Origin of the sequence: Sphingomonas kyeonggiensis, from assembly GCF_030812785.1 — a bacterium.
Classification (GTDB): Bacteria; Pseudomonadota; Alphaproteobacteria; order Sphingomonadales; family Sphingomonadaceae; genus Sphingomonas; species Sphingomonas kyeonggiensis_B.
The window spans coordinates 106,660-216,740 of record NZ_JAUSTJ010000002.1; the positions used below are offsets into that span (position 1 = coordinate 106,660).

The window sequence follows — 110,081 nt, forward strand, 5'->3', positions numbered from 1 at the left end:
GGTGCGGTGTCCAACCCGGACAACCAGAACACCAACCTCGGCAAGGCCGGCCGCAACCGCTGGAAGGGCATCCGCCCGCTGACCCGCGGTGTCGCGAAGAACCCGGTCGACCACCCGCACGGCGGTGGTGAAGGCCGTACCTCGGGCGGCCGTCACCCGGTCACCCCGTGGGGCAAGCCGACCAAGGGTGCGCGCACCCGCCACAACAAGGCGACGGACAAGATGATCATCCGCAGCCGTCACGCGAAGAAGAAGGGCTAACCCATGGCTCGCTCCGTTTGGAAGGGTCCGTTCGTGGACCTCCACCTGCTCAAGAAGGCGCAGACCGCGCAGGAGCAGGGCACCCGCGCCGGTCCGATCAAGACCTGGTCGCGCCGCTCGACGATCCTGCCGGATTTCGTCGGCCTGACGTTCAGCGTCTACAATGGCCGCAAGTTCGTGCCGGTCTCGGTCAACGAGGACATGGTTGGCATGAAGCTCGGCGAGTTCGCGCCGACCCGCTTCTTCCCCGGCCACGCAGCCGACAAGAAGGGTAAGCGCTAATGTCTAAGCAGGCAGCCCCCCGCAAGGTTGGCGACAAGGAAGCCCTTGCCGTCGCCACGCAGATCCGTGGTTCGGCCCAGAAGCTGAACCTCGTCGCGGGCCTGATCCGCGGCAAGAAGGCCGGCGACGCGCTGAACATCCTTCAGTTCTCGACCAAGGCCATGGCCGTCGATGCTCGCAAGGTTCTCGCCTCGGCGATCGCCAATGCGGAAAACAACCATAACCTCGACGTCGACGCGCTCGTCGTCGCCGAGGCTTCGGTCGGCAAGTCGATCACGATGAAGCGCTTCGCGACCCGCGGCCGTGGCAAGTCCACCCGCATCCTGAAGCCGTTCAGCCGTCTTCGCATCGTCGTCCGCGAGCAGGAAGAAGCATAATGGGTCACAAGAGCAACCCGATCGGCCTGCGTCTCCAGGTCAACCGCACCTGGGACAGCCGCTGGTTCGCCGAGGGCGCCGACTATGGCCGGCTCCTCATGGAGGACCTCAAGATCCGCAAGTACATCCTCGAGACGCTGCCCCAGGCCGCGATCTCGAAGGTGGTGATCGAGCGTCCGGCCAAGCTGTGCCGCGTGTCGATCTACGCTGCCCGTCCCGGTGTCATCATCGGCAAGAAGGGCTCGGACATCGAGAAGCTGCGCAAGACGCTGTCCTCGATGACCTCGAGCGACGTGAGCCTGAACATCGTCGAGATCCGCAAGCCGGAAGTCGACGCCAAGCTCGTCGCCCAGGGCATCGCCGACCAGCTCGAGCGTCGTATCGCCTTCCGCCGCGCCATGAAGCGTGCGGTGCAGTCGGCGATGCGCCTCGGCGCCGAGGGCATCCGGATCAACTGCGGCGGCCGTCTCGGCGGCGCCGAGATCGCCCGCTCGGAATGGTATCGCGAAGGCCGCGTTCCGCTGCACACGCTGCGCGCGAACATCGACCACGCCACGGCCGAAGCGCACACCGCCTATGGCGTCTGCGGCGTGAAGGTCTGGATCTTCAAGGGCGAGATCCTCGGCCATGATCCGATGGCGACCGATCGCCTCAACCTGGAGTCGCAGACGACGGGCGTTCGCCCGGCGCGCGACGACCACCGCCGCTAAGGGTTAGGACAGAGAAATGCTGCAACCGAAGCGCACCAAGTTCCGCAAGGCCTTCAAGGGCCGCATCCACGGCGACGCCAAGGGTGGCACTGCGCTGAACTTCGGGTCGTATGGCCTGAAGGCGATGGAGCCGGAGCGGATCACCGCCCGTCAGATCGAAGCGGCTCGCCGCGCGATCACCCGTCACATCAAGCGCCAGGGCCGTCTCTGGATCCGCATCTTCCCGGACGTGCCGGTTTCGTCGAAGCCTGCTGAAGTCCGCATGGGCTCGGGCAAGGGCTCGCCGGAATTCTGGGTCGCCCGCGTCAAGCCGGGCCGCATCCTGTTCGAGCTGGACGGCGTGCCGGGCCCGCTCGCTGCTGAAGCTTTCGAGCGTGCGGCGATGAAGCTGCCGATCAAGGTCAAGGTCGTGGCTCGCCTCGGCGATACCTCGCACCTGGAGGGTTGATAGAATGACCAAGGCTACCGATCTTCGTGCGAAGACCGAGGACCAGCTGAGCGACGAGCTCGGCAACCTGAAGCGCGAGGCGTTCAACCTTCGCTTCCAGGCCGCGACCAGCCAGCTCGAGAAGCCGAGCCGGGTCCGCGAAGTCCGTCGCGACATCGCCCGCATCAAGACGCTGCAGAACGAGCGCTCGCGCTCGACTGCCAAGTAAAGGACGAAACCATGCCGAAGCGCGTGCTGACCGGGAACGTGGTTTCCGACAAGGGCGACAAGACCGTGGTCGTGCTGGTGGAGCGCAAGGTGAAGCACCCGCTCTACGGCAAGATCATCCGCCGCTCGAAGAAGTATCACGCCCATGACGAGGCGAACGAGTACAAGGCCGGCGAGACCGTGCGCATCGAAGAGACTGCGCCGATCTCCAAGCTCAAGACCTGGAAGGTGATCGAGCGGGTGAACACCCACGCGACCCCGGCCAAGTCGGACGCCGCCGCCTAATTTTTCAACTGGAACCGCCGGGCGACTGTCCCGGTAGGCCTAACGAGAAGGAACCGGATCAATGATCCAGATGCAGTCCAATCTCGACGTCGCAGACAACAGCGGCGCGAAGCGGGTGCAGTGCATCAAGGTGCTGGGCGGATCGAAGCGTCGCTTCGCCTCCGTGGGCGACGTCATCGTCGTCAGCATCAAGGAAGCTGCTCCCCGCGGCAAGGTGAAGAAGGGTGACGTGCACCGTGCCGTCATCGTCCGCACCGCCAAGGACGTCCGCCGCGCCGATGGCTCGGTCATTCGCTTCGACGGCAACGCTGCCGTCCTGGTCAACAAGAACGAGGAGCCGATCGGCACCCGTATCTTTGGCCCGGTGGTCCGCGAGCTGCGCTCGAAGGGCTTCATGAAGATCATTTCGCTCGCCCCCGAGGTGCTGTGATGGCTGCTGCCAAGATCAAGAAGGGCGACCAGGTCATCGTCCTGTCCGGCAAGGACAAGGGCCGGACCGGTGAAGTCGTCAAGTCGCTGCCCAAGGACGGCAAGGTCGTCGTTTCGGGCATCAACGTCGCCGTGCGTCACCGCAAGCCGAGCCAGACCAACCCGCAGGGTGGCCTGGAGCGTTCGGAAGCGCCGCTGGCGATCTCCAAGGTCGCGCACGTGACCAAGGACGGCAAGCCGACCCGCGTCCGCTTCGAGGAGCGCGACGGCAAGAAGGTCCGTGTCGCCGTCAAGACCGGGGAGGTCATCAATGGCTGATTCCTACACGCCGCGCATGCGCAAGCTCTATGACGAGACCATCGCCAAGGCGATGACCGAGAAGTTCGGTTACAAGAACGTCATGGAAGTGCCGAAGATCGAGAAGATCGTGCTCAACATGGGCGTCGGCGAGGCTACCCAGGACAAGAAGAAGGTCGAGCAGGCCGCTTCTGAAATGGAGCTGATCGCGGGCCAGAAGCCGGTGATCACCAAGGCGAAGAAGTCGATCGCGCAGTTCAAGCTGCGCGAGGGCATGCCGATCGGCGCGAAGGTCACCCTTCGCCGCGAGCGCATGTACGAGTTCCTCGACCGCTTCATCACGATCGCGCTGCCGCGCGTTCGCGACTTTCGTGGCCTCAACCCGAAGTCGTTCGACGGCCGTGGCAACTATGCCTGCGGTCTCAAGGAGCAGCTGATCTTCCCGGAAATCAGCTACGATAAGGTCGACAAGATCCGCGGCATGGACGTGATCGTGACCACCACCGCGAAGACCGACGAGGAAGCTCGCGAGCTTCTCCGTCTCTTCGGTTTCCCGTTCCCGCAGGATGCGGACGGCGAAGCCAAGGCCGCGTAAAGGAAAGAGAACTTAAGTCATGGCGAAACTGAGTTCCGTGAACAAGAACGAGCGTCGCAAGCTGCTGGTGAAGAAGTACGCCGGCAAGTATGCGAAGCTCAAGGCGATCGCGAATGACGAGAGCCTCGATGAGACCGAGCGTCTCATCGCGCGTCTCAAGATGGCCGAGCTGCCGCGCAACGGCAACCCGACCCGCATTCGCAACCGGTGCGAGCTCACCGGCCGCCCCCGCGGTTACTACCGCAAGTTCCGTCTCGCTCGTGTGATGCTGCGTGATCTGGCCAACAAGGGCCTCATCCCCGGCGTCACCAAGTCGAGCTGGTAAGGATCACGAAGATGGCAGTGACCGATCCCCTGGGTGATATGCTCACCCGCATCCGCAACGGCCAGCGCGCCCGCAAGGACTCCGTCCTTACGCCGGCGAGCAAGCTGCGTGCGCGCGTTCTCGATGTGCTCCAGCGCGAAGGCTACATCCGTGGCTACAGCGAAGAGCAGATGGGCCCCGCCGCGGGCATCCGCATCGAGCTGAAGTATTTCGAGGGCCAGCCGGCGATCAAGCACGTCGCGCGCATCTCGAAGCCGGGCCGCCGCGTCTACTCGGGCAGCCAGGAGCTTCCCCGCGTGCGCAACGGCCTCGGCATCACGATCGTCTCGACGCCGCGTGGCGTTCTCTCGGACGCGGAAGCGCGCGAGCAGAACGTTGGTGGCGAAGTGCTGGCGGAGGTGTTCTGATGAGCCGCATCGGTAAGAAGCCGGTTCTCGTCCCTGCGGGCGTGACCGCGACTGTCGACGGCGATCAGGTTTCGGTGAAGGGCCCGAAGGGCACCCTCTCGATCCCGAAGGCCGATCTGATCAGCTACGAGCTCGTCGAAGGCGGCATCTCGGTGCAGCCGGCGAACGACACCAAGCGCGCCCGTGCCTTCTGGGGCATGCAGCGTACCCTGGTGCAGAACCTGGTGACCGGCGTGACCACCGGCTTCTCGAAGAAGCTGCTGATCACCGGCGTCGGCTACCGTGCGGCTGCGCAGGGCAAGGTGCTCAAGCTCCAGCTCGGCTATTCGCACGACGTCAACATCGACGTGCCGGAAGGCATCGAGATCAAGACCCCGGATCAGACCACTGTCGAGATCTCGGGCATCGACAAGCAGAAGGTCGGCCAGATTGCGGCCGAGATTCGCCGCTGGCGCAAGCCCGAGCCGTACAAGGGCAAGGGCATCAAGTACGACGGCGAGTTCATCTTCCGTAAGGAAGGGAAGAAGAAGTGATCAGCACCAAGGGTCTCTCGCTTTTCGCGAAGCGTCGTCGCCGCAACCGTACTGCGCTTCGTGCGCGTGCCGGTGGTCGTCCGCGTCTTTCGATCCATCGCTCGGGCAAGCACATCTATGCCCAGGTGATCGACGATGCCGCCGGCAAGACCGTTGCCGCGGCTTCCACCCTCGACAAGGACGTGCGTGGCAAGACCGGCGCGACCATCGAGGCCGCCCAGGACGTCGGCAAGCGTGTTGCCGAGGCCGCCAAGGCCGCCGGCATCACCCAGGTCGTGTTCGACCGCGGTGGCTTCCTCTATCATGGCCGCGTCAAGGCGCTGGCCGATGCCGCTCGTGAGAGCGGGCTGGAGTTCTGAGAATGGCTGACGAAAACAACCAGGCGCCCGCAGAGGGCGCGGGCTTCGAAGCCCAGGACGCCGGCGCTCCCCAGGAGCAGCAGGGTCGTGGCCGCGGCCGTGGCCGTGGCGGCCCGGGCGGCGGTGGCGATCGTGGCCGTGGCGGCCGTGACGGCAACCGCGGTCGTCGCGACGACCGTCGTGGCCAGAACGCCGAGGACGGTGGCGAGGAGCTGATCGAGAAGCTGGTCCACATCAACCGCGTCTCGAAGACGGTGAAGGGCGGCAAGCGCTTCGGCTTCGCGGCGCTGGTCGTCGTGGGCGACGGCAAGGGCCGTGTCGGCTTCGGTCATGGCAAGGCGCGCGAAGTGCCGGAAGCCATCTCGAAGGCGACCGCTTCGGCGAAGAAGAAGATGCTGCGCGTTCCGCTCAAGGAAGGCCGCACGCTGCACCATGACGGTGCTGGCCACTTCGGTGCCGGCCGCGTCTATGTGCGCTCGGCGCCGCAGGGTACCGGCATCATCGCCGGCGGTCCGATGCGCGCCGTCTTCGAATCGCTCGGGGTGGCCGATGTGGTGACCAAGTCGGTCGGCACTTCGAATCCCTACAACATGATCCGCGCCACCTTCGAAGCGCTCGGCGAGCAGACCTCGCCGAAGAGCGTTGCGCAGCGCCGCGGCAAGAAGATCGCCGACCTGCTCGGCCGCGGCGGTTCGCAGACCGCCGAGGCGGACGCTGCGGCTATCGCGGAGTAATCGATCATGGCGAAGATCAAGATCCAGCAGATCGGTTCGCCGATCCGCCGCACCAAGGATCAGCGCGCGACGCTGATCGGCCTGGGCCTCAACAAGATGCACAAGGTCTCGGAGCTCGAGGATACGCCCGAAGTTCGTGGCATGATCCGCAAGCTGCCGCACATGGTGAAGGTGCTCGAGGGCTAAGGCCTTCGCCACCCGGCAAGATTGAGAAGGGGCGGCAGGCGACTGTCGCCCCTTTTCGTTTGAGCGGACGCTGACTGGCCAACCGGAACCGACTATCCTGAATAGCCATGGAGCTCGTCGAGATGGCGTGTCGAAGGACCTCCTCCGATACGGGGCTTCGACAGGCGTGGCCCTCCACTCAGGATGATCGGTGGGGGTGATGGTGGCGTGCGGACGATGCCGGCTCACGCCGAGCAGCAGGGCACAAGCCTCACGCCGCAGCGCGCAGCGTGGGATCGCGGGGCACGGTGAAGCTCACCATTGCGCCGCGGGAAAGATTCTCGGCCTTCAGCTCGCCGCCATGCACGTCGATGATGCTGCGGCAGATCGACAGCCCAATGCCCAGGCCCTGCGCGGCCTTGGTCGAGATGAAGGGCATGTTGAACTTGTCGAACACCGCATCGGGGATGCCGGGACCCGTGTCCTCCACGCTGATGCGCAGGAAATCCTCCGAGGCGACCGCGCAGGTGATGCGGATCGCGCGCCGCTCGGGCGGAAGCGCCGCCATTGCGTCCTCGGCATTGCGGATCAGGTTGACCAGCACCTGCTGGATCTGGATCCGGTCGATCAGCGCTTGGGCGGGCGGCTGCATGCCGGAATAGGTGATCCGCGCGGAAGGGGCGACCTTGGCGCCGCGCGCCAGCTCGATCGCATCGTGGATGACATCGTCTATAGGCTCGATGCGCAGGTCGGCGTCCCCCTTTGCCAGATAGTCGCGGATCCGCCGGATGATGTCGCCCGCGCGCGAGATCTGGCCGCGCGCCTGGCGGATCTGCAGCTGCACCGCCTCGCGGTCGCCATCGCCGTCGCGCTTCAGCATGAGCTCGCTGACCGAGAGGAAGTTCGACGCGGCTGCCAGGGGCTGGTTGAGCTCGTGCGCCAGGCCGCCGGCCATCTCGCTGAGCGACGACACCCGCGCGCTATGGGCGAACTCGTCGCGGATCACGTCGAATCGGTGCTGTGCCTGTTGCTGCTTGTCGACGTGGCGGAAATAGAGCGCGAGCAGGGCGCCGACCATCAGGGTCAGCGCGGATGCCAGCACCAGGAACCAGCGCGCCCGCTGACGCGCCGGCCCTAAGATGTCGCTCTCGCCGATGCCGGAGGTGACGAAGATAGGATAGTTGTCCAACCGCTGGTGGCTGAACAGGCGGCGCTTGCCGTCGATCGCGCTCGGCCCCCAATATTCCCCATTGGGATCAGCCTGCTGGCGCTGCATCACCAGCGTATCCTTGAGGTCCTGCCCCCAGCTCACCGTCTGCCCTTCGCGCCGGGCCAGCGTCATGCCGCGCAGCGAGATGATCGAGATCAGGTCTTCGGGCCGATAATGCAGGCCGGCGTTGAAATCGACGAATCGACCGGTCGGGATATCCACTGCCACCGCGCCGGCGAAATCGCCGCGGGCATCGCGCCAGGACCGGGCGATCAGCAGCACGGCTTCCTTCGATCCCTCCGGCTCGGTGGGGTTGGAGATCGCCCGTGCGACTCCGGGGGCGTCGTGCAGCTCGCGGAACACGCGCTTGTTGCGGACATTGACCGGGCCGCGCTGCTTGGTGGTGAAGAGGATGTGGCCGTCGCGGTCGGCGATCTCGGCGCCGGTGATCATCGGGCCGAAATAGCGGGGCAGGGTGATCAGTTGGGGCTTGCTGTGGTCTGCCTTGTCGACAAGGGCGCCATAGCGCTCGCCGAGATACTGCGTGGCGAGGTCGGCCACTTCGAGCGTGCGCCGCACATATTGCTCGAAGGCGACCACCCGGTCGCGATTCTCCCGCGATGCCGATCGCACGGCCAGGTTGTGGTCTTCCTGGATCTGCCAGATCACCGCGACCCAGGAGATGACGACGAAGAGCAGCGCTCCGGCCACGACGATCCGTGCCGATGGCAGACGCAGGATGGCCAGGAGATTCTTCATCGCCCCCTTGTGCCTCCGCCGAGGGAAGGGCGACAAGTTCGATCTTATACGAATGGCGGCGCGAGTGCCGGCCCGGGCGCGAGGCCGTGGCGGCAGCGAAAACGGGGGTGACAAAGCCTGCTCGCGACGCTATGGGCCCCGCTTCCTTTTCCATCAGCGCGACAAAAGCGAAAGCGAGTGCATAGTATGAAGCTCAACGATCTCCGCGATAACAATGGTGCCCGCAAGAGCCGCGTCCGTGTCGGCCGCGGTATCGGTTCGGGCCTGGGCAAGACCGCTGGCCGCGGCCAGAAGGGTCAGAAGAGCCGCGAAGGCGTCTCGATCAAGGGCTTCGAGGGCGGCCAGATGCCGCTCCACATGCGCATCCCGAAGCGCGGCTTCAACAACATCTTCGCCAAGGACTATGCCGAGGTGAACCTGGGCGCGATCCAGAAGGCGGTCGATTCGGGCAAGCTGACCGCGACCGACATCACCCAGGCCGAGCTGAACGCGGCGGGCCTGACCCGCGGCGGCAAGGACGGCGTGCGCGTGCTCGGCAAGGGCGAGTTCTCGGCCAAGCTGAACTTCACCGTCGCCGGCGTGTCGAAGTCGGCTCGCGAGGCGATCGAGAAGGCCGGTGGCAGCGTGACGATCCCCGAGATCGTGCCGGCTGCCGAGAAGGCCAAGGCCAAGCACCGCGTCGTCCAGAAGGCGCGTGCGGCCGACAAGGAAGCCAAGAAGGCCGCCGCCAAGGCGTGACCATGCCGGTCCCCGGCCTCGCGCCGGGGCAAGCATGACGCCGTTCGGCGACTTGTCCCCAGCGTCTCGCCGGGGACAGATTGCCCTAAGGGTTGGACACCCTATATGAACGGCGGGGGGCGGAGACGCTCATCCGCCGTTTCTGTTTCCGGGACCTAATACGACATGGCCTCCGCCTCCGATCAACTTGCTTCCAGCATCAACCTGGCGAAGTTCGCCAAGGCTACCGATCTCAAGAAGCGCCTGTGGTTCACCCTCGGCGCACTGATCGTCTTCCGCATGCTGAGCTACGTGCCGCTTCCGGGCGTCGACCCCACCCAGCTGAACCTGCTCGCGCAGCAGACCCAGGGCGGCGTGCTCGATTTCTTCAACAACTTCACCGGCGGCGCGCTCAACCGCATGTCGATCGTCGCGCTCGGCGTGATGCCCTACATCACCGCCTCGATCGTGGTGCAGCTGGCGACCTCGCTGTCGCCGACGCTGAACGCGATCAAGAAGGAGGGCGAGAGCGGCCGCAAGCGCCTCAACCAGTACACCCGCTACGGCACGGTGGCGCTGACCGCGGTGCAGGGATACTTCATCGCCGTCGGTCTCGAGACCTTCGGCGCCAGCCAGGGCCTGCAGCCCGTGGTGGAGCCCGGCATGATCTTCCGCATCGGCGCGGTGATCTCCCTGATCGGCGGCACCATGTTCCTGATGTGGATCGGTGAGCAGATCACCAATCGCGGCATCGGCAACGGCATCTCGCTGATCATCATGGCGGGCATCGTCGCCCGCCTGCCCACCACGCTCGTCCAGCTGTTCGAGAGCGGCCGCACCGGCTCGATCGATCCGCTGCGCCTGATCATCATCATCGTCGGCGTGGCCGCGCTGGTGCTGTTCATCTGCTTCATGGAGCGTGCCCAGCGGCGCATCCTGATCCAGTATCCGAAGCGCCAGACCGCGCGCGGCGTGCAGGCTGAGCGCAGCCACCTGCCGCTCAAGCTCAACACCGCCGGCGTGATCCCGCCGATCTTCGCTTCGTCGCTGCTGCTGCTGCCGCTGACGGTCACCCAGTTCGCCGGCAACATGACCGCGGGCGAGAACTGGTACAGCGACCTGATCATCAACCTGAACACGTGGCTGCGTCACGGTTCGCCGATCTACATGGCGCTCTACGGCTTCGGCATCATCTTCTTCTCCTTCTTCTACACCGCCGTGGTGTTCAATCCGGAGGAGACCGCCGAGAACCTCAAGCGCTATGGCGGGTTCATCCCGGGCATCCGTCCGGGCAAGAACACCGAGCTGTACTTCGACTACGTGCTCACCCGCATCACCGTGATCGGCGCTGCCTATCTGACGGTCATCTGCCTCGTTCCCGAAGCGGTGTTCTCGTCGATGAGCATTCCGTTCCTGATGGGCGGCACCAGCCTGCTCATCGTCGTCAACGTGACGATGGACACGGTGACGCAGATCCAGTCGCATTTGCTGGCGCACCAGTATGGCGATCTGATCAAGAAGGCGAAGCTGAAGGGTCGCGCGCGTTAAGCGCGGCCCAGAGCCTAAGAGGGGACAGGCTTAGTGAACATCATCCTGTTGGGCCCGCCGGGAGCCGGCAAGGGCACCCAGGCCAAGCGTCTCGAGCAAGAGCGGGGCATGGTCCAGCTCTCGACGGGCGACATGCTGCGCGCCGCGGTGAAGGCGGGAACGCCCACGGGCATCCAGGCCAAGGCCGTGATGGATGCCGGCGAACTGGTCTCGGACGCGATCGTCTCGGGGATCATCGGCGAGCGGCTGGACATGGAAGACACGCTGAAGGGCGCGATCTTCGACGGCTATCCGCGCACCGCCGCCCAGGCCGAATCGCTCGACACGCTGCTGAGCGAGCGCGGCCGCCAGCTCGACTTCGTGATCGAGCTCGAAGTGAACGAGGATGCGCTGGTCGAGCGCGTCGAGGGTCGTTTCACCTGCGCGAACTGCGGTGAGGGCTATCACGACAAGTTCAAGCTGCCCAAGGTCGAGGGCACCTGCGACGTGTGCGGCCATCACGAGTTCAAGCGCCGTCCGGACGACAATGCCGAGACTGTGCGCACCCGCATGGCCGAATACCGCGCCAAGACCGCGCCGATCCTGCCCTTCTACGAGGCCAAGGGCCTGGTGCGGAAGGTCGACGGCATGGCCGACATCGCCGAGGTCGGCGCGCAGATCGACGCGATCCTCGACGGCAAGGCGTGAGATACCCCTCCTTGTGAGGGACTGGATTTGGGAAAGGCCGGGCATGACGCCCGGCCTTTCCTGTTTCTGATGCCGGTGGGGCGAGCGTGAGCTGCCTTGACAGATACTTCGTCACCCCGGCCTTGTTCCGGGGTCCACCGTGCCGCGCAGACCCGGCAAGCGCCTCCAGGGTCTGCCTTGCCTCCCGGTGGACCCCGGCACAAGGCCGGGGTGACGAATGGAATCCGGAGGGCATCCAACGCCAGCGTCTCCTTCGTAACGGTGCAAGTCATTGTAATATATTGTTGCTCTAACCCCTGCTTAAGCACGGGGTGTGACGATCCCCCGGTCCGGCCATGCAGGCTGGGTGGGGGATTTTCGTTCGATGCTGCCCAAGCGCGCATTGCTGAGAGCTGCCGGCCTAACCGGCCTGTCCGCGCTCGCTCGCCGCGCGACGGGCGGCCAGCTGCGCATCCTCTGCTATCACGGCCTCTGGCTCGCGCCTGGGGCGCCGTTCGGCAGCTGCCTGTTCATGACACCCGACATGTTCGCCGCCCGCATGGCGCGGCTCGCCCGCTCGGGCCTGCCGGTGCTGCCGCTCGGCGAGGCAGTCGAGCGGCTCGCCGCGGACCGGCTGCCACGCTCCGCGGTGGTGATCACGATCGACGATGGCTGGGCCTCGACCCACAGCCATATGCTGCCGGTGCTGGAAGCGCATCGCCTGCCCGCGACGCTCTATGCCACCACCTGGTATGCCGGCCGCGACCTGCCGGTGGTCAATGTCGCGGTCGACTATCTCATCGCGGCATCGGGGCGGGCAGGCGAGGATCGCGGCGCCGTCATCCGCCGGATAGAGGCGCTGCCGGAAGGCGAGCGGCTCGCGGCGCTGCGCAGCTATGGCCGCGCGCTGGGCGTAGGCGAGGCATGGCTCGAGCGCCGCCAGTTCCACCTGATGCGCCCCGACGAGATCGCCGACGCCCATGCGCGCGGCCTCGACATCCAGCTCCACACGCATCGCCATATCGACGTCTCCGGCCGCATCGGCCAGCTGGTGCCCGAGATCGAGGCCAACCGCGCGGCGATCCTGGCGGCAACCGGCGGGACGACACCGGAGCATTTCTGCTACCCGAGCGGCACCTTCCATCCGTCCGCACCGGCGCTGCTCGCTGCCAGCGGGGTGCGCTCGGCCACCCTGGTCAGCGAAGGCCTCAACCCGCCCACGGCGGACCCCTATGCGCTGCGCCGCTTCGTCGATGGGCAGCATGTCTCGGCCAGCGCATTCCAGGCCTATCTCGACGGCACGCTCCATTACCTGTCGCTTGCCCGCAAGGCCGCCGAGCGGATCGAGGTCGCAGTGCCGCGCCGTGTCGCCGCTGCTTCTGGAATGCTGCTCTGCGCGCTATGATCCTCCCGCTTCATGAGGGGAGGGGAATATGAAGACCCGTTCGCTGATCACCCTGACACTGCTCGCCGCATCGCCGGCCGCCGCCGAAGTCACTGCATCCGCCGATACCAGCTTCATCGTCACGCATAAGCTGGCGGTCGCCGCCTCGCCGGCAAAGCTCTGGGCGACGCTGGTTGAGCCCGCCAGCTGGTGGAACCCCGAACATAGCTGGTCGGGCGATGCCGCGAATCTCTCGATGGATGCGCGCGCCGGCGGCTGCTTTTGCGAGAAGCTGGCCGAGGGCGGCAGCGTCGAGCATCTGCGGGTGCTTTTCGTTCAGCCGAACAAGCTGCTGCGTCTTGGCGGCGGACTGGGACCGATCCAGGCGATGCCGGCCAGCGGCGTGATGACCTTCGCGCTCAAGCCGGGCGCTGATGGCAAGTCGACCGAGCTGACCGTCACCTATGCGGTGGCCGGCGGGCCGGGGCTGGGCAAGATCGCCGCGCCGGCCGACGGCATGATTGCCGGCCAGCTCGCCAGGCTGAAGGCGACAGCGGAGCGGTAAGCCCTCCAGTTCCTCGCCGGCAGGAGCTCGGCGAGGGATCGCCAAATCAACATTACCTTTTTGTCATGCCCCGGTCACCGCCCGGGGCAGGGGGTAATCGTATCTGGGATCCGTGGCCGGCGGGATCGTCGGTCGCACGCAGAGGTCTTCAGCATGCGGTCCGCCTCTCCGCGCTTTTCGGCTCAGGGCCGATCGCCGCCCCCGCGATCGTTGCCCGGGTGCCCGCCTCGCCACTGCCCCGGCGGGGCGGGTGTCGCCTGAAGCGCAGGGCTGGCCGCACGCCCCTGAAGTCGTCGATGCTGCCCTGGCATCGACGCAATGGCCGGCGGACACCCCCTTGTTCGCCGGCCAACCCTCTCTTGGAGCGGATGGACGCGGTTGGAGCGACGGATGAATCACCGGATCCTGATCGTTGAGGATGACGCCGCCGCCGCGGACTTCGTGACGCGCGGGCTTGCCGATGCCGGCTTCGCGGTCGAGTCCTGCGAGGACGGCCGCGCCGGCCTGGCCCGGGCCGAGACGGGCAATTTCGATCTCTGGATTTTCGATCGCATGCTTCCCGGCATGGATGGGCTGTCGCTGCTCGGCCTGCTGCGCGAGCAGGGGCGGCGGACCCCGGCGATCATGCTTTCCGCGCTCGGTACGGTGGACGACAAGGTCGGCGGCCTCGCCGCTGGTGCCGACGACTATCTCGCCAAGCCCTTCTCCTTTGCCGAGCTGCGGGCGCGCGTCGCCGCGCTGCTGCGCCGCGCCGACCGGGCCGAGGCGGAGACCCAGGCCACGCGCATCGTGGTGGGCGATCTCGAGATCGACCTGCTTTCCCGCACGGTCGCGCGCTCCGGTCGCGCGGTATCGCTGGTTGCCCGCGAATTCCACCTGCTCGAATATCTCGCCCGCCATGCCGGCGAGGTCGTCACCCGGACGATGATGCTCGAGCATGTCTGGAACTGCCGTTTCGATCCGGGCTCGAACGTGGTCGACGTCCATATCGGCCGCCTGCGCCGCAAGCTGGAGGAAGGCGAGCGCCCGATCCTCCATACCGTGCGCGGCGCGGGGTATCGGCTGGCGGTGGAGGGCTAGTCCCCCTCCATATCGCTATCCCGGCCTCGTGCCGGGGCGACGGGAACCTTGCAAGATAGGACTTCGCCTGCTCTCTGAAAGCATGGTGCGGCTCTCCTCGCCCACACGCAAGTGTATCAAGAGATTCAATGAATTGTTCGATCCGCAGGTCGAACGTTGCATGCCGGGACGGTGGGCCCTCGGGCTGCTTGGCGGCAGAGGCGGGATGGTGTATGAGTCGCTTTCCGGCGAAAGCCTTTCCCGCAGCGCTTGACTCGGCGTTGGCGGATGCATATGTCGCGCATCTTCCGAAAGATCGGTTTCACGGCGGCGCCTTGGCGTGTTCGTCGTGCCGCTGCATTTCGGAAGTCAACGCTACGAGATGGGGTGTGAGCTGCCATGCGGCACCCCGTGGAGCTGGGAGAAAAAATTTCATGGCTCGTATTGCGGGTGTCAACATCCCGACCAACAAGCGCGTCGTCATCGCGCTGCAGTACATCCACGGCATTGGCCCGGCCAAGGCCAAGGAGATCACCGAGAAGCTGAACATCGCGGCCGAGCGCCGGGTTCAGGACCTCTCGGACCAGGAAGTCCTGCAGATCCGCGAGGCGATCGACGCCGGCTACACCGTGGAAGGCGACCTGCGTCGCCAGACCGCGATGAACATCAAGCGCCTGATGGACCTCGCCTGCTACCGTGGCCTGCGCCACCGCAAGGGCCTGCCCGTCCGTGGCCAGCGCACGCATACCAATGCGCGCACCCGCAAGGGCAAGGCCAAGCCGATCGCCGGCAAGAAGAAGTAAGCGCTAGGTCGGAAGGGACAGAAAAATGGCACGTGAACCGCAGCGCATTCGCCGTCGCGAGCGCAAGAACATCACCGCCGGCGTCGCCCATGTGAACGCCAGCTTCAACAACACGATGATCACCATCACCGACGCGCAGGGCAACGCCATCTCGTGGTCGTCGGCCGGCATGATGGGCTTCAAGGGCTCGCGCAAGTCGACCCCGTACGCCGCCCAGGTCGCCGCCGAGGACGCGGGCCGCAAGGCCGCCGAGCACGGCGTGCGCACCCTCGAGGTCGAGGTCAAGGGCCCGGGTTCGGGTCGCGAATCGGCGCTCCGTGCGCTGCAGGCGGTCGGCTTCCAGATCACGTCGATCCGTGACGTGACCCCGATCCCGCACAACGGCGTCCGTCCGTCGAAGCGTCGTCGCGTCTAAATCCTGCTTGCACCGCGAGCCCTGAGGCGGGCTCGCGGTCCTGCAGCTGTTACCTGGCGGGATGGCCTCAAATCCCGCCCAACATGAGGAAAGCCCGTGTCGGTCAACGCTAAGAACTGGCAGGAACTCAAGAAGCCCAACGGCCTCGAGAAGAAGCCCGGTGGCGATCCCAAGCGCAAGTCGACCTTCGTAGCCGAGCCGCTGGAGCGTGGTTTCGGCCTGACGCTCGGCAACGCGCTGCGCCGCGTGCTGCTTTCGTCGCTCCAGGGTGCCGCGGTTACCTCGATCAAGATCGAGAACGTCCTCCACGAGTTCAGCTCGCTGGCAGGCGTGCGCGAGGACGTGACGGACATCGTCCTCAACGTCAAGCAGATCGCGCTCAAGATGCAGGGCGAAGGCCCGAAGCGCCTCCAGCTGTCGGCCACCGGCCCGGCTGAGGTGAAGGCCGGCGACATCGCCGTGTCGGGCGACATCGAGGTGATGAACCCCGATCTCGTCATCTGTCACCTGGACGATGGCGCGACGCTCAACATGGAGCTGACCGCCGACACCGGCAAGGGCTATGTCCCCGCCGCGTCGAACCGTCCGGCAGACGCCCCGATCGGCCTGATCCCGGTCGATGCCCTGTACAGCCCGGTCCGCCAGGTTTCGTACAAGGTCGAGAACACCCGCGTCGGCCAGGAGCTCGACTACGACAAGCTCACGCTGTCGATCGAGACCGATGGCACGATCACCCCGGAAGACGCCGTGGCCTATGCCGCGCGCATCCTCCAGGACCAGCTGGCGCTGTTCGTCCACTTCGACGATTCGGCGGTTACCCGTTCGGCTCCGATCGGCATGGCAGCTGCGGCTGCTCCGGCCGAGGGCGGTTCGGGCGATGCGTCGCAGATCAACCGTTACCTGCTGAAGAAGGTCGACGAGCTGGAGCTTTCGGTCCGCTCGGCGAACTGCCTCAAGAACGACAACATCATCTATATCGGCGACCTGGTCCAGAAGACCGAAGCCGAGATGCTGCGCACGCCGAACTTCGGCCGCAAGTCGCTCAACGAGATCAAGGAAGTCCTGTCGTCGATGGGTCTCCGTCTCGGCATGGAAATCCCGGGCTGGCCGCCTGAGAACATCGAAGAGATGGCCAAGAAGCTCGAGCAGGAGATCATGGGCTAAGGCCTGCGATCACCGCGAAACAAACGAAAGGGCCGTCCCGAAAGGGGCGGCCCTTTTGCTTTGCCTGTGCCCCTCGGTGGTGACGTAGTTTGAAGTTACCCAGCGGGCCAACCCACAACCGTCATCCCGGCGAAAGCCGGGACCCAGGGTTTCTCTGCCTTGTCGCTCTTGGCTCTGGGTCCCGGCTTTCGCCGGGATGACGATATGGGAAGTCGACACCGCCAAATTACGTCACCACCGCCCCTCTCTGCCCTTGACATCGCCGCGCTGATATGGTACAAAACAGGAACAATGCCGTCCTGCGCCTTTGCGCCGGGCGGCATTGTTCGTTTCCGGGATGAGCGATGGCGGGTGGCGACATGGGGAAGATGGGTGAGCAGGGGCGCGTGGTGCGGCAGGCGCGGAATCGGAAGACGCAGGTGATCCGTACCGGGGGCAAGCGCTGGTCCCATGCGGCGGAGCGGGCGTTCCTGGAGGAACTGGCGGCGACCGCCAATGTGCGGGCGGCGGCGGAGGCGGCGGGCTTTTCGACCACGGCGATCTATCGGCGGCGGATGCGCTGGCCCGGCTTCGCGGCCGCGTGGCAGGCCTGCCTGGAGCAGGGCTATGCGCGGATCGAGACGCAGTTGATCGCGCTCGCCACCGACAGCCTGCGGAGCGAGCCGGTCAGTGGCGCCGCCGTGGCGACCGGCAAGGCGATGAGCGTCGCGGAGGCGATGAACCTGCTCAAGCTGCACCGCGCTTCGGTGAAGGGCGGCGCGCCGCAGCGCTATGACGCACGCGCCCGGCCGCCCGACATCGAGGCGGTGCGGGCGAGCATCCTGCGCAAGATCGAGGCGATCGAGCGTGCCGGTGCCGGTGCGGGGAAGCCGGCGCGGGCCGCGAAGCGAAGCGGGCGGACAGGGGAGGCGTGAAATGGGGATGCTGGCGCCGCGGATCGGGCGGCTGGATGCCGGACAGCGTTTGCGGCTGCTCGATGCGCTGAGTGCGGCGGAGCTGCGCGCGCTCGACGGCGACTGGAGCGAATGGGCCCATGCCGGGCAGCAGGCGCCCGAGGGGGACTGGCGGACCTGGGTGCTGATGGCGGGGCGCGGCTTCGGCAAGACGCGGGCGGGCGCCGAATGGCTGCACGCGCTCGTCCGCGAGAGCGGTGCGGTGCGGATCGCGCTGGTCGCGGCGACGATCGAGGAGGCGCGTCGGGTGATGGTGGAAGGCCCATCGGGGCTGCTCGCCACCGCGCCGCACGGGGGCGTGCGCCCGAGCTTCGAGGCCAGCCGGCAGCGGGTGGTCTTCGCCAACGGCGCCGAGGCGGTGCTGTTCTCCGGCGCCAATCCGGACGCGCTGCGCGGCCCCGAGCATCATTTCGCCTGGTGCGACGAACTCGCCAAATGGCGCCATCCCCAGGAGAGCTGGGACATGCTGCAACTGGGGCTGCGCGCCGGTGTGGCACCCCGCGCGCTGGTCACCACCACGCCGCGGGCGGGGCTGGCGGCGCTGCGCGGGATATTGGCCAGCCCGGACACCGTCGCGACGGGCGGGGCGTCGGGCGACAATCCGCATCTCGCCCGATCCTGGCTCGATGCGATGGCCGATGCCTATGGCGGCACCCGGCGCGGGCGCGAGGAGATCGACGGGCTGCTCGATCCCGATATCGAGGGCACGCTGTGGCCGTCGGCGCTGATCGAGGCGTGCCGTGGCCCGGCGCCCGACCCGGCCGGGCTGGTGCGGGTGGTGATCGGGGTGGACCCGCCGGCCAGCGCCGGAGGGACGTGCGGCATCGTGGCGTGCGGGGTGGATGCGGACGGCATCGGCCATGTGCTGGCCGATCATTCGGCGAGCGGGCTTTCGCCGGAGGGCTGGGCGCTGCGCGTCGCGGCGGCGGCGGAGGCGTGCATGGCCGATCGCGTCGTGGTGGAGACCAACCAGGGCGGCGACATGGTGCGCGCGGTGCTGCGCGCGGCGAATGTGCGGCTGCCGCTCCGCACGGTGACGGCGACGCGGGGCAAATCGGCGCGCGCCGAGCCGGTCGCCGCCCTGTTCGAGAGCGGCGGGGTGCGACTGGCCGGACGGTTCGACGCGCTCGAGGCGGAATTGATGGGCATGACCGTGGCGGGAAGCTATAACGGCCCGGGGCGCTCGCCCGACCGCGCCGATGCCATGGTATGGGCAATCTGGGCGCTGATGCTGGCGGCGCCGGCCCCGCCGCGGGTACGCACGGCTTGACTTTCGCGCCCGAATCCGCTTTGGGCGCGCCTTCGCGAAATTCGCACACGGGTTTTGGGCAGCGGCCCTTATCGCTGCCTGGCTTGGGGTACCGGAGGGTACCCATCAAAGTAATACTTTGATGGGCGCCCCCAAACGGCCCCCAGACGAACTGAAGGAAGTTACCATGCGTCATCGTGTTGGCGGCCGTAAGCTGCAGCGTACCTCGGCTCACCGCATTGCGCTGTTCCGCAACCTGAGCGCCGCCCTGATCAAGCACGAGCAGATCACCACCACCCTCGCCAAGGCGAAGGAGCTTCGCCCGTACGTGGAGAAGCTGATCACGCTCGCCAAGAAGGGTGGCCTGTCGAACCGCCGTCTGGCCCATGCTCGCCTGCTCGACGATGCGCAGCTGGTGAAGCTGTTCGACGTGCTGGCGACGCGCTATGCCGACCGCAACGGCGGCTATACCCGCATCATCAAGACCGGCCCGCGCGCTTCGGACGCCTCGCCGATGGCGATCATCGAGTTCGTCGATCGCGACGTCTCGGCCAAGGGCCAGGATTCGGGCCCGGTGCTGGCCGACGAGGACTTCGACGCCGTCGCCTGATCGGCCTCGATCATCGAGATAGGAAAAGGGCGGTCGCACCACGGTGCGGCCGCCCTTTTCCTTTGGGGGCCACCCCGGCGCGGGATACATTCGTGGCGAGGAGAGGCAGTTGAGAGCAGGACTGGCCATCACGATGCTCTTCGCGCTGGCGGGGTGCGACTCGCCGGGCAATGTCGCCGACCCGCAGCCTCAGCCGCAGGCGAAGCCGATCGCCCGCACCGTTCTGGAAAGCGAGGACAGCGCGAAGTTCCGGATGGCAGCACGCAGGCTCTACGCATCGCTCGGCATGCCGTCCTGCGATGCGCCGGCGGGCTTCGACCGCAAGGCGCAGCTCGAGCCCGATCGCGCGGAGGTCGCCGCATTCGAAGCGCGGCTGGGGACGAGCGGGGCGGCCTTCCAGCTGGCGATTGCGCGCGCCGACGCCGAATACACTCTGTCATGCTGGAACGACCGCGACATCGCCTTTGCCCGCAAGCATGTCGAGATGACGCGCGAGGATGTGGCGGGCGGCCTGGCCAGCTTGCGTGCGCTTCTGCCCAGCCTCGATCGCGGGCCGGTGCACGAGCCGATCCCCGCCCGCAGCGCTGCGTTCCGTGGCCTGGTCCGCCGGCTCGTCGAGGCTGTGCAGCCGCAATGCCAGCTTGCCGATGGCGCTGCGAACGAAGCGATTCTGGCGCCCGCGCTCGAACTGGTCCGGCAGTTCCAGACGCGCCTGCCCGATGCGGTCCACCGCCACCATTATGCGATCGCCAAGGCGGATGTGGACCTCGAGCAATCGATGACGCTGGTCGAATGCGTGGCGCCCTCGCGCGTTTCGCCGGACCGGCTGCGCGACGACCTGCTCGCCGATGTCCGCCGCCGGATCGCGGCGCTGCAGGCGATCCGCCTCTAGCTTCGTTTCGCGGGCGGAAAGTTTTTCCTTCCCTCCCGGCGCCGGGTCCGGCTCCCCACATCCGTAGCATGAACAGGAACCCTTCCCATTCCAATGTCGGTGCCTGGCTTTCGGCCGGCGTGGCGCTCGCTCCCGTCCTCGGCGCCCTGGCCTGGGTCGTTTCGGAGACATCGGTGCTCGGTTTCGCTTGAGCGGCGGCGAGGGGGCGCTAGCCTAGGGGCATTCGCCATTCGGAGGCCCCATGCGCCGCTCTCTCATCCTTTCCCTGCTTCTTGCGACCCCCGCATTCGCCCAGACCCAGCCGGAGACCAAAGTGACCAAGCTTGCCTATCCCGAAACCCGCCGCGTCGACGTGGTGGAGGAGCAGTTCGGGGTGAAGGTGGCGGATCCCTATCGCTGGCTCGAGAATGACGTGCGGAACGACAAGGAAGTCGCCGCCTGGGTCGATGCCGAGAACCAGGTGACCAACAGCTATCTTGCCACGCTGCCGGGCCGTGACTGGTTCAAGGCGCGGATCAAGCAGCTGTTCGATTACGAGCGCTTCGGCGTGCCGCAGAAGAAGGGCGGCCGCTATTTCTACATGCACAATAGCGGCCTGCAGAACCAGGCGGTGCTGTTCGTCCGCGACAAGCTCGATGGCGAGGGCCGGGTGCTGATCGATCCCAATGGCTGGTCGAAGGACGGCGCCACCGCGCTTTCCGAATGGGCGCCGTCGGAGGATGGCAAGTACCTGCTCTACGCGATCCAGGACGGCGGCACCGACTGGCGCATCGGAAAGGTGCTCGACGTCGCCACCGGCAAGGAGACCGGCGACAGCGTCCACGGCATGAAGTTCACCCTGGCGGCGGTATGGGCCAAGGACGGTAGCGGCTTCTTCTATTCGCGCTACCCGGACGTCGCGGCGGACGCGAAGTTCCAGGCGCTCAACGAGAACCACAAGATCTACTTCCACAAGCTCGGCACGCCCGACAGCGCCGACAGGCTGGTCTACGAGACGCCGGATCATCCGAGCTGGAGCCACTATGCCCAGATCACCGATGACGGGCGCTGGATGGTGATCACCACCAGCGAGGGCACCGACGACCGCTACCGGATCTCGCTGATCGACCTGAAGGACCCGGCGATGAAGCCGCGGGTGATCATCCCGGCGCTGGAGAACAGCTGGGGCCTGGCCGGCAATGTCGGCAGCAAATTCTACTGGGTGACCAACAAGGGCGCGCCCAAGCACAAGATCGTGACGATGGATGTCGCCTCGGCGGACCTGGCGACGAGCGAGCTGGTGCCCGAGGACAAGGCGACGCTGGAAGGCGCCGCGATCGTCGGCGGCACGCTGGTCGCCAGCTATCTGGTCGACGCCAAGACCGAGGTGCGCCGCTACAAGCTCGACGGCAGCGCGCTCGCCCCGGTCAAGCTGCCGGGCGTCGGCAGCGCCTCGGGCTTCGGCGGCGAGCCGGACGATGCCGAGACCTTCTATTCCTATACCAGCTTCAACGAGCCGACGACGATCTACCGCTACGACATGGCGAGCGGGGTGAGCACGCCCTGGGCGCGGCCGAAGCTCGACTTCAAGCCGGAGGACTACAAGGTCGAGCAGCGCTTCTTCGCGTCGAAGGACGGGACCAGGGTGCCGCTGTTCATCGTCCGCAAGGCGACCACCACCGGCCCGGCGCCGACCCTGCTCTGGGGCTATGGCGGCTTCAACGTGTCCTACGGCCCCAGCTTCTCGTCCTCGCGCCTGGCATGGCTGGAGCAGGGCGGCGTGTTCGTCCTCGCCAACATCCGCGGCGGCGGCGAATATGGCAAGGCATGGCATGACGGCGGGCGGCTGGCGAACAAGCAGAATGTGTTCGACGATTTCATCGGCGCCGGCGAGTATCTGATCCAGCAGGGCATCACCGGCAGGAACCAGCTGGCGATCCAGGGCGGCTCGAACGGCGGGCTGCTCGTGGGCGCGGTGGTCAACCAGCGGCCGGACCTGTTCGCCGCGGCGCTGCCGGCGGTGGGCGTGATGGACATGCTGCGCTTCGACCGGTTCACCGCCGGCCGCTACTGGGTCGACGATTACGGCTATCCGTCGAAGGAAGCCGATTTCAGGACGCTCTACGCCTATTCGCCGTACCACAACGTCAAGTCGGGCGTGGCCTATCCGGCGATCCTGGCGACCACGGCGGACACCGATGACCGCGTCGTGCCGGGGCATACCTTCAAGTACACCGCGGCGATCCAGCATGCCGATATCGGCGACAAGCCGCACCTCGTCCGCATCGAGACGCGCGCGGGGCACGGCTCGGGCAAGCCGACCGACAAGATCATCGACGAGGCGGCGGACCTCTGGGCCTTCACGGCGAAGTGGACCGGCCTGACGGTGAAGACCAAATAGGCGAGGATCCGCTTTTCCTTCCCTTCGCGGCCAAGTATCCCTCCAGCCTTCAAAGGGGCTGGGGGGATCTTGAAGGCGATGCGGATCATGGGGTGGACGGCATTGCTTTGCCTGCTGCCGGTGGAGGTGCTCGCGCAAGGTGCGGCGCCGACGGCGCTCAGCCTGGCGACCGATCAGGACTTCTACACCTGTGACGGCTATTTCGCCCCGGGGCTGAAATATGACGGCATGCAGAAAGGGTCCTGGCTCGGGGCGACGCTCTATTATGGCGACAAGGATCCGTCCGCGGCGATTGTCGCATGCGACAAGGCGCTCGCCGAACCCATGCTCGCGGATCGCTACTGGCTGCGGCGGGTCTCACTGATCCAGGCAAAGGCAGTGCACCAGATCGGCGCGAAGGCCTATGCCGAGGCTCTCGCTTCGCTGGATCGGGCGGATGCCGCGCTCCGACGTCCTGCGGTCGCGGGCTATCAGGACCCCGCCCGGATCGCGTCCCAGATGCTGCGTGCCGTTGCGCTTTATGAGCTGGGGTCCGGCGCGGAAGCGCGGGCTTCCTTGCGAGCGGTGATCGAGAGCCGCCCCTGGTCCATCTCGCTGCGCAACGCGTCCCGCGCGATCGCGCTCAGGCACGAGCCGGACTATGCCATGCAAAAGGCTCTCCTGCGCGAAGGGGCGGTGCAGGATGCCGCGCTGCTGCGCATGCTCTTCTGGCTGACGCTTGCGAAGGGCGATTTCGCGGAGGCCGTCACCTATTCGCGGCAGCTGAGCTTCGACATTCCCCGCGGGCGCATCGGCTGGACGGGGTATACGGACGAGCAGAGGCGCTATGACCTGATCAGCGAGCGGGCATCCGTCGCCGGTGCGACGGCCTATGCCTTGGCCACGCTTGGGGACATGCCGGGTTCGGAGGGCGAATATCGACGCGCGCTCGCAGATATCGAGGATGCGGCCAGCCCGCCGGCCCAGGGCGAGCGCGCGCTCGGTCGGGCCGAACGGCAGGATCTGGAACAGCGCAGGAATGCGGCGGCAAAGGCGCGCCTGCAACTGCAGGATTGGAAGCGGGCGATGGACCTTCGCCGCGCAGCGCCGGGACTCACCGTCGATCAGCTGCGTAGCCATCCCGATCGCCCGCAAGGACAAGCGATGGCGGTGGCGGCGGATTTCCTGCGGCAGGCCAGGTCCGACGGCACGCAACCCGGCCTGGCCACCCAGCTATCGGATTCGCTGCGCGAACGATTTGAGCAGGGACGCCGCGAGGCGATCGCCATCGATCTGATGCGGATCGTGGAGATGCTTCCGCGGATCGACAGCGGAACCGGCCTGCCGGCGATGCGCGGCGAGGGATCCAGCTTCTTCGGTACCGATATGCGCGGCTTCGCCGTGCGAAAGGCCGATGATCCGAACCTCGTCAACATTCGGTTCGGCGATGTTGCCGCTACGAGCGCCACCGTGGAGGAAGCGGCATTCCTGGCGGCGGCGAACTATGTGGAGCGGCAGGGCCTGGATGGCTTCATCGTCGAGGCGAACGAGCTGGTGCGGCGCACGGCTATCGTGGGGGGATATACCAGGAACAGCGAGCCCATGGGCTGGGAGCTCCGCCTGCTGATCCGCCCCGTGACGGTCGCGGCCCTGCCGCCATCGGAGGAGGCATCGCGCTGGCGGGTGATCAAGGTGGCGGAAGTGCAGGCGGCGCTGGCGCGAAAGTTCGCGCCGCCGCCATCGGCGAAATAGGAGCGCGCCGGTTCATCCGCGCGACAGGCTTGGCGGCATAATTCTCGTTCCACGAAAGTAACGGAGGGCGGCATGACGGTTCTGAAGCTTGTGGGCGTCGCGGCCGGCGCGGTGGCGATGGCCGGGCTGGCAATGCCGGCACAGGCGCAAGCGCAGGAGCGCTGGCGCCCGTCGCGCGAAGTGAAGAAGGACAAGTTCGACCTGGGCGACGCGATCGTCGGCGGCCTGGTTGTCGGCGGCGTGCTGGCGCTGATATCCAGCGGGAAGAAGAAGGCGCACGACGTCGCCCCCGCCGAGGAGCGCGTGCCGATCGACACCGGTCCGGTCGAGGAAAGCCGCTATGGCGAGCCTGCCCAACCGGGCGGCGGCCCGATCGCCGAAACGCCCGCACCCGATTCGGCCCGCTTCGACGGGCTCTATGACGAAGACGCCGCCGCGGACCGCTGCGCGATGGAGACCGAGACGCTGGGCGAGCGCCATGCCCGGCTGGCGCGGGTCTCGAACGTCACCAGCACCGTGTGGAACGGCAAGAGCTGGGTGATCAAGGGCCAGGTCGAGCTGGCCAACAGCTACCGCGACACCAACAAGCAGAGCCACGGCTTCCGCTGCTCGCTGCGCCGGGGCAGCGAGCCCGTCGTGACGATCGACGGGGTGGGGGGCGAAACGGAAAGCTGAGGCCGCGGATTCGTGAAGGCGGCCAGACGGCAAGCGCCCCGCCTGAAAACATGCGGCCAGGTTGATAATCGTCGCGATGCGGTGACGCCATGGGACAGGCTTGTCCGATCTGCGACGAGGAAGTGACGACGAATCCGAGGTACCCACGCTAGCTCTGCCGGGCGTGCGTCGGGCGGGCGACCGATGAAAATGCCGAGCAAGTTCATTTCTTTCAATCGAGCCTGGATGGCAGATATGCGGCCCGTTATGTCGCGACGGGAGACGACTATCCCAGTCACGAGTGTTTCATCGACGGCGTAAAATGTTGAGCGGACGAAGCCCGCTTCGGCGGCATCATAGTGCAAGTGATTTAAGGCCGCTTTCGCCCCAGTTGCTACCGATCTGGTTCAATTGGACGATGCCTGAAGGCGGTCGCTCGCTTTAGACGCTGCGATCGAAGCCGGCTCCTTAACGAAGCCGACTAACTACTTGCATTTATATTTGAGTCTCAACTAGCGTGCCTTTGGGGGGGCAGCTCGATGAAATGGACACAAGCCGCGACGCTTATCATCTTCGGGCTGACCACAGCTTGTGGCGGTGGCGGTGGCGGTGGCGGCTCGGGGTCCGTCGTAGCACCGGCCCCAACCCCGACGCCGTCGCCTTCACCGACGCCCACACCTGCAGCCACGCGATTCCAGATCGAAGGCGCCGGGCCCGTGATTGGAGAAGTGCGCTTTTACCCGCGAGGCGTGGTCGTAAGCGGAGGGCCCGACTATTCGGCCTTCGGGACCGACCGAAACGGCGTATTCTATCGCGGGCTGTTTTCTCCGATCAACTTCCCCTATTCTCCCATTCCATTTGTCGACGACGGCAGCAACGCGATCCTGGCATTCGGAATCGACAAGACCTCGGGCCTGACGCTGTCGCAGATGACGGCGCCTGCAGGCTCGACCGTCATCTCGCCGCTGACTACGCTGATCTACGGCACCGGCGATCAGTCGCTGACCAAGCGTGCGCTCCAGCTTGACTCAGGCGGTTTCGCCCTGGGAGACCGGGATCGGGATTTGCGAACCTTCTCGTGGGTTCGGGCAGTCGCGTCTGCCGATGCCATGGAAGTCGCCGACGCGCGGCGCATCCGCGCCGCCAATATCCGGCTGACCGCGTTTCTCTATGCGATCCAGCAGTTTGGCTACGGGCCCGGCTATTCTACCTTCTACTACACGACCCTGTTCGGAACGGATGCTCCCGTGCTGGCGGAGATCCTCAAGGCGCAACCTACACTCCGCATCTATACCGAAGCGGGTGCCGAGGCCGTGCTGCGGGCGCTGCCGCGAAACCCATCCAATTCCGGCAAATACCGCGACGACGTTATCGCCGCTGCCGCGCATCTGATCACGCTCTACTCGGTGGCGATAGGGCCGATCGAGGCAGACGACGACGTCGCGGCTTCCTACATGCTGGGAATCCAGGGCTATCTGCTGCGTGCCTTGTGGGATTTGAGCTCGGCGAACACCGCCGAGGCGGCAGCGCGCGTGCAAGCCATGGGAATTTCAGAGATCTACGCCGCGGTTGCGCCGTTCGCCGAACATCCTGCGCTAAGTTCGAATAGCCTGTTCCCTGAACCCGACTTCTTCTTCGTTGCGCCGGGCGGGACGGCGACGATCCCGTTCTACGATCCCAACTCGAATGGCTCGGTGGCGCTTGCCTCGAACGACCTGACCTGGTTCGTCGAATCGAACAAATATCCGTTAAGCCTGGTTGGCGTGACCGTTCCCTCTCGCTTCGATCCCGCCATCGCCGTCACGCCGCAGGCTGGCGGTGCACTGTTCATCCAGGCGAAAGCCGGCTTCAACGGTGTCGCCTGGTTCGATTATGAGGTCAAAACTCCAGGCGGAATCTCTGCGAGCAGTCGCGCCTATGTCATCGTGAAGTAGCGCCGCCAGCCGTAGGATTGGCCTGAAAGGCAGCTCACGCCCCAGTTGCGGACGTTGGAGTGGCTTGAAGGTGACGCTAGAAGCAGTCGATGACCGAGCCGACAATCCAAGAGCTGAAAGCCTCTCTCGCTGTCGCCAATGATGAGCTGGGGCGAGCAGTGCGGGCCCTCACGCCCAAACATGTCGGCGGCGAAATGGAAGCATACGAGGCGGCATATGAGAGGCTCTTAGACGCCGAGCGCCGACTGGCTGCGGCAGAGGGCCGCCCATACGCTGTCCTTTGCGACTGCCCGGTATCGTGGGACGTTGGAGCCCCGCTCCCGACACTTCTTCAATCGGATCAAACTTCCGCCTTGTTTTTCCTCCTGCCGGACGATGACGAACGAGTAGGTCACGTTCGTTTCGAGCGACTATTGTCCAGCTTATTCGGAGCCCCGAACGACGAGACATTCGAAGGGCACCCGCTTCATGGAAGCGGTTTTCAGCCGTATCGCGCGATGCGCGTTGTCGACTCACCCTGGATCGCGCAGCTTGAGCGGATGAACAGCGTTCATCGCTATCACGACCCGAGCGCCTATGCCGCCGCGAAGCATTTCATCTTCCCGTTCCACGACACGACATTCGAATGTGTCGCGCAGTCGTTTACCGCGTCTACAGTAGACCGACGCCTTGCCGACGCTGTTAAATATGCCGTGGATCAATTGTATTGAGCGTCAGCTATACGGTCTGCTCGCCAGAAGCGGTCGGTCGGCAAACCACCCATTCTCGGACGGTCGGCCCGGTATTGAGCTGATTGCGAAACTGCCGGTCCGCAAATGACCCCAGCTGCGGATGTAAAGAATGACGCGTCCGACGTCGGAATTGGCGCTGGGGCATATGCGCACCCGGCAAGAGGGCGGCAGCGGCCTCCATGGCTGTTTGCGGATTTATCTCCGCCCCGCCCTTGCCCCCCGGGGGCTCTTCTGGTTAAGCGCGCTGGGCATGGACCAACATGCAGATTCCATCCTCATCGTCGATTTCGGCAGCCAGGTAACCCAGCTGATCGCGCGCCGCGTGCGCGAGGCCGGGGTCTATAGCGAGATCGCGCCCTTCACCACCGCCGCCGAGGCATTCGCCCGGATGAAGCCCAAGGGAGTGATCCTCTCCGGTTCGCCTGCATCGGTGCTCGAAGAGGGGTCGCCGCGCGTTCCCCAGGAGATCTTCGACAGCGGCCTGCCGGTGCTCGGCATCTGCTATGGCCAGCAGGTGATGATGCACCAGCTCGGCGGCACGGTGCAGCTGGGCGACAGCGGCGAGTTCGGCCGCGCCTTCATCGACATCGACGATGGCTGCGTGCTGTTCGACGGCATGTGGCACGAAGGCGAGACCCACCAGGTGTGGATGAGCCATGGCGACAAGGTGACCAACCTCGCCCCGGGCTTCCGCCCGGTCGCGCACAGCTCGGGCGCGCCCTTCGCGGTGATCGCCGATGACGACCGCCGCTATTATGCGATGCAGTTCCACCCCGAAGTGGTCCACACGCCCGACGGCGCGAAGCTGCTCGCCAATTTCGTCCGCCATGTCTGCGGCCTGACCGGCGACTGGACGATGGCCGAGTTCCGCCAGACCAAGATCGCCGAGATCCGTGCCCAGGTCGGCAGCGGCAAGGTGATCTGCGGCCTCTCCGGTGGCGTCGACAGCGCGGTCGCCGCGGTGCTGATCCACGAGGCGATCGGCGACCAGCTGACCTGCGTGTTCGTCGATCACGGGCTGATGCGTTCGGGCGAGGCCGAGCAGGTCGTCAGCCTGTTCCGCAACAACTACAACATCCCGCTCGTCCATGTGGATGCCGAGGAACTGTTCCTCGGTGGCCTTGCCGGGGTCACCGATCCCGAGGCCAAGCGCAAGTTCATCGGCAAGACCTTCATCGACGTGTTCGAGGAAGAGGCGAAGAAGATCGGCGGCGCCGATTTCCTGGCCCAGGGCACGCTCTATCCGGACGTGATCGAGAGCGTCAGCTTCACCGGCGGTCCTTCGGTGACGATCAAGAGCCACCACAATGTCGGCGGCCTGCCCGAGCGGATGAACATGCAGCTGGTCGAGCCGCTGCGCGAGCTGTTCAAGGACGAGGTCCGCGCGCTCGGCCGCGAACTGGGCCTGCCCCAGGCGTTCGTCGGCCGGCATCCCTTCCCGGGGCCGGGCCTGGCGATCCGCATCCCGGGCGAAGTCACCAAGGAACGCTGCGACATCCTGCGCAAGGCGGATGCGATCTATCTCGAGGAGATCCGCAATGCGGGGCTCTACGACACGATCTGGCAGGCCTTCGCGGTGCTGACGCCGGTGCGCTCGGTGGGCGTGATGGGCGATGGCCGCACCTATGATTCGGTGCTGGCGCTGCGCGCGGTGACCTCGATCGACGGGATGACCGCCGAGGCCTTCGAGTTCCCGGCGGGCTTCCTGCCGCGCGTCTCGACCCGCATCGTCAACGAAGTGCGCGGCGTGAACCGGGTGACGTATGACTATACGTCGAAGCCGCCTGGGACGATCGAGTGGGAGTGATCCCGCGTCCGGCAGAGGCCGGCGTTCAAAGCTGACAAGATATGGGAAGCCCGCAGAAATGCGGGCTTTTTTTTATGCAAGTACTGCGCGGCATTCCTATTTCATCCCGTGCTGGAGTACAGAAATCATCCTATTTATTGGTATTTCGGATAGAGTATTCGCGCCGAAATCGTTCAATTTCGTCTGGCCTTGCAGGCATCATTTCATGACAACGCGCCACGCCGCTCTGGCGTGGGGGATTTCATGAACGGACCTGGAAAGTCGAGGCTTCGGCTTCTTGTTTCCACTGCGCTTGTCGGGTGCGCGGGCGCTGGATTGGCGCTTGCGGATGAAACCGTCACCTACACCTATGATGCCCTGGGGCGCCTGGTGGTCGCGGAGACATCGGGAGGCGGTTCCAATGGCCAGACCCGTTCGACTTGTTATGATCGAGCCGGTAACCGCTTGAAATACAAGTCGGATGCGGCGGGAGGCTCGGTTAGTTGCGCCGCGCTGCCGCCGGTGCCGGCGCCGAGTCCCATTCCGGCGCCCGGCCCGACCCCGACCCCAACACCGGGCCCCCCTCCGGCCCCGACGCCTAGCCCGACATCTCCTCCCGGTAGCGGTGACGCGGATTGTCACTGGGTCGGGTCCGTACGGGTTTGTGATTGATCGATGTCCCCAGCGGCCCGGTCGCTTTCCAATTTCAGCTGGAGTCGAGGGCGCGATGAGACATGGCAACGCCAAGGCGTCGCGAATTCTGTGCTGGGCAATGGTTTCTGTCGGGCCGCTTGCGGGGGTTGCCCATGCACAGACGGCGGGCGTCTCGGCCCCTCCTGCAGAACAATACAGCATTTCCCCCGGCGGGGTTGATATGCGGACCGGGCGTTATGTCTACCGCCAGACCGATCTGGGCATTGGTCAGGCCGGCGACGAACCTGCTCTCGAGCTCGAACGCATTGAGCCGGCAGGCATCCCCGGGCACATCTCCCCTTTCGCCAATTTCGCGAGCAACTGGGACGTCACGCTGACGGAGCGCCGGCAGAATCTGGTTTCCGGCCAGCTGGTGCAAAGCGGAAGCTCCAATCACAATATCTATGTGAACTGGGGCGGGCGGCTGGTGAATTTCTCTGCCGGCGGTCTTGAGCTTCCTCTCCAGCAACGTTCCCGGGGGCTTGCCGGGAAGATTTCCCATACGGGCGTGCGCGGGGCAGGCGGCGAGATCTACACCTATACGGCGCCGGACGGGACGCGCGTGGTTTTCCGCCCGCTCGGGCTGTGGGGCGCATCGGATTGTTCCGAGCAAGTTCGATGCGCCTATGCATCGGAGATCATTCAACCTGATGGCGAGAAATTCACCCTCGAATATGACGTGCGCTCAACCGGCACGCGGGCGAGGCTGGCTGCCGTTGCCAGCAATCGCGGCTATGTCCTGATATTCGAGCACAATGCGGCGGGCTGGGACCTCGTGTCCAAGGCCTGCGTGCTGAACCTGTCGGACACGGCGCGCCCCGCTGACAATGTTTGTCCAGACGGTATCGGCAGGACTGCCTCCTACGCGTATGTGCGCTTCGGAGATAGCCATAAGCTGGCAAGCGTTGTGGATGCTCTCCAGAGGAACTGGGCGTTTTCCTATGCCACAGCGCCTTCGTCACCCAGTGGCTATTACAAGATGGGCTATCATCGTCCTGGAGAGGCGACGCCCTGGCTGGTCAATCTGATCGGCCTTCAGCCAAATTACTTCATGGTCGATGAGGATATCGTCTGGCGCCAGGACTATGCCGATGGTGCGAGCTGGACCTATAGCTACGATTATACGCCGACCGAAATCGGCCTGCCGCCGGGGCAGCCCACGCATCAGGTGGCGGGGGGCTATTACGAGGACGCGGCCGGCCACAGGACGACCGTCAGCTTCTCCTTTCCCGAAGTGCCGCGCTCGGTGCGCGAAAAGCGCCCGGGACCCAGCGCGGGAACGATATATTCCTACTATCTCAATACGCCGGGAGACCCTCTGGCGCTGGTCTATGCCGGGAGTTCATCGAACCCGGACGGAACCGTTCAGGACAATTATACGGTGGACAGCTCCTCGACGACGAGGAGCAATTTCAGCGATCTCATGATGACGCAGGAACTCAAGGCGCTTGTCCAGTGCCATGAGTGCAGCGGGATATCCTCCTATGAGCTTGCCATATCCTACCAGATCACGCCCGGCCCGACGCGGGTGATCGATCCGCTGGGTCGGACTACGGTCTTCGACTATTGCGACAGGAAAGAGAGTTTTCCGGCGTTCGAGCCCTTTCCCTGCCTGGTCGTAGGGCCTGTCCAGTCGGTCACCGATCCGGAGGGCATCAAGACAAGCTACACCTATTCCGGTACCCGGCTGACCGCAGCGAGGCGCAGCGCCAAGGCCGGTTCGGGCCTTCCCGATATCGTGACCTCCGCAACCTATCCCTCGGATTGCGTGAACCTGGTCACGTGCATCAATCCGCTCACGACCACCGATCCCAACGGCAATACAAAGACCTATGTCTATGACCCCGTGCACGGCGGCGTCACGGCCGAGATCGATCCTGCGGATGCGAACGGCATGCGCCCGGTCAGGCGCTACCAATATACCTTGCGCAGGGCCTGGGTGCGCAACGGTGGCGGCTACAGCCAGTCGGCGGACGGCATCTATCTCCTGACCGGAGAGAGGATGTGCCTCAACTCCGCGACGAGCGAGCCCATCAGCTATTCGAGCAGCTGTGCAGCCGGATCGTCGGACGAAGTGACGACGCGCTATGACTATGGGCCCGACACGGGTGCCGCGGGCAACAACCTGCTCCTGCGCGGCAAGGCGGTCACGTCGAACGGCACGACCTTGCGGACCTGCTACGGCTATGACGGCGACGGCAACAGGATCTGGGAAACCAGCCCGCGCGCCGGCCAGTCGGCCTGTTACTGACAATCGGCCGGGGAAAGACAGATGCGCAGGCTGCTTCTGCCGTTATTGCTGGCGATGGTGCTGCCGGCACCCGCTCTGGCGCAGGCGTCGGCATCGGGCTTCACCAGTGCCACGCGCTATGATGCGCTGCGCCGGGTGGTCGGCACGATCGCGCCCGATCCCGATGATGCCGGCCCGCTTCGCTATCAGGCATCGCGCAACACCTATGACACGGCCGGCAACCTGATCCGTGTCGAAAAGGGCGAGCTGCCGAACTGGCAATCCGAGGCGGTGCTCCCGGAGAACTGGCCTGCGTTCAAGGTCTTTGAAAAGGTCGAGACGAGCTATGACTCGATGGGCCGCAAGATCGTGGAGAAGGCGATCGGCCTGAACGCCTCCGATGTGTTCGAGATCAAGGCGCTCACCCAATATGGCTATGATGCCAACGGGCGGATCGAATGCACCGCAGTGCGGATGAATCCGGCGGTCTATGCGGCGGCGCTGCCCGCGGCCTGCGCGCTCGGGGTGGAAGGTGGACAGGGCCCGGACCGCATCACGCGCCACAGCTATGACGCGGCGGGGCAGCTGCGCAAGGTCACGCGCGCCTATGGTACCGCGGTCCAGATCGACGAGGCGACCTATGCCTATAGCGGCACCGGCAAGCGCACGGCGCTGATCGATGCGAACGGCAATGTCGCGACCCTGTCCTATGACGGGCAGGACCGGCTGGCGCGCTGGAGCTTCCCGTCGAAGACTGCGATCGGTGCGGTTTCGACCGATGATTACGAAGCCTATGGCTATGACGCCAACGGCAACCGCACCGCGCTGCGGAAGCGGGACGGACGCAGCATCGGCTACACCTTCGATGCGCTGAACCGGATGACATCGAAGATCGTCCCGACGTCCTGCGTCGCCGGCTATGCCTGCACCAGCGTGCCGGCATCGATGGCGCGCAGCGTATATTATGGCTACGACCTGCGGGGCTTGCAGACGGCGGCGCGCTTCGACAGCGCGACCGGCGCCGACGCGGTGATCCATGCCTATGACGGGTTCGGGCGGGTCACTTCCAGCACCACCAGCATGGGCGGCGTCAGCCGGACGCTCGGTTTCCTGGTCGACGCGAACGGCAACCGCACACGCGTCACGCATCCGGACGGTGCCTATTTCACCTATGACCATGACGGGCTCGATCGTCCGGTTTCGGTGAAGGAGAATGGTGCGGCGACCGTCGTGACGACGGGCTGGAATGCGCGCGGCCTGCGCTCCGGCGAGGTGCGGGGCGCCGTCGCCTCGACCTACAGCTACGACCCGGTCTCGCGTCTCGCCAGCCTCGCCGACGACCTGGCGGGCTCGACCCATGACGTCGCGACGAGCCTTGCCTATAATCCGGCGGGGCAGATCGTGAGCCGGCGCCGCAGCAACGAACTTTACGCCTATGCCTCCCCTGCGAACCTGACGCTCAGCTATGCGCCCAACGGGCTGAACCAATATGCGAGCGTCAACGCCAATACCTATGGCTATGATTCGAACGGCAACCTGACCTGGGACGGCGGTGCCAGCTACACCTATGACGCCGAGAACCGGCTGGTGGTGACCTCGGCGGGCGTGCAGCTGACCTATGATCCGCTGGGCCGTCTCTACGAGGTGTACAGGGCATCGAGCGGCGCCACGCGGTTCCTCTACGACGGCGACCAGCTGACCGCGGAATATGGCGCATCGGGCAACATGCTGCGGCGCTATGTGCACGGTGCCGGCGAGGACGACCCGCTGCTTTGGTACGAAGGGGCGGGGCTGGGCGAACGGCGCAGCCTGCAGGTGGATCACCAGGGATCGGTGGTGTCGATCGCCAACCCCGACGGCTCCGCGTACCAGCTCAACAAATATGACGAATATGGCGTGCCGGGCGTCAACCTCGGCCGCTTCCAATATACCGGCCAGGCGTGGATCGCCGAGCTGGGCATGTATTACTACAAGGCCCGCATCTACTCGCCGGCGCTCGGGCGGTTCCTGCAGACTGATCCGATCGGGTATGAGGATCAGGTCAATCTGTACGCTTATGTCGGGAATGATCCGGTCAATGGAAGGGATCCTGACGGCAACCAAACTGTGCCGATCATGCCCACCGTTGAGCAGAACCGGGAAGTCGTTAGGCAGATCAAAGCTGACCCTGTTGGTGCGCTGATCAACGTAGTTACGGTTGCCGCCATCGTAATTGATGTCATCGATGGGCCAGCTCCCGATATAGGCGCCCTCGCCGTCGCCGGTCGAGCCGCGCGTCTAAGACGTGCAGCACCAAGGGCCGAGGCGCGGGTGGGGCCGGGTCCCTATGCCCGAGAGTCCATCCCGGCTCAGCCTGGCCGCCCGACCGCTTCTCAGCAACGTGAGATTAATCGTATAGGGCAGGAGAATGGTTGCCATACGTGTGGGGATAGGAACCCGGGAACACGATCGGGAAATTTTGTGGGGGACCATCAGCTACCTACGAAAATAAACCCCCTCGGCCGCCCGCAGCGGTTCTATCCCCAGTGCAAGCGTTGCAGTAACGTGCAGGGCGGTCTTGTTAGGCAGATGCCTAGACCCGGATCTGTCACGACGCCATCTTCTAAATCTTGGTGGAAATTCTGGTAATGACTAAGATAGATGTCAAGATAGCTTCTGAGTATGGCATCATGTTTCTATATGATGCTAGTATAAGGCCGTACTTTCCTAGCAACGCTGGAGAGCAATGTGTTACTTACACTGACACATGCATTGCTTTCAGTGTTCTTTCTTACGTGGACGGCGATGCAAATGTAGTTCTTATGGAAGACGAATCCGATATTACTATTGGTAATGAGGTATTCTATGGAGAACTTCTGTGTCCTAGCAAGGCATTGTCATTGTTTGATACCGATGGGCGGGGAATAGTAACTCTACCATTGAAGAAAGAGTCCGCTCGGATATCTATTAGAATGTCAGAGGATGAAAACCCTGATCTTGTTGAGTGCCTGATAGAGGGCATCGATTCCTTCTGATCCTCATCACGAACTTACCCGCGATATTGTGCGGGCCAAAGGTGTGGTGAGGTTGGCGCACCCTGACGCGCATGATGGCGCTTGTTCTCTATCGGTCGCGTTGTGACGCTGAAAGTCGCTTCAGGAGTGGGTCCGGCTTTAGGGGGGGCGTTAAGCCCGAGGGGCCGCTCAAGGGCGTGCCAACTCCCGCGCGTCCGCGCGGCGTCATATGTCGTCTTATTCGGTATCTCTGCCAGTGATGGATGTCGTAAGAATGGATACGCGCAGCTTGGTGCAATATGAGCTATTCGGATTGTGGCTTCTGAAGCGGATGGCGCTTCGTTTCCGGTGCTTTGCCAAGGACGAGCGCTGCCGGGGAAGCTCCGTCATCGGACTGGTCTGTTCCTGGATAGAGACTGATCTTGAAGGGTATAGATTTGGCGATAACCTGATCGTTGGCTCGATGCTTGATGATCTCGCTCCGGATACTGAGGATCATCAGAGTCGCTATACTTCATCTGCGCTGGATGCGGTTAATGCGGCATCTATCATGCTCGATTTTCTGAAGACCAGGGATGTCTCTCTTATCAAGGAGATCGCCGATCTTGCGCGAGATAGCGTCGATATGCTCGCGCAGGAAATGATCTCGGACGATCTGACGGAGGCGGCGTTGGAAAATGCCATTGAGAACCATCCGCTTATGGTGGAGGAGCTCTCGTTGCAGGAATATCTGTGGTCCCTTGCAGGCGAAGTGGCGGGATCGGGCGATTTCTTTGGCGATCTCATCCGGGCAAATGCCGAGGTGGAAGCGCGCTTGATGAAATAGCGGCTAGTTCCATCGAGTGCGGGTTATAAATATTGCGGTGCGCAGATGAATATCGACATGATAGTTGATCGCATCTCATCGATGACGGAAGCGGATGGATCTTTGAAACTTAAGGCATTTGGCCGTTGCATATTTTATATTGACGATGATATTATTAGAATATTCAGGCCGCAGATAAAGGTTTCTTTCGGCGGCAGGATTTTAATTGGCGATATTGGATTCTTTTTAAGGTCGGAATTACCTGATATCAAAAATGGGCCTAAGAATATTGAGAAGCCAATTTCTCTTACTGTTTGTTCTACGATGAATATGCCGGATATAATCCGGGCCTCCGCCATTTCGGATGGTCAAATAAGTGCCGAATTTGTTAAATTGCTGATGGGATACTTAGGTAAAATACCCAATGATTTAGGTGATCTGGAAGAGATGTTTGGGGATTTTTATTTAAGCAATACGTTGTCACGAGTGCCGAGGCTTGCAAATTTTCTTCGGTAAGCAAGTGTTATCTCGAACGGCCTGACGTTCAACCCGCCTGTGGCCGCGGTATAAGCTATACCTATGACGCCGAGAACCGGCCGGGGGTGACCTCGGTGGGCGCGCAGCGGCGCCGGCGAGGGGGCGAGCGCGTTGGGTTGGGCATGTATTCTGCAGGGCCCGTATCTGCTCGCCTGTGCCCGGATGGTTCCTGCGGACGGGCGAGTAAATCAGGCGCAAATGGCGCATGTCGGGGGCGGCATAAGATATGGTTGCGAAGAAAAATAGAGAGAAGCCCATAGTGAAGGGGAGCGTGTTGGCGATCCCGCTCGAAAAGAATCATTGGGCATTGGGGGTGGTAATCAGTCCAGGGACGAGCTTCTTCATGGGGGTGGCTCTGGCCAGGCTGAACGATCCGGTGGTGGCCAGCGACCTTCAGGTGGATCAGTTGAGAATGTTTTCGTGGACGAACGATGCGGAGGTTTTTAGAGGAAACTGGCTAAATCTTGGAATAAATCTGCCGGTACCACATGTAAAACTTCCAGATTACAAGGTGTACGTGGGCGAAAAGGAAATGGTAGAATCCTTTGATGGAAGCAGCTTGCGAAGCTTTGACGCTGTTGCGGACGAGGGACTAACTTTCAGGAAAATCAGATCGCCTCTTCTGGTGCAGGATGCTGTGCAGGCGGCTCTTGGACTCGGCGCATGGAAAGCAGGTTATCAGGATATGATGCACGGATCGGTGGTAGTTCACTAGGCGGGGCAGGCACGCAGCTGGGCTATGTCCGCTGGGCTGGCAGACGACCATTGAATGGGCATGAGAACCCGCTAAGGTACTCGTTATGTTCCGCGGGTGCCTGGAGGAAAAAGCGTGACGCGCCTATCGCTGAAACAGGCGCGTCGCATCTTTCTTGCGGCGCAGGGATTTGGAGTGCGGCATCCGGCGCTGGTGGGCGCGCCGCATCTCCGCCGCACCGTCGAGCGGCTGGGGCTCCACCAGATCGACAGCGTCAACGTGCTGGCGCGGATGCATTATCTGCCCGCCTTTTCCCGGCTGGGCTGCTACGACCGGGCGCTGCTCGAGCGCGATGCCTGGGGCCCGAAGCGCAGCCGGCGGCTGTTCGAATATTGGGCGCATGAAGCCTCGCTGCTGCCGATCGATCTTCATCCCCATTTCCGCTGGCGCATGGCGCGGGCCGAGCGTGGGGAGATCGGCTGGAAGGGGCTGCGGTCCTTCGCCCGCGAGCGGCATGGCGAGGCGAAGGCGGTGCTCGACCGCATCGCCGCGGAGGGGCCGCTGGCGGCGTCCGACTTCGAGAATGGCGGCAGCAAGAGCGGCTGGTGGGAGTGGAGCGAGACCAAGCTCGCGCTCGAATGGCTGTTCTGGTCGGGCCGGATCACCACGGCGACGCGGCGGGGCAGCTTCGAGCGGATCTACGACCTGAGCGAGCGGGTGATCCCGCGCGCGGTGTTCGATCTGCCGACGCCCGACGCGGCGACTGCCCAGCGCGCGCTGATCGAGCGGAGCGCGCGGGCGCTCGGGGTCGCTACCGCGGCGGACCTGCGCGACTATTTCCGGCTGAAGCCCGAGGAGGCGAACCACGCCATTCCCGAACTGGAGGAGGAGGGCGTGCTGGTGCCGGTGGCGGTGCAGGGCTGGAGCCAGAAGGCCTGGCTGCACCGCGATGCCCGGGTGCCGCGCAAGGTGACGGGCGACGCGCTGCTGGCGCCCTTCGATCCGCTGGTCTGGGAGCGGAGCCGCACCGAGCGGCTGTTCGGCTTCCGCTACCGGATCGAGATCTATGTGCCCGCCGACAAGCGCACCCATGGCTATTTCGTGCTGCCCTTCCTGATGGACGAGGCGCTGACCGCGCGGGTCGACCTCAAGGCGGATCGCCAGAACGGCCGGCTGCTCGCCCACCGGGTCACGCTGGAGCCCGGCGCGCCGGAAGATACCGAGGAGCGGCTGGCGGTCGAGCTGGCGCGGATGGCCGAGTGGCTGGGCCTGGGCGAAGTACATGTCGGCGAGACGGTGAGGGGAGAGCGATGACCGACGATTTACAGCGCTGCAGCTGGGCGGTGGGCGACCCGCTCAACCGCACCTATCACGATGCCGAATGGGGTGTTCCGATCCGCGATTCCCGCGAGCTCTGGGAGACGCTGATGCTCGAGGGCTTCCAGGCGGGGCTCGCCTGGATCGTCATCCTGCGCAAGCGCGAGGCGTTTCGCGAGGCCTTTGCCGGGTTCGATCCGGTCAAGGTCGCCGCTTTCGGGCCCGAGGATGTCGAGCGGCTGATGGGCAATCCCGGCATCGTCCGCGCCCGCGCCAAGATCGAGGCGACGATCCGGGGCGCGCAGATCTGGTGCGAGATGCGCGACCGCGGCGAGGACTTCGCCGAATTCTGCTGGGCGTTCGTCGAGGGCAAGGCGATCCAGCGCCCGGGGCACGGCTTCGTCGCCACCACGCCGCTTTCGGAGACGATCTCGAAGGAGTTGAAGCGCCGCGGCTTCAAGTTCGTCGGGCCGACGATCGTCCATGCCTGGATGCAGGCGGTGGGGCTGGTCAACGACCATCAGCTCGGCTGCTTCCGCCGCGAGCTGGTCGCCGCGCTCGCCTGAAATGATTGCACCCGCCCCGCGTTGGTGAGAGAATCGCGGCGGACCGGGCAAGGGGGATTTCGAAGATGACGCTCAAGCTGTTGCCGTGCGTATTTGCGGCGCTGGGCATGCTCGCCGCCTGCTCGCCCGAGCCGAAGCAGCCGGTCAAGGACAAGGCCCGCGCCAACGAGTCGGAGATCATCGTCCCGCCCGAGGCGAACCTCGAGGCCAATGCCGCGAGTGCCGGGGACGAGGCGCCGGGTGTCGGCGTCAACCTGGCGCCCGACGAACTGACGCTCGTCCTGCCCAATGGCGCGTCCCGCCATGTCCGCTTCGGGATCGCCAAGGCGGATGCGGTGCAGATGCTCGGCACCGCGCTCGGCCATCCGGTCGAGCAGGCCGAGAACCAGGATTGCGGCGCCGGGGCGCTCGGCTATGCGGCGTTCCGCGACGGGCTCTCGCTCTATTTCCAGGACGGCAAGTTCGCCGGCTGGGACCTGGACGGGCGCGAGAACGGCAAGTTCGCCACCGGCAACGGCATCGCGATCGGCATGACCCGCAAGGCACTGGAAGCCGCGGCCGGCAGCATCGATGTCGGCGAGACCTCGATCGGCAACGAGTTCATGGCGGGCGACCTCTCCGGCCTGCTCAGCTCGCCGGCGCCCGACGGCAAGGTGACCAATTTGTGGGCCGGCGTGACCTGCATCGCGCGATGAGCATCGAGCGGCTGCTGATCGAGATCACCGGCTGGACCGGCGCGGCGCTGATCCTCGCCGCCTATCTGCTGCTCTCCTCGGGAAAGCTGACCGGCCAGTCGCGGCTCTACCAGTGGATGAACGTGGCCGGCGCCGGCTGCTTCGTGATCAACAGCGGCTGGAACGGCGCGATCCCTTCGGCGACGCTCAACGTCGTCTGGCTGCTGATCGGCGCGGTGACGCTGTGGCGCATCGCCCGGCGGCCGGAATGACGATCCGGCCGGCGCGCGCCGAGGAAGCCGGGGCGGTGATCGGGCTGTGGTATCTCTGCGGCCTGACCCGGCCGTGGAACGATCCCGTGCAGGACTTCGCCCGGGCATTGGAGGGCGAGAGCTCGACGATCCTGGTGGCGCAGGGCGAGGATGGCGAGATCGCCGGCAGCGCGATGGTCGGCGACGACGGGCATCGCGGCTGGGTCTATTATCTCGCGGTGGCGCCGGCCGTGCGGCGGAGCGGGCTGGGCCGGGCGCTGATGGCCGCTGCGGAGGACTGGCTGCGGGCGCGGGGCTGCCCGAAGGTCCAGCTGATGGTCCGCGAGGGGAACGAGGAGGCGCTCGGCTTCTACGCGGCGCTGGGGCTCGAGCGGCAGGGCGTCGTCACGCTGGGGCGGTTCCTGGGGGACTAGAGCTTCTCGCCCGGCAGCGCGCTCGCCTGGCGGATCCAGTCCGCCAGCTGCACTTCGTCGATCGGATCCTCCTCGCGGATGTCGAGATAGCGGACCTCCTGCTGCTTCGACGGGCCGGGCGGCACCGGATCGAGCGCGGTGCCGCGGAAGAAGGTGAGCTTCACATAGCGGTCGAAACAGTGGAACGAGAGGAACCAGCCTTCCCCGCCGGGGGCGCCGTAGAAGGGCGAGTTCCACTTCACCGCCTTGCGCACGCCGGGCAGGGTGCGGACCACGAGCGCGTCGACCGCGCGGCCGATGCGCTGCTTCCAGCCGGGCATCGCGGCGAGATAGGCGGCGACCGGGGCGTCGCCATCGCCCTTGGGGATCTGCGGGTTGCCGCCGGAGAGGAGTTTGGGTTCGGTCATGCTGCCGGTTCCCTCGATGCCGCGATGAGCCGGGACAGCAATGCCGCGCAGTAGGTGGCGAACGCGGCCAGGAACATGAAGGTGGCCGGCATGATGGGCGCGCCGATGGCGATGTCGAAATCCGGAAAATTGCTCACGGAAAGCAGGATCGCCTGGCCCGCATGGAGCAGCAGAATGGCGCCGGGGAGGACCAGCAGGTGCGCCAGCCAGCCCAGCCGGCCGCGCTTCGACCAGCGCCAGCACAATGCCGCGACCGTGATCGGACCATAGGTGATGACGACCTCGCCCGCGATCCAGATGGCCCATTTGGCTGTAGAGGCGGGCGCCAGATAGATTTCGGAGATCATCCGGAAATTGGGCACGGCAAGCAGGGTGATGAGGATCGCTGTGCACAAGGCCGATATTTCGAAGCGGTTCATCGCGGCGCCGTCCCGGAAATGTCCTGCGCGCGAAGCGTATAGCATGCGCACGCCGATCGAAAGCCGCCTGTATTCCGCCGCGAAGCGCGCTATCGCGGGCGGAAACCGCGAGAAGCGAGGACGCAGCGTGACCATCACCATGTACGGCATCAAGAATTGCGACACGATCAAGAAGGCGCGGACCTGGCTGGACGAGCATGGCGTCGCCTATGCGTTCCACGACTACAAGACGCAGGGCATCGATGCCGCACGGCTGGCGCGCTGGAGCGGGATCACGGGGTGGGAAGTGCTGCTCAACCGGGCCGGCACCACCTTCCGCAAGCTGCCCGAGGCGGATCGCGAGGGCGTAGACGCGGCCAAGGCGACGGCGCTGATGCTGGCCCAGCCCTCGATGATCAAGCGGCCGGTGCTGGAATATCCCGGCGGCGTGCTGGTGGGGTTCAAGCCGGATATCTACGCGCGGGCGCTGTTGTAGGGGGCGCTTTAGGCCGTAGACTCATAAAAGCGGCCCGCCGGCTTACGCCCCATTATCGGTCGTTTGCGTGCCCTGACGTTATGCTCACGGAATTCGCTGAAGGAAGCACGGGATGATAGCCTTACTGAGTGCGTTATTGCTGGCACAAGCCGATGTGGAACCGTGCGAAGAAATCTGCATCGGTGCGACATACAACGGGAACAAGGAGTGGGAGCGGATCGACCCAATCGCTTTTCGCGACATGCTTGCGATCATCCGGCCATATGACGCCTGTTATCTTGAGAAGGTCGCGATGCGCAGTTCGATCGTGGAGCGGGGCAAGGACCTCGAAACGATCGAGTCCGCATCAATCCTGGGATGGAACCTATGCGAAAAAGAGCGGAACTCCGCGACCAGAGCCTTAAGCGAACGTCTTGTTACGTCGGGGAAATCGCAGGAGATAAGTGGCAAACTTGCAGTTCAATTCCGGGCGTTCTTCTTGTCGGCGGCAATGTTGAACCACTTCAAGCGCCTCGGTCTTGACGCGTCGTTCAAGAAGTATCGTAAGGGATTGAGTCGGACTAAACATTGAAAGGCCTCGGCACGGTCGACCCCTCACCGCTTGTCGCTGCACCACCCTGCTGGCGAGCAGGCCCGCTTAATGTCCGCTCTCCACCCATTCTCGGACGCTCGGCCCCTCTGCCGAAAGCGGCCGTTTATGAGTTCACGACCCAGGAAGCATGCGGCCGGTTTGCGTTTAGTCCGTCACCCCGGCCCCTTCGGCGTAGCTCAGGGCTGGCTTGTGCCGGGGGCCACCAAGCCTCCCGGTTCACCGCAAGAGCCTCCTGCCCATCGCCTGCCTCCCGGTGGACCCCGGCACAAGGCCGGGGTGACGGAGTGAGTGGGGTGGGCCCCTCAGAACCCCTTGCGGAACTTCTCCAGCACCCAGATCTCCGGATTGGCGACGACCGGCGAGAAATAGTCGCCCTTGCCGCACACGGTGTTGAGCATGGTCAGCAGCACCGTGCCGGGCTTGGCGAGGGTCGGGTCGCTGGGGCCGGCCTCGGTATCGAGATACGTGCCGCGGACGTAGAAGCTGCTGTCGCGCATGAACGAGGTCATCGCCGTGCAATCGGCCTGGCGGGTGAGCATCGAGCGGTCGAAGTCGCGGGTCGGGCTGGTCGTCTCGTAGATGGTCTGCTGCTTGAACGTCACTACGTTGCCGTTGCGGCGGACCGAATCCACGTCGACGAAATAGGCCATTTGCGGCGCCTGGTTCGAATAGGCGGCGAGGCGCCAGTTCTGGGCCGAGGCCGTGTGCGGAACGACGAGCGCGGCAAGCGCGAGCAAGGTGAGACGCATCCTGATTCCCCCAATCTGGCGCCAACCACGCTAACGTCGATCCATTTCCGTGCAAGTAGCTGGATCAGGAACGCTCATTCCTCCCAGCGGAATACTTCCTCGAGCGGCTTGCCGAACACCAGGGCGATGCGGAACGCTGCTTCGAGCGACGGCGAATATTTGCCCTGTTCGATCGCCGCCACCGTCTGGCGGGTGAGGCCGATCCGGTCGCCCAGCTCGGCCTGGGTCATCTCGCTGGCCAGGAAGCGCAGCGTGCGGATGTCGTTGACGACGCGCCCCTTAGCCATGCCAGCCCCTCCGATAGCTGAGGAGGACCAGGACCTGATTCACCGTTTCGGCAATCACGATGGCGAGCAGCGCGGTGTTGACGATCTTGGGCGCGGGCTCGGTGAAGGGCATCGCCACGCCGACCAGGATGGTGCCCGCCATCAGCGTGTAATAGCCCGCCGAGGCGCCGCGCCGGGCGATCGCCCGGTCGCGCTCGTCCGCGCGGCGACCCTCGGGTCCGGCCTGGAGGGCGAGCACGACATAGCCGATGATCACCGCCACCCCCTGGGTCCCGGCGATGATGCCGAAGTTCCACAATATGTCGAACAGGGTGGGCGGGGTTTCCCGAAGCGCCATCAGCGGGAAGTAGATGCCATAGGCCACGACCATGCAGGCCAAGGTGAGCCAGGCGGTCTTTTCGCGATAGGACATGGTCAGCCTCCGACCCGGTAGCCAATGGCCTGGGTGCCGAACCGCACCGCCTCGCCAAGGATGAACACGCCGATCAGCGCGAAGATCACGTCGGTGCCGTGCAGCCCGACATGCATCGCGAAGATGACTGCGACGATGGCGAGCAGCACCGAGAGATAGGCCGCGCCATTGGCTCGGCGGCCGATCGAGCGGTCGCGCTCGTCGCGCGGGGCATTGGCCTCGCTCGGCGTGAGGATCGCCATCAGCGCGGTGACCGCGGTCATCATCACCGCCTGGCCGATCGTCGCGGCGAGGAACAGGTAGAAGAGCATCGGGTCGTGGGTGTCGCCGGCTGCCGCGCGGGTGATCACGACGGCGAAATAGCTGCCCCAGGCCAGCAGCGTCGTGATGAACGCAGCCCAGGCGATTTTCTCTCGAAAGGACATTTGGCCTCCCCGTGTGGGTTATTGATGACGTCATGTTATGTATTTTTTACATTGAGTCAAGTGATTCGAACGTTGAGGTGGTTGGGCTTACATCCGTCATCCCCGCGAAGGCGGGGATCCAGGGTGGCAGGGCATGGTCCTTCGTGACTCTGGATCCCCGCCTTCGCGGGGATGACGGGGAGTGGGAGGGGGATGACGGGAGTGGGAGGGGGATGGCGAGGAGGGGCGGGGAGGGATTTGGGCTTCGAGTTCTTGTTCCCCGGCGAAAGCCGGGGCCCAGGGTTTCTCTGCTGTGTCGCTTGTGACCCTGGGCCCCGGCTTTCGCCGGGGAACGGCTTTGCGGATTGCGCTCGCTCACCCTCCGCGCCGCGCACTGGCGAGCGTCGCTGCAACCCGCTAGACCCGCGGCCATGTCGCACGTCACCATGGATACGGCCACGAGCCGCGCTAACCCGACCCCCGCTCCGATGAAGCGGCTGACCGTTCCCGCGATCCGCGACCGCAAGGGCAAGGATCCGATCGTGATGCTGACCGCCTATACGACGCGGATGGCGCAGCTGCTCGATCCGCATTGCGACGTGCTGCTGGTGGGGGACAGCCTGGCCCAGGTGATCTACGGCCTGCCCTCGACGCTGCCGGTGACGCTCGACATGATGATCGCGCACGGTGCCGCGGTGGTGCGGGGCAGCTGGCATTCGCTGGTCGTGGTCGACATGCCGTTCGGCAGCTATGAGCAGAGCCCGGAGCAGGCATTCGCCTCGGCGGCGCGCGTGCTCGCCGAGACCGGTGCCGCGGGCGTCAAGATGGAGGGCGGCGAGACGCTGGCCCCGACGGTCGAGTTCCTGACGAAGCGCGGCATCCCGGTGGTGGGGCATGTCGGCCTGACCCCCCAGGCGGTGAACGCGCTGGGCGGCTATGGCGCGCGCGGGCGCAGCAATGCCGAGCATGCCCAGATCCTCGACGATGCTCGGGCGATCGCCGCGGCCGGCGCCTTCGGGCTGGTGGTCGAGGGCGTGGTCGAGACGCTGGCCAAGGAGATCACCGCCGCGGTCTCCTGCCCGGTGATCGGCATCGGCGCCTCGGCCGAGTGCGATGGCCAGGTGCTGGTGATCGACGACATGCTGGGGATGTTCGAGCGGACCGCCCGGTTCGTGAAGAAATATGACGATCTGGCTGGCCGTATTTCCGCCGCGGTTGAAACCTATGCCGCCGATGTCCGGGCCCGGGCCTTTCCGGGACCCGATCAGGTCTATGCGCCGCGGGATTGACGGGCTACCGAGCGCTCTGTTGATTCCCGCACGGTGCGACTAAGGTTCGCGCCCGCAAGAGACGCATGGAGTAGATTTTGGCGCTTCCCCCCTCCGGCACGACAGACGAAGCCTTCCTGCGCGAAGTCGACGAGGAATATCGCCGCTCGCAGGTGCTCGGCATCTGGCAGAAATATGGGCGGCTGATCATCGGCGCCGTGGTGCTCGCGTTCGTCGCGCTCGCCGGTTTCCTGTTCTGGCAGCACCAGACGGATTCCGCCGCGGGCGCCAAGGGCGAGCAATATGACGCCGCGCTGCGCGAGATCGAGCAGAACCAGGGCGACAAGGCCACGCCGGAGCTCGCCAAGCTCGCCGCCAGCGGCAGCAACGGCTATGCGGCGATGTCGTCGATCATCGAGGGCAACCTGCTGGTCCAGAAGAAGGACCTGAAGGGCGCCGCCGCCAAATATGCCGCGGTCGCGGGCAACAGCGCCTTCGCCAAGCCGCTGCGCGACTATGCGCTGCTCCGCCAGACCTCGGTGGAATATGACACGCTGAAGCCCGAAGTGGTGGTGTCGCGCCTCCAGGGCCTGGCCAAGCCGGATTCGGCCTGGTTCGGCAGCGCCGGCGAGCTGGTGGCGACCGCGCAGATCAAGCTCGGCAAGCGTGCCGAAGCAGGCAAGCTTCTCCAGCAGATCGCCCAAGGCGGCGAGAATGTGCCGGATACGACGCGGCAACGCGCGGTTCAGCTGGCGAGCGTATTGGGGATCGACGTCCTCGATCAGTCGAAGGAAAAGCAGGTTAAATGAACAACAAGCTGAGGGTGGCTGGGGCCCTTGCGGCACTCGCGCTGGTTAGCGGCTGCGGGGTATTCAAGGGGCAGGGCAAGAAGACGCCCGTGCTCGGCGAGCGCGTTCCCATCCTGATGTCCGAGAACGACATCACCAGCGACAAGTCGCTGGCGAGTGTCGACGTGATCGTGCCCGAGGCGGCAGTGAACGAGGACTGGACCCAGCCGGGCGGCAATGCCGCCAAGTCGATGGGTTCGCTCGCGCTGTCCGCCACGCCGTCGCGCCTGTGGGACAAGCAGGTCACCAAGACCTCGAAGAAGGAGCGCCTCGGCGCTTCGCCGGTGATCGCGGGCGGCAAGCTGTACGTGATGGACACGGACGGCCAGGTCCATGCGATGGACGCCGCGACCGGCAGCACGCTGTGGACCGCGCCGACCGTGAAGGCGGACGGCAACAAGACCGCCCGCTTCGGCGGCGGCGTCAGCGTCTCGGGCGAGCATCTCTATGCCGCCAACGGCCTGGGCGACGTGGTCGCGCTCAAGGTGGCGGACGGCAGCGAAGTGTGGCGCAAGCGCCCGGGCGGGCCGCTGCGCGGCGCGCCGACGCTGGCCAATGGCAACGCCTATGTCGTCACCCAGGACAACCAGCTCTTCGTGATGAGCCAGGAGACCGGCGAGGTCAGCTGGACCGCTTCGGCGAGCCTCGAATCGCAGGGCGTGTTCGGCGTCGCGGCGCCGGCTTCGGCACAGGGCACGGTGATCGCGGGCTTCTCGTCGGGCGAGCTCAACGCCTATCGCTACGAGAACGGCCGCCAGCTGTGGAGCGACGTGCTGTCGCGCTCGAGCATGACCACCTCGGTCTCGTCGCTGTCGGACATCGATGCCGAGCCGGTGATCGACCAGGGCCGCGTCTATGCCGTGGGCCAGGGCGGCCGCATGGTCGCGATGGACATCGCCACCGGCAATCGCATGTGGGAGCAGAACATCGCCGGCATCTCCACCCCCTGGGTGGCCGGCGAGTGGATCTTCGTGGTGACCGACGACGCGCGGCTGCTGTGCCTGTCGCGCACCAGCGGCAAGGTGCGCTGGATCGCGCAGCTCAAGCGCTACAAGAACGACAAGAAGCCGAAGAACCCCTATGGCTGGGTCGGCCCCGTCCTGGCGGGCGGCAAGCTGATCCTCGGCAATACGCGGGGCGAGCTGGTCTTCGTCTCGCCGGCGGACGGCAGCATCAGCTCGACGATCGAGCTGAAGGACCCGATCTCGCTCCAGCCGGTGGTGGCGAACAACATCCTCTACATTCTGGACGACAAGGGTCGCCTGACCGCGTTCAAATAACCTGGTTCCCGGCCATGGCAGGCGGGCGGGGTCGAAAGGCCTCGCCCGTTGCTTTTTGTGTTACATGCCGTTCTGCCGGGCATTCCCCCGAGAAGAGTTACCTTTATGCCACTGCCCACCGTCGCGATCATCGGCCGGCCCAATGTCGGCAAATCGACGCTGTTCAACCGGCTCGTCGGCAAGCGGCTCGCGCTGGTCGACGATCAGCCGGGGGTGACCCGCGACCGCCGCGAGGGCGAGGCGAACCTGCTCGGGCTCGAATTCCGCATCTTCGATACCGCCGGCTATGAGGACGAGGACGCCGCGACCCTGCCCGGCCGGATGCGCCAGCAGACCGAGGCGGCGGTGCAGGACGCCGATGTCGCGCTGTTCCTGGTCGATGCGCGCGCGGGGGTGACGCCGCTCGACGAGGAGATCGCCCGCTGGCTGCGCTCGACCGACCGGCCGATCGTGCTGGTCGCCAACAAGGCCGAGGGCCGTGCGGGCGAGACCGGGGTGATCGAGGCGATGGCGCTCGGCTTCGGCGAGCCGATCCAGCTCTCCGCCGAGCATGGCGAGGGCATGGCCGACCTGTTCGGCGCGCTGCTGCCGCATGTCGAGCGCGAGGACGAGGAGGAGGATCCCGACAACCCCAATGCCCCGCTCAAGCTGGCGATCGTCGGCCGCCCGAACGCGGGCAAGTCGACCCTGGTCAACCGGCTGCTCGGCGAGGACCGGATGATCACCGGGCCCGAGGCGGGGATCACCCGCGATTCGATCTCGGTCGATTGGGAATGGGAGGATTTCGACGGCAACAAGCGCCCGGTCCGCCTGATCGACACCGCGGGCATGCGCAAAAAGGCCAAGGTCGAGGAGAAGCTCGAGAAGCTCTCGGTGATGGACACGCTGCGCGCGATCGACTTCGCCGAAGTGGTGGTGCTGCTGCTCGACGCGACCCGCGGACTGGAAGTGCAGGACCTCAAGATCGCCGACCGCGTGCTCCAGGAAGGCCGTGCGCTGATCATCGTGCTGAACAAATGGGACGTGGCGGAGAATGCTTCGAGCCTGTTCAACGGGGTGAAGGGTGCGCTCGACGAAGGGCTGGCGCAGGTGAAGGGCGTGCCCCTGCTCACCGTCTCGGCGGTGACCGGCAAGGGGCTCGACACGATGATCGACGTCGCCTTCAAGACGCGCGACGCCTGGTCGCGCCGCGTCTCGACCGGCCAGCTCAACCGCTGGTTCGAGCGTGCGATCGAAGCGAACCCGCCGCCCGCGCCCGGCGGCAAGCGGATCAAGCCGCGCTACGTCACCCAGAACAAGACGCGCCCGCCGACCTTCGTGCTGTTCGGCACCCGCGTCGACCTGCTGCCGACCAGCTACCAGCGCTATCTGATCAATGGCTTGCGCAAGGAGTTCGATTTCGGCGCGGTGCCGGTGCGGCTGAATCTGCGCGCGCCGAAGAACCCGTTCGACCGCGAGAAGGGCTGAGGCGCGACAAGGACTGAGGCGCGATAAGAGACGAGAATCCAGACGCTTCCGTAACGACCCTGATCAGATATCAACCCTGTGTTTACACACGGGCTCTAGGATTCGCCCATGCTCTGGGGGTGCGGAGTAGGGGAATGATGCGATGACCGGCAATGTGCCGCTGGTGAACTGGGACAGCTTCTCGCGGGCGCGGGCCGAGCTCGGCGCCAATTTCGTGCGTATTCTCGGCTATTTCCGCGAGGACGGCGTCAAGTCGGTCGCGCGGATCGAGGAAGCCATGCGCGCGAACAACGCCGCCTCGATGGTCATCCCCGCCCATACGCTGAAGGGCGAATCGCGCCAGTTCGGTGCAGATCCGCTGGCCGACCTGGCCGAGACGATCGAGATGGCCGCCCGCGCCTGCATCGAGCGGCAGGACACCCCGACCGACGTTCTCGAATATGTCGTGGCGCTGCGCCCGCTGTTCGAGGAGACGCTGGCGCTGCTGGAGCGCGAATCGAACCCGCTGGTGGAGCGGCGGCCGGTGTTCGGGCGGCGTTCGCTGGCTGGGTGATTTTTTAAATTCCCCTTCCGCTTGCGGGAGGGGTTAGGGGAGGGCGTGTCCAGTTTGGGCGCGCCCTTTAGTTTTTTCAGCCCCTCCCCCGACCCCTCCCGCAAGCGGAAGGGGGGAAGAAGGGACCGGGGCATCCCTAGCTCGCCTCGACGGCCTCGCTGTTGAGCTGGATGTAATTCTCCAGGCCCATGCGGGCGATCATGTCGAACTGCTTCTCCAGCGTGTCGACATGCTCTTCCTCGCTCTCGAGGATGTCGGCGAACAGGTCGCGCGAGACATAGTCGCGGACGCTCTCGCAATGCTGGATCGCGTCGCGCAGCAGCGGGGTGGCTTCCATCTCCACCGCGAGATCGGCCTTGAGGATCTCCTCCACCGTCTCGCCGATGCGCAGGCGCCCGAGCAGCTGGAAATTGGGCAGGCCGTCGAGGAACAGGATGCGCTCCGCCAGCTTGTCGGCGTGCTTCATCTCGTCGATCGATTCGTGGCGCTCGAGCTCGGCGAGCTTGGTGATGCCCCAATTGTCGAGCAGCCGGTAATGCAGCCAGTACTGGTTGATCGCGGTGAGCTCGTTCTTGAGCGCCTCGTTGAGATAGTCGAGGACCTTGGGATCGCCCTTCATTGCCGCCACCTGTTCTTATGATTGGATTTCGGGCAGCAGAATAGGCGCGGATGGCCGCGTTTAACAGTCAAAAAATGGCGGATTTCTGCGGTTTCCGGCTGTTGCGACTGTTACGCAGCAGCACGCTCCTCGGCGATGATCTCACGTGCGAACGGCACGCATTGTCCGCACTTCGCCTGGCAGCCGAGCGCGCGATAGGCTTGGCAGGCGCTGGTCGCCCCGCCACGCGCGGCTTCGCGCACATCCCGTTCCCGCAGTGCATTGCAAACGCAAACGACCATCGAACCCTCACGACTCTCAAGCGGAGAGTTAGGGCTATTGACACTGATTCGCAAGACTATTGCGAGGCACTCGCATTATTACCTAGGGCGCTGCCGCGGATCGGCTGGAAGCTGCCGCGGGCCAGGCTGCGCCACAGCCATTCGAACGGGCCGAATCGGAAATGGGCCAGCCACAGCCTGGAGCAGATCAGGATCGCCGCCCAGATCGTGAAAACCACGGGGTAGAGCTGCCAGCGGCTGAGATGGCCGTACCAGCCCAGGCCATAGCCGTAGAAGAGCGTGGTGCAGATCAGGCTGGTGGCGAGATAGTTGGTGAAGGCCATGCGGCCGGCGGCGGCCAGCAGGGTGGTCAGCGCGCCGCCGGGGCGGGCGAGGAGCAGGATCAGGCAGATCCACCCGGCGATCATCGGCGGGCGGCAAAGCGCGGTCAGCGGCATCATCGCGGCGATCACCCGGATGTCGAAGCCCGACGACCATTGCCACCAGGCCAGGACGGCATAGGCGGGCAGGGCGATGCTCCAGCAGATAAGCAGCCAGCGGCGATAGCGGTCCGGCGCCCATTCGCCCCGCAGCATGCCGCTGCGCAGCGCCGCCATGCCGAACAGCATATAGCCGAGCGTCTCGGGGCCGAAGAACAGGGACAGGCCGAACAGCGTGCCGCCGGCATCGCGCGACCGGTCGGCCAGCAGCGCGCCATAGCCGCCGCGATGCAAAGCGAGGTCCTTGACGAGGTCGCCGGGCAGGGGGACGCCGAACGACTGGGCATAGCCCTGAAGCGCGGCGGAACCGGGGTTCTCGGCCTGGAGCTGAATGATGTTCAGCGGAATGGCGGCGCACAGCACAGCGCTGGCCAGCGCCAGCATCGTGCCGAGCACCAGCAGGCGCGGGACCGGCATCGCGCGCATCGCATAGGCGATCATGCCGACCAGCGCATAATGGGCGAGGATGTCGCCATGCCAGACCAGGAAGAAATGGGCGAGGCCGAAGACGAGCAGCCAGACCATGCGGTTGTAATGGACCCGGGCGGGATCGCGTCCGCTCGTCTCGGCCCGCTCGATCACCAGCAGGGTCGAGGCGCCGAACAGGAAGGAGAAGAGCCCGCGCATCCGCCCGTCGAACAGGATGAAGTTCGCTGCCCAGGTGACGAGGTCGGCGCCGTGCCAGCCGCCATAGGCGCGCGGGTTCACATAGGCGGCCTCGGGCATGGCGAAGGCGAGGATGTTGAGCAGCAATATGCCCAGCACCGCCACGCCGCGGACGACATCGAGGGAGGCGAGCCGCGAGGCCGCAGTCGCAGTGGGGAAATCCATTCAGCGGCGCGCCGCGATCAGGGCGATGGGGATGCCGACCAGCACGATGTGGCAGAAGAACTGGCTGCCGGTGCCGTACAGGTCGAAATGCGGGAAGGCGGCCGGCCAGCGCAGCGGCAGGACGATGAGGTTCATCACCGCCCAGGTCGCCAGGCCATAGCCGATGCCGGCGAGGATCCGCCGTGCCTTGAGCACAGGCAGCCGGTCGGCAGCGAGGACGAAGACCGTGGCCATCACCGCCATGATGGCGAAATGGACCGCCAGGCCGAGCGCCGCACCGCCGGTGCCCCAGCCGGTCGCGTCGGGGAAGGGGCCGCTGGCCACGGCGCGCAGCATCTTGTCGGGCGTGCGGCCGGCCTGGAGGGCGAGCAAGGATGCGGCGGTGATGTCGAGCGTGCCGGCGACGAGAGTCGCGGTCAGGATCCGGCGTCCAGCCTGTGCCATGTCATGTCCCCTCCAAGCCTGGAGGCGGACGCTACAGCCAGGAGCTGATCTCCTCCAGCGCCTTCTTGCGGACCACCGAAGCGGGGATCAGCGCGTCCTCGGCCGGATGGCCGGCGACGATCAGCATCAGCGGCTTCTCATTGTCCGGGCGGCGGCAGACGAGGTTGAGGAAGCGCATCGGGTGCGGGGTGTGGACCAGGGTGGCGATGCCGGCGGCATGAAGCGTGGCGAGCAGCAGGCCGGTGGCGATCGAGACGCTCTCGGTGACGTAGTAGTTGCGCGGCTGGGTCTCGTCCTCGGCATAGCGCTGGGCGAAGACCGCGATCAGCCAGGGCGCGACCTCGAGATAGGGTTTCTCGGCACCGGTGCCGAGCGGGCGCAGCGCGCTGAGCCAGGCCTCCGGCGCGCGGTTGGTGTAGAATTGGCGCTCCTCTTCCTCGACCGCGACGCGGATCGCCGCCTTGGCCTCGGGCGTCTCGATCGCGCAGAAATGCCAGGGCTGGCGGTTGGCGCCGCTGGGGGCGGAGCCGGCGGCCAGGAGCGCCGCCTCGATCACTTCGCGGGGTACCGGCTGGTCGCTGAAGGCGCGGCAGCTGCGGCGGCTGACCATGTCGGCAAGGAAGGTCCGCGCACGCGCGATGCGCGCTTCGTCAGTCAGTTCGGGATAGGGCTGCCAGGGCAGCGTCTCATGCTCGGCCATAGGGTTTCCGAGGGGGAGCATGCCATCCGCGCCCCCACGCGGGCACTCAGGGGTTTTCCTGAGATTTCAACGATTTTCGCGACGAATCACTAACTTAAGGCCGGACCATACATCGTCGACGGCACAGACCTTTATGTCCACCAATCCCTTGGGGAGCGCAACCTCGCGGATCCTATCCTCGGTTAAGTCTGTGGGCATCCTGGCCGATTTCTTGGGCCAGGAGACCCAGATGAAGCCGTTGCGGTCGATCAGCGCCAATAGCGCATCGAGTTCGCGGTCGAGCCTGGCGCGCTCGGTGACGAAGATATGCGCTGCCTGCAGCCCGGCCGCAGCGGCCTCATATTCCTCCACGCCCAGCGCCGAGGGATCGATCTCGGCGCGGACGCTGTCCGGCATGCCGCAGAACCAGCTGCGCATGCCGGGCTTGAGCCCCAGTTTCTGGGCGAGCGGCGTGCCCGAATAGCCCGCGGACGGCATGGAAACCTCCCTCATTGCCGGCCGGGCACGCGCAATCTCATGCCAGGGCGGCGTCTTCTCCCATCAGCTCTGGGAAGAAACCTTCGTGCGCTGCCTTGAGATCGGTCAAGCTCACGCAGAAATCGCCTTCTTCCAGCTCGAAGATGATGCGGTCCTTGATCGTGCGGCCGATCGGATCGGCGACCAGGCCGGCCTTGTCGGCGGCGACCAGGAAGTCGGCCAGGCAGGTGTCGCAGATCGTGACGACATACAGGCCCTGGTCCTCGCCGAAGAACGAGCCGGCGATGCCGAAGGGCTGGGGCTGGTCGATGATCGCGCCGATGCCCGAGGCCATCGCCATCTCGGCGATCGCCACCGCGAGGCCGCCGTCGGACACGTCGTGGCAGGCGGTGATCGCGCCGGTGCAGATGCCCGAGCGGATGAAGGCGCCGGTGCGGCGCTCCATCATCAGGTCGACCTCGGGCGCCGGGCCTTCCTCGCGGCCATGCAGCTCGCGTAGCCACAGCGACTGGCCGAGATGGCCCGAGCGCTCGCCGACCGCGAGGATGATGTCGCCGGTGCCCTTGAACGCGATGGTCGCGCTCTTCGACCAGTCCTTGAGCAGGCCGATCGCGCCGATCGCCGGAGTCGGCAGGATCGCCGAGCCGCCGCCGGTGGCCTTGGATTCGTTGTAGAGCGAGACGTTGCCCGAGACGATCGGGAAGTCGAGCGCGCGGCAGGCCTCCGACATGCCCTCGAGGCAGCCGACAATCTGGCCCATGATCTCGGGGCGCTGCGGATTGGCGAAGTTGAGGCAGTTGGTCACCGCCAGCGGGGTCGCGCCGACCGCCGACAGGTTGCGCCAGGCTTCCGCGATCGCCTGCTTACCGCCCTCTACGGGATCGGCAAAGCAATAGCGCGGGGTGCAGTCGGTGGTGATCGCCAGGCCCTTGTCGGTGCCGTGGACGCGGACCACCGCGGCGTCGCCGCCCGGGCGCTGCGCGGTGTCGCCGCCGACCATGTGGTCATACTGTTCCCAGATCCAGCGGCGCGAGGCGAGGTCCGGGGTGCCGACCAGCTTGAGCAGGTCCGCGGCCGGATCGACGCTCTCGGGCACGTTCGTCAGCTCGGCCGGCTTCGGCGTCGGCACGTGCGGACGGTCGTAGAGCGGGGCTTCGTCGGCGAGCGGGGCGAGCGGGATGTCGGCGACGGTGTCGCCCTTCCACTTGAGTACCATGCGGCCGGTATCGGTGACATGGCCGATCACGGCGAAATCGAGCTCCCACTTGCGGAAGATCGCCTCGGCAAAGGCTTCGCGGCCGGGCTTGAGCACCATGAGCATGCGCTCCTGGCTCTCCGACAGCATCATCTCATACGGCGTCATGCCGGTTTCGCGCTGGGGAACGTCGTCCATGATCAGCTCGATGCCGACGCCGCCCTTGCTGGCCATCTCGACCGAGGAGGAGGTGAGGCCGGCGGCGCCCATGTCCTGGATCGCGACGATCGCGTCCGACGCCATCAGCTCGAGGCAGGCCTCGATCAGCAGCTTCTCGGTGAAGGGATCGCCGACCTGGACGGTGGGGCGCTTCTCCTCGCTGTCCTCGCCGAAATCGGCCGAGGCCATGGTCGCGCCGTGGATGCCGTCGCGGCCGGTCTTCGAGCCGACATAGACGATCGGATTGCCGACGCCCGATGCGGCCGAATAGAAGATCTTGTCGGTGTCGGCGATGCCGACGGTCATCGCGTTGACGAGGATGTTGCCGTCATAGGCCTTGTGGAAATTGACCTCGCCGCCGACGGTGGGGACGCCGACGCAATTGCCGTAGCCGCCGATGCCATGGACCACGCCGGCGATGAGGTGCTTCATCTTGGGGTGATCGGGCCGGCCGAAGCGCAGCGCGTTCATGTTGGCGATCGGGCGGGCGCCCATGGTGAAGACGTCGCGCAGGATGCCGCCCACGCCGGTCGCCGCGCCCTGATAGGGCTCGATGTAGGACGGGTGGTTGTGGCTCTCCATCTTGAAGATCGCCGCCTGGCCATCGCCGATATCGACTACGCCGGCATTCTCGCCCGGGCCGCAGATGACCTGGGGGCCGGTGGTCGGCAGCTTCTTCAGGTGGATTCGGCTCGACTTGTACGAGCAGTGCTCGGACCACATCACCGAGAAGATGCCCAACTCGGTGATATTGGGCACGCGGCCCATCGCCTTCAGGACGCGCTCATATTCCTCGGGGGTGAAGCCGTGCTCGGCAACGATCTCAGGCGTGATCTCAGTCATGCGACGAGCCCATAGCGGGGGCTTTTCGCCACGTCACCCCCGAGCGGGGAGCCGGAGAGAATGTTGGATCGCCCGCGCGTACGCAAGGGAAGGAGGGTGAGCCCGCATGCCGGCCCGTCAAGCGGATGGAATCCTGCGGTTAAAGACCGGATCGTCATGGAGGCCGGGGGCTGGACTTTAACCCTTTCAGGCGTAGCAAGAGTCATGGGAGTTGGGCCTGGGTGATCGCTGCGTGCCAAGCCACTGGATAGACCGAGTCGCAGAGCCGCGGGTGGGGCGCGTGCCGATGGGCTGGGCGCGCGAGCTGCACGTGGTGCCGTCCGAAGTGCCGACGGTGCTCGCCCCGATGCCGGCGGCCTGGGAATGCGACCTTTCCGACGATTCGCTGCGCTGGACGCCGGGGGTGTTCGAGATATTCGGCCTGCCCGCCGACCGGCCGGTGCGGCGCGACGAGGTGGTCGCGATGTACAGCGAGGAATCGCGCGCCGAGCTCAAGCGGCTGCGCGACGCGGCGATCGCGACCTGTGGCAGCTTCACCTTCGACGCCGAGATCCGCCGGCCGGACGGCGAGGTCCGCTGGATGCGGGTGACGGCGGATGTCGAGGTGCGCGACGGCCGGCCGGTGTATCTCTATGGGCTGAAGCAGGACATCACGCATTTGCGTCGGGAGGAGGGGTAATCCCTTTCAAGCCCTCTCCCTTTGGGAGAGGGTTGGGTGAGGGCGGCCTGGCCGCGCACCTGGTCGTGTGGGCGTGCCGACCCTCATCCCTCCCACCGCCTTCGGCGGCGGGCCCCTCCCTTCTCCCAATGGGAGAAGGGTTTAGCGCAGCGGCAAATACACCTCGGTCACCGCTTCGTTTACCGGCACGTCGGGGAAGAACTTCACTCGCTGGACGAACATCGGGAAGTCGCGCGGTTCCTCGCTGCTGCGGGGGAGCCAGTCGGCATAGAGGAAATGCGCCGGCGCGCGCAGGTCGTCGCCCGGGCCGGTCAGGCGGACCGTGGCGCAGCGGCCTGCGGGGATCAGGCCTTCGGTGACGCCATCGGGATTCGCGGCCACCCGGTCGGCGGCGCAGGCGATGTCGATCCGGTGCTGCTCGGGCGGCACGCCGTCCGGATCATTGCGGAGGATGTTGAAGGTCGCGCTCTTTGCCGGCGGCAGGCCGTTGGCGCGGCGCCAGTCGATGAAGCGGCGTATCGTGTCGCCCACCGCCAGGGGGTCGCCGCGATGCTCGATCAGCGCGACCGGGGTGGCGGGGAAATCGACGATGCGGACATCGGCGTCGGTGAAGCTGGGCGTCATGGTCTGGCTCCTTGCCTGTTCGAGCGGCGCGAGGGCCGCGGTCCAGGGAGCCCATTCCGGCCGGTCGCGGAATCCGCTCGGGCTCTGTCCGATCCGCTGCCGGAACGCGCGCGCAAAGGCCTCCGGCCCGCCGAACCCGGAATCGAGCGCGACGTCGAACACGCTGGTCTTCCGATAGGCGAGGGCGAACGAGGCCCGTTTGAGGCGCGCGAGCTGGACATAGCGGTGGACGCTGATCCCGAAGAGCTCGGCGAACTGGCGGTGGAAATGGAAGGTCGAGAAGGCCGCGACGCCGGCCAGGGCTTCGGTGCTGAGGTCCCCATCCAGATGCGCGTCGACATGGTCGAGCACGCGCTGCATGCGGGCAAGATAGAGCTGGCTTGCGTCTGGCTTCACGGTTCCTGGTCTCCCTGGCGACGGGGAATGCCGCAAGGGGGAGAGGGGCGCCTGACGGATGCTGCGGAGTTGGGGGGACTTGCGCCGGGCGACCTTACTCCCCTCCCTGCAAGGGAGGGGTTGGGGGTGGGTGGCGAGCGTAGCGAGCTCAGCCGGTCGGCAGGTTAAACAGAAAAGGCCGGGCATCGAGCCCGACCTTTTCTAACCCACCCCTAGCCCCTCCCTTGCAGGGAGGGGAATTTTGAGGGCGATAGTTCCTACGCCGCCGAGGCTGCGGAGGCCGCCTGCGAGGCCAGGGTGGTCACCTGATCCTTGCCGGCCCGCTTCGCCGCATAGAGCAGCTCGTCGGCGATGCGCAGCGCGTCGGCCGAGTCGGCTTCGATGGTGGCGACGCCGGCGGAGAAGCTGATCCGGCCGATCGGCAGGTTGGTGGTCTGGTCGCGCAGCAGCCGCTCGCGCAGCCGGGCGCGGCAGGCGTCGAGCGTCTCGGCGGCATCCTCGGCATCGCTGCCTTCGAACAGGCAGACGAACTCCTCGCCGCCATAGCGGGCGACGGTCACGCGCCGGCCGAGGAACTCGCGCAAGGTCCGCCCGACGAAGCGCAGCACCCGGTCGCCGGTATGGTGGCCGTGGCGGTCGTTGATCGCCTTGAAATTGTCGATGTCGCACAGCGCCAGCGCGAAGGGCGCGGCGTCGGGCCGGGCGAGCAGCTCTTCCATGCGGGCGAAGAAGCCGCGGCGATTGGGCAGGCCGGTGAGGTGATCCTCCTCAGCCGCGCGCACCGCGCGCTCGAGATCGCCGCGCAGGCGCTTGGTGTCCTCGCGGGTGCTCTCCAGCCGGCCGCCGATCTTGCGGGTGGTCTCGGCGACTTCGAGCGTGACTTCGAGCAGGCGGCGATAGGTCTCGCCCGGCGCGCGCTCCATCTCGCCTGCGGCCTGGCCGAGCGCAGTGGAATAGGCGCTGGTCGAAGCGGTGGCATCGCCCACCGCGCCAAGGCACTCGACCACCTTGCTCTCCAGCTCGCGGGTGAGCTTCTCGAGCTTGTCGGAGGTGTCGTCGCTGGCGTGGCGCTCCATGATCTTCTCGACGTCGCGGTCGGTCAGGCTGCCCTTGGCGGCGATCAGGTCCTCCGCCGCCTGGAGCAGCTGCAATTCCCGCCCGTCGAGGAAGCGGCCGGCGAAATCGAAATTGAGCGTGCTGGGCTCGAGGCCATGCTCGAACAGCAGGGCGCCGATCTGCTCATAGCGCAGCCGGTGCAGCGCGGCGCGATCGGGCACCGAGTCGCCGCGGCGGAACCAGGAGGTCAGGCGGTCGAGCTGCGAGTGCAGCGAGATGGGCGCGTTCATGCCTGCGCCTCGCCGCGCGATGCGCCGCCGATTCGCATGGGGCTCGCGCCCGTGCACCGCTTCCCGTTCCCGACCGTAATCCGCATCACCCCATCCTATATTTTCGGGATGCAGGATTAGGCGGTGACCGTTAATTTTCGGGTTACCGCGACGGGGGAATTGTCCGGCGCAGCGTCGATTTCGTCAAATTGGGTAACGGGACGGAACCATTTTGGATATTCGGCGTTGCGGCGCGCCTCTCTCCCCTGGGCGAGGGAGGGATTTAGAGGATCTCGCGAATCTTTTCCGGCGGGCGGCCGAGGCGGACGCCCTTTTCGGTGACGACCAGCGGGCGCTCGATCAGGATCGGATTCGCCGCCATCGCATCGAGGATCGTGTCGTCATCGGCGCCCTTGAGCGGCTTGGCGGCGTCCTCGGCGATGCGCAGGCCTTCGCGGGCGGTCATGCCGGCGCGGGCATAGAGGTCCTTCAGCGTCTCGCGGCTCGGTGGGGTCTTGAGATATTCGACCACCTCGACCTCGATGCCCGGCGTCTCGTTCAGGATCGCCAGCGCCTCGCGCGACTTGGAGCAGCGGGGATTGTGGTAGATCGTGGCTTTCATCGTCGCTTGTCCCAATCCCGCGTCATCCCCGCGAAGGCGGGGATCCAGGGTTTCTCTGCCGTATAGCGTTTGACTCTGGATCCCCGCCTTCGCGGGGATGACGGAGGAAATTGGATGGCGGAAAGCTTACGCCTCGTCCTGCCGGGCCAGCCACTCTTCCAGCCACTTGATCGTGTACTCGCCCTTCTGGAAGTCGGGATCGTCGAGCAGCGCCTGGTGGAGCGGGATGGTGGTCTTCATCCCGTCGATCACGAACTCCTCGAGCGCCCGGCGCAGGCGGCGGAGCGCGCCTTCGCGGGTGTGGCCCCAGACGATCAGCTTGGCGATCATCGAGTCGTAGTAAGGCGGCACCTTGTAGCCGGCATAGAGGCCCGAATCGACGCGGACGTTCATGCCGCCCGGCGCGTGATAGCCCTTCACCAGGCCCGGCGAGGGGGCGAAGGTGCGCGGGTCCTCGGCGTTGATGCGGCATTCGATCGCATGGCCGCGGAACTCGACATCCTCCTGGCGGAGGGTGAGGCCATGGCCCTCCGCGACGCGGATCTGCTCGCGGACGAGGTCGAGGCCGGTGATCGCCTCGGTCACCGGATGCTCCACCTGCAGGCGGGTGTTCATCTCGATGAAGTAGAACTCGCCATTTTCCCAGAGGAACTCGATCGTGCCGGCGCCGCGATAGCCCATGTCGGCCATCGCCTTGGCGCAGATCCCGCCGATGCGCGCGCGCTCCTCGGCCGAGAGGACCGGCGAAGGGGCTTCCTCGAGCACCTTCTGGTGGCGGCGCTGGAGCGAGCAGTCGCGCTCGCCCAGGTGGATGGCGTTGCCATTGCCGTCGCCGAACACCTGCACCTCGATATGCCGCGGGTTGCCGAGATATTTTTCGAGATAGACGGTGGCGTCGCCGAAGGCGGCCTTGGCCTCGCTGCCGGCCTGGAGCATCTGCGCTTCGAGATCGGCCGGGTTGGTCACAACCTTCATGCCGCGGCCGCCGCCGCCCGATGCGGCCTTGATGATCACCGGATAGCCGGCGGCTTCGGCGATCTTCTTGGCTTCCTCGACGTCGCTGATCGCGCCGTCCGAGCCGGGGACGAGCGGCAGGCCGAGCGCGCCGGCGGTGCGCTTCGCCTCGATCTTGTCGCCCATCGTGCGGATATGCTCGGGCTTGGGGCCGACGAAGATGATGCCGTGCGCCTCGACGATCTCGGCGAACTTGGCGTTCTCCGAGAGGAAGCCGTAACCGGGGTGGATCGCATCCGCGCCCGAGATCTCCGCCGCGGCGATGATCCGGTCGATCTTCAGATAGCTCTCGCCCGCGGCCGGCGGCCCGATGCAGATCGCCTCGTCGGCGAGGCGCACATGCATCGCGTCGCTATCGGCGGTGGAGTGCACCGCCACCGTCTTGATGCCCATCTCGTGGCAGGCGCGGTGGATGCGCAGCGCGATCTCGCCGCGATTGGCGATCAGGAGCTTCTTGATCTCGGGCACTCGGGCTTACTCGACAACCACGAGGGGCTGGTCGAACTCGATCGGCTGGCCGTTGTCGACCAGGATCGCCTTGACCGTACCGGGCGCGGTGGCGGTGATCGGGTTCATCACCTTCATCGCCTCGATGATCAGCAGCGTGTCGCCGGGTTTCACGGCCTGGCCGACCGCGACGAAGTTCGGCGCCTCGGGGTTGGGCGCGAGATAGACGGTGCCGACCATCGGCGACTTGACCGCGTTGAGCGCGGCGGCGGGCGCGGCCTCGGCGGCCGGAGCGGGCACGGGCGCGGCGGCGACCGGCGCGGCCACGGGGGCGGCGATCGGGGCCTGCAGGAGCGCGGGAGCGGCCTGCACCGTGCGGGCGACACGCACCTTGCGGTCTGCGTCCTCGACCTCGATCTCGGTCAGGTTGGTTTCGTCGAGCACTGCGGCGAGCTGGCGCACCAGCTCGATATCAACCTGCATGGCGCCCGTCTTGTCGTTCTTATCTGCCATTTGATCTCGTCTTCCGATGAAACCGCGCCCTTTGTCAGAGGAGCGCGGCGGCTTCAAGCGCAAGCATGTAGGACAGCGCCCCGAAACCGGCGATGGTTCCCCGGGCGGCCATGCCCACATAGCTGTGGTGGCGAAACTCCTCCCGGGTGAGCGGGTTGGAGAGATGGACTTCGAGTACCGGCGTCTTGATCGCGCGGATCGCGTCGTAGAGCGCGACGCTGGTGTGGGTGAAGGCGCCGGCGTTTAGCAATACCGCCTTCGCCCGGTGCGCCTGGGCCTCGTGCAGCCAGTCGACCAGATGGCCTTCGTGATTCGACTGGCGCAGGTCGATCTCGAGATCGAGTTCCTTGGCCCGGTCCTCCAGGCGCCCTGCAATGTCGTCGAGCGTATCCGATCCGTAGATCTCCGGCTCGCGCAGTCCCAGCAGATTGAGGTTGGGACCGTTGAGGACGTAGATTGTGCCAAGCATGGGGCCCGATAGCAGCTTCGCGCTATCTCGCCTACAACGAGATTATTGGAGAGAAAATGGAAGGTGCAATCATTCCAGCAGCGACGGCAGTGATCGTTGCCGCACTGACTTGGTGGTTTAGCCGCAGTCGAGACAGAGAGGCGCTATGGCGTGCTACCAAATTGAAATACTATGAGGAATTTGTGGTTTCCCTGAGCGGAGTAGTCGGTGGGAATGCCACGCTCGCTGACAAGGCTCGCTGGGCACACGCCTGCAACGCATTACACTTGATTGCCGCGCCTAACGTGTTGGCGCGGCTCTATACCTTTCAGGAACTCACGTCGCCGCCGCCAGGTGGGATTGATCACCGATCGCAAGATGAGGCCTTGGCGGCGCTGGTCTGGGCTATTAGGTCCGACCTCGGATTCCCAACGCGTGGCACTGATTTGTTGCCAATCATGCGGCTTTGGGCTCCCCCACGAGCGGAGTAAGGTAATTGCATACTGACGGCACCGTCTCCATCACCGTAAATGGCGAGCACAAGCGGGTGACCGCCGGGCTGACCATCGCGCAGCTGGCCGAGGAGCTGGGGCTGGTGCCCGCCAAGCTGGCGGTGGAGCGCAACCTCGAGGTCGTCCCGCGCTCGACGCTGAACGAAGTGATCGTCGAGGATGGCGACGAGCTGGAGATCGTCCATTTCGTCGGGGGCGGGGATCATGGCCGCCCGGTCGATGAAGATACCTGGACCGTCGCCGGCAAGACCTTCCGCTCGCGGCTGATCGTCGGCACCGGCAAGTACAAGGATTTCGAGCAGAACGCGGCCGCCGTCGCGGCGAGCGGCGCCGAGATCGTCACGGTGGCGGTGCGCCGGGTGAACGTGAGCGATCCCAATGCGCCGATGCTCACCGACTATATCGATCCCAAGAAGATCACCTATCTGCCCAACACCGCGGGTTGCTTCGATGCCGAGTCGGCGATCCGCACGCTGCGCCTGGCGCGCGAGGCGGGCGGCTGGGAGCTGGTGAAGCTCGAAGTGCTGGGCGAGGCGCGGACGCTCTATCCCGACATGGTCGAGACTCTCCGTGCTACGGAAATCCTCGCGAACGAAGGCTTCAAGCCGATGGTCTATTGCGTCGACGATCCGATCGCAGCCAAGCGGTTGGAGGATGCCGGCGCGGTGGCGATCATGCCGCTCGGTGCGCCGATCGGATCGGGGCTGGGTATCCAGAACCAGGTGACGATCCGGCTGATCGTCGAGGGCGCCAAGGTGCCGGTGCTGGTCGATGCCGGCGTCGGCTCGGCGAGCGACGCGGCGGTCGGCATGGAGCTGGGCTGCGACGGCATCCTGATGAACACCGCGATCGCCGAGGCCAAGGACCCGATCCTGATGGCGGCGGCGATGAAGGCGGCGGTGGAGGCCGGGCGGCTCTCCTATCGCGCCGGGCGCATGGCCAAGCGCCGCTATGCCGATCCGTCGAGCCCGCTGGCGGGGCTGATCTGATGCGCGGGACGGCAGTGGCGGCGCTGGCGCTGCTGGCGCTCTCCGCCTGCCATCCCAAGCCCGCCAACGTGCCCAAGGAAGCGCGCGCCATCTCGGCCGAGCCGGTGACGCTCACCGCGGCGGACGGGGTGAAGGTGGCGGGGATCCATGTCGGGACCGAGCGGCCCAAGGCGCTGATCCTGCTGTTCCACCAGGCCGAATCGGGCAAGGACGAATATGCCACGATCGCGCCGCGGCTCGCGACTTGGGGCTATGAGTCGCTGCGCATCGACCAGCGCGCCGGCGGCGACCTGTTCGGCGGCAACGAGACGGCGAAGGGCATCGGCGTACAGCCGGGCCATGTCGCGACCTCGGCGGAATATCTGGCGGCCAAGCCCGATCTCGAGGCGGCGCTGGCCTGGGCGCGGGCGCGGAAGCTGCCGGTGATCCTGTGGGGCAGCAGCTATTCGGCCTCGCTCGCCTTCCTGCTCGCGGCCGAGCAGCCGGACGCGGTGAAGGCAGTGATGGCCTTTTCGCCGGGCGAGTATTTCGACGACAAGAAGCTGGTCGAGACTGCGGCCGCCAAGGTGAAGGCGCCGGTGTTCGTCACCTCGGCGCAGGACGGGCACGAGATCGACGCGGCGCGCACCATCCTCGCCGCGGTGCCCGGCAAGGACAAGGAGCAGTTCGTGCCCAAGCAGGGCGGCGTCCACGGCTCCTCGACGCTGCTCCGCCCGAAGAACAAGGACGGCGCCGAGCCGGCCTGGGCGGCGGTGATCGCGTTCCTGCAGAAGGTGGCGCCTTAGTTCCCATTCCTCCCCCGCGAAGCGGGGGAGGGGGACCATTCGCATGGCGAATGGTGGAGGGGGCGTAGCCGCGAGCGGTGTCGCCTGTGGTTTTGCCCCCTCCACCACGCCCTGCGGGCGCGGTCCCCCTCCCCCGGAGCTGCGCTCCGAGGGAGGAATTCAATGCGGCTTCCGCACCAGCCATACCGATCGCCCGCCGGTCGCGCTGTCCTCGGGCTTGTAGGCGACCTCGAACAGCCCGGTCCTGGCCAACACCGCGCGATATTCCGCCGGGTCGGCGCTGGCGTGGTAGAGCTCCTCGCCGAACTGGCAGCCCATCGCGGTGCCGCGCGCCGGGCCGGTGTTGAACAGCAGCGCGCCGCGGGGGGACAGATGGGGCGCGAGCCGCCCGATCAGGTCGAGCTGGTCGTCGGCGGGCAGGTGGAACAGGCTGTCCCAGGCGAGGATCCCACCGAACATGCCGTCCAGCGCGACGCGGCGCATGTCGCCGGCGATCCAGCGCTCGCGCGGGAAGCGGGTGCGGCACAGGGCGATCATCGCCTCCGATCCGTCGACTCCGGTTATCGGATGGCCGTGATCGTGGAGATAGCGCGCGATCGGCTCGCCGGCGCCGCAGCCCAGGTCGAGCACCGGCGCGCCCCTGGCTACGCCGAGCAGGAAGCGATCGAGCCAGGCGCGCTCGGCGAAGCGCTTGCGCCGCGCATGATCGAACGCATGGGCATGTCGCTCATAATGCTCGGCAATCCGCTCTGGCATGACGGAACCCAATTCCCGCGCGGACCGTTGTTTCAGTCGAACGGATCACAGGCGCGGCCAGGCGCCGATCCACGGTAGGAGATTGGAATCATGGGTGAACTTACCGACAAGATCAAGGGCAACGTCAACGAGATGGTCGGCAAGGCCAAGCAGGCGATCGCCGGCAATCCGGCCGATCCGCGGCGCACGCACGCCGACGACAAGCTCGATGCCGAGGGCAAGGCCCAGGAGCTGAAGGGCAAGGGCGAGCAGTTCATCGGCAAGGTGAAGGGCGCGCTCGGCGACGATATCTGATCCGCCCGCGGATACTCAGGCGAAGGCCGCTCCGGGAAACCGGGGCGGCCTTTTTTCATTTGCCTCCCCTCCCTGAAAGGGAGGGGTTGGGGGTGGGTCGCGTCCCGGCGATACGGAAAGGCCCGGCGACACGGAACCCGTATCGCCAGGCCTCCACCCACCCCTCGGTCCCCTCCCTTGCAGGGAGGGGAAGTCGGGTTACGCCGCCACCGTCTCGCGGTAGCGCGGGGCGACGTCGCGCTTCGAGAGGTGCGGGCCCATTGCCAGGCGGGCATTGTTGTAGGCCTCGTACAGGCCTTCATCGGCGAGCGGCGGGATGGTGACCGTCTCGCCCTTGTCGAAGCCGGCGAGCGACGCATCAACCAGGTCGTCGACGTCCATCACCATCTCGGGCGGGAAGCTGTCCACGTCCTTGCCGGAACGCTCCCAGATCTCGGTGCGGGTGGCGCCGGGCAGGACTGCCTGGACGCGCACGCCCTTCGGCTCGAGCTGCGTGGCGAGCGAGAGCGAGAGGTTGAGCAGATAGGCCTTGCTGCCCGAATAGACGCCGTCGAACATCTCGGGCGCAAAGGCGAGGATCGAGGCGAGATTGATGATGCCGCCCTTGCCGCGCGCCTGGAACGCCTTGCCGGCTGCCGAGGCGAGCAGGGTGGGGGCGGTGATGTTGAGCGCGATCAGCCGCTCGAGCGCCGGGGCCTCGTTGTCGAGCAGTCCGCCGTTCAGCGACATGCCGGCATTGTTGACCAGCAGGGTGATCGTGGCGTCGTCGGCGAGGCGCTTCGCCACGCGATCGAGATCGTCGCCATCGGTGAGGTCGGCGGGGAGCACTTCGATGCTGCGGCCGGTCTCGGCGGTCAGGCGGTCGGCGAGCGCCTGCATGCGGGCGGCGTCGCGCGCGACGAGGATCAGGTCGTGGCCGCGCTTGGCCAGGCGGTCCGCATAGACAGCGCCGATGCCGGTGGATGCGCCGGTGATCAGGGCAGTGCCAAGGGTGGAATCAGTCATGGTTCGTCTCCGTTGCGGCCCGGAGATCGAGTCGCTTGCATTTTAATAGTAACTCACTATCATTATGCAATGGACGTTGACCAAGAAAAATCGCAGACCTGCTGTCCGGTCGCCCGTGGGCTGGCCAAGGTGGGGGATGCGTGGAGCATGCTGATCCTGCGCGACCTGAGCCTGGGGCTCGGCCGCTTCGAGGCTTTGCGCACCAGCCTGGGGATCGCACCGAACATCCTGACCGCGCGGTTGCGCGCGCTGGTCGAGGCGGGGCTGGTGGCGAAGCGGCGCTACAGCGAGCGCCCGCCGCGCGACGAATATGTGCTCACCGATGCGGGACGCGACTTCCTGCCGGTGCTGCACGTGATCGGGGAATGGGGCCGGCGCCACAATGGCGAGGGCGGCACCAGCCGGCTGGTCGATACCGAGACCGAGGCGCTGGTCGAGCCGATGGTGATCGACCGGGTCAGCGGCAGGCCGCTCACCGAGATGAAGCTGCGCCTGGCGCAGCCGGACGATCCGCTGGTGTCGGGCGCGCCGGCGAAGCGGTCTTGGTTGCTGGATTAGCTTTCCCCGGCGAAGGCCGGGGCCCAGACTAAACAGTGCGCGTCGAAGACGCGCCAAGGCGCGTCACTTTCAAGTCTGGGCCCCGGCCTTCGCCGGGGAAAGAAGAGGAAGAAGGACGCCTCTCCCGGATCAATCCGGGATGTAGAAGCTCCACAGGTCGCTCTGCAGCTTGTGCGCGGCGAAGCGGACCGGGCGGGTCTTGGGGCCGATCTCGCAGACCATGTGCGACAGCACGTCCACCGGCACCATCGGATCGGGCAGGCGGACGGTTTCGGCGTTGATCCAGCGCCATTCCTCATGCCAGACCCGGTGGTTCTGGATGGTCAGATTGTCGCCCTTGCGCCCGACGTGCAGATGCCGCCAGCCCATATGCCTGCCTCTTCGAATGGTCCCTATCCCGATATTATAGGGGACAGGGACCCGGCAAAACGGCGTAGCGGCGGGATTATTTGCTCCGCAGGCCGGTGACGGTGAGCCCCGGCGTGATGAACTCGATATCGGTCTTCAGATGGAGCAGGCGCAGGCCCGGCTGCTCCAGCGCGCGGGCAAGGGCGGGCGCGAACTCCCCGGTTCGCTCCACCGTCTCCGCCCAGCCGCCATAGGCGCGAGCGAGCGCGGCGAAATCGGGGTTCTTGAGCGCCGTGCCGGAGAGGCGCGCGGGATATTCGCGCTCCTGGTGCATGCGGATCGTGCCATAGGTGCCGTTGTCGACCAGGATGACGATCAGGTCGGCGTCATGCTGGACGGCGGTGGCGAGTTCCTGGCCGTTCATCATGAAGTCGCCGTCGCCGGCCAGCGCGACCACGGCGCGGTCCGGGAAGCGGATCGCGGCGGCGACGGCGGCAGGCACGCCATAGCCCATCGCCCCGGCGGTGGGGGCGAGCTGCGAGGGGTGGGCGGCATAGGGCCAGTAGCGGTGCCACCAGCTGGAGAAATTGCCGGCGCCGTTGCAGATGATCGTGTCCGCTGGCATCGCTTCGCGCATCGCCGCGACGCACTGGCCGAGATCGAGCGCCACGCCCTCGCGCGGCCTGGGGGTCGACCATTCGAGCCACTCGGCATGCGCCTGCGCCGCATCGAAGCTGGGCAGCGCGACGTCTTCCTCGGCCGCCAGCGCGACCGCGAACTCGAACGGGCGGGCGCAGATCGGCAGATCGGCGAAATAGACGCGGTTGAGCTCGTTCGGGTCCGGATGGACATGGACCAGCTTCTGGCCGGGGTGCTCGGGAGTGATCAGCGTATAGCCGTCGGTCGTCGCCTCGCCGAGGCGGGCGCCGACCACGAGCAGCAGGTCGGCATCCTTGATCCGCTGGACCAGCTTCGGGTTCGGGCCATAGCCGAGATTGCCGGCCCAGACCGGGGAGGTGTTGGGGATCGCATCCTGGCGGCGGAAGGCGCCGGCCACGGGCAGGGCGATCCGCTCGGCGAATTTCGCGAAATCCTCGCCCGCCTCGGCATCCCAGCCGGCGCCGCCGACGATCGCCACCGGACGCTTCGCCTCGGCGAGCAGGGCGAACATCTGGTCGAGGTCATAGGCGTCGGGCGCCTGGATCGGCGGGGCGATCTCGGGGCGGTCGATCGCCTCGACCACGTCGCACAGCATGTCCTCGGGCAGCGCGACCACCACAGGGCCGGGGCGGCCGGAGGTCGCCACCGCAAAGGCGCGGGCGACATATTCGGGGATGCGGCGGGCATCCTCGATCCGCGTCGCCCATTTGGCGATCGGGCCGAAAAAGGCGGGGAAATCGACTTCCTGGAAACCCTCGCGGTCGCGCATCGAACGATCGACATCGCCGATGAAGAGGATCATCGGCTGCGAATCCTGCATCGCGACATGGACGCCGATCGAGACGTTGGTCGCGCCCGGTCCGCGGGTGACGAAGGCGACGCCCGGCCGCTGCATCATCGCGCCGTCGGCACAGGCCATGAAGCCGACCCCGCCTTCCTGGCGGCAGGTCACCACATCGATCTGCGGCACGTCGTGCAGCGCGTCGAGCACGGCGAGGAAGCTCTCGCCCGGCACGTGGAAGATACGGTCGCAGCCCTGTGCGACCAGATTGTCGACGAGGATTCGGCCCCCGGTTCGTTTCGCGGTCATGCTACCTGTCTAGCGAGGCGCGTGCGCCAGACCAACCCGTGCGATCGTTACTGGCGTATAGGCTGTGGCAATGGCGCGGCGGGCTCCGGCGGCGACGAGCCGGGTATCCGCCAGGTGATCGACGTCGCGAGAGTCCCCTGGGTCGGCTGCCCCGCCTCGTCGAGCGCCGGATTCAGGCGCAGGCGCCGGGCGAGGATCGAGCAGGTCGTGCTGTCGAGGATCGCGCTGCCGCTCGATGCGGTGACGGTGCAATCGCTCACCAGGCCATGCGCCGAGACGGTGAGCCGGACCGAAGTGCGCCCCTGTTCCTCGGCGCGCAATGCGGCTGCGGGATAGTCGTCATCGGTCAGGATGGCGGTGCCCGGGTTGCGCAGCGCCACCTTGGTGACGACCGGCTTGCCCGAGCCGCGATCGTCGCCGGCCAGCTCCATCAGACAGGGGCGGATCGACCGGGCGGCGAGGCCGTAATTATTGTCGACGACCGCGAAGGGCGCCGACTCGCCCTGGCGGTAGAGCGATAGCACTGACCAGATCGTGAAATTATATCCGGGACCGGCCAGCGGAAGGACCACGCCGCTGCGGCCCCGCTTGTCGAGGAAGCCGTGCGCCTCGATGGTCCTCTCGGTGGTGCGTTCCTGGCCATAGGCGGGGTTCGGTATGTCCACGGCGCGCACGCGGATCGACACGGGCGCCTTGTCGGCGAAATGCCAGTCCTTGCCGCTCACCCGGACCCAATAGTCCATGCGCTCGTCCATCCCGAAAGCCGGGGTGACTCCCGTTGCCGGATTGGGGCCGGGACTCGCCCAGCAACCCTGGGCGTCGCGCTCGACCGGCATGGGCGGCGGGGTGACGATGGTCGGAAGGGTCTGCGCGAAGGCCGATCCAGTGGAGGCTGCGAGCAGGGCGGCGGAGGCTAGGGCGAGGCGGCGCATCGCCGATGGTATGCGCATCGCCGATGGTATGCGTATCGCCTCCGTAACGGTCAATCGCTCGACGGGGTCGGTCTGGCGCGGTAGGCCTTGCCCAATCGGAGGGGAGCCCCATGCTCATCATCGGCAACCATGTCTCGCCCTATGCGCGCAAGGTGTTCGTCGCGCTCGACCACAAGGGCGTAGACTATGAGATGGACCCGATCGTGCCCTTTTACGGCACCGAGGACTTCACCCGGGTCAGCCCGTTGCGCCGCATCCCGGTGCTGATCGACGGCGACCTGGTCCTCAACGACTCGACCGTGATCGCCGAATATGTCGACGAGCGCTGGCCCGAGCCGCCGCTGATGCCCAGGTCGCCCGCCGACCGGGCGAAGGCGCGCTGGATGGAGGAGTTCGCCGACAGCCGCCTGGGCGACCTGATCATCTGGCGGCTGTTCTACCAGCGCACCATCGTCCCCTTTGTCTGGAGGCGCGAGCCCGATCATGCGCTGATCGAACGGGTGACGACCATCGACCTGCCCGAGGCGCTCGACTGGATCGAGGCGCGGGTGCCGGCGGACGGCTTCCTGTTCGACCATGTCTGCACCGCCGACTTCACCTATGCCTGCTTCTTCCGCAACGCCTCGCTCGCCGGGTTCGAGGTGGACGCCGGGCGCTGGCCGCGCACCGCGGCCTGGCTGGAGCGGGTGCGCGCGGTGCCGGCGTTTGCGGGCACGATGGAGTATGAACGGGCGATCTTTGGCGTCCGCTCCGCCGAGCGTGCCGACGCGTTGCGCGCGGTGGGCGCCAGGGTGGCGGAGAAGAGCTATGGCGGGCGCGAGCCCTGCCGCTCGATCATGCTGGACGATGGGCCGGCGGGGTAGGTGCCGAAGCATCCAGCTCGGCAACGCGAAGCGGGACGATCGCTTCGTCAGGGTGGTGTCGGCCCGGCCAGTTTCCCCAGATGACCTTGGCCGGGAATTTGCGCCCCCGGCATTCGACCTCGACAACGTCGCCGACCAGGGGCGCCGGGCCTTCGAAGCGGTTCTCGTCCACTCGCAGTTCGCGCTCGGTGACGATCTCGCCGGTCTGCAAGACGATCCGCTTTATCCAGTAGCCCATAGGGGCAGGGTAGCTTGGCGGATGGGTGGTTCAAGCCCGGCAAAACGCAAAAGGGCCGCGCAGTTGCCCGCGCGGCCCCCTTGCTGTCCGGATTTGTCGGTCGCTTAGAAGCGAACGCCGACGCCCGCGACGACCTGGTCGCGGTTCAGGTCGATCTTCTCGTAGCGCGAGTAGCGGTACTCGACCTTGCCGAAGAAGCGGCCGAAGTTGCGCTCGACACCGGCGCCCAGACGGTAGCCGTCGTTGTTGATGCCGTCGTCGCCGAAGCTGACGCGGGCGTTGGTGTAGCCGGCCTTGCCGTAGACCAGCGTCGAGCCGCCGACGACGAAGCCTGCGCGGGCGCCGACATACAGGTCACGGCCGGCTTCCACGCCACCCTCCTTGGTGGTCGCGCCGGTGATCTCGGCGTCGGCACCGATCACGATGTTGTTGAACTGCTTGTCGTAGCCGATGGCGCCGCCATACAGGAAGCCCGAACGGCCATTACCCTCGGAGCCGACATGGTCCACACCGGCTTCGGCCTCGATGCGCGGGCCGCTGAACGGCGCGCTGTCCTGGGCGAAAGCGGGGGTTGCGGTGGCTGCCACGAGGGCGAGCGCGGACACTGCGAGAATTCGCATTATATTTCCTACCTTTGGACTTAATTACTCAGGTTCGGATGGCCATCCGGGGCTCTACGTAGGCCTCCGATTCCGCAGTGCAATATGGCAATTTAATTACAATCCTGCCGTGTTGCCTTTGTGCCACACCACCGAAGTTGATCATCTTCTGTTCAGGTTCGGTAGAGGGCGCCGGCCGGCGCTGCTGCGATGCAGCGAAGTTGAAAGTCGGTTCAGGTTCGCTTGACCGAGGCTTCCGCCCCGGACTATCGCCCCGGGCGAAGTCAGGAGAGAATCGCCGATGAAGAAGCTCTATCCCAACGCAGAAGCAGCGCTGGAAGGGCTGCTGTTCGACGGCATGACGATCTGCGCGGGCGGTTTCGGCCTGTCCGGCATCCCCGAGCGGCTGATCGACGCGATCCGCGATGCGGGCACCAAGGACCTCACCATCGCCTCGAACAATGCCGGCGTGGACGGCGAGGGCCTGGGCAAGCTGCTGCGCACCCGCCAGGTGAAGAAGATGATCTCGTCCTATGTCGGCGAGAACAAGGAGTTCGAGCGGCAATATCTGAGCGGCGAGCTCGAGGTGGAATTCTGCCCCCAGGGCACGCTGGCCGAGCGCTGCCGCGCGGGCGGGGCGGGCATCCCGGGCTTCTACACCAGGACGGGCGTCGGCACGTTGGTCGCCGAGGGCAAGGAAGTGAAGGTCTTCGACGGGGAGGAATATATCCTCGAGCGCGGCATCCGCAGCGACCTGTCGATCATCAAGGGCTGGAAGGCCGACGAGAGCGGCAACCTGATCTTCCGCAAGACCGCGCGCAACTTCAACCAGCCGATGGCGACCGCGGGCAGGATCTGCGTCGCCGAGGTCGAGGAAGTGGTGCCGGTGGGCAGCCTCGACCCCGACCAGATCCACCTGCCGGGCATCTATGTAAAGCGGCTGATCGTCGGCAGCCCCTACGACAAGAAGATCGAGTTCCGGACGACCCGGCCGCGCGAGGCTGCGTGAGCCGAGCGCTGGCGATAGCCGGGCTGGCGCTTGCCGCGACCGGGCTTTCGGGCTGCATCGCGGCGGCGGTGCCGCTCGCGGCCGCGGCCGGCGTGGTCAAGACCACCCAGGACAAGGGGAAGGGCAAAAAGCCCCGGCGCGGCCAGGAGAAGCCGCAGCCCCGGCCGCAGTCGGAGGGCCCGTCGCCGGGCGAGCAGGCGCTGGCGCTGATGCCCGCCCCGGCACCGACCCCCGTCGCGCCGCCGCCAGGCACGGTGCCGCCCGAGATGCAGTTCCTCTACGGCTCGGGCGAAGCATCGGCGCTCAGCCTCCAGGCCTATGCGGCGCTGTGGAATTACATCCATGGCGATCTGCGCTTCCGCCGCGACCGCAGCAAGATCAGCTCGGTGGTGATGACGCGCGATTCGACGCTGACCTCGCCCAAGTTCGACACCTGCGGCAAGCGCCCGCTCGCCGTGGTGTTCGACGTGGACGAGACCGTGCTGCTCAACCTCGGCTTCGAGAGCGACGCGGCGCGGCGCGGGCCGGGCTATGACCAGGGTCGCTGGACGCGCTGGGAAGAGACCGGCGCAGACAAGGTGGAGGCGGTGCCCGGCGCCGCCGAGACGATCGCCGCACTCCGCGCCGACGGCATCACCGTGATCTACAACACCAATCGCTCGGCGAGCACCGCGCCCTTCACGATCGAGGCGCTCAACAAGGCCGGGCTCGGCCCGGTGATGCTGGGCGACACGCTGATCCTGCGCGACGACGCTGCCCCGAGCGGCAAGGACGAGCGGCGCTGGAAGATCGCCGAGCGCTACTGCATCGTCGCGATGGGCGGCGACCAGCTGGGCGACTTCAGCGACCTGTTCAACGCCAAGGACTTGTCGACCCCCGCGCGGCGCAACACCACCAGCAACACGCTGATCGCGCCGCTATGGGGCCGCGGCTGGTTCATCCTGCCCAACCCCGTCTACGGCAGCGGCCTGAAGGGCGGGATGGACGACGTGTTCCCCAAGGACAAGCAATGGGCCGATCCGGCCGGGGCTGTGGCCCGGCCGTGATCGCGCTGCTGCTCGCCTTGACGCTACAGCAGGCCCAGCTTGTCCCCGTCATTCCGGTGGAGGACGACGAGATCGCCTTCAGCATCGGTGCCGAGCGGACATTTCAGCGGGCGGTGGCCGACGCGGTGGCGAGAAAGCCCTGGGTCCGTGATATTCTGGCGCGGCGGGGCGTCGAATTCCTGTGCTGGCAGATCGAGTTGAAGCGCGCGCCGCTCACTGCGAAATATTTCCCACCATATCGCCGTGCGCTCGCTGCCGTCTTCCGTGAAGGCACATCCGACTCGGTCGTGTTCAGCTGGGTGCGCGGCGCGGAGTGGGAACTGGGGAAACAGGATTATCAGCGGCGGCTCGATCTCGTCGCCGCCAAGGGGCAGATCCTTGTCGAGCACGCGGCAAACGCGCTGGTCGACCATCTCATCCGCGCGGGCGAATATGCGCCGGCGCACGTGGCCGATCGGCCGGGCCCCGCCGGAATGGCCGAATTCGACAAGACGCCCGAATTGCTGACCTACTGGTGCTCGCTGAGCCCGAAGCAGCGTGAGCGAGTGGTCGGTGGATATCTTAAGGAAGGTGAATAATGCCCTGGACTCGCGATGAAATGGCGGCGCGCGCCGCGAAGGAGCTGCAGGACGGCTTCTACGTCAATCTGGGCATCGGCATCCCGACGCTGGTGGCGAACCACATTCCGGCGGGGGTGGAGGTGACGCTCCAGTCGGAGAACGGCATGCTCGGCATCGGCCCGTTCCCCTATGACGACGAAGTCGATCCCGACCTGATCAACGCCGGCAAGCAGACGATCAGCGAGCTGCCCCAGTCGGTCTATTTCGGCTCGGAGCAGAGCTTCGCGATGATCCGCGGCGGCCATATCGACCTCACCGTGCTCGGCGCGATGGAAGTGAGCGAGACGGGCGACATCGCCAACTGGATGATCCCCGGCAAGATGATCAAGGGCATGGGCGGCGCCATGGACCTGGTCGCCGGCGTCAAGAAGATCATCGTGGTGATGGAGCACAACTCCAAGGACGGCGCGCCCAAGTTCGTGCCGGGCTGCGACCTGCCGCTCACCGGCAAGAACGTGGTCGACATGATCATCACCGATCTCGCCGTGTTCCAGCGCGCCGATCATGAATCGCCCTTCCGTCTTGTCGAGCTGGCGCCGGGCGTCAGCGAGGCCGAAGTCGCAGAGAAGACCACGGCCAGCTACGAGGTCGCGCTGGCGACGGCCTGAGGCACGGCATGTACCCGCCGGAAATCGTCCGGCGGGTACATGGACGCGAATTAACTGGCGGGCGGGCGCGCAACGGCCTAGTCGATTGAACCGGCAGCGGGGATGGCGCCACTCATTCGAGATGAGACTGTCCCTCTTGTCGCCTCTCCTCCGGCAGGCGTAGCGCCCTATTATGATCGACTGGTTCCGCCGCCGTTATCTCGATCTGCTCGGCTCGATCTACATCTACAACGAGCACCGGGGCTATACGAGCATCGACCGGGTGCTCGAGGCGGTGAAGGCGCGTGCGCCCGACGATCATGCGCTGATCGCCGCGATCGAGAAGCACCGCGCCGACGAGCGCAAGCATTATGTCATGTTCAAGCGCTGGTTCGAGCTGCAGGGCCGCATGCCGCTCCAGGTCGACCGGACCTGCGGGCATATCGACCGGTTCGTCGAGATCATGTTCCGCCACACGATCGACGAGCTCGATACCCAGCGGATCATCGCCGAGGACGACCAGTTCGAGAAGCTGTGCCGGGTGATCTCGCTCACCGAGCAGCGCGGGCACAAGCAGGTGGAGATCCTGCTCAGGCACCCGCTGGTCACCGGCGACAAGGTGCTGATGAAGATCTTCCGGATCATCGAGAAGGACGAGCCGAGCCACTGGGCGCCCTACGACGGCTGGCTCAAGGCCAATGGCAAGCGCGACCCGAAATGGTGGGAGCGGGGGATCGACAGCTTCATCCATTCCGAGCTGCTGTTCCTCAAGCTGCCGGTGCTGTTCCTGAACTTCGGCGTGAAGCGCCGGACCGAGTGGCAGGACGCGGACGAGCCGGCGGAGAGGAAGGCTTCGCCGGTGCCGGTGCTTTCCTAGCGGCTTCTCCATTTCCTTTCCCCGGCGAAGGCCGGGGCCCAGTACTTGAAAGTCACGCGCCTTGGCGCGTCTTCGCCGCGCACTGCTTAGTCTGGGCCCCGGCCTTCGCCGGGGAAAAGCTACTTCGCCGGGGTGACGATTGAGGGCGCGGGGCGCCTGCGCTACCTGCACCCCCATGCGCATCCTCCTGACAGGCTCGTCCGGCTGGCTCGGCCGCTTCCTCGCGCCCCTGCTGCGCGCCAATGGCCATGTCGTCGCCGGCCTCGACATTGCCCCCGGCGCGGACACCGACATCCTCGGCTCGGTCGCCGATCGCGCGCTGGTCGACCGGGTCTTTGCCGAGCGCGGGATCGAGGCGGTGATCCATGGCGGTGCGCTGCACAAGCCGGACATCGCGCGCTATCCCGCCCAGGCATTCGTCGACGTCAACGTCACCGGCACGCTCAACCTGCTCGAGGCGGCGGCGCGGGCGGGGCATAACCGGTTCGTCTTCACCTCCACCACCTCGCTGATGATCAGCCAGGCGATCCGCGACGAGGCGGGCGATGCCGCGGTGTGGCTCGACGAGGATTCCGGCCCGCTCGAGCCGCGCAACATATACGGCGTCACCAAGCTTGCCGCCGAGCAGCTCTGCCGGCTGGCCTGGCTGAACGATGGGCTGGGCTGCGTCGTGCTGCGCACCAGCCGCTTCTTCCCCGAGGAGGACGATACCCACCGCGCGCTGTCGGGCGAGAACATGAAGGCCAACGAGCTGCTCCACCGCCGGCTCACCGTGGAGGATGCCGCCCGCGCGCACCTGTTGGCGCTTGAAAAGGCGCCGGAAATCGGCTTTGACGTGTTCATAGTATCGGCGCCGACGCCGTTCAGCCGGAGCGAGTGTTCCGAGCTCAAGATCGATGCTCCGGCAGTAATCGCTCGCCATTTCCCCGATGCGGAACAGTTATACCGTATGAAGAACTGGGAATTACCCAGGGGTATTGGCCGCGTATACGACGCCGCCCTTGCCGAGCGGAGACTCGGCTTTCGGTGTGAGACCGGGTTCGCTGAAGTTCTGGATGCGCTGCGCGCGGGGAGGCCACTGCCTTTCGCGCATGATCCGGCTTACATCTCGCCCAAGGAAGACGCGGCCACGGCATGACTTGCCCGAAGCTGCGAAGTGTATTAGTGGCATAATACACCACTGGCTTGGGAAGTTTTCAGATGCGTTGGATCGTTCGCGGACTGGCCGTGCTGGCCGGCCTTGTCGTGCTGTTGCTTGCCGTCGTCTATGGCGGCTCGGAGTGGATCATCCGCGCCGGGCACAGGACGCCCGATATCGCCGTCACCGTGCCGAAGGATGCCGCCTCGGTGGCCGAGGGCGGCCGCCTGGCCAACATCGTGATGTGCCGCGACTGCCATGCCGGCAATGGCGAGGGGAAGGTGCTGTTCTCGGTGCCGCTGGTCGGCACGGTGGCGCCGCCGCCGCTCGCCGAGATGGCGGCGAAGATGAGTGACGCCGAGCTTGCCCGGGTGATCCGCTACGGCGTGAAGCCCGACGGCAGCTCGACCTTCATCATGCCCAGCCACTCGCTCGGCCGCATCGCCGATGACGATCTCGGCAGGATCATCGCGTGGATCCGCAGCCTCAGGCCCGGGCCGCAGGACAGCAAGGTGAAGACCGGCTTCGGGCCGATGGGCCGCTTCCTGCTGCTCACCGGCGCGCTGCCGCCGATGGCGACCGCCAGCAATGTCTCGGTGGCGAAGCGCCCCGCGGATATCGGCCGCTATTATGTCGGCGTCGCCTGCCAGGCCTGCCACAAGCTGCACGAGGACAGCGTGATGGAGGACGGCAAGACCAGGGTGCCCGCGCTCGCGCCGGTCGCCGCATCCTATGATCCCGCCGCCTTCCGCAAGCTGATGCGGACCGGCCAGGGCATGAGCGGGCGCGACCTGGGGCTGATGGGCGTGGTCGCCCGGGTCGGCTTCACCGCCTTCACCGACAGCGAGATCGAAGCGGTGCAGGCCTATCTGAAGGGCGAGGCCGCCAGGGTGCCGGCGAAATAGATCCGTCGCGAGGACGTAACGAAACGCGCTATGGATGGCGTCCGGGAATCCGGGGGGAATCCGATGCGCGGCCTGGTGAAGCTGTTCGAAGCGTTGCTGGCGATCGCCATCGTGCTGGCGGCCGGGCTCTATGTCGGCTCCGAATGGATCCTGCGCCGCCCGCATGACGTGCCGGACGACCGCCTCGCGATCCCGCGCGACGCCGCTTCGCTCGCCGAGGGTGCCCGGCTCGCCCGGCTGGCGGGCTGCCGGGGTTGTCACGGGCCCGACGGCCAGGGCGCAACATGGTCCAGCGACTGGCTGGGCGGCACGATCGCGCCGCCGGCGATTGCCCGGAAGATCGCGGGCTATTCGAACGAGGAGCTGGTGCGGCTGCTGCGCTACGGCGTGAAGAAGGACGGCAGCACGCTGTTCATCATGTCCACCGCGGCGATCCGCAACTGGTCCGACGAGGATCTCGGCCGGATCGTCGCCTGGGCGCGCAGCGTGAAGCCGGGGCCGCAGGACTCGCTCGCCGAGACCAGCTATGGTCCGCTGCCCCGCCTTGCGATGCTGACCGGTACGCTGCGCCCGAGCTTCCGGAACGTGCGGCTCGCGCCCGAGCGTCGCCCGGTGGAGACCGGGCGCTATTTCTACGATGCGATCTGCTCGGAATGCCATCATCTCGGCATGGAAACGCCGATGCGGGAAGGCGGCCAGATTGCCCCCGCGCTCGCGCCGATGGCGGCGAGCTATGACCTTGCGGGCTTCCGTCGGCTGTTGCGCAGCGGGGCCGGCAGGAGCCGGCGCGACCTGGGACTGATGCGCGAAGTGGCGACGGAATCGGCCCAGGTGCTCAGCGATGCGGAAATTTCCGCGCTGCATTCCTATCTGAAGGGGGAGGCCGCCAGGCTCGGCCGCGGACCCGGAGAATAGTTCAACTATGCGATGGAAAATTGCACGAACGCTTGCCTGCGCGCAAGAATCGACTAAAGCGCCCGCATGACCGTTCAACCGCGCACTCTGTACGAGAAGATCTGGGCCGACCATGTGGTCGAGCGCCGGGACGATGGAACCTGCCTGATCTATATCGACCGCCACCTCGTCCATGAGGTGACCAGCCCCCAGGCCTTTGCCGGCCTGCGCGCGGCGGGGCGGCCGGTGCGCCGCCCGGACCTCACCCTTGCGGTCCCCGACCATAATTTGCCGACCACGGCGCGCGTCGATGCGGCGGGGCACGAACTGCCGATCGCCGATGCCGCGAGCGCCGGCCAGCTCTCGGCGCTGCGCTCGAACGTCGCCGAGTTCGGCGTGCCCTATATCGACGCGCTCGATGCGCGGCAGGGCATCGTCCATGTCGTCGGCCCGGAGCAGGGCTTCACGCTGCCCGGTACGACCCTGGTCTGCGGCGACAGCCATACCTCGGCGCATGGCGCGCTCGGGGCGCTGGCCTTCGGCATCGGCACCAGCGAGGTCGAGCATGTCCTTGCCACCCAGACGCTGCTGCTGAAGCAGAGCAAGACGCTGGAGATCCGCGTCGACGGCACGCTCGGCTTCGGGGTGACGCCGAAGGATGTGGTGCTGGCGATCATCGGTCGGATCGGCGCCGCCGGCGGTACCGGCTATGTCATCGAGTTCACCGGCGAGGTGATCCGCGCCATGTCGATCGAGGGGCGGCTGACCGTTTCGAACATGTCGATCGAGGGCGGCGCCCGCTCGGGGCTCATCGCGCCGGACCAGACGACGTTCGACTATATCAAGGGCCGGCCGATGGCGCCGAAGGGCGAGGCCTGGGAGCGTGCGGTCGCCTATTGGAAGACGCTGCCGACCGATGCCGGCGCGGCGTACGACAAGAGCGTGATTCTGCAGGCCAGCGACATCGCGCCCTCGCTCACCTGGGGCACCAGCCCCGAGGATGTGGTGCCGATCACCGGCAGCGTGCCCGATCCGGAGAGCTTCGAGGATCCGGCCAAGCGGGTCGCCGCGCAGAAATCGCTCGATTACATGGGCCTGACGCCCGGCATGCGGATGGAGGATGTCGCCATCGAGCATGTCTTCATCGGCTCGTGCACCAACAGCCGGATCGAGGATTTGCGCGCCGCCGCCGCGGTGGTGAAGGGCCATCATGTCGCCGATCGCATCCGCCAGGCGCTGATCGTGCCGGGCTCGGGCCTGGTCAAGCGCCAGGCCGAGGCGGAGGGGCTCGACCGCATCTTCCTCGAGGCCGGCTTCGAATGGCGCGAGCCGGGCTGCTCGATGTGTCTCGCGATGAATCCCGACAAGGTCCCCGCCGGGGAACGTTGTGCTTCCACCTCGAATCGAAATTTCGTAGGGAGACAGGGTCCGGGGGCGCGGACGCACCTGCTTTCGCCGGCCATGGCGGCGGCGGCGGCGATCCGGGGGCGCCTCACCGATGTCAGGGAGCTGATGTCGGCGGATGCGTGAGGGGATGAAGTATGAAGCGGGCGCTGGTGGCGTTGATTGCAAGCACGGTGCTGTGCGGGCTGGCGGCGGGATATGCCGCGACCGGCAAGGGCATGGAAGCGAAGGCGGAGACTGCAGCCGCCCGCTGATCCGGGAGGTTGTGTAAAGTGGAAGCCGTTCGCAAGGTCGAGGGGCGCGCCTATCCGTGGGGCGCCAAGAATATCGACACCGACATCATCATCCCGGCGCACTGGCTGAAGACCACGACGCGCGAGGGGCTGGGCAAGGGCGCCTTCGAAAGCGTGCGCGCGCAGCCCGGCAATGTCTTCGACGACGAGCGCTATGCCGGCGCGCCGGTGCTGGTCGCCGGCGACAATTTCGGCTGCGGCTCCAGCCGCGAGCATGCCGCCTGGGCGCTCGCCGATCTCGGCATCAAGGCGGTGATCGCGCCGAGCTTCTCGGACATCTTCTCGGGCAACGCCTTCAAGAACGGCATCGTCCCGGTGGTGCTGCCCCAGGAGGCCGTCGACCGGCTGGTCGAAGTGGCGAAGACCGAAGAGATCACCGTCGATCTCGAGACGATGACCGTCACCACCCCCTATCAGGATCGCTTCGCCTTCGAACTCGACGCCTTCCGCCGCCAGTGCCTGATGGAAGGGCTGGACGAGATCGGCATGACGCTGGCACAAGATACCGCGATTTCGAAATTCGAATCCGGGATGGCGCAAAGCCGCCCGTGGATCGCGGTGGAGACGGCGAATGAAGGCACTGCTCTCGAAGCAACCGGGCGGACCTGACACTCTAATCCTTGAAGAGGTCGCCGATCCGGCGGCGGGCAAGGGGCAGGTGGTCGTCGCGGTGAAGGCCTGTGCGATCAACTATCCCGACTTCCTGATCATCGAGGACAAATACCAGTTCAAGCCGCCCAGGCCCTTCGCGCCGGGCGGCGAGATCGCCGGCGTGATCGAGAGCGTCGGCGAGGGCGTCACCGGCTGGGAAGTCGGCGACCGGGTGATCGCAGTGACGGGCCATGGCGGTCTGGTCGAGAAGATCGCGATCGAGGCCTTCCGCCTGTTCCGCCTGCCCGAGGGCCGCAGCTTCGAGGAAGGCGCGGCGCTGCTGCTCACCTATGCGACGACGATCCACGCGCTGCTCGACCGCGGGCATCTGCGCGAGGGGCATAACCTGCTGGTGCTCGGCGCGGCCGGCGGCGTCGGGCTGGCGGCGGTCGAGCTGGGCAAGGCGTTCGGCGCCCGGGTGATCGCGGCGGTCTCGTCCGAGGAGAAGGCAGCTGCGGCGAAGGCGGCGGGTGCGGACGAGGCGCTGGTCTATGGCCGGGCGCCGTTCGACAAGGACCAGTCCAGGGCGCTGGCCGAGCAGTTCAAGGCGGCGCTGGGGCCGCAGGGCGCCGACGTGATCTACGACCCGGTGGGCGGCGATTATGCCGAGCCGGCGCTGCGCGCGATCGGCTGGGAAGGGCGTTACCTGGTGGTCGGTTTCCCGGCGGGCATCCCCAGGCTGCCGCTCAACCTGACCCTGCTCAAGAGCTGCGACGTCTGCGGTGTGTTCTGGGGCGCCTTCGCGGCGCGCGATCCCCAGGCCAACCAGGCGCATGTCGAGCATCTCTTCCGGCTCTGGAGCGAGGGGCGCATCGCGCCGAAGGTGACCGAGACGTTTGCATTGGCGGACGGCGGCCAGGCGATCGCCAAGATGGCGGCGCGCCAGGTGATCGGGAAGGTCGTGGTGACGGTCTGAATCTTCCCTCGCGAAGCGGGGGAGGGGGACCATTCGCGCAGCGAATGGTGGAGGGGGCATCTCCGCAAGCGGCGTCTTTGGTGGCTGAGCCCCCTCCACCACGCCCTGCGGGCGCGGTCCCCCTCCCCCGGAGCTACGCCCCGAGGGAGGAATTGGTGCGCTTGCCCTATGCCCATCGCCCCCCTATCTCCGCTCCGAACGCCATATAGGGGACCATGATGACGACTTTCGACGATCGCGAACGGGCATTCGAGGCGAAGTTCGCGCGCGACGAGGACATGGCCTTCCGCGTCACGGCTCGCCGCAACAAGCTCGTCGGCCAGTGGGCCGCCGCGCAGATGAAGCTCACCCCGGAAGAGACCGACGCCTATGCCAAGGCAGTGGTCCAGGCCGATTTCGAGGAAGCCGGCGACGAGGACGTGATCCGCAAGCTGCTCGGCGACCTGCTCGCCGCCGGCGTCGAGACCGATGACGCCACCGTGCGCCGCGCGCTCGAGGAGCAACTGGTCGAGGCCCGCCGCCAGCTGATGGGCGAAGCCTGATGCCGATGGCTGCCACCGAGATCGAGGAACTGATCAAGGCCGGCATCCCCGATGCCCGGGTCGAGATCACCGATCTCGCCGGTGATGGCGATCATTATGCGGCGCGGGTTGTCGCGCCGATGTTCAAGGGCATGCCGCGGGTGCGCCAGCACCAGGCGGTCTATGCCGCGCTCGGCGGGCGCATGGGCGGCGTGCTCCACGCGCTCCAGCTAACCACCGAAGCGCCTGTCGAGGAGTAAGACCAAGTGACCGACGACACCCAGGCCCGCATCCAGCAGCTGGTCGACAGCAACGAAGTGCTGCTGTTCATGAAGGGCAGCCCGCTCTTCCCGCAGTGCGGCTTCTCCAGCCGCGCGATTGCGATCCTCAACCATCTCGGCGCCGAGTTCGAGAGCGTCGACGTGCTCCAAGACCAGGGCATCCGCCAGGGGATCAAGGAATTCTCCGACTGGCCGACCATCCCGCAGCTCTATGTGAAGGGCGAGTTCGTGGGCGGTTCGGACATCATGATGGAAATGTACGAGAGCGGCGAGCTCGCCCAGCTCCTCGCCAAGGACGCCGCGGCCTAAGTTCGGCCGGGCAACCGACTAGTTTTCTTTCGTCACCCCGGCCTTGTGCCGGGGTCCACGGTGCCTCGAACTTTGCCGGTGTGCCTCGTGTCCGATGCGCGCCTCCCGGTGGACCCCGGCACAAGGCCGGGGTGACGGGATTCATGGCTTTGTGCACGAAGTTCCGATCGCGACGAAGCGATACCGCACCGTCGCGGCGCCGCGCGCGCCACGGAAGCGCACCGCATCCACTGCCGTATCGAGGCAGCGCTGCGCCCCTTCATGCCATAGATCCGCCGGCTTCCCCGCCGGATGGCACTGCGCCCTGAGCGCGCCCTCGTGGCAAAGACGGAAGCCGTCCGGCACCGCGACGCTTGCCGACCAGCCCTTGCGGGGTGCCTCGACCGTTCCCGGTGGCGGCAGGGTCGGTGCGGCGGAAGCTCGGGCAGGGGCCGCCGCTAGCCCCTTCACCTGCCGCGCGAGATCGTTGTAGCGGTCGCCGAACCAGCCGGTCAGCGTCACCCGGTCCTTCTGTGCGGCAAGGATCACGGCCTCGTCTTCCGCATTGAGCGGCTGGCCGGCCTCGAGCTTGCTCCGGATCGCGCGCAATTGCTCTGCACGCAGGACATTGGCCCGCTCCAGCCTGAGCCGCTCGATCCTGGCAAGTTCCTCGTCCTGCGGCCGTCCGGCGCGCAGCCAGGCGGGGACGCCGAGCGCGGCCAGCATGCGCTCGGGCGCCAGCATGTTGCCCAGTGCGATCAGCAGCGCGCCGAGCGGCAGGGCGACGAACAGCGCCTGCTCGGCCTTGGGCGAGAGCCGCCCGAACATCCAGCTCGCCAGCAGCACGAACGGTGCCAGCACCAGGAAGGGCAGCGAGGCGCCGAGCGAACGGTCGCCCGGCGCCAGTGCGAAGAGCAGCAGCGGCACGAGCAATGCGAGCAGCAGGCGTCCGAGCAGCCGGGCATAGCCCATCACCGCCGATCCGGCGTCGCCCATGCCGCGCAGCGCCGCGACACCGCCGCCGACCAGCAGCATGCCCGCCAGATGGGCAGGCTGAAGGAATGCGTAGACCGCACCCAGTCCGACCAGGGCGATCAGCGCATAGTTCATCCAGGCCAGGCCCCAGGCACGAAACAGCGCGCCGAGCAGCAGGATCAGGACCAGCGCGGCGACAACCAGGATCACGCGGCGGTGCAGCCGTGCGACCGAAACGCCGGCGGCCTCGATCGCCTCGCCGGCCTCGGTGCGCACCGCGCCGGCCAGCTTCATCGCGCCGGTCTTCGCCGAGCGCGCCAGCCGCGAAAGCCGCCCTTCCCGCGATTGGCTCGCCGATGTGGTGACCTCGGTGCGCGAGTCGGTCATGCATGCCCCCTTGGGACATCTGCATAAACCAGCAGGCAATCGAGGCGAATAGCCTGTTTGCCGCGCATGACGTCATGCCACCACGACGCCATGCATCTGACGCCGTGACGTCATTCGGTCGATCTGTCTGGAGAACCCGGGTCGGGTGGGTCGACGCGAGACCGGGGAAGTAGCGGTCGACCCACCCTGGAATGAAGCGTTGAACGCTTGGGGTGCCTTATGCTTTGCAGCCTGCGTGCCAGTTTGCACGAACCGCAGATTTGCGCGGGTTTCACTGGTTAGCGGATTTTAACCGGGCCTCGCACTTGTAAGCGTTTCCGACAGTTATGAGCCCGGATAGGGCTCGGCCGAGCCCTTTCCGCGTGCATAGGCGTTCGCCGCGCGGCGCGAAGCCGCAACTCCGCCTCTCACGATGTCGGCAAATATGCCTTGCTGGTCCCTGAGCTTCCTCTGCATGCCCGCCTGATATTCGAGGACCTGGTTTACCAGTGCTGCGCCCCCGGGCGTCTTGGCGAAGGCGATCTGGGCGGCGTGCAGGCGATCTTCCTGCTCGCGGGCAGCCCCTCTCTTAGGCTGTGCGGCCTGTGCTTCGCGCACCGAGGGAGCGAAGAGGGTGGCAAGGCGATGCAGGTCCGCCGGGCGCGTTGCCGCGCGCCAGTCGGCTTTGATGCCATTGTGCCATCGGGCAATGGTGGTCGCGCCTTCCGCATCGCAATAGGCGCTTGCCGCAGCGACCATTTCGTCATGGACCCCGGGCAGCTCGCGCTCGACGGCAAGATCGGCGGGATTGCCGGAAAGCTTTGCACGATAGGCTGTGCTGCACGTTTCGTGGAGCGCCTGCAGCAGCGGAGCGCCGGGCATGAAGAAGTTGGTCACCACTTCGAGATCCTCCGCCGCGGCGCCGGCCGAAGCCTGGGCCGAGGCAGGCGATGCCAGGCAAGGAACGGCCAGCGTGGCAAGCGCGGCAAGCGTTGCCGTCAACATCAAGCGCATTGTTTTCCCTCTTCCCCACCCAGCGCGCAGCTTCGGCGCGCGGGAGCGCCGAGCCTAGCCGGTCGGATTCCGTTCAGCCAGCGTTCACCCGCTTGACTACAGACGTAATCGTGACGATTACAGGCGTAGTCATTCGAGAGGGAAGCATGACGGAACGGATCAGCGACGCAGAGCACGCCGTGATGGAAGTGCTGTGGGAAGAGTCGCCGCTCACCGCCCAGGAAGTGGCCGAGCGCGTGCCCGCCGAGCGCGGCTGGAGCGCCAACACGGTCAAGACCCTGCTCGGGCGCCTGCTCGCCAAGAACATCATCGCGCACCAGGAAGAGGGGCGCCGCTACCTCTACCGCCCGCTGGTCGTGCGCGGGGACTATGTCGCCGGGGAATCGCGCAAGCTGATGGACCGGCTGTTCGGTGGCCGGCTCACTCCGCTGGTCGCCCATCTGGCCGAGCGTGACCAGCTCACCGACCAGGACATCGCCGAGATCGAGGCCCTTCTGAAGGAGCTGAAGCAATGAGCGGCTGGATCGTCGAGACCTTCATCGCGAGCACGCTGCTGATGCTGCTGGTGCTCGTCCTGCGTGCGCCCGTCCGCAAGGCGTTCGGCCCGCAAATGGCCTATGCGCTGTGGGCGATGCCGGTGATCCGGATGCTGATGCCGCCGCTGCCCGGCGACTGGACGCTCACCAGCCTGATCGCGCCCTTCGTCCGCGAGGCGGACGTGCCGGGGATCGTCACCGGGGTGATCAAGCCCGAGGCGCTGCCCGCCGGGATCGACCAGAATGCCGTCACCATCGTCGAGCTGGGCACGGCGGGCCATGCCGCCCCCGCGGCGCTGGTCGCGCCCACCTATGCCGCGAGCGGCCCGAGCCTGCTGATCCTGGGACTCGGCCTCTGGGCGATGGGCGCGCTGGCCTTTCTGGCATGGCATCTGATCGCGCATCGCCGCCACTGCGCCCGGCTGCTCAAGGCCGCCCGCATCGACCGCACCATCGCCCAGGGCAAGGTGCATGTGATCGAGACCGACGCAGTGCACGGCCCGCTCGCCTTCGGGGTACTGCGCAAATATGTCGCCTTTCCGTGCGACTTCCACGAGCGTTACGACGAGCAGGAGCGCGACCTCGCGCTCGCCCATGAGCTCGGCCACCATGTCCGCGGCGATCTGATCGCGAACTGGGTCGCGCTGTTCGTCCTCGCCATCCACTGGTTCAATCCGGTCGCCTGGAGGGCCTTCCGCGCCTTCCGTGCCGACCAGGAAATGGCCTGCGACGCCCTGGTGCTCGCCGGCCGCGCCCAGGCACTGCGCCATGCTTATGGCCGTGCGATCGTCAAGTCCGCGCATGGGGGTGCGGTCTCGGCGGCATGTCACTTGCACACGATCAACGAAGTCAAAGGGAGGCTCCGCATGCTTTCGAAGACCCACAAGAATTCCCCCGCTCGTCTCGCCGCCGGCCTGGTCGGCACCGGCGCGCTCGGCCTCGCCGCGCTCGGCCTCACCGCATCGGGCACCCAGGCTGCCGAGACCATCAAGGTGAAGGTGGAGAAGGTCACCGGCCTGAACCTGAGCCAAGACGTGCCGGCACCGCCCGCGCCGCCGGCTTCGCCCTCGGCCGCCATGCCCACCGCGCCGGAAGCACCCGAGGCGCCGGTCAGGGTCCACACCTATAGCTACACCACCAGCCAGGACGGCAAGGGCAAGGACAAGGACGGCAAGCGCGTCACCAGGATCGTGATGGTCCATGCCGATGGCAGCAAGACCGAGAGCGAAATGCCCGACATGGAGGCGATCCGCATCAAGGTGCCCGAGATCCGCAACGCCAACTGCGCCGAGAGCACGGACGGCAAGCCGGTCGTCGAGAAGTTCGAGAAGGACGGCAAGAAGGTGATGATCATCTGCTCGAACCGGATCGAGAAGATCGCGATCAACGCCGAGAAGATGTCGTTCGAGGCCAAGAAGGTCGGGATGCGCTCGGCGGTGATGGGCCTGCGCATGTCCCGCCACGCGATCGAGAACCAGATGGACCTCAGCCCCGAGCAGCGCGCCAAGGCGCTCAAGGGCATCGATGAGGCGATCGCGGAGGTCGAGAAGGGCACTGCCGACGCCGACAAGTAACCCTGGAGGGGAAGGGCGTTCGTTAAAAGCCCCTTTCACGAACGCCTTTCGACGGGGCCGGCCGATCTCCTTCCGGCCGGCCCCGTTTCATTCCAGGGACCATGGGCCTTTCTTCTTTCCCCTGCGACCGGGGCCCAGTCCTTGAAAGTCACGCGCCCTGGCGCGTCTGCGACGCGCACGCTCAGTCTGGGCCCCGGCCTTCGCCGGGGAAAAGCAGGGGGATGCGTCTCTCCCTTGCGCTGCGGCGCGGCAAAGGCCATCTCGGGAGCATGGACATCCCCGCGGACGCTCCGACCGGCCTGGCCATGGCGCTGGATCCGCTGGTCACCCGGATCCTGGCGCCCAATCCCTCGCCCTTCACCTATACCGGTACCCAGACCTATCTGGTCGGCACCACCGAGCTTGCGGTGATCGATCCGGGGCCGGACGATCCCGAGCATCTCGAGGCGCTGGTCGCCGCGATTGCCGGGCGCAGGGTCCTCGCGATCCTCTGCACCCATACCCACCGCGACCACAGCCCCGCCGCCGCGCCGCTCAAGGCGCTGACCGGCGCCCCGGTCATCGGCTGCGCCCCGCTCAGCCTCGCCGATGCCGGCCCGCGCGCCGACGCGGCCTTCGACACCGGCTATGCGCCCGACCGGGTGCTCGAGGACGGCGAGCAGCTGTCCGGCCCCGGCTGGACGCTCACCGCCGTCGCCACGCCCGGCCACACCTCCAACCATCTCTGCTTCGCGCTGGAGGAGACCGGCGGCCTGTTCAGCGGCGACCATGTCATGGGCTGGTCGACCACCGTGGTCGCGCCGCCCGATGGCGACATGGCCGCCTATATGCGCAGCCTCGACAAGCTGATGAACCGTGAGGGCGACCGCATCTATTTCCCCGCGCATGGCGAGCCGATCGAGCGGCCGCACCGCTTCGTGCGCGGGCTGATCGGCCACCGCAAGCAGCGCGAGGGCCAGATATTGCGCCTGCTCAAGGCCGGGACCGGCACGGTTCCCGCGATGGTCGAGCGCATGTATGCTGGGCTGGACCCGCGGCTCAACGGCGCGGCAGGGCGATCGGTGCTCGCGCATCTGATCGACCTCAGGGACCGGGGGCTCGTCGGCGAGGAGGGTGACGCTTGGAAGATGGCGTGAAGCGGGGCGGGGGCTGCCTCAAGCTGTTCGGCGTGACGCTCACCATCGTGCTGGCGGTGGTGCTGGTGATGGGCGGCGGCTTCTGGTTCCTCGGCAACACGATCAAGCAGCAATTCGCCGGCCCGACGCCCGAGACGGTAGCGCAGGCCAGCCTGCAGGGGCTGCGCGAGCAGAACCGCCTGTCCGCCTTCGCCGCCAAGTTCGTCGCGGTGGTCACTTCGAAGCAGAGCCAGCTCGGCCTCACCGCGCAGAAGACGATGATCATGCCGGGCAGCGTCCGCTACGAGGTCGACCTGTCGAAGCTCCGACAGGAGGATGTCCGCTGGGACGCCACGAGCAAACGCCTGACCGTGCGGCTGCCCGCGGTCGAGGCGATGGGGCCGGACGTCGATCTCGACCAGGTCCGCCAATATGACAATGGCGGCATCCTGCTCTCGGTCACCGATGTCGGCGGCAAGCTCGACGATGCCAATCGCAAGGCCGGCCAGCAGGAGCTGCTCCGCCAGGCCCAGTCGGGCCCGTACATGCGCATGGCCCGCGACGCGACCCGCCGCGCGGTCGAGCGCAGCTTCGCCATGCCGCTGCGCGCCACCGGCATCGCCGCCGATGTCGAAGTGCTCTTCCCCGACGAGGCCAACCGCCCGACCGAGCGCTGGGACGAATCCCGCCGGCCCGAGGACGTGATCGCCAACAAATGGTGAGGCGATTCTCCCTCTCCCCGCTGGCGGGGAGAGGGTAGGGGAGAGGGGCCTGTCGATGGCGCTTGCCTCTTGCCCCTCTCCCCTACCCTCTCCCCTGAAGGGGAGAGGGAGAAATGTTGCCAATCCGCCCCCAAACACGATACCTTCGCAAATTCGCAGGTTCATCATCTGGGGGGACTGAACATGGCGACGATTGCCGAACCGATTCCGCGCGCGCGGCGCGACCGCTTCTTCCTGATCCTGTCGCTCGCGATGATCGCAGTGATTATCGGCGGCTTCTCGCTCAACCTGGCGATGGGCCGGTCGAGCTTCGCGCTGCCGCTGATCTACCATGTCCATGCCCTGGTCTTCATGGGCTGGATCGCGATCTTCCTCGCCCAGAACCTGCTGGTCGCGACCGAACATGTCGCGCTCCACCGCCGGCTCGGCTGGATCTCGGTGGCCTGGGTGCCGGCGATGGTGGCGATGGGCATGGCGATCACTGTCTATTCGGTGCGCCATCACGGCGGCCCGTCCTTTTTCGATCTGCCCGAGTTCCTGTTCGGCAACCCCGCCGGGCTGTTCTGCTTCGCCGGGCTGGTGTTCGCCGCCGTCGCGAAGCGCGGGCAGCCGGACTGGCACCGCCGGCTGATGCTCTGCTCTATGGCGGTGATCACCGGGCCCGGCTTCGGGCGTATCCTGCCCGTGCCCTTCATGATCCCCTGGTCCTGGCCGGTCGCGGCGCTGCTCGCGCCGTCGATCTTCCCGCTGATCGGCATGTTCGTCGACCAGCGGCGCACCGGACGCGTGCATCCCGCCTGGATCTGGGGCTTGGGCGCGATGACCGGCAGCTTCCTGCTCGCCGAGGCGATCGCCTTCTCGCCGATGGGCGAGGGGATCACCCGCATGGTCGTGGCGGGATCGTCGGGGGCCGATCGCCCCTTCGCCGCGCATTGGCCGCCCATTCAGCCTTGAACCTGCGCCCGCGCCGCGCCATGTGCGGCGCGGGCAAGGGAGTTTTGAGGCATGGACGCGCGCAACGGCATCGGTGGGAGCCTGGCCGGGCTCGATCTCCGGGCGGAGATCGATCGGCTGCGCAAGGAGCGCAACGCCGTCATCCTCGCGCATTATTACCAGAAGCCCGAGCTGCAGGACCTGGCCGATTTCGTCGGCGACAGCCTCGATCTCTCGCGCAAGGCCGCGGAGACCGATGCCGAGGTGATCGCCTTCTGCGGCGTGCGCTTCATGGCCGAGACCGCCAAGATCCTGTCGCCCGACAAGATCGTCGTGCTGCCCGACATGAATGCCGGCTGCAGCCTCGAGGACAGCTGTCCGCCCGAGCAGTTCGCCGCCTTCCGCGCCGCGCATCCGGACCATATCGCGCTGACTTACATCAACTGCTCGACCGAGGTGAAGGCGCTCAGCGACATCATCGTCACCTCGAGCTCGGCCGAGAAGATCCTCGCCCAGATCCCGCCTGAGCAGAAGATCATCTTCGGGCCGGACCGCAACCTGGGCGGCTATCTCAAGCGCAAGGTCGGCCGCGACCTGCTGCTCTGGCCGGGCGTGTGCATCGTGCATGAGGCGTTCTCGGAGACCGAGCTGCTCAAGCTCAAGGCCCAGCATCCCGGGGCCCCGGTCGCCGCGCATCCCGAATGCCCGCCGCACGTGCTCGATCATGCCGATTATGTCGGCTCGACCCGCGGCATCCTGGAGTTCTCGCAGGCGATGGCCGGCGACACGCTGATCGTCGCCACCGAGCCGCACATCATCCACCAGATGCAGAAGGCGATGCCGGGCAAGACCTTCATCGGCGCGCCCGGTGCCGACGGCAACTGCAACTGCAACATCTGCCCGTACATGGCGCTCAACAACCTGGAGAAGCTCTACCTCGCGCTGCGCGACCTCACTCCGCGCATCGAGATCGAGGAAGGCCTGCGCCTCCAGGCCAAGAAGAGCCTCGACCGCATGCTCGACATGGCGAGCGCCACGGTGGGCATGGGCGACCTGGGCCCGGCGCCGACGATCGGCGGGGACCCGACCAAGGGGGACTGAGGCGGGGCCTTCTTCCCCCTTCTTCTTTCCCCGGCGAAGGCCGGGGCCCAGTACTTGAAAGTCACGCGCCTTGGCGCGTCTTCGCCGCGCACTGCTTAGTCTGGGCCCCGGCCTTCGCCGGGGAAAAGCACAGTCGATGCGGCCGGCGCTACAGGCAAGCCGCTCACCGCCACTCCGGCTGGATCGCCATCTCCGCCGAATAGAAGGTCACATATTGCGCCAGCCGCGGCGTGTCGGTCCGGTTCGGGCTGGCGCCGTGCGGCAGGTCGTGCCGCCAGATGATCAGGTCGCCGGCGCCCGCCGGCACGCGCACCGCCCGGCTGCTCAGATCCACCTTGCGCGGATCGGCGGCACCCAGCGACTCCAGCCATGCCGCCAGCCCGTGGTGGAAGCCGGGCACGAGCTCGAACGCGCCCTGGTCCTCCGCCGTGTCCGTCAGATAGAGCACGCCCAGCATCCCATAGGGGATGGGCGGGATCAGGCTCACGTCCCAGTGCAGCCGCGGCGAGGTGAAGCCGCGATTGGCCGCCAGCGGCGCGTTGAAGCTCATCCGGTCGACATGCGGCCACAGGTCGCTGGTGCCCCAGAGCTGGGCAAAGGCCTTGTGGACGCGGGCCGAGCGCCGCACTGCCTCGAGCGCCGGATGCTGGAAGCGCTGGACCATCATCCCCTGGCCGCGCTGCGAATGCCAGGTCGCCGGATCGGCGGGGTCGCCGCCTATCGTCTCCCAGAGCAGGTCGGCGGCGGCGGCCGCTTCCGCCGGCGTGATCGCGCCGCGCAGGATCACATAGCCCTGCGCCTCCCAATGGGCGAGGTCCCCGGCATCCAGCGCATCCGGCATCGCATCGATCGCGGCGAGCCGCGCGGCGATGGCGGGCGGAGGCGGGGCGCCGTCGAGCATTGCGTGATAGCGCGCGATCACCAGCGGGTCGGGCCGGCCGGCGGTGGCGAGGATCCAGTCGCAGAAGCCGGTGAAATCGCACGGCCCCTCGTTGAAGAAGCTGGAGGTCTGCTCGATCCCCAAGCCCAGTGCGTCGAGCAGGATATTGTCCGCCATCCATTCCTCGGGCGGGGAAGGACGAAAATGCGACTGCCGCTCCCAATATGCGTGGAGACGGCGGACTTCGGGAAAGGGCAGGGATTCGGCATCGGCCATGGCCTATCGATGGCCCGGCAGGCGGGGTGCTTGCAATGTTGGATTTCGTCTGTGCTGCAGGGGCATCGCGCCATTGCCGCCGCCGGGCGCGGCTTTTAAGGGCGATGCATGGCCTTCACGCTCGATCGCTTCGATCTTCCCGCCTTCGTCGCCGCCACCCTCGCCGAGGATCTGGGAGACCGGGGCGACATCACCTCCGCCGCCGTGATCCCCGCCGAGGCGGTGTTCACCGGCGTGATGGACAGCCGCGATGCGATCATCGTCGCCGGCCTGCCCATCGCCGAGGCCTTCTTCCGCGCGCTCGATCCCGATGTCGAAATCGAGCGGCTGGTCGAGGATGGCGACCGCGTCGCCCCCGGCACCGATCTGATTCGGCTGCGCGGCAAGGCACGCGCGCTGCTCACCGCCGAGCGTTCGGCGCTCAATACCGTCCAGCACCTCTCGGGCATCGCGACGATGGCGCGCAGCTATGTCGATGCGATCGAGGGCACCGGCGCGACCTTGCTCGACACCCGCAAGACGCTGCCCGGCCTGCGCGTGCTGGAGAAGTACGCCACTCGCATGGGCGGCGCGACCAACCACCGCATGGGCCTGTGGGACGCCGCGATGATCAAGGACAATCACGTTGCCGTCGCCGGCTCGGTGGCGGAGGCGGCGCGCCGCGCTGTGGCCGCGGGGATCGAGAGCATCATCGTCGAGGTCGACCGGATCGACCAGATCGAGCCCGCGCTTCAGGCCGGGGCGACGCATCTGCTGCTCGACAATATGGGGCCGGAGGTGCTGCGCGAGGCGGTGGCGCTGGTCGCCGGCCGCGTGCCGACCGAGGCTTCGGGCGGGGTGCGGCTCGACACGATCCGCGCGATCGCCGGGAGCGGCGTCACCTATGTCAGCGTCGGCCGGCTGACCCAGTCGGCGCCCGCCGCCGATATCGGCCTGGATTTCGCGCAGGAGGGAGTCGCGTGATGCGCAAGACGGTTCTCGGGGTCATCGGCACGGCTCTGGCGCTGTTGCCGGGCATCGCCTCCGCCCAGGCCTTGATGTGCCGTCCGGCCGGCGGGGTCGAGCGGCCGCGCCCGGACCTGCCCGATGCCAAGCAGCCGCGCCGTATCCTGCCGATCGGCAGCTACACGCTGGCGCTGACCTGGAACCCGGGCGTGTGCCGCGCCGATGCCGGCAATCCGGAGAACCGCTTTCGCTGCAGCCGCAATGCGCGCTTCGGCTTCACCCTGCACGGCCTGTGGCCCGACGGGACGGGCAAGACCTGGCCGCAATATTGCGCGGATACCCGCATCCTGGCGCGGGCGCAGATCAAGCAGATGCTGTGCACTACGCCTTCGGCCCAGCTGATCCAGCACGAATGGGCCAAGCACGGGACGTGCACCAGCATGGCGCCCGCCACCTATTTCGCCACGGCCAAGCGGCTCTACGACCTGGTCCGTTATCCCGACATGGACCGGCTGTCGCGCGGCGACCTGACCGTCGGCCAGTTCAAGGCCCGCTTTGCGGCGGCCAACCCGAACATACCGGCCGAGGCGATCCGGGTGACGGTGACCAAGGAGAACTGGCTCGACGAGCTGTGGCTCTGCCTCGACACCGGCCTGCGCTACGAGCGCTGCAAGCCGAACAGCGGCGGCGCGGCGGACGGCAATCCGCTCCGGATCTGGCGAGGCGGCGGGCGGCGCTAACTGGCGCTTGGCCCTGGGTTGGAAAGATAGGATCACCCCGGCGCAAGAAAGTTGCGCGCCGGGCGGCGTTGTCCCCGAGTGCGGGGGGACAACCGTCGCAGAACCCGCTTTGGGCGTGTACTTCGCGTACTTTGGCGAGCCGACCGCCTGGCCGATGTTGGAGCGCCGGGGCTAGCGGTGGTCGACCGTGCTGGTGCCCGGGTGGTGCTTGTCGAGGTGGCGCCGGATCAGTTTGAGGTTGCGGCTGTTCGACTTGAACACGAAGTCGGCCGCGTCGCCGACCACCGGGACCAGGCCGATCGCCCAGTCGAAGCCGACATTGCCGAGCATGCGCAGCATCGTCGTCTTCGGCATCTTCAGGTTGCGGGCCTCCCAGACGATGTAGAGGCCGAGCAGCGCCGCGATCACGTCGCCGCCGACGGGAACCAGACCCAGGATCGCGTCGAGGCCGACCTTGGCCTTGGTGCCCGGGATCGGCACGCTGCGCTCGAGCAGCTGCTCCATCATCTCGATCCGGCGGCGCACATCCTGTGCGTGCCGGCCCAGGGGCAGGCCTGCCGAAGCCATCCGCGTCGTCTTCGCCACGTTCACCTCGTTTCGTTGCGCAGGTGGTTCAACGGGTGCCAGGCCCGCGCGTTCCCCTGCCACGCCTGGAGCCGCATCGCGACGATAGACCATCGGAAGGGCTGGGCGATAGGGATGTATGCGCCGTCGGCGGTCAGCGCCGCATCCGCCTCGGCGATGCGGTGCGAGCGAGCATAGAGATCGGGGGCGTCGCGTCCCGCCTCGATCAGGGTCCGCGCATCGTCCGAGCAGGCCTGGCAGGCGGTGGCGACGAACCAGCGGGCGCTGTCATAGGGGGCGACGGCGTCGATCAGGCGCAGCTCCGCCGGGTCGTTCGGGCCGGTGCGGACCGGGGTCAGGCCGATCGCGTAGAGCGCCTCGGCCAGCCGCGACCAGACCAGCGTGGCGCCGGGGCCGGATGGCAAGGCGATGCGGAGGGGGACCGGGCCGGGATGGCCGCGCCGCCACGCTGCGACGCTCGCCCTGGCGCTCTGCCGGCGCTGGTCGAGCTCGGCCCCGGCCCAGCCCGGCTGCGCGGGCGGAGCGGCCGAATCGAGCTGGACCGGCAGCAGCGTCTCGACCGGCGCCCAGTCCGGGTGGATCTGGTGGGTGAGCGTGGCGCGATCGATCGCCATGGCGATCGCGGCGCGATTGGCGGCGTCGGCAAGGAAGCCCTCGCGGGACACGACGGCGAGCCCGAACAGGCCGAGCGCATTGTCCAGCTTCACATTGGCGGTGGCGATCCCGGCGACGCTTACCAGCGGCCAGTCGGCGAAGCTGCCGCCGAGGATCAGGTCGGACTGGCCGTCGCGGAAGCGGGCCAGCGCCACGGCCGGGCGCTCGCCATGGAAGAGCAAGGTGTCCTCGGGGCGTGGCCCGGACGAATCGTCGCCGTCAGCCACCTCCGGGGCAGGCTTGAACACGATGCCCGTGCGGTTGCGGGTGGCGCGGAAGGGGCCGCTGCCGTCGAGCTTGTCGAGGCGGAACACCGCCATCTCGGGCTGGGCGAACAGCTTGAGCAGGTCGGGCCGGGGGCGCTTCAGCCGGACCTCGATCACCTGCGGCGTCATCTCGACGATCTCGTCGATCACGGCGAGGAAGGGAGAAAGCAGGTTGCGCGAGCGGGGCGCGATGGCGCGGCGCAGGGTGCGGACCACCTGCTCGGCGGTGACCGGCTCGCCATCGGCCCAGGTCGCGCCGTCGCGCAGGCGGAAGATGAAGCTGCGGCCGTCGTCGATCACGATCCAGCGCTCGGCCAGGCCCGGCTCGATCTGGCCGGTGGCATCGAAGCGCACCAGCCCCTGCGCAGTCGCGCCGAGCAGCACGCGGGCGGCGGGATCGAGGGCGCCGGCGTCGGGGTCGGCAAGCGCATTGCCCGTGCCGATCGCGCTCACCACCACCGCCGTGTCGTCGCGCCGCTGGCCCGAGCCGCCGCACGCCGCGAGCGCGAGCAGGGGCAAGAGGCAGAGAAGGCGAGGGGGCATCAGGCAAATCCGGCTGGGTAAGGCCGGTGTATGGCGGCGGGCCGTGGCTGCCAACCCCCGCAAGCATCCGATGGGTATGGCGAGGCTCCGGCGCTGTCGCCAATCTGAAATGATCGGGCCGTACGGGCGGCGGTGGGCACGCCGCACAAGAAAGACGCCGCCGATCGCGAACATTGCCACAGAAAGCCGGATGCTCGCCTATTCTTCGGGCAATTTCGGCAAGGCGCTGGTGTTCGGCGGCGCGGATCTGACGATCCTGTTCCTGCTGACCGACGTGCTGGGGCTCAGCGGCGCGCAGGCCGCCGGGCTGATGCTGTTCGCGGTGCTCGGCGATCTGGTGTTCGATCTGCTCGCGGCCCGGCTTGTCCTGCATTGGCGTGCGGCGGGGCGCGGCTATCGCTGGACGATCGCCCTGGCCGCGCTGCCTTGCGGAGCAGCCTTCGGGCTGATCTACGCGATGCCGGCGCTGGGCCTGCACCGCGCCTGGATGCTCGCGGCGGCGATCCTCGTCTTCCGCGGCGCCTATGCGGTGGTCGATGTGCCGCACAATGCGCTGATGGCGCAGGTCAGCCGGGACAGCCGGGCGCGCGGGCGCGTCTCGGGCTACCGGCTGTTCTTCAGCACGGCGAGCGCGCTGGCCATCGCCGTCGTGCTCACCCCGCTGGTGCAGCAGGCGGGGCGGGCGCGGCATTTCGACGCGTTGGCGTTCACCGGGATCGGGGCGGGCCTGGTCTTCGCGCTGACCATGCTGCTGTGCGTCTGGGCTTCGGGTACGCGCGGTGAAAGCGGTACGGCATCCGCGCTGCGCGGCGATCGCATCGCGGTTCCGCTGTGCGATCCGATGGTGCTGGCAATGGGCGCGCTGGCCCTGCTCACCGGCTTCGCGATGCCGTGCTTCGGCCGGATGCTGATGTATCTGGGAACCTATGTCGTCGATCGGCCGGGTGCGGTCAGCCTGCTGCTTGCCGCGCTGACGGCGGGGCAGTTCGCCGGCGTCCTCGCCTGGACCGCGCTCACCCACCGCTTCAGCAAGAGCCACCTGCTCGGGGCGGGGCATGCGGCGAGCGCGCTGGGACTTGTCTTCTTCGCCTTTAGCCTGGCGTGGCCGACGGGACAGGTCGCCGCCGCCGCGCTGATCGGCTTCGGCTTTGCGAGCGTGTTCATGCTGCCCTGGGGCCTGCTCGCCGACGCGGTCGACATCATCGAATGGCGGCACGGCCGGAGGTTCGAGACCGGGCTGTTCGCCTTCTACCTAGTCGTGGTGAAGGCCAGCGGCGCCGGCGCGACCGCGATGATCGGCTGGGTGCTGAACGCGCTCGGTTACGTCCCCGGCGCGGTCCAGCCGGCCGGGGTGCGCCTCGGCATGCTCGGCCTCGGCCTGGGCGTGCCGCTTGCCGGCGCGCTGCTGGCGGTGCTGCTGCTCCGGCGCTTCACGCTCGACCATGGCCGCCATGCGCGGCTGCTGGGCGCGCTGGCCTGGCGTCAGGCGGGTGCGGAACCCGTCTCCGGATTGAACCGGGGATTGGAGAAATCGAGGGGCGAAGGCGTCACCCTGGCAGGCGGCGCCGCGCTTTCCGCCCAGGCACGGCAGAGCATGTCGCGCAGCATCGCCGCGCCTGCGGCCGTCCGCTCGTAGATCAGCGCGCGGACCTCCTTGTCGGCCGTGTTGCTGAAGCCGTCACGCTTCTCGAGCTTGTAGACCGTCTCCATCCGATCGCCGGACTGGTCGAGAAAGGCGAGCACCGCGTCGAACATGTCGCCGTGGAGATGGGCCGGCGCGCCGATCCGGGGCGTGATGTCCGTAGCGGTGAGCCCCATGCCATCGACGAAACGGCTCTCGAACCGCCCATGGATGCTGCGGTCGCGGGTATAGCCGTTCGGATTGGGCCCCAGCCAGCCGTCCGAGTTCACCGAGATGTGCAGCGGCTGTGAGCCGTCGCCGATATAATGGCCGAGCCGGATCGCCTGGAACGCGCAATGCTGCTCGGGGACCGATGCATCGCCGCCCTTCGCCTGCGCCGCGCGGATCGCCCGCATGCAGACGATCAGCCGCTCATAGGCTTCCATCGCCGCATAGGGCAGCGTGCCGGTCCAGCGGACGTTGGTGCGCGCGGCAGTGGCCGGATCGCTCTGCCTGATCGTCTCGTAATGCTTGTAGAGCGCGAGGATGAACGCGTAGCGCGAGCGCGGGATGGGCGTCAGGAAGGCGAACTGCTCGCGGAACCAGCCATGGTTGGGGTCTTCCTCGATCTTCGAGAAGCCTTCCGAATCCCCGCGCCAGCTGTCCGGCAGCGAGGCCGAGGCCGAGATATAGTCGGCATAGCGGCGCAGGAAGACGGGGCCATTGTCGGGGATCGTCTGGATCGCCGCGCGGTCGATCACCGCATGCCCGGTGCCGCCCCAGGCATGGGCGACGGCGGGGCTCAGCAGAAGGGCGGCGGTCAGGGCGAAGCGGCGCATGACGGTTCCTTTCAGGGATCGAGGGGATCGCGCGGATCGACGCGCTCGGACGCCCGTGACGGGCGGAACACCAGCTCGGTGGGCGAGACCCGGCGGACGACCGTGCCGGGCTGATAGCCGAGCTCGGCGGCGTTGCGCTCGGTGAACTTCGCGCTTTCGATATAGGCGCTCTGCAACGGGTTGCAGACGATCACCGTCTCCGCCTCGGGCGGCGCGCCGATCCGTGCGAGCAGCCGGCTGGCGTTGCGCAGGTTGGTGGTGGTGTGGCGGGCATAGGGCTCGATGAGGATCGCCTCTGCCGGGACGCCGTAGCGCTCGATCAGCGCCTTGCGCATCTCGTCGGCCTCGGTGAACGGAGTCGCGCGCGGGTGTGCCCGGCCGCCGGTGACCAGGATGAAGGCGATGTCGCCCTGCGCGAACCGGCGCGCGGCGAGGCGCAGATGATATTTGCCGAACGGGCTGAGCGGCTCGCCCTCGATCTCGGGCCCGACGCCGGTGACGATCATCGCACTGTAGCGATAGCGGTGCCAGTCGAGCGTTTTCGCCCGCGCGATTGCCGCCGCGTTGGCGCCGCCGGTCAGCGGTTCATGGCCGATCGCATCGGTGCGGTCGCTCACATCCAGCAGCGCGAGCGCATAGTCGATGCTGGGATCGAGCCGCTGTGCCGATCCGTTACGGGGCGTCTCGGCGATCCAGTCGGCGGCCTGGAGGCGCGTCAGGTGATCCTGGGGCGAGACCGTGCCGGGGCCATCGATCGCAGTGGTGGGGATCGCCCCCAGCGCATAGGTCCGCACGACCATGTTGATGCCGGCGATCTCGCGATCCACCTGCGCGGCGGCGCCATCGTCCGCGGTGGGAAGACCCGACGCCTGCGCAACGGCACGACGCACCGCATCGGCCTCGCGGTCGCTCCAGAGCAGCGCCTGCGCGCGGCAGACGAGGTCGGCTCCGCACGCGGCACGCCGCTCCCGCCGGATGCGCAGCACGCTCTCCATGTCGGGCGCCCGGGCGATCCGCTCGAGCGCCGCCGGATCGTGCCCGGCCGCATCGAGCAACGGGAAGAGCCGCGCGGACAGCGTCGCCATCACCCCGTCGCTCACCGCCGCCTCGGCCGAAGCCGGGGCGGCGATCACCGTCACCGCAAGCGCGGCGGCGGAGAGCAGGGCGCGCATCACCAGCTGCGGCTGACGATGAGGCGGAAGTTCCGGCCGAACAGCGGACGGCCGTAGATCGCCTGGCTAGAGCCCTGGCCGGCGAACTGGTCGGTACGCGTGTTGCCCTCGGTCAGGCCATGGGCGTTGAACAGATTGTCGCCGACAACCTGGAAGTGCCAGGCACCCCAATCGAGCGATGCGCCTGCGCCGGTCGTCTGGTAGCCCGGCATCGCAGTGCGGTTGAAGAGGTCGACATAGCGGCGGCCGACCCATTCGAAGCGGCCGAAGAGCGAGAGCTTCTGTTCGCCCAGATCGAAGTCGAAGCTGGGCCGCAGATTGCCGAAGAACTTAGCCTCGCGGATGATCTGGTTGCCGTTCACCGCACTCGGATCGGCGCCCGAGGTATTCTCGAGATTGGCATATTCCGGGTTCTGCCAGGTCACCGAGCCGTCGAGCGAGAACCAGCGGACCGGCGCGACCCGGCCATCGACCTCGACGCCCTTGACCGAAGCCTCGCCGATGAACGGCAGCGTCTGGTCGTTGCGGCCGGTCAGCGGGTTGAACGCCGCGAACGATGCGTTGAACGGGTCGAACTTGGTGTAGAAGCCGGTCGCATAGAGATAGTTGGGGCCGAAGCTGGCCTTGAGGCCGACCTCGTACTGGCGCGCCTTGGTCTTGACGATCGTGGCGTTGATGCCGGTCACCACGCCCAGCTGCGGCGGCACCTCCAGGTTCGAGATGCGGCCATAGGCGCCGAAATGCCCGTTCAGGTCGTAGTTGACGCCGACCGTCCAGTTGGTCGCATTGGGCTTCAGCCGCTGGTCGAGCACCTGGCCGGTGAAGGCGCGGGTGGTGTCGTCGGCGAGCGTGGTGCCGTCGCCGAGATTGACCTGGGTGGTCGGCAGGGCGATGCCCTTGTAGCTGTAGCGCTCGGTACGGATGCCGGCATCAAGGCGCAGACCCCGGGTAATCTCCCAGGTGTCGTTCGCGTAGAAGGCGATCATCTGCGCATCGCCTTCGCCCTGATTGAGCGTGGTGGTGTAGCGCAGCACGCCGTTCTGCGTGACCGAGCCCAGCACCTGGCCGGTCGCCGAATAGGCGACCAGATCGAGCGTGCGTGGTTGGCTGCGCACTTCGATCAGCATGTCCTGATAGGCCTGGAGCAGCGTGTTGCCGTAGAAGGAGCCGTACATGCCGACCCGGAGATCGTGGGTGCCGATGCCGGTCTCGAACTTGCGGGTGACGCTGAGGTCGCCCTGCACCGAGTAGAAGTCCGATTCCGAGGCACGATACTGGCCGGACATCACCAGGCCCGACGCGGCCGAGGGATCATAGACCGACGCGCCGTTGGTGCCGGCAAGGGCATAGCCGAGCCGCGTGACATTGGGACCGAAGGCAGTCCGCGCGGCAGTCAGGTAACCGGCGGCGAAGGTGGTCGCATCGGCCGGGTTGGTGGTCGAGTAGAAGGCGTCGAAGCTGGACTTGCCCTTGGTGCCGCCGATCTTGGCGGAGACCTGCCAGCCGCTGAAATCTGCCTCGTAGTCGATCGCCGCGTTGAAGAAGCGCATGTGGCGGCCGTCGGAGAGGTCGCGCTGCATGCTCTGCAGCGCGCCGGCACCGTCGCGATACTTGATGTTGACGTTGCGCAGCGACGGCGAGTTCATCGTGCCGGTGAAATAGTCGATATAGCGGTTGAGCGAGACCGACGGGTTGCGCGGATCGTTGGTCGGGATCGGCAGATAGAAGACATTGTGGTCGTTCACATATTCGACCGAGAGCTTTACGAATCCGTTGGTCAGCACGCGCTTGAGGTTGGCGCGGATCTGGCCGCCCTTGTCGCTGGGGAAGCCGGCATAGCGATAGCCGTCATGCTGGCGCACGAAGCCGCCGATCGCGAAATAGGTGTTGTCGCTGATCGGGCCGGACTGCATCGCATCGAGCCGATAGAGGCCGGTATCGCCCAGCGTGACCTGTGCCTTGCCGCGGGCCTGCGGGCCGCCCGACACGGTGATGTTGTTGGCGATCGCCGCCGCGCTGCTGGCATAGATCGGCGCCGGACCGCCGCGCACGATCTCGACCCGCTCGGTCATCAGATCGTAGCGGTTCATGCCTTCGCCGGAGTTGAAGAAGACGCCGTCGATCTCATGATAAAGCGGCAGGCCGTCCTGCTGGAAGATCAGATAGCCGCGATCGGTCGGGATGCCGCGCACGCGGGTGATGTTCTGCACCTCGCCGCCAGTCGCCTCGACCTGGATGCCGGGGACGGTGCCGAGCAGGTCGGCGAAGCTCTTCGGCGCGATCTTCTGGACGTCGGCCTGGCTGAGCGAGTTGACCGCATAGGAGACGTCGAAGCGGCGCTGGGCGCGCGCCGAGCCGGTGACGATGATGTCCGCGCCCGCGTCGTCGGCCTGCGCCGGATCGGCGGCCGGCGCGTCGGCCGCCGGCGTGTCGCTGGTCTGCGCGAAGGCCGGTGCGGACAGCATGCTGAACGCGAGCACCGCGCAGCCGGCGGCGAAATTGTGCTTCTTCATCGGATCGGTCCCCCGAGATTTTGTGAACTCGCGGCGCCGATGGGCGGCGGGGATGACAGATTTATTTATTTCTGAGAAAATAAATCGTGGCCCGCGAGCCGGACTGCTATGGCGATGGACGATGAGGCACCCACCGGTCACGCTGCTCGAGGAGGAGAAGCGGCTGCTCTGGCAGCTGCGCACGCTCGGCCCGCAATCGCGGTCTGCCCTGGCCGAGACGCTGCAGATCAGCAACGGCGCCATCTCGAAGCTGACTAGGACGCTGATCGGGCAGGCGCTGATCGAGGAACTGCCCGCCGAGGCGCTGGCAGGGCGGGGCCGCCCGACCGTGCCGCTGCGGATTTCCCCGGCCGGGGGCTATGCCGTCGGGCTGGCGATCTATGCCGGGCTGCTGGAAATCGCGCTGGTCGATTATGCCGGCGGCGTGGTGTCGCTCACCTCCGAGAAGATCGAGCCGATCGACCCTCGAGAATTCGCCCGCCATGTCGATCGCCGCATCCACGAGCTCGCGATCGAGCACCGCCTGCTGGGGAGCCGGCTGTACGGCGTCGGCTTCAGCGTGCCCGGCCCGGCCTTGTCGCGCGACGGCAACCGCTGGCACGTCGTCCGCAACCTGCCCGGCTGGAAGGACGCGCCGCTGCGTACGATCTTCGAGGAAACGCTGCGGCTGCCGATCTGGATCGAGAACGATGCGACGGCGGCGGCGCTCGCCGAATATTATCTGGGCGGGCTGATCCAGCGCTGCACCACGGCGGTGGTGATCCTGCTCGGGCACGGCGTCGGGGCGGGGATCGTCCATGAAGGCCGGCTGATGCGCGGCGAGACGGGCAGCGCGGGCGAGATCGGCATGTTCTACCCGGGCAACCAGCCGCGGCCGACGACGCTCGACCTGATCGCGACGCTGCAGGCGGCCGGATGCAAGGTCGGATCGCTGGCGGATTTCGCCGAGGCGATCCCGGGATATGAGGCGACGATCGATCAATGGCTGGAACGGGCCGCCGATCAGCTGCTCCAGACGATCAACTCGGCGCTTGCCTGGTTCGATCCGGGCGCCATCCGGCTGATGAGCCCCTTGCCGTCCGCGATCATGCACGGACTTGCCGATCGGCTGAACCGCCGGGCGATCAAATGGGGCGACCATATCGCGGAGAGCGAGAAGGAGCGCTACGACATCGAAATCTCCCGGCTCGGCGGCGCCGGTTCCGCGCTGGGTGCGGCGCTGTTGCCGATCCACGCAACGGTAGCTCGGGCATAAGCGGCTAGGCCCGTCCGGCGCGACCCGATGTCCGGCGCAAATTTCGTAGCTCCGCGGTGCAAAGCCTTGCGGGCGTGAGGAAGATGGGCGACACATGTCGTGCCGTCACGGGAAGAATCCGGGCGGTCTTGTATCTCGGGCGAGGCTCAGGGCCGCACTCCCCACAGTAAGCGTAACAGTAAGAGCAGATTTCGGCTGTTTTCCGGTTTCGGAAGCAAGGGGGGATTCGTGGCAGTCATCACGGGCACGGACGCGGGTGAATGGATCCAGGACACCCCTGGCGACGACACGATCTACGGACTCGGCGGTGACGATCACATCGACGGGGATGACGGCAGCGACACCCTGTATGGCGGCGACGGCAACGACTGGATCAGGGAGGTGTCCTCCGAGCCGGTAGCGAGAACGCACCAGATGTTCGGCGAAGCCGGCGACGACGTGCTCGAGCTCGACCTCAGGTCCAACTCTGCCGACACCGTGCTGCTCGATGGCGGCACCGGCAACGACCGTATCCTATTCGACGCCTGGTACACGGCCCAGGCCCTGACGATCGCGGGCGGCGATGGCGACGACTTCATCCATATCGTGGGCGGCCGGACGGTAGCGCTGGATGCCGGTTCCGGTGCGGATCGCATCGAGCTCACCTACAGCAATGCCGTCACCTCCTACAATTTCACCTTCGGGGCGGGCGCCGATGTGCTCGAGCTTACCCGCACGACCTCGCTGACCATCGGCGCCGCGATCCATATCACCGATTTCGAAGCCGGCGTCGCCGGAGACCGGATCAACTTCGACCGGGTGCTGGCGTCGCTGACCGGATCGGACCGCGTCACCAATCCGTTCGCCAGCGGGCATCTCGCCTTGGTGCAGCGTGGTGCCGACGCGGTCGTGCAGATCGACCTGAACGGCGGCGGCAACGACCTGCGCGATCTCTTCGTCCTGGATGGGGTGAATGCGGCCACGCTGACGAGCTACAATCTCGGCTTCGCGCCCAATGGCGGCGCCTCGCCCTCGATCGCGGCGGATGGCACCGCCGGCGCGGATATTCTCGATGGCTCGGGTGGCAACGACCTGCTCCGGGGGCTCGACGGGGACGACAAGCTGTTTGGTGGTTCTGGCAATGACCAGCTGGAAGGTGGGATCGGTGCCGACACGCTGGAAGGCGGCTTCGGCGACGATGTCCTCCTCGGCGGGGAGGGCAACGATACGCTGTTCGACTATAATTCCGGCAGCGATCAGCTGTTCGGCGGCGACGGCAATGATTCGCTGGAAGTCGGCCGGGCCGCGCGGGAACCCGGCGGCACGATCGTGCTGGATGGTGGCGCAGGCAACGACACCCTGCAGTTCGGGCTATGGCCCTTTTTCCGCGGCACCGCGAAGGCCGATCACGTCACCTTCATCGGCGGAGACGGCAACGACACCATTCGCGCGGAGGGCGCGCTCACGGTCGATGTGGATGCGGGCGCCGGCGCGGATACGGTCGATGTCGCGATCGACGGTACCACCAACTTCATCACGCTCGGCAGCGGCGCGGACACGCTCAGCCTGGGTGCCGAGGCCACCAAGCAGATCGTGGCCGCGGTGGTGCGCGATTTCGAAGCGGGCAACAGCGGCGACCGGCTCGATATCCAGAGTTATCTCGAATATGCGCTGACGGGCTGGAACGGGCAGAGCAACCCGTTCGAGGGCGGCTATCTGCAGAGGATCCAGCGCGGCGCTGACACGGTTCTCCAGATCGACGTGGACGGTGCCGCCGGCCCCGCCGCGATGACCGACCTCGTGATCTTCAAGAATCTTGCCGCCAGCAGCCTCACCACCTTCAACCTTGGCGGCTATGCGACTTTGACCGGGACCGAGGGCAACGACGTCATCGAGGGCGATGGCGGCGCCAATACACTGCACGGCCTGGGCGGCAACGACACGCTCATCGGCAATGGCGGCGATGATCTTCTCGACGGCGGTGCGGGCGACGACATCATGTCGGGCGGTTACGGCACCGACATCTATATCGTCTCGGAGGCCGGCGACCAGGTTATCGAACCCTATGAATTCGTTGTTTATGGTGGCGATGAAGTCCGGACTTCGCTGGCGGTCTATACCATGCCGGCCAATGTCGAGCGGCTGGTCGGCACGTCCAACACGGGCCAGACCCTCACCACGTCAAGCGGCGTCCTTATCGGCGGCATCGGCAACGACATCCTCAACGCCAACGGCTCCGCAAACGCCGTGGGCGGGGGCGGCGACGACCTGATAAAGGGAAGCGGGGACAAGAACACCCTGGTCGGCGGAGAGGGTTCGGACATCCTCTATGGCTATGGCGGCGACGATAGCCTGATCGCTGGAAACGAGCTTTCGGAGGCCATCGGCAACGATTATCTCGATGGCGGTGACGGGGACGACTATCTGCGCGGGAGCATCGGCAACGATACCCTGATCGGCGGCGCCGGTGCCGACTATCTCTATGACAACCAATCCGGTGCCGACCTGTTCGACGCCGGAGACGGAGACGATGAGCTGGGCCTTACCCGCTACAGCTACGGCCCGGCGCCGAGCGGGACGGTCAGCCTTCTTGGCGGCGCCGGAAACGACAAGATCTGGATGGTCATCGGCAATGCAAGCACGGTGACGATCGACGGGGGTGATGGCAACGACGAGGTCGGTTTCTCGACCTTCGCGGGCACTGCCACCGTGACCCTCGGCGCCGGCGCCGACGTGATCAGCTTCTCCGACTATATGCCGCAGGTGAATCCGAACGGCCGGATCACGGTCACCGATTTCGATCTCGGCGCGGGCGGAGACACGCTGTCCTGGACCAGTTTCCTGCAGGCCTGGCTGACCGGATGGGACCCATCCGTCAATCCGTTCCTCTCGGGCCATGTCCGACTGGGCCAGAGCGGCACCTCCACGGTGCTGCAGCTCGATCGGGACGGCGGCGGCGATGGCTTCACCACCTTCCTGACCTTCCAGAACACCAACGCGGCGAACTTCACGGCGGCCCAGCTGGGCTTCACGCCCCAGGGCCCGATCGCGACGGTAGGCGGGGACGGCAACGACACCGCGGCGGGAACCGCGGCGGGCGATCTGCTGGACGGCGGCGCCGGCGACGATATTGTCTGGGGTGGCGCCGGCGCCGACACGATCAGCGGCGGCGCCGGATCGGACACCCTGTTCTCCGCCGATCGCTATGCACCGTTCGGCTATCCGTACAGCATCTATTATTTGAACAACCCGACGCTCGACACCGGCAACGAGGCCGACACGCTCCGCGGCGGGGCGGGCAGCGATTATCTTTTCGCCGGGTTCAACGACAGCGTCGATGGCGGGGACGCCGAGGACGTCCTCTATCTCAGCCTGATGGGCGCGAGCAGCGGCGTCACGCTCGACTTCCGCCAGTCGGTGGTGGCCAATGGCAGTGGGACGATCCGCGGGATCGAGGGCGTGGGCTGGCTGCAGGGCAGCGACTATGCCGACGATTTCACTCTGTACCATGCGGGCGGCTATGCGCCGGGCGCCGTCGTCTATGCGATGGGCGGCAATGACCGGGTCATCGCCGACTATCGGACCAACCAGATATTCGGCGGCGACGGCGACGATTTCCTCGACGGCCGCAACAGCCAGTATTTGCAGCAGATCGACGGCGGCGCCGACAACGACACCATCTATACCAATGCGAACAGCTTCACCGCGGCCTATGGCGGCAGCGGCAACGACACGATCTATTCGCATGGCGAGACCCATGGCGGGTCGGGCAATGACCGCATCATCCTCTCCCAGACCTATTATCGCGGCGGCGTCTATGGCGACGAGGGCGATGACGAGATCCGGGCCTCGGTGAATGGCAACCAGATCTCCGGCGGCGCCGGTGCCGACCGGCTGGTCGGTGGTGACGGTGTCGACCTGCTGGTGTCGGGCGATTTCGCGACGGGCAGCCTGGCGGCCGGCAACGACATGGGCGTCGAGAAGGACGTGCTGACCGGCGGCGGCGGGGACGATGTCCTCGCGATCGGCTGGGGCGACGATGCGGATGGCGGAAGCGGCACCGACACGCTCCAGCTTTCCTTTGCGGGGGCCGGCACGGGCGTGACCTTCAACGCAGGGCAGGTGGTCGGCGGCGGAGCGCTCAGTCTGGGCGGCGGCACGATCCAGAATATCGAGCAGATCAGTCAGGTGCTGGGCAGCAGCTTCGACGACGCGATCGACCTGAGCGTGGCGGGTGGCGCAGTCACGGTGGATGGCGCCGATGGCAGCGACAGCATCCTCGGCGGCAGCGGCAACGACACGCTGCGCGGTGGCGAAGGCGACGACCGCGTCGAGGGCGGCAACGGCAGCGACACCCTGCAGGGCGACGGCGGGCAGGACTGGCTGATCAGCGGCAATGGCGGCGACACGATCACCGGCGGGACCGGCCACGACACGCTCTGGGGCGATGCCGGCGACGACCTGTTCGACGGCGGCGAGGGCGACGATGTCATCGCCGGCGGCGCGGGCATCGATACCGTGACCTATGCCAGTGCGTCCGGCGGGGTCGAGATCGACCTGTCGTGGCTCGAGGACCAGCAGACCCGGGGCGCAGGCATCGATACGCTGATATCGATCGAGAATGTCATCGGATCGAACTTCGACGACGTGCTTGCGGGCAATTGGGAGGCAAACCGGCTGACCGGCGGGCAGGGCAATGACCGCTTCGTCTTCGACGGGCTTGGCGCGCGGGACACGATCACCGATTTCCAGCGGGGCGACCTGATCGACCTGAGCGAGATCGACGCGAATGGCGCCCTTGCAGGGGATGGAAGCTTCGCCTTCATCGGCGCGGCGGCGTTCAGTGGCGTTGCAGGCCAGTTGCGGGTCGTCGGCAGCGGTTACAACTGGACGATTGAAGCGGATACCGACGGCAACGGCGTGGCCGATTTCAGCATTGCGCTGACGACGCAGCTCTGGGGCTTGTCGATCTCGGCCAGCGATTTCTCGCTCTAGAGATGCGCGGGGCGTGCGCGGCAGATGACCTGTTAACTTGCCTGTGCCGGCGCAGGTGGGGCCAGGTCGCGCCGGTTAGCAATTCGGGAAGCGAGTCGTGAGCGCTTGACCATCTGCTCGATGCGCGGCTTCAACGGAGGAAGACCGGCGCCGCGATAGCGATAGCTCGCCCCTGCGCCGAGCGAGGATGCGCACTGGAATATGGTGCGGACGGCGGGACTCGAACCCGCACGCCCCGAGGGGCAGAAGATTTTAAGTCTCCGGCGTCTACCGGTTCCGCCACGTCCGCATGCTCCCCACGCAAGCGCATGAGGCCGCCAGCGTCAAGCGGTGCAGCGCGCTCAAACGTTGAGCTTGATGCGCATTTCCTTGCCGGGCTTGAAATAGGGGACGCGCTTGGCGTCGACTTCGACCGTCTCGCCCGTGCGCGGGTTGCGGCCGGTGCGCGCATCGCGGGCGCGGGTGGAGAAGGCGCCGAAGCCACGCAACTCTACGCGACCATCTTCCTGCAGGCGCCCGACGATCTCGTCGAAGAAGACCGACACGATCTTCTCGACCTCACGGACCGAAAGGCCCGGATTGTCCTGCACGAGCAACTGAACCAGTTCCGAGCGGATCATCCGCAACCCTCCCTTTGCGCACGCGGATCTGCGGACTTCCCCGCGCGAGCGCCAATCCCAGTTGAGGTTCTCTAGCCCCGTTCAGCAACCTGCATCAACCCGCAGATTGCTATTAACCTATGATATTCGGGAATAATCGAAAACGGGGAGCGGTTTTGCCGCTCCCCGTCCCGATGTCTTAGTTCTTCTCGTTGCGGGCCTTGAGGGCCTCGCCGAGAATGTCGCCCAGCGACGCGCCCGAATCGGACGAACCGTACTGCGCCACAGCCTGCTTCTCTTCGGCGATCTGCATCGCCTTGACCGAGAAGGTCGGCTTCTTCGAACGATCGAAGCCGGTGACCATCGCGTCGAGCTTCTGGCCGACGGCGAAACGCTCCGGACGCTGCTCGTCGCGGTCGCGGCCGAGATCGGTGCGCTTGATGAAGCCGGTCGCGCCGTCTTCGCCAACCTGCACTTCGAGGCCCGCGTCGCGGACTTCGAGGATGGTCACGGTGACGACCTGGTTCTTGTTCAGGCGGTCGGCCGAGGTGGTCGAACCGGCAGCGGCGACGCCGCCACGCTCGAGCTGCTTCATGCCGAGCGAGATGCGCTCCTTGTCCGGCTCGACGGCGAGAACGATGGCCTTAACCACCTCGCCCTTGCGGTGCAGGTTGAGCGCGTCCTCGCCC

120 protein-coding genes and 1 tRNA gene (2 of these 121 only partly in view) are annotated in these 110,081 nt (G+C 66.5%); 84 read left to right on the top strand and 37 right to left on the bottom strand.

What is annotated here, in order from left to right:
- From rplB to rpmD, 16 genes are all read left to right on the top strand, one after another.
- Positions 1–261, top strand: the 3' end of a protein-coding gene (gene rplB, locus J2W22_RS09990; protein ID WP_307118123.1) for a 50S ribosomal protein L2. The gene continues 591 nt to the left of window position 1, outside the view; only the last 261 of its 852 coding nucleotides appear in the window; its start codon lies off the left edge, out of view; its stop codon occupies positions 259–261.
- Positions 262–264: 3 nt separating this feature from the next.
- Positions 265–543, top strand: a complete 279-nt coding sequence (rpsS, locus tag J2W22_RS09995) for a 30S ribosomal protein S19 (protein ID WP_086128644.1) — start codon at positions 265–267, stop codon at positions 541–543.
- A complete protein-coding gene (gene rplV, locus J2W22_RS10000) occupies positions 543–920 on the top strand; it encodes a 50S ribosomal protein L22 (protein ID WP_116838638.1) in 378 nt (125 codons plus the stop codon). The genes rpsS and rplV overlap by 1 nt, the downstream gene beginning before the upstream one ends.
- Entirely contained in the window at positions 920–1,630 is a 711-nt protein-coding gene (gene rpsC / locus J2W22_RS10005; RefSeq protein WP_269574426.1) for a 30S ribosomal protein S3, read from the top strand. Before rplV ends, rpsC begins: the two co-directional genes overlap by 1 nt.
- Before the next feature lie 16 nt (positions 1,631–1,646).
- Positions 1,647–2,078, top strand: a complete 432-nt coding sequence (gene rplP / locus J2W22_RS10010) for a 50S ribosomal protein L16 (protein WP_086128647.1) — start codon at positions 1,647–1,649, stop codon at positions 2,076–2,078.
- 4 nt (positions 2,079–2,082) lie between these two features.
- Positions 2,083–2,286, top strand: a complete 204-nt coding sequence (rpmC, locus tag J2W22_RS10015; protein ID WP_307118124.1) for a 50S ribosomal protein L29 — start codon at positions 2,083–2,085, stop codon at positions 2,284–2,286.
- Between the two features lie 11 nt (positions 2,287–2,297).
- Entirely contained in the window at positions 2,298–2,570 is a 273-nt protein-coding gene (rpsQ, locus tag J2W22_RS10020; protein WP_307118125.1) for a 30S ribosomal protein S17, read from the top strand.
- A 61-nt stretch (positions 2,571–2,631) separates the two neighbouring features.
- Positions 2,632–3,000 carry a 50S ribosomal protein L14 gene (gene rplN, locus J2W22_RS10025; protein ID WP_086128650.1) on the top strand — a complete coding sequence of 123 codons (369 nt, stop codon included), beginning with the start codon at positions 2,632–2,634 and terminating at the stop codon, positions 2,998–3,000.
- Positions 3,000–3,317, top strand: a complete 318-nt coding sequence (rplX, locus tag J2W22_RS10030) for a 50S ribosomal protein L24 (RefSeq protein ID WP_307118126.1) — start codon at positions 3,000–3,002, stop codon at positions 3,315–3,317. Before rplN ends, rplX begins: the two co-directional genes overlap by 1 nt.
- The gene (gene rplE, locus J2W22_RS10035; protein WP_277768561.1) at positions 3,310–3,891 is read left to right on the top strand and encodes a 50S ribosomal protein L5; all 582 of its coding nucleotides are present in this window, start codon (positions 3,310–3,312) and stop codon (positions 3,889–3,891) included. The genes rplX and rplE overlap by 8 nt, the downstream gene beginning before the upstream one ends.
- A gap of 19 nt (positions 3,892–3,910) precedes the next feature.
- Complete coding sequence (rpsN, locus tag J2W22_RS10040; RefSeq protein WP_137861460.1) at positions 3,911–4,216, top strand: 30S ribosomal protein S14; 306 nt, start codon at positions 3,911–3,913, stop codon at positions 4,214–4,216.
- 11 nt (positions 4,217–4,227) lie between these two features.
- Entirely contained in the window at positions 4,228–4,623 is a 396-nt protein-coding gene (gene rpsH, locus J2W22_RS10045; protein WP_086128654.1) for a 30S ribosomal protein S8, read from the top strand.
- The gene (rplF, locus tag J2W22_RS10050; RefSeq protein WP_307118127.1) at positions 4,623–5,156 is read left to right on the top strand and encodes a 50S ribosomal protein L6; all 534 of its coding nucleotides are present in this window, start codon (positions 4,623–4,625) and stop codon (positions 5,154–5,156) included. Before rpsH ends, rplF begins: the two co-directional genes overlap by 1 nt.
- Positions 5,156–5,515, top strand: a complete 360-nt coding sequence (rplR, locus tag J2W22_RS10055) for a 50S ribosomal protein L18 (RefSeq protein WP_184170695.1) — start codon at positions 5,156–5,158, stop codon at positions 5,513–5,515. The genes rplF and rplR overlap by 1 nt, the downstream gene beginning before the upstream one ends.
- 2 nt (positions 5,516–5,517) lie before the next feature.
- On the top strand, positions 5,518–6,249 hold the full coding sequence (rpsE, locus tag J2W22_RS10060; protein ID WP_307118128.1) for a 30S ribosomal protein S5: 732 nt from the start codon (positions 5,518–5,520) through the stop codon (positions 6,247–6,249).
- A gap of 6 nt (positions 6,250–6,255) precedes the next feature.
- Positions 6,256–6,435: a 50S ribosomal protein L30 gene (gene rpmD / locus J2W22_RS10065; protein WP_086128658.1), complete on the top strand. Its 180-nt coding sequence runs from the start codon at positions 6,256–6,258 to the stop codon at positions 6,433–6,435.
- 250 nt (positions 6,436–6,685) lie between these two features.
- Here rpmD and J2W22_RS10070 read toward each other — a convergent pair whose 3' ends face one another.
- On the bottom strand, positions 6,686–8,383 hold the full coding sequence (locus tag J2W22_RS10070; RefSeq protein ID WP_307118129.1) for an ATP-binding protein: 1,698 nt from the start codon (positions 8,381–8,383) through the stop codon (positions 6,686–6,688).
- Between the two features lie 186 nt (positions 8,384–8,569).
- On the opposite strand from J2W22_RS10070, the gene rplO reads away from it, so the two are divergent.
- The 30 genes from rplO to J2W22_RS10225 all read left to right on the top strand — a co-directional run bounded on the left by rplO (position 8,570) and on the right by J2W22_RS10225 (position 40,818).
- Positions 8,570–9,121: a 50S ribosomal protein L15 gene (gene rplO / locus J2W22_RS10075; protein ID WP_307118130.1), complete on the top strand. Its 552-nt coding sequence runs from the start codon at positions 8,570–8,572 to the stop codon at positions 9,119–9,121.
- Between the two features lie 165 nt (positions 9,122–9,286).
- On the top strand, positions 9,287–10,648 hold the full coding sequence (gene secY / locus J2W22_RS10080; protein WP_307118131.1) for a preprotein translocase subunit SecY: 1,362 nt from the start codon (positions 9,287–9,289) through the stop codon (positions 10,646–10,648).
- Positions 10,649–10,681: 33 nt separating this feature from the next.
- The gene (locus J2W22_RS10085) at positions 10,682–11,335 is read left to right on the top strand and encodes an adenylate kinase (RefSeq protein WP_307118132.1); all 654 of its coding nucleotides are present in this window, start codon (positions 10,682–10,684) and stop codon (positions 11,333–11,335) included.
- Between the two features lie 364 nt (positions 11,336–11,699).
- Positions 11,700–12,719: a polysaccharide deacetylase family protein gene (locus tag J2W22_RS10090; RefSeq protein WP_307118133.1), complete on the top strand. Its 1,020-nt coding sequence runs from the start codon at positions 11,700–11,702 to the stop codon at positions 12,717–12,719.
- A gap of 28 nt (positions 12,720–12,747) precedes the next feature.
- A complete protein-coding gene (locus tag J2W22_RS10095) occupies positions 12,748–13,263 on the top strand; it encodes an SRPBCC family protein (RefSeq protein WP_307118134.1) in 516 nt (171 codons plus the stop codon).
- A gap of 390 nt (positions 13,264–13,653) precedes the next feature.
- The gene (locus J2W22_RS10100) at positions 13,654–14,343 is read left to right on the top strand and encodes a response regulator transcription factor (RefSeq protein ID WP_307118135.1); all 690 of its coding nucleotides are present in this window, start codon (positions 13,654–13,656) and stop codon (positions 14,341–14,343) included.
- A 413-nt stretch (positions 14,344–14,756) separates the two neighbouring features.
- Positions 14,757–15,125 (top strand): 30S ribosomal protein S13, encoded by a 369-nt coding sequence (gene rpsM, locus J2W22_RS10105; RefSeq protein WP_307118136.1) that lies wholly within the window; start codon positions 14,757–14,759, stop codon positions 15,123–15,125.
- Between the two features lie 25 nt (positions 15,126–15,150).
- Complete coding sequence (rpsK, locus tag J2W22_RS10110; protein ID WP_010545745.1) at positions 15,151–15,540, top strand: 30S ribosomal protein S11; 390 nt, start codon at positions 15,151–15,153, stop codon at positions 15,538–15,540.
- A 96-nt stretch (positions 15,541–15,636) separates the two neighbouring features.
- Positions 15,637–16,704 carry a DNA-directed RNA polymerase subunit alpha gene (locus J2W22_RS10115; RefSeq protein WP_307118137.1) on the top strand — a complete coding sequence of 356 codons (1,068 nt, stop codon included), beginning with the start codon at positions 15,637–15,639 and terminating at the stop codon, positions 16,702–16,704.
- Positions 16,705–17,123: 419 nt separating this feature from the next.
- Positions 17,124–17,618 (top strand): hypothetical protein, encoded by a 495-nt coding sequence (locus J2W22_RS10120; RefSeq protein ID WP_307118138.1) that lies wholly within the window; start codon positions 17,124–17,126, stop codon positions 17,616–17,618.
- A 1-nt stretch (position 17,619) separates the two neighbouring features.
- A complete protein-coding gene (locus J2W22_RS10125) occupies positions 17,620–18,927 on the top strand; it encodes a DNA-packaging protein (RefSeq protein WP_307118139.1) in 1,308 nt (435 codons plus the stop codon).
- 166 nt (positions 18,928–19,093) lie between these two features.
- The gene (gene rplQ, locus J2W22_RS10130; protein WP_307118140.1) at positions 19,094–19,516 is read left to right on the top strand and encodes a 50S ribosomal protein L17; all 423 of its coding nucleotides are present in this window, start codon (positions 19,094–19,096) and stop codon (positions 19,514–19,516) included.
- A 109-nt stretch (positions 19,517–19,625) separates the two neighbouring features.
- Entirely contained in the window at positions 19,626–20,408 is a 783-nt protein-coding gene (locus J2W22_RS10135) for a hypothetical protein (protein ID WP_307118141.1), read from the top strand.
- Positions 20,409–20,649: 241 nt separating this feature from the next.
- On the top strand, positions 20,650–22,788 hold the full coding sequence (locus tag J2W22_RS10140; protein WP_307118142.1) for a prolyl oligopeptidase family serine peptidase: 2,139 nt from the start codon (positions 20,650–20,652) through the stop codon (positions 22,786–22,788).
- Between the two features lie 69 nt (positions 22,789–22,857).
- A complete protein-coding gene (locus J2W22_RS10145; protein ID WP_307118143.1) occupies positions 22,858–24,519 on the top strand; it encodes a hypothetical protein in 1,662 nt (553 codons plus the stop codon).
- A 72-nt stretch (positions 24,520–24,591) separates the two neighbouring features.
- Positions 24,592–25,194 carry a hypothetical protein gene (locus J2W22_RS10150; protein WP_307118144.1) on the top strand — a complete coding sequence of 201 codons (603 nt, stop codon included), beginning with the start codon at positions 24,592–24,594 and terminating at the stop codon, positions 25,192–25,194.
- A 695-nt stretch (positions 25,195–25,889) separates the two neighbouring features.
- Positions 25,890–27,107, top strand: coding sequence for a hypothetical protein (locus tag J2W22_RS10155; RefSeq protein ID WP_307118145.1), 1,218 nt, complete (start codon positions 25,890–25,892; stop codon positions 27,105–27,107).
- Positions 27,108–27,196: 89 nt separating this feature from the next.
- Positions 27,197–27,817, top strand: coding sequence for a hypothetical protein (locus J2W22_RS10160; protein WP_307118146.1), 621 nt, complete (start codon positions 27,197–27,199; stop codon positions 27,815–27,817).
- A 271-nt stretch (positions 27,818–28,088) separates the two neighbouring features.
- Positions 28,089–29,645, top strand: a complete 1,557-nt coding sequence (guaA, locus tag J2W22_RS10165) for a glutamine-hydrolyzing GMP synthase (RefSeq protein ID WP_307118147.1) — start codon at positions 28,089–28,091, stop codon at positions 29,643–29,645.
- A gap of 706 nt (positions 29,646–30,351) precedes the next feature.
- Positions 30,352–32,568, top strand: a complete 2,217-nt coding sequence (locus tag J2W22_RS10175) for a hypothetical protein (protein WP_307118149.1) — start codon at positions 30,352–30,354, stop codon at positions 32,566–32,568.
- Positions 32,569–32,589: 21 nt separating this feature from the next.
- Positions 32,590–35,175 (top strand): RHS repeat domain-containing protein, encoded by a 2,586-nt coding sequence (locus J2W22_RS10180; RefSeq protein WP_307118150.1) that lies wholly within the window; start codon positions 32,590–32,592, stop codon positions 35,173–35,175.
- Positions 35,175–35,561, top strand: coding sequence for a hypothetical protein (locus J2W22_RS10185; RefSeq protein ID WP_307118151.1), 387 nt, complete (start codon positions 35,175–35,177; stop codon positions 35,559–35,561). Before J2W22_RS10180 ends, J2W22_RS10185 begins: the two co-directional genes overlap by 1 nt.
- A 253-nt stretch (positions 35,562–35,814) precedes the next feature.
- Positions 35,815–36,366, top strand: coding sequence for a DUF416 family protein (locus J2W22_RS10190; protein ID WP_307118152.1), 552 nt, complete (start codon positions 35,815–35,817; stop codon positions 36,364–36,366).
- A 45-nt stretch (positions 36,367–36,411) separates the two neighbouring features.
- Positions 36,412–36,861 carry a hypothetical protein gene (locus J2W22_RS10195; RefSeq protein WP_307118153.1) on the top strand — a complete coding sequence of 150 codons (450 nt, stop codon included), beginning with the start codon at positions 36,412–36,414 and terminating at the stop codon, positions 36,859–36,861.
- A gap of 295 nt (positions 36,862–37,156) precedes the next feature.
- Positions 37,157–37,597, top strand: a complete 441-nt coding sequence (locus tag J2W22_RS10200; protein WP_307118154.1) for a hypothetical protein — start codon at positions 37,157–37,159, stop codon at positions 37,595–37,597.
- A gap of 114 nt (positions 37,598–37,711) precedes the next feature.
- The gene (locus J2W22_RS10205) at positions 37,712–38,890 is read left to right on the top strand and encodes a winged helix-turn-helix domain-containing protein (protein ID WP_307118155.1); all 1,179 of its coding nucleotides are present in this window, start codon (positions 37,712–37,714) and stop codon (positions 38,888–38,890) included.
- Positions 38,887–39,459: a DNA-3-methyladenine glycosylase I gene (locus tag J2W22_RS10210; protein ID WP_307118156.1), complete on the top strand. Its 573-nt coding sequence runs from the start codon at positions 38,887–38,889 to the stop codon at positions 39,457–39,459. The genes J2W22_RS10205 and J2W22_RS10210 overlap by 4 nt, the downstream gene beginning before the upstream one ends.
- A gap of 65 nt (positions 39,460–39,524) precedes the next feature.
- The gene (locus tag J2W22_RS10215; protein WP_307118157.1) at positions 39,525–40,154 is read left to right on the top strand and encodes a hypothetical protein; all 630 of its coding nucleotides are present in this window, start codon (positions 39,525–39,527) and stop codon (positions 40,152–40,154) included.
- The gene (locus J2W22_RS10220) at positions 40,151–40,405 is read left to right on the top strand and encodes a CBU_0592 family membrane protein (protein ID WP_307118158.1); all 255 of its coding nucleotides are present in this window, start codon (positions 40,151–40,153) and stop codon (positions 40,403–40,405) included. Before J2W22_RS10215 ends, J2W22_RS10220 begins: the two co-directional genes overlap by 4 nt.
- A complete protein-coding gene (locus J2W22_RS10225; protein ID WP_307118159.1) occupies positions 40,402–40,818 on the top strand; it encodes a GNAT family acetyltransferase in 417 nt (138 codons plus the stop codon). The genes J2W22_RS10220 and J2W22_RS10225 overlap by 4 nt, the downstream gene beginning before the upstream one ends.
- On the opposite strand, the gene J2W22_RS10230 is transcribed toward J2W22_RS10225, so the two are convergent.
- Positions 40,815–41,225, bottom strand: a complete 411-nt coding sequence (locus J2W22_RS10230; RefSeq protein WP_307118160.1) for a DUF1801 domain-containing protein — start codon at positions 41,223–41,225, stop codon at positions 40,815–40,817. The genes J2W22_RS10225 and J2W22_RS10230 overlap by 4 nt on opposite strands.
- The gene (locus J2W22_RS10235; RefSeq protein WP_307118161.1) at positions 41,222–41,785 is read right to left on the bottom strand and encodes a hypothetical protein; all 564 of its coding nucleotides are present in this window, start codon (positions 41,783–41,785) and stop codon (positions 41,222–41,224) included. The genes J2W22_RS10230 and J2W22_RS10235 overlap by 4 nt, the downstream gene beginning before the upstream one ends.
- On the opposite strand from J2W22_RS10235, the gene J2W22_RS10240 reads away from it, so the two are divergent.
- Both J2W22_RS10240 and J2W22_RS10245 read left to right on the top strand, forming a co-directional pair.
- A complete protein-coding gene (locus J2W22_RS10240; RefSeq protein ID WP_307118162.1) occupies positions 41,772–42,119 on the top strand; it encodes an ArsC family reductase in 348 nt (115 codons plus the stop codon). The genes J2W22_RS10235 and J2W22_RS10240 overlap by 14 nt on opposite strands.
- A 112-nt stretch (positions 42,120–42,231) precedes the next feature.
- Positions 42,232–42,690, top strand: a complete 459-nt coding sequence (locus J2W22_RS10245) for a hypothetical protein (protein WP_307118163.1) — start codon at positions 42,232–42,234, stop codon at positions 42,688–42,690.
- A gap of 323 nt (positions 42,691–43,013) precedes the next feature.
- On the opposite strand, the gene J2W22_RS10250 is transcribed toward J2W22_RS10245, so the two are convergent.
- From J2W22_RS10250 to J2W22_RS10265, 4 genes are all read right to left on the bottom strand, one after another.
- Complete coding sequence (locus J2W22_RS10250; protein WP_307118164.1) at positions 43,014–43,460, bottom strand: surface-adhesin E family protein; 447 nt, start codon at positions 43,458–43,460, stop codon at positions 43,014–43,016.
- Between the two features lie 74 nt (positions 43,461–43,534).
- Positions 43,535–43,747 (bottom strand): helix-turn-helix transcriptional regulator, encoded by a 213-nt coding sequence (locus J2W22_RS10255; protein WP_307118165.1) that lies wholly within the window; start codon positions 43,745–43,747, stop codon positions 43,535–43,537.
- Complete coding sequence (locus tag J2W22_RS10260) at positions 43,740–44,159, bottom strand: hypothetical protein (RefSeq protein WP_307118166.1); 420 nt, start codon at positions 44,157–44,159, stop codon at positions 43,740–43,742. The genes J2W22_RS10255 and J2W22_RS10260 overlap by 8 nt, the downstream gene beginning before the upstream one ends.
- Positions 44,160–44,161: 2 nt before the next feature.
- Entirely contained in the window at positions 44,162–44,584 is a 423-nt protein-coding gene (locus tag J2W22_RS10265; protein ID WP_307118167.1) for a hypothetical protein, read from the bottom strand.
- Positions 44,585–44,994: 410 nt separating this feature from the next.
- On the opposite strand from J2W22_RS10265, the gene panB reads away from it, so the two are divergent.
- The 5 genes from panB (at position 44,995) to J2W22_RS10290 (ending at position 49,979) form a co-directional block, all read left to right on the top strand.
- The gene (gene panB, locus J2W22_RS10270) at positions 44,995–45,852 is read left to right on the top strand and encodes a 3-methyl-2-oxobutanoate hydroxymethyltransferase (RefSeq protein ID WP_307118168.1); all 858 of its coding nucleotides are present in this window, start codon (positions 44,995–44,997) and stop codon (positions 45,850–45,852) included.
- Positions 45,853–45,929: 77 nt separating this feature from the next.
- Positions 45,930–46,640 (top strand): tetratricopeptide repeat protein, encoded by a 711-nt coding sequence (locus J2W22_RS10275; protein ID WP_307118169.1) that lies wholly within the window; start codon positions 45,930–45,932, stop codon positions 46,638–46,640.
- Positions 46,637–47,959, top strand: coding sequence for a PQQ-like beta-propeller repeat protein (locus J2W22_RS10280; RefSeq protein ID WP_307118170.1), 1,323 nt, complete (start codon positions 46,637–46,639; stop codon positions 47,957–47,959). Before J2W22_RS10275 ends, J2W22_RS10280 begins: the two co-directional genes overlap by 4 nt.
- 105 nt (positions 47,960–48,064) lie before the next feature.
- A complete protein-coding gene (gene der, locus J2W22_RS10285) occupies positions 48,065–49,426 on the top strand; it encodes a ribosome biogenesis GTPase Der (protein ID WP_307118171.1) in 1,362 nt (453 codons plus the stop codon).
- A 142-nt stretch (positions 49,427–49,568) separates the two neighbouring features.
- Positions 49,569–49,979, top strand: a complete 411-nt coding sequence (locus tag J2W22_RS10290; RefSeq protein WP_307118172.1) for an Hpt domain-containing protein — start codon at positions 49,569–49,571, stop codon at positions 49,977–49,979.
- A 136-nt stretch (positions 49,980–50,115) separates the two neighbouring features.
- Here the strand turns inward: J2W22_RS10290 and bfr are convergent, their stop codons facing one another.
- From bfr to purL, 7 genes are all read right to left on the bottom strand, one after another.
- Positions 50,116–50,598 (bottom strand): bacterioferritin, encoded by a 483-nt coding sequence (gene bfr / locus J2W22_RS10295; RefSeq protein WP_307118173.1) that lies wholly within the window; start codon positions 50,596–50,598, stop codon positions 50,116–50,118.
- Between the two features lie 110 nt (positions 50,599–50,708).
- Positions 50,709–50,879, bottom strand: a complete 171-nt coding sequence (locus tag J2W22_RS10300; RefSeq protein ID WP_183993866.1) for a (2Fe-2S)-binding protein — start codon at positions 50,877–50,879, stop codon at positions 50,709–50,711.
- Positions 50,880–50,935: 56 nt separating this feature from the next.
- Positions 50,936–52,189: a DUF418 domain-containing protein gene (locus J2W22_RS10305; protein WP_307118174.1), complete on the bottom strand. Its 1,254-nt coding sequence runs from the start codon at positions 52,187–52,189 to the stop codon at positions 50,936–50,938.
- The gene (locus J2W22_RS10310) at positions 52,190–52,633 is read right to left on the bottom strand and encodes a hypothetical protein (protein ID WP_307118175.1); all 444 of its coding nucleotides are present in this window, start codon (positions 52,631–52,633) and stop codon (positions 52,190–52,192) included.
- A 31-nt stretch (positions 52,634–52,664) separates the two neighbouring features.
- A complete protein-coding gene (locus J2W22_RS10315) occupies positions 52,665–53,333 on the bottom strand; it encodes a nitroreductase family protein (protein ID WP_307118176.1) in 669 nt (222 codons plus the stop codon).
- A 66-nt stretch (positions 53,334–53,399) separates the two neighbouring features.
- Positions 53,400–53,810, bottom strand: coding sequence for a hypothetical protein (locus tag J2W22_RS10320; RefSeq protein WP_307118177.1), 411 nt, complete (start codon positions 53,808–53,810; stop codon positions 53,400–53,402).
- 37 nt (positions 53,811–53,847) lie between these two features.
- On the bottom strand, positions 53,848–56,067 hold the full coding sequence (gene purL, locus J2W22_RS10325) for a phosphoribosylformylglycinamidine synthase subunit PurL (protein WP_307118178.1): 2,220 nt from the start codon (positions 56,065–56,067) through the stop codon (positions 53,848–53,850).
- A 286-nt stretch (positions 56,068–56,353) separates the two neighbouring features.
- On the opposite strand from purL, the gene J2W22_RS10330 reads away from it, so the two are divergent.
- Positions 56,354–56,746 carry a PAS domain-containing protein gene (locus J2W22_RS10330; protein ID WP_307118179.1) on the top strand — a complete coding sequence of 131 codons (393 nt, stop codon included), beginning with the start codon at positions 56,354–56,356 and terminating at the stop codon, positions 56,744–56,746.
- 141 nt (positions 56,747–56,887) lie between these two features.
- Here J2W22_RS10330 and J2W22_RS10335 read toward each other — a convergent pair whose 3' ends face one another.
- The 6 genes from J2W22_RS10335 to aroQ all read right to left on the bottom strand — a co-directional run bounded on the left by J2W22_RS10335 (position 56,888) and on the right by aroQ (position 62,156).
- On the bottom strand, positions 56,888–57,766 hold the full coding sequence (locus J2W22_RS10335; protein ID WP_307118180.1) for an AraC family transcriptional regulator: 879 nt from the start codon (positions 57,764–57,766) through the stop codon (positions 56,888–56,890).
- 257 nt (positions 57,767–58,023) lie between these two features.
- Positions 58,024–59,112, bottom strand: coding sequence for a GGDEF domain-containing protein (locus tag J2W22_RS10340; protein WP_307118181.1), 1,089 nt, complete (start codon positions 59,110–59,112; stop codon positions 58,024–58,026).
- Between the two features lie 262 nt (positions 59,113–59,374).
- Entirely contained in the window at positions 59,375–59,713 is a 339-nt protein-coding gene (arsC, locus tag J2W22_RS10345) for an arsenate reductase (glutaredoxin) (protein WP_307118182.1), read from the bottom strand.
- Between the two features lie 126 nt (positions 59,714–59,839).
- On the bottom strand, positions 59,840–61,195 hold the full coding sequence (accC, locus tag J2W22_RS10350) for an acetyl-CoA carboxylase biotin carboxylase subunit (RefSeq protein ID WP_307118183.1): 1,356 nt from the start codon (positions 61,193–61,195) through the stop codon (positions 59,840–59,842).
- Between the two features lie 6 nt (positions 61,196–61,201).
- Positions 61,202–61,687, bottom strand: coding sequence for an acetyl-CoA carboxylase biotin carboxyl carrier protein (gene accB / locus J2W22_RS10355; RefSeq protein ID WP_307118184.1), 486 nt, complete (start codon positions 61,685–61,687; stop codon positions 61,202–61,204).
- Positions 61,688–61,721: 34 nt separating this feature from the next.
- Positions 61,722–62,156 (bottom strand): type II 3-dehydroquinate dehydratase, encoded by a 435-nt coding sequence (gene aroQ, locus J2W22_RS10360; protein WP_307118185.1) that lies wholly within the window; start codon positions 62,154–62,156, stop codon positions 61,722–61,724.
- A gap of 475 nt (positions 62,157–62,631) precedes the next feature.
- Here aroQ and thiS point away from each other — a divergent pair, with 475 nt between their 5' ends.
- Positions 62,632–63,636, top strand: a complete 1,005-nt coding sequence (gene thiS, locus J2W22_RS10365; protein WP_307118186.1) for a sulfur carrier protein ThiS — start codon at positions 62,632–62,634, stop codon at positions 63,634–63,636.
- The gene (locus J2W22_RS10370; RefSeq protein ID WP_307118187.1) at positions 63,636–64,421 is read left to right on the top strand and encodes an alpha/beta hydrolase; all 786 of its coding nucleotides are present in this window, start codon (positions 63,636–63,638) and stop codon (positions 64,419–64,421) included. The genes thiS and J2W22_RS10370 overlap by 1 nt, the downstream gene beginning before the upstream one ends.
- Before the next feature lie 159 nt (positions 64,422–64,580).
- Here the strand turns inward: J2W22_RS10370 and J2W22_RS10375 are convergent, their stop codons facing one another.
- Positions 64,581–65,177: a class I SAM-dependent methyltransferase gene (locus J2W22_RS10375; RefSeq protein WP_307118188.1), complete on the bottom strand. Its 597-nt coding sequence runs from the start codon at positions 65,175–65,177 to the stop codon at positions 64,581–64,583.
- 90 nt (positions 65,178–65,267) lie between these two features.
- On the opposite strand from J2W22_RS10375, the gene J2W22_RS10380 reads away from it, so the two are divergent.
- Positions 65,268–65,471: a CsbD family protein gene (locus tag J2W22_RS10380; protein ID WP_307118189.1), complete on the top strand. Its 204-nt coding sequence runs from the start codon at positions 65,268–65,270 to the stop codon at positions 65,469–65,471.
- A gap of 198 nt (positions 65,472–65,669) precedes the next feature.
- Here the strand turns inward: J2W22_RS10380 and J2W22_RS10385 are convergent, their stop codons facing one another.
- Positions 65,670–66,476, bottom strand: a complete 807-nt coding sequence (locus J2W22_RS10385) for an SDR family NAD(P)-dependent oxidoreductase (RefSeq protein WP_307118190.1) — start codon at positions 66,474–66,476, stop codon at positions 65,670–65,672.
- A gap of 69 nt (positions 66,477–66,545) precedes the next feature.
- Between J2W22_RS10385 and J2W22_RS10390 the strand changes: the two genes are divergently transcribed.
- Positions 66,546–67,034, top strand: coding sequence for a winged helix-turn-helix transcriptional regulator (locus J2W22_RS10390; protein WP_307118191.1), 489 nt, complete (start codon positions 66,546–66,548; stop codon positions 67,032–67,034).
- Between the two features lie 129 nt (positions 67,035–67,163).
- On the opposite strand, the gene J2W22_RS10395 is transcribed toward J2W22_RS10390, so the two are convergent.
- The 3 genes from J2W22_RS10395 to J2W22_RS10405 form a co-directional block, all read right to left on the bottom strand.
- Complete coding sequence (locus J2W22_RS10395) at positions 67,164–67,403, bottom strand: hypothetical protein (RefSeq protein WP_307118192.1); 240 nt, start codon at positions 67,401–67,403, stop codon at positions 67,164–67,166.
- Positions 67,404–67,479: 76 nt separating this feature from the next.
- Positions 67,480–69,132: a thiamine pyrophosphate-binding protein gene (locus J2W22_RS10400; RefSeq protein ID WP_307118193.1), complete on the bottom strand. Its 1,653-nt coding sequence runs from the start codon at positions 69,130–69,132 to the stop codon at positions 67,480–67,482.
- 47 nt (positions 69,133–69,179) lie between these two features.
- On the bottom strand, positions 69,180–70,082 hold the full coding sequence (locus J2W22_RS10405) for an energy transducer TonB (protein ID WP_307118194.1): 903 nt from the start codon (positions 70,080–70,082) through the stop codon (positions 69,180–69,182).
- A gap of 92 nt (positions 70,083–70,174) precedes the next feature.
- Between J2W22_RS10405 and J2W22_RS10410 the strand changes: the two genes are divergently transcribed.
- On the top strand, positions 70,175–70,927 hold the full coding sequence (locus J2W22_RS10410; protein ID WP_307118195.1) for a glutathione S-transferase family protein: 753 nt from the start codon (positions 70,175–70,177) through the stop codon (positions 70,925–70,927).
- Here J2W22_RS10410 and J2W22_RS10415 read toward each other — a convergent pair.
- Entirely contained in the window at positions 70,899–71,165 is a 267-nt protein-coding gene (locus J2W22_RS10415) for a hypothetical protein (RefSeq protein ID WP_307118196.1), read from the bottom strand. The genes J2W22_RS10410 and J2W22_RS10415 overlap by 29 nt on opposite strands.
- A 104-nt stretch (positions 71,166–71,269) precedes the next feature.
- Positions 71,270–71,785 carry an outer membrane protein gene (locus tag J2W22_RS10420; protein WP_307118197.1) on the bottom strand — a complete coding sequence of 172 codons (516 nt, stop codon included), beginning with the start codon at positions 71,783–71,785 and terminating at the stop codon, positions 71,270–71,272.
- A gap of 280 nt (positions 71,786–72,065) precedes the next feature.
- Here J2W22_RS10420 and J2W22_RS10425 point away from each other — a divergent pair, with 280 nt between their 5' ends.
- From J2W22_RS10425 to grxD, 14 genes are all read left to right on the top strand, one after another.
- Positions 72,066–72,773, top strand: a complete 708-nt coding sequence (locus tag J2W22_RS10425; protein WP_307118198.1) for a CoA transferase subunit A — start codon at positions 72,066–72,068, stop codon at positions 72,771–72,773.
- Complete coding sequence (locus J2W22_RS10430; RefSeq protein WP_307118199.1) at positions 72,770–73,819, top strand: HAD family acid phosphatase; 1,050 nt, start codon at positions 72,770–72,772, stop codon at positions 73,817–73,819. The genes J2W22_RS10425 and J2W22_RS10430 overlap by 4 nt, the downstream gene beginning before the upstream one ends.
- The gene (locus J2W22_RS10435; RefSeq protein WP_307118200.1) at positions 73,816–74,397 is read left to right on the top strand and encodes a hypothetical protein; all 582 of its coding nucleotides are present in this window, start codon (positions 73,816–73,818) and stop codon (positions 74,395–74,397) included. Before J2W22_RS10430 ends, J2W22_RS10435 begins: the two co-directional genes overlap by 4 nt.
- Entirely contained in the window at positions 74,397–75,047 is a 651-nt protein-coding gene (locus tag J2W22_RS10440) for a 3-oxoacid CoA-transferase subunit B (RefSeq protein WP_307118201.1), read from the top strand. The genes J2W22_RS10435 and J2W22_RS10440 overlap by 1 nt, the downstream gene beginning before the upstream one ends.
- A 172-nt stretch (positions 75,048–75,219) precedes the next feature.
- Positions 75,220–75,903 (top strand): ferritin-like domain-containing protein, encoded by a 684-nt coding sequence (locus tag J2W22_RS10445; protein ID WP_307118202.1) that lies wholly within the window; start codon positions 75,220–75,222, stop codon positions 75,901–75,903.
- 175 nt (positions 75,904–76,078) lie between these two features.
- The gene (locus tag J2W22_RS10450) at positions 76,079–77,041 is read left to right on the top strand and encodes an NAD-dependent epimerase/dehydratase family protein (RefSeq protein ID WP_307118203.1); all 963 of its coding nucleotides are present in this window, start codon (positions 76,079–76,081) and stop codon (positions 77,039–77,041) included.
- Positions 77,042–77,103: 62 nt separating this feature from the next.
- Positions 77,104–77,946, top strand: a complete 843-nt coding sequence (locus J2W22_RS10455; RefSeq protein ID WP_307118204.1) for a c-type cytochrome — start codon at positions 77,104–77,106, stop codon at positions 77,944–77,946.
- Positions 77,947–78,009: 63 nt separating this feature from the next.
- Entirely contained in the window at positions 78,010–78,861 is an 852-nt protein-coding gene (locus tag J2W22_RS10460; RefSeq protein WP_307118205.1) for a c-type cytochrome, read from the top strand.
- A gap of 66 nt (positions 78,862–78,927) precedes the next feature.
- Positions 78,928–80,370, top strand: coding sequence for a 3-isopropylmalate dehydratase large subunit (leuC, locus tag J2W22_RS10465; protein ID WP_307118206.1), 1,443 nt, complete (start codon positions 78,928–78,930; stop codon positions 80,368–80,370).
- Positions 80,371–80,516: 146 nt separating this feature from the next.
- Positions 80,517–81,146: a 3-isopropylmalate dehydratase small subunit gene (gene leuD / locus J2W22_RS10470; protein WP_307118207.1), complete on the top strand. Its 630-nt coding sequence runs from the start codon at positions 80,517–80,519 to the stop codon at positions 81,144–81,146.
- Positions 81,109–82,104: an NADPH:quinone oxidoreductase family protein gene (locus tag J2W22_RS10475; protein ID WP_307118208.1), complete on the top strand. Its 996-nt coding sequence runs from the start codon at positions 81,109–81,111 to the stop codon at positions 82,102–82,104. The genes leuD and J2W22_RS10475 overlap by 38 nt, the downstream gene beginning before the upstream one ends.
- Positions 82,105–82,322: 218 nt before the next feature.
- On the top strand, positions 82,323–82,646 hold the full coding sequence (locus J2W22_RS10480) for a DUF1476 domain-containing protein (RefSeq protein WP_307118209.1): 324 nt from the start codon (positions 82,323–82,325) through the stop codon (positions 82,644–82,646).
- Positions 82,646–82,885, top strand: a complete 240-nt coding sequence (locus tag J2W22_RS10485; protein ID WP_180141758.1) for a BolA/IbaG family iron-sulfur metabolism protein — start codon at positions 82,646–82,648, stop codon at positions 82,883–82,885. Before J2W22_RS10480 ends, J2W22_RS10485 begins: the two co-directional genes overlap by 1 nt.
- A gap of 6 nt (positions 82,886–82,891) precedes the next feature.
- Positions 82,892–83,215 carry a Grx4 family monothiol glutaredoxin gene (gene grxD, locus J2W22_RS10490; protein WP_183993931.1) on the top strand — a complete coding sequence of 108 codons (324 nt, stop codon included), beginning with the start codon at positions 82,892–82,894 and terminating at the stop codon, positions 83,213–83,215.
- A 141-nt stretch (positions 83,216–83,356) separates the two neighbouring features.
- Here the strand turns inward: grxD and J2W22_RS10495 are convergent, their stop codons facing one another.
- Both J2W22_RS10495 and J2W22_RS10500 read right to left on the bottom strand, forming a co-directional pair.
- Positions 83,357–84,556: a hypothetical protein gene (locus tag J2W22_RS10495; protein WP_307118210.1), complete on the bottom strand. Its 1,200-nt coding sequence runs from the start codon at positions 84,554–84,556 to the stop codon at positions 83,357–83,359.
- Positions 84,557–84,880: 324 nt separating this feature from the next.
- Positions 84,881–85,435 (bottom strand): hypothetical protein, encoded by a 555-nt coding sequence (locus J2W22_RS10500; RefSeq protein WP_307118211.1) that lies wholly within the window; start codon positions 85,433–85,435, stop codon positions 84,881–84,883.
- A gap of 260 nt (positions 85,436–85,695) precedes the next feature.
- On the opposite strand from J2W22_RS10500, the gene J2W22_RS10505 reads away from it, so the two are divergent.
- From J2W22_RS10505 to nadA, 6 genes are all read left to right on the top strand, one after another.
- The gene (locus tag J2W22_RS10505) at positions 85,696–86,064 is read left to right on the top strand and encodes a BlaI/MecI/CopY family transcriptional regulator (RefSeq protein WP_307118212.1); all 369 of its coding nucleotides are present in this window, start codon (positions 85,696–85,698) and stop codon (positions 86,062–86,064) included.
- Positions 86,061–87,659 carry a M56 family metallopeptidase gene (locus J2W22_RS10510; RefSeq protein ID WP_307118213.1) on the top strand — a complete coding sequence of 533 codons (1,599 nt, stop codon included), beginning with the start codon at positions 86,061–86,063 and terminating at the stop codon, positions 87,657–87,659. Before J2W22_RS10505 ends, J2W22_RS10510 begins: the two co-directional genes overlap by 4 nt.
- A gap of 269 nt (positions 87,660–87,928) precedes the next feature.
- A complete protein-coding gene (locus tag J2W22_RS10515) occupies positions 87,929–88,795 on the top strand; it encodes an MBL fold metallo-hydrolase (protein ID WP_307118214.1) in 867 nt (288 codons plus the stop codon).
- Positions 88,792–89,496: a DUF4230 domain-containing protein gene (locus J2W22_RS10520; protein WP_307118215.1), complete on the top strand. Its 705-nt coding sequence runs from the start codon at positions 88,792–88,794 to the stop codon at positions 89,494–89,496. The genes J2W22_RS10515 and J2W22_RS10520 overlap by 4 nt, the downstream gene beginning before the upstream one ends.
- 183 nt (positions 89,497–89,679) lie before the next feature.
- Positions 89,680–90,450, top strand: a complete 771-nt coding sequence (locus J2W22_RS10525) for a hypothetical protein (RefSeq protein WP_307118216.1) — start codon at positions 89,680–89,682, stop codon at positions 90,448–90,450.
- 51 nt (positions 90,451–90,501) lie between these two features.
- Positions 90,502–91,530 (top strand): quinolinate synthase NadA, encoded by a 1,029-nt coding sequence (gene nadA / locus J2W22_RS10530; protein ID WP_307118217.1) that lies wholly within the window; start codon positions 90,502–90,504, stop codon positions 91,528–91,530.
- 163 nt (positions 91,531–91,693) lie between these two features.
- Here the strand turns inward: nadA and J2W22_RS10535 are convergent, their stop codons facing one another.
- Positions 91,694–92,686, bottom strand: a complete 993-nt coding sequence (locus J2W22_RS10535) for a phytanoyl-CoA dioxygenase family protein (RefSeq protein ID WP_307118218.1) — start codon at positions 92,684–92,686, stop codon at positions 91,694–91,696.
- Positions 92,687–92,794: 108 nt separating this feature from the next.
- Between J2W22_RS10535 and nadC the strand changes: the two genes are divergently transcribed.
- Entirely contained in the window at positions 92,795–93,649 is an 855-nt protein-coding gene (nadC, locus tag J2W22_RS10540) for a carboxylating nicotinate-nucleotide diphosphorylase (RefSeq protein ID WP_307118219.1), read from the top strand.
- Positions 93,649–94,371 carry a ribonuclease T2 family protein gene (locus J2W22_RS10545; RefSeq protein WP_307118220.1) on the top strand — a complete coding sequence of 241 codons (723 nt, stop codon included), beginning with the start codon at positions 93,649–93,651 and terminating at the stop codon, positions 94,369–94,371. Before nadC ends, J2W22_RS10545 begins: the two co-directional genes overlap by 1 nt.
- A gap of 171 nt (positions 94,372–94,542) precedes the next feature.
- Here J2W22_RS10545 and J2W22_RS10550 read toward each other — a convergent pair whose 3' ends face one another.
- Together J2W22_RS10550 and J2W22_RS10555 are read right to left on the bottom strand one after the other, a co-directional pair.
- Positions 94,543–94,938 carry a DUF4112 domain-containing protein gene (locus J2W22_RS10550; protein ID WP_307119562.1) on the bottom strand — a complete coding sequence of 132 codons (396 nt, stop codon included), beginning with the start codon at positions 94,936–94,938 and terminating at the stop codon, positions 94,543–94,545.
- Between the two features lie 20 nt (positions 94,939–94,958).
- Entirely contained in the window at positions 94,959–96,419 is a 1,461-nt protein-coding gene (locus J2W22_RS10555) for an ABC transporter substrate-binding protein (protein ID WP_307118221.1), read from the bottom strand.
- A 190-nt stretch (positions 96,420–96,609) separates the two neighbouring features.
- Here J2W22_RS10555 and J2W22_RS10560 point away from each other — a divergent pair, with 190 nt between their 5' ends.
- Positions 96,610–98,055, top strand: a complete 1,446-nt coding sequence (locus J2W22_RS10560) for an MFS transporter (RefSeq protein ID WP_373422967.1) — start codon at positions 96,610–96,612, stop codon at positions 98,053–98,055.
- 835 nt (positions 98,056–98,890) lie between these two features.
- On the opposite strand, the gene J2W22_RS10570 is transcribed toward J2W22_RS10560, so the two are convergent.
- Entirely contained in the window at positions 98,891–100,051 is a 1,161-nt protein-coding gene (locus J2W22_RS10570; RefSeq protein WP_307119563.1) for a YdcF family protein, read from the bottom strand.
- On the bottom strand, positions 100,051–102,564 hold the full coding sequence (locus J2W22_RS10575) for a TonB-dependent receptor (protein ID WP_307118223.1): 2,514 nt from the start codon (positions 102,562–102,564) through the stop codon (positions 100,051–100,053). Before J2W22_RS10575 ends, J2W22_RS10570 begins: the two co-directional genes overlap by 1 nt.
- 121 nt (positions 102,565–102,685) lie before the next feature.
- Between J2W22_RS10575 and J2W22_RS10580 the strand changes: the two genes are divergently transcribed.
- Both J2W22_RS10580 and J2W22_RS10585 read left to right on the top strand, forming a co-directional pair.
- Complete coding sequence (locus J2W22_RS10580) at positions 102,686–103,819, top strand: ROK family transcriptional regulator (RefSeq protein ID WP_307118224.1); 1,134 nt, start codon at positions 102,686–102,688, stop codon at positions 103,817–103,819.
- Between the two features lie 228 nt (positions 103,820–104,047).
- Positions 104,048–108,793 carry a beta strand repeat-containing protein gene (locus J2W22_RS10585; protein WP_307118225.1) on the top strand — a complete coding sequence of 1,582 codons (4,746 nt, stop codon included), beginning with the start codon at positions 104,048–104,050 and terminating at the stop codon, positions 108,791–108,793.
- A gap of 202 nt (positions 108,794–108,995) precedes the next feature.
- Here the strand turns inward: J2W22_RS10585 and J2W22_RS10590 are convergent.
- The 3 genes from J2W22_RS10590 to rpsA form a co-directional block, all read right to left on the bottom strand.
- Positions 108,996–109,082, bottom strand: a tRNA-Leu gene (locus J2W22_RS10590).
- A gap of 52 nt (positions 109,083–109,134) precedes the next feature.
- Positions 109,135–109,413: an integration host factor subunit beta gene (locus J2W22_RS10595; protein WP_116838546.1), complete on the bottom strand. Its 279-nt coding sequence runs from the start codon at positions 109,411–109,413 to the stop codon at positions 109,135–109,137.
- Positions 109,414–109,591: 178 nt separating this feature from the next.
- On the bottom strand, positions 109,592–110,081 hold the final stretch of the coding sequence (gene rpsA, locus J2W22_RS10600; RefSeq protein ID WP_307118226.1) for a 30S ribosomal protein S1. Its footprint extends 1,223 nt past the window's final position; 490 of the gene's 1,713 nt are visible here — the last part of the coding sequence; its start codon lies beyond the right edge, outside the window; the stop codon is at positions 109,592–109,594.

What these genes read in the sequence shown, in the direction of transcription:
- rpsS (WP_086128644.1), top strand. Translation starts at nt 265, where the DNA reads ATGGCTCGCTCCGTTTGGAAGGGTCCGTTCGTGGACCTCCACCTGCTC.
- rplV (WP_116838638.1), top strand. Translation starts at nt 543, where the DNA reads ATGTCTAAGCAGGCAGCCCCCCGCAAGGTTGGCGACAAGGAAGCCCTT.
- rpsC (WP_269574426.1), top strand. Translation starts at nt 920, where the DNA reads ATGGGTCACAAGAGCAACCCGATCGGCCTGCGTCTCCAGGTCAACCGC.
- rplP (WP_086128647.1), top strand. Translation starts at nt 1,647, where the DNA reads ATGCTGCAACCGAAGCGCACCAAGTTCCGCAAGGCCTTCAAGGGCCGC.
- rpmC (WP_307118124.1), top strand. Translation starts at nt 2,083, where the DNA reads ATGACCAAGGCTACCGATCTTCGTGCGAAGACCGAGGACCAGCTGAGC.
- rpsQ (WP_307118125.1), top strand. Translation starts at nt 2,298, where the DNA reads ATGCCGAAGCGCGTGCTGACCGGGAACGTGGTTTCCGACAAGGGCGAC.
- rplN (WP_086128650.1), top strand. Translation starts at nt 2,632, where the DNA reads ATGATCCAGATGCAGTCCAATCTCGACGTCGCAGACAACAGCGGCGCG.
- rplX (WP_307118126.1), top strand. Translation starts at nt 3,000, where the DNA reads ATGGCTGCTGCCAAGATCAAGAAGGGCGACCAGGTCATCGTCCTGTCC.
- rplE (WP_277768561.1), top strand. Translation starts at nt 3,310, where the DNA reads ATGGCTGATTCCTACACGCCGCGCATGCGCAAGCTCTATGACGAGACC.
- rpsN (WP_137861460.1), top strand. Translation starts at nt 3,911, where the DNA reads ATGGCGAAACTGAGTTCCGTGAACAAGAACGAGCGTCGCAAGCTGCTG.
- rpsH (WP_086128654.1), top strand. Translation starts at nt 4,228, where the DNA reads ATGGCAGTGACCGATCCCCTGGGTGATATGCTCACCCGCATCCGCAAC.
- rplF (WP_307118127.1), top strand. Translation starts at nt 4,623, where the DNA reads ATGAGCCGCATCGGTAAGAAGCCGGTTCTCGTCCCTGCGGGCGTGACC.
- rpsE (WP_307118128.1), top strand. Translation starts at nt 5,518, where the DNA reads ATGGCTGACGAAAACAACCAGGCGCCCGCAGAGGGCGCGGGCTTCGAA.
- rpmD (WP_086128658.1), top strand. Translation starts at nt 6,256, where the DNA reads ATGGCGAAGATCAAGATCCAGCAGATCGGTTCGCCGATCCGCCGCACC.
- J2W22_RS10070 (WP_307118129.1), bottom strand. Translation starts at nt 8,383, where the DNA reads ATGAAGAATCTCCTGGCCATCCTGCGTCTGCCATCGGCACGGATCGTC.
- rplO (WP_307118130.1), top strand. Translation starts at nt 8,570, where the DNA reads ATGAAGCTCAACGATCTCCGCGATAACAATGGTGCCCGCAAGAGCCGC.
- secY (WP_307118131.1), top strand. Translation starts at nt 9,287, where the DNA reads ATGGCCTCCGCCTCCGATCAACTTGCTTCCAGCATCAACCTGGCGAAG.
- J2W22_RS10090 (WP_307118133.1), top strand. Translation starts at nt 11,700, where the DNA reads ATGCTGCCCAAGCGCGCATTGCTGAGAGCTGCCGGCCTAACCGGCCTG.
- J2W22_RS10095 (WP_307118134.1), top strand. Translation starts at nt 12,748, where the DNA reads ATGAAGACCCGTTCGCTGATCACCCTGACACTGCTCGCCGCATCGCCG.
- J2W22_RS10100 (WP_307118135.1), top strand. Translation starts at nt 13,654, where the DNA reads ATGAATCACCGGATCCTGATCGTTGAGGATGACGCCGCCGCCGCGGAC.
- rpsM (WP_307118136.1), top strand. Translation starts at nt 14,757, where the DNA reads ATGGCTCGTATTGCGGGTGTCAACATCCCGACCAACAAGCGCGTCGTC.
- rpsK (WP_010545745.1), top strand. Translation starts at nt 15,151, where the DNA reads ATGGCACGTGAACCGCAGCGCATTCGCCGTCGCGAGCGCAAGAACATC.
- J2W22_RS10125 (WP_307118139.1), top strand. Translation starts at nt 17,620, where the DNA reads ATGGGGATGCTGGCGCCGCGGATCGGGCGGCTGGATGCCGGACAGCGT.
- rplQ (WP_307118140.1), top strand. Translation starts at nt 19,094, where the DNA reads ATGCGTCATCGTGTTGGCGGCCGTAAGCTGCAGCGTACCTCGGCTCAC.
- J2W22_RS10140 (WP_307118142.1), top strand. Translation starts at nt 20,650, where the DNA reads ATGCGCCGCTCTCTCATCCTTTCCCTGCTTCTTGCGACCCCCGCATTC.
- J2W22_RS10150 (WP_307118144.1), top strand. Translation starts at nt 24,592, where the DNA reads ATGACGGTTCTGAAGCTTGTGGGCGTCGCGGCCGGCGCGGTGGCGATG.
- J2W22_RS10160 (WP_307118146.1), top strand. Translation starts at nt 27,197, where the DNA reads ATGACCGAGCCGACAATCCAAGAGCTGAAAGCCTCTCTCGCTGTCGCC.
- guaA (WP_307118147.1), top strand. Translation starts at nt 28,089, where the DNA reads ATGGACCAACATGCAGATTCCATCCTCATCGTCGATTTCGGCAGCCAG.
- J2W22_RS10175 (WP_307118149.1), top strand. Translation starts at nt 30,352, where the DNA reads ATGAGACATGGCAACGCCAAGGCGTCGCGAATTCTGTGCTGGGCAATG.
- J2W22_RS10180 (WP_307118150.1), top strand. Translation starts at nt 32,590, where the DNA reads ATGCGCAGGCTGCTTCTGCCGTTATTGCTGGCGATGGTGCTGCCGGCA.
- J2W22_RS10185 (WP_307118151.1), top strand. Translation starts at nt 35,175, where the DNA reads ATGACTAAGATAGATGTCAAGATAGCTTCTGAGTATGGCATCATGTTT.
- J2W22_RS10190 (WP_307118152.1), top strand. Translation starts at nt 35,815, where the DNA reads ATGGATACGCGCAGCTTGGTGCAATATGAGCTATTCGGATTGTGGCTT.
- J2W22_RS10195 (WP_307118153.1), top strand. Translation starts at nt 36,412, where the DNA reads ATGAATATCGACATGATAGTTGATCGCATCTCATCGATGACGGAAGCG.
- J2W22_RS10210 (WP_307118156.1), top strand. Translation starts at nt 38,887, where the DNA reads ATGACCGACGATTTACAGCGCTGCAGCTGGGCGGTGGGCGACCCGCTC.
- J2W22_RS10215 (WP_307118157.1), top strand. Translation starts at nt 39,525, where the DNA reads ATGACGCTCAAGCTGTTGCCGTGCGTATTTGCGGCGCTGGGCATGCTC.
- J2W22_RS10220 (WP_307118158.1), top strand. Translation starts at nt 40,151, where the DNA reads ATGAGCATCGAGCGGCTGCTGATCGAGATCACCGGCTGGACCGGCGCG.
- J2W22_RS10225 (WP_307118159.1), top strand. Translation starts at nt 40,402, where the DNA reads ATGACGATCCGGCCGGCGCGCGCCGAGGAAGCCGGGGCGGTGATCGGG.
- J2W22_RS10230 (WP_307118160.1), bottom strand. Translation starts at nt 41,225, where the DNA reads ATGACCGAACCCAAACTCCTCTCCGGCGGCAACCCGCAGATCCCCAAG.
- J2W22_RS10235 (WP_307118161.1), bottom strand. Translation starts at nt 41,785, where the DNA reads ATGGTGATGGTCACGCTGCGTCCTCGCTTCTCGCGGTTTCCGCCCGCG.
- J2W22_RS10245 (WP_307118163.1), top strand. Translation starts at nt 42,232, where the DNA reads ATGATAGCCTTACTGAGTGCGTTATTGCTGGCACAAGCCGATGTGGAA.
- J2W22_RS10250 (WP_307118164.1), bottom strand. Translation starts at nt 43,460, where the DNA reads ATGCGTCTCACCTTGCTCGCGCTTGCCGCGCTCGTCGTTCCGCACACG.
- J2W22_RS10255 (WP_307118165.1), bottom strand. Translation starts at nt 43,747, where the DNA reads ATGGCTAAGGGGCGCGTCGTCAACGACATCCGCACGCTGCGCTTCCTG.
- J2W22_RS10260 (WP_307118166.1), bottom strand. Translation starts at nt 44,159, where the DNA reads ATGTCCTATCGCGAAAAGACCGCCTGGCTCACCTTGGCCTGCATGGTC.
- J2W22_RS10265 (WP_307118167.1), bottom strand. Translation starts at nt 44,584, where the DNA reads ATGTCCTTTCGAGAGAAAATCGCCTGGGCTGCGTTCATCACGACGCTG.
- panB (WP_307118168.1), top strand. Translation starts at nt 44,995, where the DNA reads ATGTCGCACGTCACCATGGATACGGCCACGAGCCGCGCTAACCCGACC.
- J2W22_RS10280 (WP_307118170.1), top strand. Translation starts at nt 46,637, where the DNA reads ATGAACAACAAGCTGAGGGTGGCTGGGGCCCTTGCGGCACTCGCGCTG.
- der (WP_307118171.1), top strand. Translation starts at nt 48,065, where the DNA reads ATGCCACTGCCCACCGTCGCGATCATCGGCCGGCCCAATGTCGGCAAA.
- J2W22_RS10290 (WP_307118172.1), top strand. Translation starts at nt 49,569, where the DNA reads ATGACCGGCAATGTGCCGCTGGTGAACTGGGACAGCTTCTCGCGGGCG.
- bfr (WP_307118173.1), bottom strand. Translation starts at nt 50,598, where the DNA reads ATGAAGGGCGATCCCAAGGTCCTCGACTATCTCAACGAGGCGCTCAAG.
- J2W22_RS10300 (WP_183993866.1), bottom strand. Translation starts at nt 50,879, where the DNA reads ATGGTCGTTTGCGTTTGCAATGCACTGCGGGAACGGGATGTGCGCGAA.
- J2W22_RS10305 (WP_307118174.1), bottom strand. Translation starts at nt 52,189, where the DNA reads ATGGATTTCCCCACTGCGACTGCGGCCTCGCGGCTCGCCTCCCTCGAT.
- J2W22_RS10310 (WP_307118175.1), bottom strand. Translation starts at nt 52,633, where the DNA reads ATGGCACAGGCTGGACGCCGGATCCTGACCGCGACTCTCGTCGCCGGC.
- J2W22_RS10315 (WP_307118176.1), bottom strand. Translation starts at nt 53,333, where the DNA reads ATGGCCGAGCATGAGACGCTGCCCTGGCAGCCCTATCCCGAACTGACT.
- J2W22_RS10320 (WP_307118177.1), bottom strand. Translation starts at nt 53,810, where the DNA reads ATGCCGTCCGCGGGCTATTCGGGCACGCCGCTCGCCCAGAAACTGGGG.
- purL (WP_307118178.1), bottom strand. Translation starts at nt 56,067, where the DNA reads ATGACTGAGATCACGCCTGAGATCGTTGCCGAGCACGGCTTCACCCCC.
- J2W22_RS10330 (WP_307118179.1), top strand. Translation starts at nt 56,354, where the DNA reads ATGGGCTGGGCGCGCGAGCTGCACGTGGTGCCGTCCGAAGTGCCGACG.
- J2W22_RS10340 (WP_307118181.1), bottom strand. Translation starts at nt 59,112, where the DNA reads ATGAACGCGCCCATCTCGCTGCACTCGCAGCTCGACCGCCTGACCTCC.
- arsC (WP_307118182.1), bottom strand. Translation starts at nt 59,713, where the DNA reads ATGAAAGCCACGATCTACCACAATCCCCGCTGCTCCAAGTCGCGCGAG.
- accB (WP_307118184.1), bottom strand. Translation starts at nt 61,687, where the DNA reads ATGGCAGATAAGAACGACAAGACGGGCGCCATGCAGGTTGATATCGAG.
- aroQ (WP_307118185.1), bottom strand. Translation starts at nt 62,156, where the DNA reads ATGCTTGGCACAATCTACGTCCTCAACGGTCCCAACCTCAATCTGCTG.
- J2W22_RS10370 (WP_307118187.1), top strand. Translation starts at nt 63,636, where the DNA reads ATGCGCGGGACGGCAGTGGCGGCGCTGGCGCTGCTGGCGCTCTCCGCC.
- J2W22_RS10375 (WP_307118188.1), bottom strand. Translation starts at nt 65,177, where the DNA reads ATGCCAGAGCGGATTGCCGAGCATTATGAGCGACATGCCCATGCGTTC.
- J2W22_RS10380 (WP_307118189.1), top strand. Translation starts at nt 65,268, where the DNA reads ATGGGTGAACTTACCGACAAGATCAAGGGCAACGTCAACGAGATGGTC.
- J2W22_RS10385 (WP_307118190.1), bottom strand. Translation starts at nt 66,476, where the DNA reads ATGACTGATTCCACCCTTGGCACTGCCCTGATCACCGGCGCATCCACC.
- J2W22_RS10390 (WP_307118191.1), top strand. Translation starts at nt 66,546, where the DNA reads ATGGACGTTGACCAAGAAAAATCGCAGACCTGCTGTCCGGTCGCCCGT.
- J2W22_RS10395 (WP_307118192.1), bottom strand. Translation starts at nt 67,403, where the DNA reads ATGGGCTGGCGGCATCTGCACGTCGGGCGCAAGGGCGACAATCTGACC.
- J2W22_RS10400 (WP_307118193.1), bottom strand. Translation starts at nt 69,132, where the DNA reads ATGACCGCGAAACGAACCGGGGGCCGAATCCTCGTCGACAATCTGGTC.
- J2W22_RS10405 (WP_307118194.1), bottom strand. Translation starts at nt 70,082, where the DNA reads ATGCGCATACCATCGGCGATGCGCCGCCTCGCCCTAGCCTCCGCCGCC.
- J2W22_RS10410 (WP_307118195.1), top strand. Translation starts at nt 70,175, where the DNA reads ATGCTCATCATCGGCAACCATGTCTCGCCCTATGCGCGCAAGGTGTTC.
- J2W22_RS10415 (WP_307118196.1), bottom strand. Translation starts at nt 71,165, where the DNA reads ATGGGCTACTGGATAAAGCGGATCGTCTTGCAGACCGGCGAGATCGTC.
- J2W22_RS10420 (WP_307118197.1), bottom strand. Translation starts at nt 71,785, where the DNA reads ATGCGAATTCTCGCAGTGTCCGCGCTCGCCCTCGTGGCAGCCACCGCA.
- J2W22_RS10425 (WP_307118198.1), top strand. Translation starts at nt 72,066, where the DNA reads ATGAAGAAGCTCTATCCCAACGCAGAAGCAGCGCTGGAAGGGCTGCTG.
- J2W22_RS10440 (WP_307118201.1), top strand. Translation starts at nt 74,397, where the DNA reads ATGCCCTGGACTCGCGATGAAATGGCGGCGCGCGCCGCGAAGGAGCTG.
- J2W22_RS10445 (WP_307118202.1), top strand. Translation starts at nt 75,220, where the DNA reads ATGATCGACTGGTTCCGCCGCCGTTATCTCGATCTGCTCGGCTCGATC.
- J2W22_RS10450 (WP_307118203.1), top strand. Translation starts at nt 76,079, where the DNA reads ATGCGCATCCTCCTGACAGGCTCGTCCGGCTGGCTCGGCCGCTTCCTC.
- J2W22_RS10455 (WP_307118204.1), top strand. Translation starts at nt 77,104, where the DNA reads ATGCGTTGGATCGTTCGCGGACTGGCCGTGCTGGCCGGCCTTGTCGTG.
- J2W22_RS10460 (WP_307118205.1), top strand. Translation starts at nt 78,010, where the DNA reads ATGCGCGGCCTGGTGAAGCTGTTCGAAGCGTTGCTGGCGATCGCCATC.
- leuC (WP_307118206.1), top strand. Translation starts at nt 78,928, where the DNA reads ATGACCGTTCAACCGCGCACTCTGTACGAGAAGATCTGGGCCGACCAT.
- J2W22_RS10475 (WP_307118208.1), top strand. Translation starts at nt 81,109, where the DNA reads ATGAAGGCACTGCTCTCGAAGCAACCGGGCGGACCTGACACTCTAATC.
- J2W22_RS10480 (WP_307118209.1), top strand. Translation starts at nt 82,323, where the DNA reads ATGACGACTTTCGACGATCGCGAACGGGCATTCGAGGCGAAGTTCGCG.
- J2W22_RS10485 (WP_180141758.1), top strand. Translation starts at nt 82,646, where the DNA reads ATGCCGATGGCTGCCACCGAGATCGAGGAACTGATCAAGGCCGGCATC.
- J2W22_RS10495 (WP_307118210.1), bottom strand. Translation starts at nt 84,556, where the DNA reads ATGACCGACTCGCGCACCGAGGTCACCACATCGGCGAGCCAATCGCGG.
- J2W22_RS10505 (WP_307118212.1), top strand. Translation starts at nt 85,696, where the DNA reads ATGACGGAACGGATCAGCGACGCAGAGCACGCCGTGATGGAAGTGCTG.
- J2W22_RS10510 (WP_307118213.1), top strand. Translation starts at nt 86,061, where the DNA reads ATGAGCGGCTGGATCGTCGAGACCTTCATCGCGAGCACGCTGCTGATG.
- J2W22_RS10515 (WP_307118214.1), top strand. Translation starts at nt 87,929, where the DNA reads ATGGACATCCCCGCGGACGCTCCGACCGGCCTGGCCATGGCGCTGGAT.
- J2W22_RS10525 (WP_307118216.1), top strand. Translation starts at nt 89,680, where the DNA reads ATGGCGACGATTGCCGAACCGATTCCGCGCGCGCGGCGCGACCGCTTC.
- nadA (WP_307118217.1), top strand. Translation starts at nt 90,502, where the DNA reads ATGGACGCGCGCAACGGCATCGGTGGGAGCCTGGCCGGGCTCGATCTC.
- J2W22_RS10535 (WP_307118218.1), bottom strand. Translation starts at nt 92,686, where the DNA reads ATGGCCGATGCCGAATCCCTGCCCTTTCCCGAAGTCCGCCGTCTCCAC.
- nadC (WP_307118219.1), top strand. Translation starts at nt 92,795, where the DNA reads ATGGCCTTCACGCTCGATCGCTTCGATCTTCCCGCCTTCGTCGCCGCC.
- J2W22_RS10545 (WP_307118220.1), top strand. Translation starts at nt 93,649, where the DNA reads ATGCGCAAGACGGTTCTCGGGGTCATCGGCACGGCTCTGGCGCTGTTG.
- J2W22_RS10550 (WP_307119562.1), bottom strand. Translation starts at nt 94,938, where the DNA reads ATGGCTTCGGCAGGCCTGCCCCTGGGCCGGCACGCACAGGATGTGCGC.
- J2W22_RS10555 (WP_307118221.1), bottom strand. Translation starts at nt 96,419, where the DNA reads ATGCCCCCTCGCCTTCTCTGCCTCTTGCCCCTGCTCGCGCTCGCGGCG.
- J2W22_RS10560 (WP_373422967.1), top strand. Translation starts at nt 96,610, where the DNA reads ATGCTCGCCTATTCTTCGGGCAATTTCGGCAAGGCGCTGGTGTTCGGC.
- J2W22_RS10570 (WP_307119563.1), bottom strand. Translation starts at nt 100,051, where the DNA reads ATGCGCGCCCTGCTCTCCGCCGCCGCGCTTGCGGTGACGGTGATCGCC.
- J2W22_RS10575 (WP_307118223.1), bottom strand. Translation starts at nt 102,564, where the DNA reads ATGAAGAAGCACAATTTCGCCGCCGGCTGCGCGGTGCTCGCGTTCAGC.
- J2W22_RS10580 (WP_307118224.1), top strand. Translation starts at nt 102,686, where the DNA reads ATGAGGCACCCACCGGTCACGCTGCTCGAGGAGGAGAAGCGGCTGCTC.
- J2W22_RS10595 (WP_116838546.1), bottom strand. Translation starts at nt 109,413, where the DNA reads ATGATCCGCTCGGAACTGGTTCAGTTGCTCGTGCAGGACAATCCGGGC.